Genomic DNA, 115,343 nt, shown 5'->3' with positions numbered 1-115,343 from the left:
TTTCCCTACAAAAATGTTCTCTTATTGTGCCTCCGCTGAAAAGGGATCCCAGCTATCCTCCCCCTGCAAGATCCCCTGTACCGTAAAAGCCTGGGCTTCTTCCTCCGTCAGCTGTCTGGACCAAGCCACCCTGGATTCCGGCTTCGCCCCCGGTCCTGTACAACCGGCTTCCGCGTACCGGACGGTCCCTTCGCTCTCCGGCTTGTTCCAGTTGTCCCAGCCCTCCGGCCGGATGTGGGGCCCCATCCAGCAGCGGAGGAAAACCGTTTGGGCATGGTTTCTCCACGGCCTCCCCAGGTAAACGGATGGAGCCGGGGCACTGCCTGTGAGGCGGCAGTCCAGGAACACATACCCGAATTCCACCCCTTCCGGTGTGGAAGCCGCGGTGATCCAGCCGCTGCCCGTCGAATGGATTTCGCACCTCAGGAACAGCGCCGTCGCCGACCCGAAGATAAAATCGACGTCGCCTTCGATATAGCATTCCTCGTACAAGTGGCGGACATGACACCTCGGCAGAGTATCCCCGGGCCCGCCAAAACGGGAGCGGTCCATGGGCTGCTCGGGAAGCGGACCCGTGAACAGGGTGTCTTGGCGGCCGGTGAACCGGCAGCGGCGGGAAACGGCCCGATCTCCGTCCACATAAGCGGCAACCGCCTGCCCCACTTCCTTTCCGCTCCCCGCCGTGTTGGCGAAGGTCAGGTTCTCTGCGGTAAAATCGTCTCCGCCCAGGAAGACCGAGTACGAATTAAAAGTATGATAAGGGGTTCCGTCCGGATAGTTCTTAAGCGCATAATCGCTATACTCGATAACCGTTCCTCCGGCGCTTTCCCCTATCAGGGTGACATAAGGCTTGTCGATGTACAGCTTCTCCCGGTATAGGCCATTGCGGATATACAATAGGCGCGGCCGGGAGGCGTGCTCCGGCAGCCGGTCGACGGCCTCCTGAATGCTTGTATAATCGCCTGTTCCATCCTGTGCAACCGTGATCATAAGGAACCGCCTTTCTCCCCCGCTTTGGCTAGGGGGCTATCGATTCTGAAATTTCAACCGGTATTGATGGGGGCTGATGCTCATCTCGTTCTTGAACACCTTGCAGAAGTGGGATGAGTTGGGCAGGCCGACCCGGGCCCCGATCTCCGGAATGGAAAGCGCCGTCTGCATCAGCAGCATACACGCATGCTTGATCCGGGTGGCCTGCAGATAGGCCATGACCGTCGTGCCCGTCGCCCTCTTGAAGAAATGGGAAAGGTGGTAGGGCGACATGTGCAGCGCCTTGGCCATCCGCTCCAGCCGGACCGGCTCCTGGTGGTGAGCCTCCACCCATTTCATCGCTTCCTCCGCACGGTCATGGTGGTCCGAATGGATCCGGATCTCGGGGCTCGGAATCCCCGGCATTCGGGTCACTTCCTTCAGGAAATTCAACAGAAAGAGAATGTGGCTTTCGTTCATTTCACCGGAGGAAGGCTCCCCGGATTGCGAAAAACGGGAGAGGAGCTCCGGGAGAGGATTCCCCGGCTTTAATCGGTAAACGGGGTCGCTCCGGTAACCCGTCTCGGTTATTTTCTGAAACGCGGTCTTCAGCAGGGGAAAGACGGCAAGGTAAGGCTTCAGCAGGCCGGGAGCAAAAATGACCGGAGTCCGGATAAATGGCCGGCCCGGCCCCACGTCCACCTGAATCCGGTGCAGCTGAAAGGGCCGGAAGACGAGCAGCGTATCCGCCTGGATCTCGTACGTTTTTCCTTCCAGAATAAGCTGGCCCGTGCCTTCGTGCACATAGGTAAACTCCGCCTCCCGATGGGAGTGAAACACCTCCTTGAACTCATGACGCGAGGTGCGGCGGTATTCGAATTCCAACGGACCGCTCCCTATGGTTTTCATGTTAGCCTCCCCTCGTCCCTTTTTGTTCATTATAGCAAGATTCGAACATTTTTTCGCAAGATTTCTTCATAAATCGAACCGGCCTTCGTTTAGGATGAAGAAAGCAAACGAAAGGATGACCTTCCCATGATTAGAGTAGCTATTATTGGCGCGGGGGCTATTACAGCCGCCCATATCAACGCTTATCTGGCCTTTCCGGAGAGATGTACCATTGTCGGGGTTGCCGACATCATGCCGGGCAAGGCCCAGGAGCTGGTCGAACGATACGGACTGAAGGCCAAAGCCGTGACCGATTACCGGGAGCTGGCGAATGAGGGAATCGACCTGGCTTCGATCTGCACGCCTCCTTTTACCCATGCTCCCTTGGCCAAAGATTTCATGCGCTTCGGCGCCCATGTTCTGATCGAGAAGCCGATGGCCGCCTCTCTTCAGGAGTGCGATGAGCTTCTCGAGGTGGCGGCGCAGGAGAACAAGCTGTGCTCGGTCGTAGCCCAGAACCGGTATACGAACCCCCTTATGAAGCTGAAGCAGATGGTAGACTCGGGATTGGCCGGACGAATCCTGCACGCGCAGGTGGACTCCTTCTGGTGGCGGGGGTATTCCTATTACGATCTGTGGTGGCGCGGGACCTGGGAGAAGGAAAGCGGAGGCTGCACGATTAATCATGCGGTGCATCATATCGACGCTCTCCAATGGATGCTCGGCCTGCCGGTCGAGGTGCAGGCCATTATGGGCAATACCGCGCATGACAATGCGGAGGTGGAGGACCTCTCCATCGCCATGCTGCGATACGGAGACGGCTCCCTCGGCCAGATTACCAGTTCGGTCGTCCATCACGGCGAGGAGCAGCAGATTGTATTTCAAGGAACGGCTGCGCGCATATCCGCTCCGTGGCGGGTAAAGGCTTCCCTGTCCAACCCGAACGGCTTTCCCTCTCCTCATCCCGAGCTCGAAAGGAAGCTTCAGGAAGCTTATGACGCCCTTCCTCCCTTGACCCACGAAGGCCATGTGGGGCAGATCGACAACCTGCTGCGTGCCATCGAGACGAAGGCGGACGTCTTCATTGACGGGGAAAGCGGCCGTCGGACGCTCGAGCTGATTACGGCCATCTACAAGTCGGCCAGCACGGGCGAGAAGGTTACCCTGCCTCTGCGGAAGGAGGATCCGTTCTATACGAGGGAAGGGATCATGGCCCATGCCACACGGTTCTATGAGAAAAAGAACTCGGTGTATGGGTTCGAGAAGAACAACATCACGGTTTCGGGGACGTAAATGGAATAAGGCATCGGGAGCGTACAAAAAAAGACTGTCGGACTCCGACAGTCTTTTTTTGTATCGTTATGACAATTCCTTGAGCATCACTTGAATGGCTGGCCCTTCCTGTGAATCCCGTCTTCGTTCCCATACGGGTTTCGTTCAACCTTGGTCAGATATCGGCAGTCGGGATTCTGTAGGATTACGAAGGTTAGGCCTTCCTTACTTGGCTTCCTGCCACTGGCGCTTCAAGGTTCCGATGCTGGCAGTCAGCCTGTCCTTGGCTGGAGCAGTAATTTTATCGGCATGAGGCTCGTTGTTCATGTGCTCCAGGAATACATCCAGGCTATGAAGAGCCTGGTCTATTCTTCCCTGCTCCTGATGATGGGCCGCTTGCTGAAGCTGATTGGTCAGCTGGCTGGCCAACGGCTGCCGGACGGCACCGGAAGCGATGTAGCCCTCCAGGCGGGCCTGCACCAAGGCGGCGTTCGTCGGAGTCGTTCCGGATCCGGATAGCGGCTCGCTCACGTTACCGGCGAAGTCGACCGCCCGAATGGAGAAGTCGTAAGAGGCGCTGTCCTCCAGCCCCGTCACCGTGTACGTGTAAGTCTCGCTTCCCCTCTCCCGAATGACTTCCGGAAGCTCGGTTCCATTGATGGAGATCCGGTAGGCTTCCACCCCAAGGTTGTCGGAGGCCGCGGGCCATTGCAGGTCCATGGTGGAGTACGTCGCATTCCCCACGGTCAGCTTGCTTCCTTCCGGCCATACGGGAGTCTGCGAATCCAACTTGACGATCATGCGGGCGACCTCTTCCCGCCACTGCCGGTAGAGCACGGGATTATCGGTAAATGTTCTCTCGTCTGCCGCTACGGCATCCGCCTTCAACAGCGTGCGGGCTTCCGCCAGGAGGCTTTCCTCCTTGCCGGCCGCCGATTCGATGGAACGGCGCAGCATGTTCAGCAGGTTGTAATCCTCCATGCCATCCCGGAAATTCTGAATCCGCTGCGAAGCCAGCGGACCTTCTTGGCCCGGATAGAACAAGGAGCCGTCCCCGTTCGCGTCGCTGATCGTACGCGGATCCCAGGTGCTTAGGATACTGTCGTTCATCGGGCCGCGATTGAGCCACCGGGTGATGTTGTAATACAGGAAGCCATCCACCTTCATCTTATGGGACAGCGGTCCCATGAGGACACGCGTATCGCTCGGCGCATATCCGTTGAACCAGTTGGGGAGCGGATGCTTGACCCCGATGGCGGAGTACCAGTACACCAGATCCCCCCGGGCTTGCGCCTGATCCCGGGCGGCCGGGTCAAAGGCCTGCACGCCGGGAACCCAAATGTCCACAAGACCGGCCAACCCGGACGTTACGCCAAGGGATTTATCCAGGTAAGTCGTCATGATGGGAAGATTCGGAAACTTCTGCTTGATCTGGGTAAACATTTCCTTGGCCAAGGGGAGCTGATCGGCACTGGCCTCGTCAAACCCGTACAGATAAGCCTGGTCGGCCAGTCCGGCTTTTTCGTACTGCTCCATAGCCGCCCCAAGCTCTTGAAGAACCCGGTCAATTTCAGGCTGCCATGTTTCCCGCTTCTTCAGATCCAGGTTCAGCCAGCCGACGTACAGGTAATAGGCCGCAAACTGGCGAAGTCCCCATTTGTCCTTAATTTTCAGCAGCTCTTCCACGGTCGGAGGAGCCTTGCGGTAGATAAGGTCCGGTTCAATTTTGAAGGTTTCCAGGAAATCGATGTACTTCTGATGCATTTGGTCGAATTCCTCTTTCCCGGCAAGGGAGTAGACCATATTCAAAATTTCCGCATTCATGGTAATGGAAGTGGGCAGCTCCGGGCGGTCCGGAAGGGCGAACGGCCAAACCTCCGCACGAACCTCCATTTGCTCGGTAATCCCGCCTTCGGCGGATACGACGACCTTCACCCGGTAGCTTCCCGGCGTTGCCTTTCCATCCGCGTAAAGCTCCAGCCAGAAGGGCTGCATATCGCCTGCCGGAACGTCGACGCTGCTGAGATCGGAACGGATCGGATCGGGAATCCATCCCTCATAGGCGACCGGCCGGTCTTCCGTAGCAGGCAGTGTGTAATGACGAGACTTTCTGATGTTCACCGATCCGAGAGGAGCAATCGACGCCTTCATCAAAGAGCCCAAAGCTTCCTTTCCGTCCGGCCCTACGATGCTGGTCACCCGAGCGTTTACACCTTTTAAGGCCGCTCCGTAAGCCATCACGACCGGCTGCAGGTTTTCATACTCGCCCTTCGCCATGGAAATCCCCGGCTCGGCGGCCGAACACTGGCAGGGCAATTCCCTTGGATAAACCAGGGACATGGAGTCAGCGGTTAACAGGCCAAGCTTGGCGGCCGGACGGGCCGCGCGGGCATCGGCGAAGTTCACCAGACGTTTAAGGGGATAAGTCTGCTTATCGGCTTCACTAAGCAAGGCGGAAACCGCCGTTTGAGTGAGGTCCGGCTGCAGGCTTTTGGCTTCGAGATCGCTCAAACGGAGGCCCAGCTCCTGGGCTTGAGCCCGCAGTGTCTGATCTTCCGGCGCCGAGCCGCCCGGAATTTGGCTGTTTGCCGCTTGAAGCAGGTTCTTGAGATCGGCTATCTTCGATTCAAGTGCGCGGCGTGTCTTCTCCGCATCCAGCCTGCCCAAGATCAGGATAAGGTGCTCCGGGCGGACTTCATAGCCTTTCGAATCCGCGCTCTTCCCGGTCACCTCCAGCCTGAGCTTGTGAAGACCGGCTTCGAGCGGACGGGAAACGGTAAGAGCGGCTAACGCCTTGTCCCCTGCCCCATAATAATCCATGGTACCGACCGATTGCCCGTCCAGCTGCACATTCACCTGCCCTCCGCTTGATGAGGGGATGCCTTCCAGGCGGATGCTATACAGACGGGGGGAGCTTACCGGAAGCTCGAACTCGATGAACGGGCCTGGCTCCGTGCTTTGAATAAGCACCCCTTCCCCTTGGACAGCCGTCTCCAGCCCTGCCGAACGTCCTGTTTCTTTCAGATCTTTGAAGTTGAAGGAATGGTGACTGACGAGGTATAAATCGGTTACGCCCATTTTGTAGTTCGTGGAGCCGGGAGATTTCCCGCTGTATTCGAACTTGATGATATGGGTCCCTTTTTCCAGCTTCATGGCGGTGAGGTATTCCATTTCCTTGGAAGTTCCGTAGAAATCCACCTCTTTCGCCAGCTGGCCGTCGATGCTTACCTTATATTTCGCATAGGAGGTCGCTCTCCAAGGGAGAATGTGAAGATCGTAGACGCCCTCATGGTCGACCGGGAATTCAAAAGCGATAAAATGTCCGGGTTCATTGGCTTCCAATTGCACCGTGTTGTTAGAAGGAAAAAATTTGTAAGCGGTTGAATTTTCGGCTACCTTAAGATCGTTGAACAGCATCGTTTGAAAAAAATTGTTCGTTTCTGTCGGACCCGTTGTGTCTTCGGCTGAAGCGGCCGGCATGCCGCTCACCGCCAAGCTCCCTAATAACATAACGATTAGTGCCACTGCTACGGTTTGGACAAATCCCCTGCTCCTTCTTGACGTCTTCAACCCATCTCCTCCTCAAAATAGATAGCGGTACCATTCCTGTACCTAATTATAGCTTGGCCAGCCACGACTATCTATCCCTTTTTGGAAGAAAAGAAAATAATTTCTAGCCTCATCCTACACAGGTGAGGAGGAATCAACGTCAGCTTCCCCATCAAGGAGGGCTGGAAGGAATCCATGTCACAGCTTACTCATCAAAAAGAGGCTGCCGGGCGGCAGCCTCTTCGGATAACCATCAGGTAGAGAAGGATCCTTGGCAGGCTTGAACCTGCACCTTCTCTCCCCGTTTCATCTTAACGACATAAAAGGACCCGCCCAGCGGGGAGGGCTCTATTCCTTCCCCGCTCCACGTGAAGGGAGGAAACCCGCCGGGAAGCTTGACGGTCGTTTCCGTGTCCCGCTCGGCGGTCAGCTCGGCCAGGAAAATACCGGCTGCGGTGTCCCATTCCAGGCTGAGCCGGCCGGTATAGAAGCGCCAATCGGCCAGCTTCCCCTTGGCCAATCTATCGGGAAGGGCGGGAAGCAGCTTGATCATGCCCGGCTGAACCTGCAGCAGCATCTCCTGAACGGCGTTTACCCAGCCCAGGCTCGCGTCCAGCTGAACCGGAGCAGTGGGCATGGGGAGCGAAGCCCCCATCCCCCTCCAGTCGTTGTGCAGGGTAAACAGGTTCGGCAGCAGGCACGTCCGGGCGAGCACGTCCAAGCATTCCAAGGAGCGGTCTCCGTCGCCCAGCCGGGCATAAATGGCGGCCATATGGGCAAGCGACCAGCCGGTCTGCGCCCCGAGCTCCCGCTTGTCCACCGCCTTGGCAAAAGACTGGAACGCTTCGGGATCACTTTCCCGGGAGATTTCATCTCCCGGAAAGACCGGGTACAGGTGGGACAGATGGCGATGGGCGTACCGGTCTTCAAAATCCGGATGGATCCACTCGGCGGCGGCCCCTTCGTCATTGATCCGGTAAGCCGGCAGACGCTCCAGCATCGCCCTCCACTCGGCCAGCTCCTCCTCCCTGCAGCCCGAGGCCCTCCCCGCCCGGATGAGATTGCGGAGAAGCTCCTTCACGATCGCCACATCCATCGTGGCATTGATGGTCGTCGGCATAGGATGGGCTAATGGCTTTCCGTCTGCGGGCATATGATTCAGCGGCGTATTTTCCGGGGAGACGGAAGGATACAGCTTGTACTGCCCGTTCTCCTCCTGCACCAGGAAATCCTTATAGAAGGCGAGCACCTCCCGCATGAACGGAAAAGCCCTCTCCTCCCGAAAGCCTTCTTCCTCCGTAAAGCGGGCGTATTCCTCGAAATGCCGGGCCAGCCAGCCCGCGGCCCCCGTCCAGTTGAGAATAACGGGGACAATCTGGTTCGGCACCCCGACGCCCGCCGTCGTTCCGGCAGGAATATAGATTCCCCCGCAGCCGTACAGCTTCCGGGCATTTCCGCGGAAATCGTCCATTAGTGATTCATAGTAGCGGAAGAGAGGAAGAACCAGCTCACTCAGGCCGCCTTGGTGGGCGTGCCAGTACATCATCTGGATGTTCTCGTTCGCCATATGATGGCTCCAGACCAGCCGGTAATCCCCGCCCCACAAGCCGTAAAGCCCGAAGGGTCCGGCCTCCTCCGCCGTAGAGGTTCCGCTCAGGAACAAATACCGGCCGTAAGCCCACAGCTTGCGGATGAAAGCGGGAGGGGCTTCCCCCTCGTAAGCGTCGGCCAGCCACTGCTCACTGGTCCGCTCCTCCTCTTCCCCTCCGAGCTCGAGCGAAGCCGACCGGTACAGCGGCCGATGCTGCGCTGTGTGACGCTCCAGCAGGTGCTCATAGAGGGAAGAGAAGTGTCCGCCAGCGCTTTCCTCTTGAAAGGCTTCTCCTCCCTCGGCGGACCCCGTCGGCCGGATCAGGCCGGCGAGTTCTTCCTTCAGCCTTTTCCAATCCGCCTCCCGGCTCCCGGCGGCAAAAACTTTCACGAGCACGAGCACCCGGTCCGCCCTTTCGAAGCGGAGCCGTCCGGCGGCGGGCGTGCAGGAGCCGCCTTCCGGGAGAAGGAGCATAACCGCTCCGAAATCGGTGCCGTCGTCGTTGGCCGCCGCATACCAGGCGTAGGGGCCTTCCGCCCCGGTCTCGACCGTGCTCTCCAGCTCCCGGAATTCCGGAGTATCCGCCCAGCGGTCACTCGGATGAAGCTCCAGGCCGATTTCGCCGGAGACTCCCTTCCCTCCGGCTTCGCCGATGCGGTAGACGAGGCAGTCGTCGGCCCGGGAAACGAAGAGCACGCGCGAATACCGGTGCTCTCCGTCCTTCCAGGCCACGGTAATCTGCCCGCTGTCCATATCGAGCTCCCGCCGGTAGCTTCGGAAGGCCTGCTCGCCCGGCATGGTCAGCCGGATGGCGGCAAGCGGAAAACGGGAGGCGAGCTTCGTCCCGTAGCCTCTCTCCTTCAGTGCATCGGCAAGCTGCCAGCTGGCTTCGAGGTACCGCTTCTCGTCCATCAGCCGGCGGGTCTCCTTCAGCGTAAAGCTGACGTCCGGCAGCTCGTCCCGCTGTCCCCAATGCCACAGGCCGGCATGGTTCAGCAGCACCGTTTCGTCCTGCACCCCGCCGAAAACGGAGGCTCCGAGGACGCCGTTGCCGGCGGGCAGGGCCTCCCGCCACAGGTTCCGCCACCAGGAGGCGGGATACCTCAAGGTCACCTTGTCCTCCCAACGTCCTTCTCTGTGCGGTTTCATAGCGGTGGTCTCCTTCAAGTGCTCTTAATTTTCTCCCCTGCTTCTGCAAGCCTCTCCATCTCGATGCTGGCCAGGAGGAGAGGAGCCACTCCCATCAGCACGTCGCTGACCACCGCTTCGCTCAAGTAATACTCATAGGAGCCGTCCCGGTATTTGCGTCCTCCGAGGCCCGCCCCGTGGCAGATTCCATGCAGGTGAACGCCCTGCTCATCCTCCGTCACGAAATGCTTAAGGATGCCTTCGTAAGCCCGGCGGACGACACTTTCTCCGATTTCCGCCAAATAGCGTAGACGGATCCCCTTGGCAAGCGCATAGGTCATCATGCAGGAGCCGGAGGCTTCCAGGTAATTCCCTTCCCGTCCGTTCTGGTCCATCACCTGATACCAGACGCCGCTCTCCTGATCCTGAACGCGGACCATCGCATTAGCCATACGCTCGAAAATGCCCATGAGCTGCCCCCGCTTCGGGTGATCGGAGGGAAAATGCTCCAGCGCATCCACAAGCGCCATCGCATACCAGCCCATCGCCCGTCCCCACACATGCCTCGAACGACCGGTCTCCCCCTCGCACCAGCGCTGCTCCCGGCTTTCGTCCCACGCATGATGAAGCAGGCCCGTCTGAGGGTTGCGGGTCCGGCGTTCCACCAGCAGAAGCTGATGAGCCGCCTCATCGAACCACTTGTCCTCCTGGAACGTGAGGGCGTATTCCGCCATAAAAGGCGAAGACATGTACAACCCGTCGAGCCACATCTGGAACGGGTATATCTTCTTGTGCCAGTAACCGCCCTCCTCGGTACGGGGCTGTCCCGTCAGCTGGGTGATCAAGTGCCGGGCCGCCTTCCCGTATTTCTCCTCGCCGGTTTCGCGCCAGAGGCGGAACAGGTTTTTGCCTTTGTTGATATGGTCGAGGTTATAATCCTCCAGCGTATAGCCTGAGATCGAGCCGTCCTCTTGAATGAACACATCCATATGCCGCTTGAGGAATTCCGTGTACCTGGTTTCTCCCGTCCAATCCCCCAGCCGGCCCAACGCCGTTAGGGCCATGCCCGCCACGTATCCCCACTGGTTCGCTATCTTCGGATGGTAGCTGTCCCGGCTTCCGGCCAGGATGGCTTCTCCTACTTTGACGGACAGGGGGGCTTGAGCGGTCAGCTGCCTTGCCGTTTCCATGGTCTGATGCTCCTTTCGATTGATGGATTAAGGGGTGAAGAGAGGCAGCGAAGTGAAATCCTCCGGAACCTTCACGAGATACAAGTTGCCGTACCCGTTCTTATCGCTTGTAAAAAGCACCCGCCCGCCGGACGCATCAAAGCGCGGATGGGCGTGCACCTTCTGCGAATGAAAGCTGCAGCGGAGCTCGCACAGCATGCGCGGCCCTTCGTAGACGCCGTCGTCGTTCTTGCGCCACAGGCTGAGCGTCTTCACGGCGCCTTTGCCGTCCACGATGGCCTGGCCCAGTCCGTCCGCATACCCGTGCCACGTGTCGAAGCCGAATTCCTTTTCTTCCATCCCCGTATTGTCGTGCCGGATGCTTCCGAAGAAGTTGGTCCCATCGGCGCGGAAGCCGTGGTAACCGATGGTCTCCCCGTCCGGGAAGAAGAACTCATGGCCCACCTTCTCTCCGGGCTCCAGCCGCTCGCGGATCCTCCAGGCCTCTCCGGTTCGCGCATCGAGTCCCCATATCCGGTGATCCACCAAATGCCAAGGGCCTTCATGGCAGAACGTAAGCAGCCAGGGCAGCTTTGGGGAAGAGTTGATATGGGTAATGAACTTGTTCGCTTCATAAACCTTAGCGGCACCGCCGGAAGCGGCATCGACGCGCACGATCATGCTGTGAGGCGCCGCCTCCATAAGCTCCCGGTGCCCGACATATCCGTTCCCGAGATCGAGACGGATGCGGTGGGACAAGTCCTCCTGAACGCAGGTCCAGACGGTCTCCCCGTCCGCTCCCCCGCTGATGTTGCCGAGGTGGTACCCCTCGGGGGCTTCGTAAAGGAACGTCTCCGCCAAGCTCCCCAGGTCGAGACGGAGAAGCCTCCGCCCGAGCTTGACTATGGCGGCGCTGCCGTCCGGGAGCAGGCAGGCGTCCAGCTGGTCGTTGTTCTCAAACTCGGTGAGCTGCGTGATTTCCCCGCTTTCCACTTCCAGGCTGTACAGGTTCGTGCTGTTTCCCCGGTCCGATACGAACAGCAGCCGGCGCTCCCCGTCGTACCAGCCGCTTTCGGTAAAATACAAATGATGGCTGTGCGCTTTATAATCCGTCAGCTGGACTACCTCCAGGCCGGTAAACCGGTCAATTGCCGATTTCCGCTCCGAGGGCCAGCGGGTTCCTTTGGCCATGCGTAACGCTCCTTCCGTGATAAGCCGGGCTATCGGCTGTGCGGCGATCAGCTCCCGGCTGCATCTACAGCCAAGGCTTCAGCCCCTCCGACTTCACCGACCAGCTTCCGTCATGCGGAAAGCCGGGATTCTCTGTTTGCGGACCGCCTTCCCATCCGGCCGCCATCATGGCGATGGCCGTCAGCAGTCCGCCGTTGCCGGGCAAATAAGCCGATAACCCCGGGCGTTGGTAATTGTGACCATTGGTCAAATAAGTATTTTTGGCGGCGTCCATCAAGAGGAAATCCACGGCCAGATCTGGCTCGCCCAGGCGGGCCGCCGTCATGGCGCACATCGGAAAATCCCAGCCCCAGGCGGAGCCCCACTTCCAGACGTCTTTTACTTTTAGAAGCGTATTCCGCATGATCTCCCGGTCAATGAGTGTCCCAGGCAAAATTCCCAGCGCTCCGACCATGGAGGGATGGTCATGGTTTTTGGCGGTAAACGTATCCGGGCACCACTCGTGAGCAAGGTAGACTCCATCGGCATGAGGAGGCTCCGCCATAGCGCCGGCCACTTCCCCCCAGGAGGAAGGAGGCTCTTCTTGAAGCCGCTCCGCCCAGCGGATGGCGGTCTCCAGCCCGTATTTCCAATATTCGAGCTCATAGGGAGGGTTTTTGCTGCCGGCGAGCGGGTGGCATTCCTGGGCGGGAATGAGCGGCGGCCCCAGATCATACACCTTCTTTTCTTCATCCCAATGGGCATAAGAGACCATAAAGTCCGCCGAGGCATACACGATCTCGCGAAAGCGTTCCAGTAACTCCCGGGTCGGATTCGCTTTGTAGCACAGCTCGGCGAGGGCGATCGGATGCGGCTGCTGCCAGATCAAGCCCGGGGCGACGGGAGACGGGCAGTGCTTGCCTTCGAAATCGACCATTTTGGGCCAGCGGGCGCCCTCATAGCCCTGCTCCGCCGCAAGCTCCCGGGCCACGGGCAGGATGCGGGTATACCAGTCCATGCTCTTCAGCAGAAGCTCCTTCCTTCCCCAGAGCGGGAAGTGAGCGGCGTGCCACCAGTGCATTTCCAGGTGGCTTTTGCCGAACCAGCTGTTGTACATCAGGCCGGTTTCCTGTGGCGGAAGGGAGCCTCCGCTGTGCATCGCGCATAGAAATTGGGAGAGCACGACCCGGCGTTCGAGCTCATAGGCTCTCGGATCCGGGCTGCCTGAGAAATCGACGGCCGCCCCGTTCTGCCAGAACGCTTCCCAATGGGCGGCGCTGGCGGCTATCACCTCATCCACCGGTGCGGTCCGCGGGGATTGGGGGGCGAACCCGACGCAAAATTCCAACGTTTCCCCCTGCTCTGACATGTGGAAAAGGGTAAACTCGTGGGGACCCGTGCGCTCGAGCCTGCCGGAGCTCCAGCTCCAGCGCACCTCATAGCGGTCCTCGTCCATGGTCCGCTCCAGAAGCGCTTCCTGACCGCCGTCTTCCAGAAGATTAGTTTCGTGGCGGTCGTCGTTCCCCCAATCGGGAAACACCGATTTGGCCCAACCCGTGTTCGTCATATCCGGAGCGGGAAACCGGATAAACACCTGCAGCCTTCCCGTGCCGATCAGCTTCGATTTCACCCGGACGCCTATCGCATCAAGAGAGGGATGGCACGCCGTTATCACCTGGACGGGAACTCCTTCGACCGTGTATTCACTGGTCAGGACACCCGACCATAGATCCAGCTGCTGGCGGATGGAGGCTACATCGGCTGCCTCGGCTGCCTCTCCCGATTCCCTTAGAAAGCGAAACGAAAGCCGCCCGAGCTGAAGCCGGTGGGGATTCATCCGCAGCCAGTGATAGGCTTCCGCCTTCTCCCCCGGCTTCATGGGATACCCCACGAGCCGGCCATGTGTTTCAAACGGCTGGAACTCGGCGTCGTGGTACTCATACCGGTCCCTTCCGCCCGTGTAATGCCAGCCCCAATTGGACTGGGTGCCGAGCGGGACGTCGTACTGCTCCGGAAACGACTGCAGGCCGGTAATGTCGGCACTGAAGGCAAATTCCCCGTTACCTGTCGAGAAGGGAGACAAAGGGTCCCATTTGGTAAGCTCGGGGTTATGCCGCGTTACAATTCGTCGTCTGTCCATGGTTCCTCCTAGTCGTTCCGCCGGGTTTCTTCCGGCTCTTATTCGAGCATCGCATCCATGCGGGTCCTCATCATGTCCCGGTATTTCCCCGGGGTAATGTCCTTGAATTTGCGGAAGCTTCGGATAAAGCTGTTTTCATGCTGGTACCCGACCATCAGGGCGATGTCCGATATTTTGGACTCGGTCTTAAGCAGAAGCTCCGCCGCTTTCTCCATGCGCAGACGGGTCAGGTAGTTATAGATCGTTTCCCCCGTCTCCTGCTTGAACAGCTGGCTGGCAAGCGATCCGCTGATGCCCGCCTCGTCGGCAATTTCCGGAATGCCGATCGGTTCGCCGAGATGCTGCTTCATGTATTCGATCATGCGCTGGCAGGTCAGAAAATCCTTGCTCTGGACGAGGCGGTGATAGCGCTGGACAAGAGGCTTGACCCGGTGAACAAGCTCCTCCCGGATGTCGTCCAAATCGAGCGTGTCCAGCCTCTCGCTCGGGTAGTCCGCAGCGGAATCCTCCTCTGCCTGCCGGAGCTGCTCCACGCTCTCAAGAGCGGTGCGCAGATAAGACAGGGCCGCCGTCGGGTACCCGTACTGGCTGCGCACCTCTTCTATGATCCGGCCCGCCGTTTCCAGCGCCCCGGCTTCGTCCCCCGACTCAATCCTTCGCGTCAGCTCCTCCACCAGGCCTCCGTCCCCTACCGGCTCCCGGACCTCATGGCCCGACACCTGTCCGAAGGGAAGCAGCTTGCCGTAGCCTTCATACAGCCGGTACGTGAGCGCATTCTTCGCTTCGAGCAGCGCTTGGGGAAGCCGGGCGATTTCCGCCTGGGGCGTGCTGATGCCGATGGAAACCTTGAACTTGAGGAGACGGAAAATCACCTGAATCGCTTCCTCGAGCTTGCGCCCGGGCTCCATTCCCGCTTCACGCGGCTGGAGCAGGACGGCCAGCTTGTCCTTGCCGATATCGGCGCAGAGGACCCGCCCATTCTGCTCGAACAGTTCGCCCACAATGTTGGCGGCGGCGAACTTAAGCAGGGATTGATCCGCGCCGGAATAAGTCCGCGCCCACTCCCCGTACCGGTCGATCGACAGAATGGCGGCCGTCACGGGCTCGGGGGTCCAGTCCGCGAAATACCGGCTCCACTTCTCCTCCATCTCCCGCTTGCCCGTGATATTGCCCGTATACATGTCATAAAGCAGCTTGGAGGACGCTTCCGAAAGCGTTTCCCGGACCAGCTGCGACAAATGGGCATGATTGCTCAGAAGCTCGCCGGCGAGCTTCTCCAGGTCGATTCCTTCCGGCTCCGCGGATTTGCGGCTGTAGTCGCTGAACAGCTGCTTGAGCCGGCGGACCGGCCGGAAGGAAGCGGCATTGATGTAATAGATCGTCATGCCTCCGAGCGCAAGCGCAGCCAACGACACGATCAGAACGGCGTTGCGTACCGTTTTGGACTTGGCGAGCAGGCTGTCCTGTACCACGATCGACACGTATTTCCAGCCCGTCACCGGGGAAACGAGCTGGTTGACGAGCAGCTTCCGGTTCTGGTGCGTAATGTCCCCGCTTCCGTCCTCCCGGAGTTCCTTCAGCGCCTGGCGGATGGCCGATTCATCGAAATCATAGTTGGAAACGGAATACAGCACCTGGTCCTCTTCATCGATGATATACCGCATGCGGTTCAGGTTGTTTAACACGGGGGGACTGAGCTTGGCAAACAGCTTGTCGTCGTTGAGATTAACGGCAACGATTCCCTTGAACTGGCCCTGAATCATGATTTTGCGGAACAGGGTGACCCCCGAGCCTTTGCCGCCCGCCCCTTCCGGGACCTCGCGCTTCTTGATGACGGTCATTTTGTCCCCGAATTCGTCCGCCACTCCGACCCATTCCGAATCCACGAAAGTAAGCCTGCTGGAGCTGTAGCCTTGCGGAATGGAAACGAAGCTCCCTCTCGTCCTGTCGTACACATAGATGCTTTTGATGGAGGTGGAATTGCTGATCAGGGTGGAGAGGAACTGGTACAGCTGCGAGATGTTCGCGTATGACGTTTGGGCCTCGCTCGTCAGAAAGGTGTAAATATTCTGGTTCAAGGCCACTTGAATGGCGACCTGGTCGCTTTCCTTGATCGATTCGTCGATTACGTTCATGTTAAGTTGAAGCATTTGGCGCTGCGGCTCGCTTAATTCTTCCTGGAGCACGGATTTCGAAGTATAGTAGGAGGTCAGGCTGACCGCCAGAATAATAAGAAACACCGAAACGGTCAGAACAAGAACAAGCCGGGTCTGGGTATTCGCTAAGTTGTACCTCAGCCATTTACGGATGGATGGCGTCACGTTGAGAGTCCCACCTTATTAGGAGATTCTAGTATTATAACGCGATTGGGCCAACGTGACACGTCTTCTCCACCTCTTCCCTGTTCCCTTCCTCGTCCTAAGCTTCTTCTCCGAGGCTGTTAAGCATGGCCTGAGCCTCGATTCCGGCCAGCATGACAATGCCGATCCCGTGCGTATCATTGAGATTCCAGCCGAGCTCATGCTTGTAATAAGCATGGGAGTGCGACCAGCTCGATCCTTTGCATACGCCGTATAAATTGCCGTGCTTGTCGATGGCCCGGGTGCACAGCCCCTGCCAGCCGTCCAGCACCGCCCGGGCATAGAGTGTCGGCTCGTCCAGCCATCCTCTGCGCACGCCCAGGGCAAAGCCGTAGATGAACATCGAGGTGCAGGACGCCTCCTCATAGGATTCGGGGTCCGTCAGCACCTGATGCCACAAGCCGCAGGAGCCCTGAAGCCGGGCGTAGCCCCCGGCCAGCTCCCGGTAGAAGCCGAGGATCGGACCGTACTGCTCATGGTCCTCCGGCAGCACGGACAGCAGAACCGCAAGCGAGAAGAACACCCAGCCGTTCCCCCGGCCCCAAGCCGTCCGTGAGGGCTTTCCGGCCGCCACATCATACACGTGGGACATGATCTGCCGGTCCTCCATGAACAAATACTTCTTATAGAGCAGAAGCTGACGGGCCGCTTCGTCCACGTACCGCGAGTCGCCCGACAGCTCGGCGTACCGGCAGAGGAAGGGCACGCTCATGTACATATCGTCGCACCACATCGTATTGTGCATGCTGGGGGAAACGCCGATCCGGCGGTAAAGCGCCCCGTCCTCCATCCGGTCCTGGACGTCCATGATGTAGCGGGAGATATCGTCCGCGCAGGCCCGCATCCCTTTAAGCGGCCGCACCCGGTCCGCGAGAATGGCCAGAGCCCCGAAGGAGCCGCAGTCGTCCAGACTGTCGATATGCGACAGCTGGTTGTTCAGCCCCGCCGCCCCGAAGCGTTCCCGGTCCCACAGGGAATAGGCATAGGCGGAGGTGGCGAACTCCACGTGGCGCGTCACGTAATCGGCCAGATCCGGCCGCTTCAGCAGGCGGCTGGTTTCCAGCAGCCCGAACAGGGTAACGCCGAGCGGATAATTCCAGCGCCCGAAAAGCTCGTTCTCCAGAAAAGGCCGGAGGAAAGCACCGGGCTCGTCCGTCGTCCAATAAGCCTTCCCGGCTGCTCCGTCAGCCAAGGTGCTCATATCCCGGTAGGCTTCCCCGGAAAGGTCCTCCCCTTCCGCAAACGGACCGAGATGAAGCCACGACCCCTTATAGCCGTGAACCTTGACCGGCGCTTTCCATGGTCCACTGTCCTCCCGTGCCAAGCCAAAACCCCAGCCTTTCGAGCCGCAGGTGCTGTAAGCCACGAGGTGGCCGCCCTTCGCTCCGGGCTCCAGCTCGAAGCGAAAGGGGCCTTCCTCGGCGGTGAAAACTTCCCGACCGTTCCAATCGAAGGTGACGGGACCGTAGGCGGTTCCCGCTACCGTAACGGCCTCGCTCCATTGGGAGCCGACCGGAACGGACGTCCAGGAAACCGCGCGGAGACCGGGCTGCCGGCCATACAGCCGGTCCAGCCGAAGCTCCCCTTCTTGCGAAGGGGAACGCTCCGGGTACCAGGCCGTCCCGGCCGTTTCCTCTGGCTGAGTCGTTGACGGAAGGAACGGAAGCGGCCGGTCCAGGGGCGCCGTATAGATCCATCCTTCCTCCCCTTCTCTTTCCACGGAGGGAGACAGGAACGCATACGGCTTGTTTTTGCGGTTGCCGGTCCCGAATTCAGCTCCGGCCCTTCCATCGTCGCCCATAGCAAGCTCAAGAACAAAGTGGTTCCACCCCCGCACGAGCTTGATCTTAAGCTTGAGCGGAGCGGCCGTCTCCCCTTCTTCCTCCCGGGAAGAGCCGAAGCGCTGCTCTCCGTTGTGGTACAGGCGGGCAGGCCCGTAGCATCTCATCAGAAAGATGAAGTCCTGGGGCTCTTCGATCCACAGCTTCGCCCAGGCATAAATCCGCTGGCCGGCACGCATCTCCGGGAATAAGGTGTTCACAGGGAAAGAGTAGGTATGGTTCTCCAGCTTGCGGATGCCGCTTGCCCGGGACACCCGGTAAACCGGAGCATGGGGCGGGTTCTCGCCTATGTAGCGTTGGGCCATGACCGTCAGGACGTGCGGGATGTCGGTCCCATGCGTCTGGCCGGCCATGCTTTGTTCCGGGTCGAAATAGCGGGTCAACGCTGCCGTCATCGTCCCTGGCCCCCTTCGCCGCTTATGCTCAGCGCGGGAGCAGGGCGGTTTCCGCCCAGCACCTCGTCGATGGTTATGGCGCGGTGTTCCTTCACCGACCGCCAGACGGCTTCGCCAGTGGAAACCGAATAAGCGCCGTCAACGGCTCCCGATAAAAGGCGGTAGGGTCGGCGGGCGTCCTCTCCCATAAACAAGTCCTCGAGCAGCAGAGGGTCCCCTCCCCCATGTCCGCCTTCCCGGTGAACCACGTGAATGGTTTCCTTGGAGCCGAATAAGGGGAAGTAATCGATCGTCTGAACCGGTGTCGGAAAAGGCGTGCGGGAGGGCATATGATACTCCAGCGTCTCCAAACGGCCTTTGGTCCCGTTGATGGCCAAACGGTACCCCTCGTACGGCAGGGAAAAGTTGACGGAATAGCTGAGCAGAGCCCCTTCGTTGTAGCGGACCGTAGCCGCATACGTATCTTCAATGTCAATCTGCGAGTCAAATATGCATTGATCCGGCCGGTAATCGGAATAGGGAAACCGGCTCTTTCCTTCGCTCAGGGAACCCAGATGGTCGTCCTGTACGCGCATCGTATGGCTGCGGGTATTCCAGCGCGAATAATAGCTGCACGCTTCCGTATCCTCGCAGGTGCTGCAGTGACGGCCGTCCACCTTCCGCGGGTTGGCCTCCCCTTCCGCCCCATAGTAGTTCAAGGCCCCGTAGGCGAAGACTTCCACCGGCTTCTGGCCGATCCACCAATTCACGAGATCAAAATGATGTGTGCACTTGTGGATCGACAACCCGCCGGAAAGCTCCCGGACGCGGTTCCACCGCTTGAAGTAGCTGGAGCCGTGATAGGTATCAAGGTACCAGTTCAGGTCAACCGATGTAATCCGGCCGAGCCTGCCCTCGAGCACCATTTCCTTGATCTTCGTATGAATGGGGGCGTACCGGTAATTGAAGGTGACCGTCACTTTCCCCTTGCTGTTCTTCTCGGCTTCTAGCACCCGTCTTGCATCCTCGCCGGTGGTGACCATCGGCTTCTCGGTGATGACATCCAGGTCGCGCCGGAGCGCGGCCATGATGTAGCGGGCATGGGTATCGTCACGGCCCGCGACGATAATCACATCCGGGCGGGTCTCGTCTACCATCCGGTCGAATTCGTTCTCGGAATAGGTCCCGATTCCCGCTTGTTCCGGATACCGCGTCCGGAACAGCTCGAACCGGGCGGGATCCCGGTCCAGCAGGCCAACCAGCTCGGAGCTTGCGGAGAAGGTCGTCAGAATCGGCTTGGCAAACATCCCGAGCCCCCGGCCGCTTACCCCGCAAATGGCATATCGTTTCTTCATGGATTTCCTTCCTTTCTATCCGATGGCAGCGTTTCGGTCTGCTGCAGGCTCTTCACCTGCTTATTTCTTTACTTTGGCGTACCATTCCTCGACGCGCTTCGTCACCGTGTCGCCTCCGGCTTTCTTCCAGCGGTCCACGAACTCATCGAATTTATCGAGCGGCCATTCCCCGATGGCGATCTTCGTCAAATACTCCTGGAAGAGCTTATGGGATTGAATGTCGGGGAAGCCTTCATAGACCTGGCTCGGGAGACCGTCACCGGCAATCCGCCGGGCATCCGCCGTGCTTACCACGAAAATGTCCTGAACCATCTTCTGCATATTCTCGGGAATCGTCTCCTTGATCCGGAGATCCATGTCTTCCTTGGTGGTCAGGTTGCGCATGCCGAGCGCCAGCGGACGGCTGTCCTCGGGCGGCAGCAGCACTTTTTTGCCGTCTACGACTTTATGCTGAAGGCCTTCGATGCCGAACCGGACGAATTCCTCGTTGTTCGAATCGTAGAAGAAATCCAGAAGCTTCAAAGCGGCAGGGGCTTTATCCTTCGCCGAAGTCGGAATGACCCATTCCGGCTCGCCCATGCTCTTCATGGTGACGAAGCCTTCGAAGCCGTTCACCTTCGGAACCGGCATCCCGACTACGTAAGCCTCCGGGGCCCCCTTCTGCATGGCGGTCAGCCGGTCGCGGAGGTTAGCCGGAAGGTGATACCAGCTTCCGACCAGGTTGTTGTTGATCTTGGCCGTCCATACATCGCCCTTGTTCAGGAACGTCTCATTGTCGAGCAGCTTCTCGGCATACAGCTCGCGGATGAACCCGATCGCCCCCTTCATGTTCTTCGTGACCCCGGCGTACTGGATTTTGCCATCATAAAGATCCCACTCCGGACTGCCCTCCCACATGGCAACCCCGTACATGCCGAACAAATGGTCCATCCACTTGCCGAATTCCCGCCCGGACGTCGGCAGCTCGTCCTTCTTGCCGTTTCCGTTAGGATCCTTGTCCCGGAAAGCCTTCAGCACTTCCTTGTATTCCTCCGCCGTCTTCGGCATGGTCATCCCGACCTTCTCCAGCCAGTCCTTGCGGATCATCGGCGCCCGCTCGGGAACCAGGAACACCTTCGGCACATAGTAGATGTGGCCGTCGGAGGAAGCCGACCGGACGATGTCCCAAGCTTCTTTCGGGATGTTCTTCCAGACGTTCGGCGCATACTTCGGCAGCAGATCGTCGAGCGGGAGAGCCCCGCCTTGCTTGATCAGCGTCTGCTCGACCCCGCCGATCGGGCGAAGAATGTCCGGCAGCTCATTCGAGGCAATCATCAGGTTAAGGGCTTCTGTCGGCTCCGAGCCCGGAGGGGTCGTGACCAGCTGGTATTCCACCCCCGTTTTCTCCGCGACATATTTCACATGGGCATTGTTCGAATCGGGAATACTGCCGACTCCCATATGGCTTTTGAACACCTTCACCTTTACCGGCTTGCCGTCTTCTCCCCCTCCATCCGCAGAGGAGTTCTCTCCTTTTTGCGAACAGCCCGCGAGAGCGGTGACTGCCAGCAGGGATGCGGCGGCCGTAACGGCGGCCGACTTGCCAAACAAACGTTTTCTCATGATATATACCTCCCTTTATTTATCAAAGCTTTACTCCTTGAGGGAGCCAAGCATCGAGCCTTTTACAAAATATTTTTGCAGATACGGGTAAACCAGAATGATCGGAATGGTAGCGAACAGAATGGTAGCCGCCTTAAGCGTCGTGGTGTTGAAATCATAATCGCCCAGAACCAGGTTCACCGCCGCCAGCTCCTCCGGAGATTGCAAATAGATGCGGAGCTTCATCTGCAGGGGCCATTTGTTGGGATCGCGGATGAAGAGCACCGCCCGCTGGAAGGTGTTCCAATACCCGACCGCATAGAACAGACTGACGGTCGCGAGCACCGGCTTGGACAGGGGCAGGTAAATCCGGAACAGAATGCCCGCATCGGTACAGCCGTCCATTCGGGCCGAGTCATCCAGCTCCGCCGGCATCCCCATAAAGAACGTTCGGATGATAATCATGTTAAACGTCCCGATCAGCCCGGGCAAGATAAGCGCCCAGAGCGAATTCATCATCCCAAGCTCCCTGACCGTCAGGAAGAACGGAATCATCGGCGCATTGAAAATCATCGTAATGATGATCCCCAGCATGAACGGCTTCCGGAACAGAAACTCCTTGCGGGCCAGAGGGAAGGCGGTCAGCACCGAGAAGAGCATGCTGAGGAACGTTCCCGCTACGGCGATGTAGACCGTGATGCCGAAGGAGGTCCAGAGGCCCCCGTTCTGCAAAATGTGTACCCAAGATGCCCATGTGAATTCGACCGGAAGCAGGAACACCTTCTTCGAATCGGCTGCGACCGGCGAGCTGAGCGAGACGGCCAGCAGATGGATAAGCGGCAGCAGCATCGTGGCGGCAGCAGCCGCCAGAAACAAGTAGTTTATCCCTTGGAACGTTTTTTCTCCCTTGGTCTGCTTCATCACCACAACCCCTGTTCTGTTTTTCGCGCCATCCGGTTAAAGATCCACAGCAGCATAAACCCGATCACCGATTGGAACAGCCCAATCGCGGTCGTTACGCTGTACTGCCCTTGAAGAACCCCTGCCCGGTAGACATACGTTTCGATAATATCCCCGACCGAATACGTCATCGGCGTAAGCAGGTTATAGATCTGGTCGAACCCAAGCTCGAGGAAGTTGCCGATGTTGAGCAGGAACAGCACGAGAATGGTTGGAAACATCGTAGGCAGGGTGATGTGGATGGTCTGCTTCCACCGGCTCGCCCCGTCCATGACCGCCGCTTCATACAGATTCGGGTTGATTCCGGCGATGGCGGCCAAATAGATGATCGTGCCCCAGCCCACGTCCTTCCAAATGGCGGACAGCACCACGATGGTCCGGAAATACTGCTGCTGCTGCATGAAGAGGACCGGCTCCAAGCCGAACCACCCGCGCACCATATTCGCGATTCCTTGATTGGACAACAGCTCGAAAACGATTCCCCCGACGACCACCCAGGACAAGAAGTGGGGAAGATAGAACAGGCTCTGCACCACCCGTTTAAAAAACATCCGCCGCACTTCGTTAAACAAAAGCGCCAGGATGATGGGGGCGGGGAACCCGAAGACGAGGTGGTAAAGGGCGATGGTCGCCGTGTTCCTCAGCACCAGGTAGAAATCCTGATACGTCATGAGGTAGCGGAAATTATCCAAGCCCACCCAGGAGCTTCCGGTGATCCCCTTAAAGATCTGGTAGTTCTGAAAGGCAATGACGCTGCCCGCAAGCGGAACATATTTAAAAATCAGAAAATACAACAGTCCGGGAACGATCATGACATACAGCATCCAGTGCTTCCGCATATTGGCGAGATACCGGTTCTGTACCGACTTGGCGGTTCCCGCCGCGCTGCCTGTCATTCCGCGCTTTGAATCCGTATACAACTCTGCCACTGGCGCAGGCCTCCTTCTTTTCGGTTAGGCCTATCGTACCTGCCCGGGCGTCCTCCTTCAATCGTTCAATCCTCCAGGGGATGAACCGATCCGGGATTGGACTATTTTGGTGCGTTTGGACAGCCCGCCATCCTTGGTTATCCCTTTCCTTGCTTGGCTTATTCTCATAACTCGTTAAGGCGGGCCGTCCCCTATGCTTCTTCAAGCCGATTGGCGGATTGGTTGATGTCCTGTTGCATCGGTTAATGAGGACAGAGACCGTGGATGCCGGAAAAAAGGCTGCCCGGTATCGGACAGCCTCGAGAATAAGGAATCATGTTCGTTCCCGAAACGGAAACGTGCGGGCAAGCTTATAGTTCCGCTTGTTCTACTAGATAGAGAAGGTCCTCCCTTATCTTCCGGACGAAGGAGGCATCCGCCTGGCTGCCGGCCAGGGCCGACAGTTCCTGTTCCAGGGCACGCAGGACGTTAGAAGAATTCTCCTTACCCTGTTGGGCCTGGTTCACCTTGGCGAGGAGGCTGTTCAAGACTCCTTTATCGAAGATAAGCCCATCCGCATACGCAGCCTCCAGAGCTTCATCCAAATGGTCGAGGTTCCTTACCAGAGGCGTTGTCACTTTAAGGGAAGCGGACGGAGGTGATTCGCCGGTTGCGTTTTTGGCTTTAACCCAATAGGTATACTCCACCCCAGGCTCTACGGTCCGGTCGTAGAAGGTCTCAACCTTCGCGTACCCTACGGACTCGGCGGGCCGCCCGGCGGACTCCCGGTAAATGTTGTACTGCGGAGAAGGATCATCCACGGTCCAGATAAGGCCGACGAACGTTTCCCCTTTCAAGCCGCTGCGCAGATCGGTCGGGGCGGCGGGCAGCGGCATGGAAAGCTCCAAAGTAGGGGAAGGAGGAGATTCCCCCTTCTCGTTAACCGCCGTCACCCGGTAGCTGTAGCCGCTGTTTCCGGCGCTGACGCTATCGTCGATAAACCGGGGTTCCGGGGTGCTGGCAAGGAAGGAAAAGTCATTGTCGCCCTGTGCCTTCCGGTAAATCGAATAGGTTTCCGCATATTCGGCCGGCTTCCATTCCATCGCAAAGGAGGTGGTGGTCACCTCTCCTGCCGTTAGTCCCTCCGGAGCTTGCGGAACAGGGACGGCCGGCAGGGTAACTGCCTTAACAGAATCGGACCTTGCCGATTCCCCTCCCGCCGACCTGGCGGCGACCCGATAATAATAGGTTGTCGCGGGGTCGACGGATTTATCGGTATAATGGGCGGCCGTGGTGGTGCCGATCGGCTCATAAGCCCCGTCGGGGGCGCCCGATCGGAATATTCCATAGCTGACGGCACCCTCTACGGGTGTCCAGGCCATTTTGACGGAAAGGCTCTTCGCCTCCGTAATCTTCAATCCGGCCGGTGAGACCGGAGCAGGCTGGGACGCATCGTAGACCGGTACTTCCACACCGCCAGACAGAGGGGACTCCCCTCCAGCGTTAAGCGCGGACACCCGGTACCGGTAGACTCCGCCGAAAGCCGCGCCGTCGTCCGTAAATTCAGGCTTTGCCGAGCTTCCCACCGCCTTGAAGTAAGGATCCGTCGGGGTGGAGCGGTAAATCAAGTAAGCGCCGGCTCCGCTTGCCGGCTGCCATCCGAGGGAAACGGCCGGCCCCTCCGTCCTTTTCCCCTCTAACCCGGCGGGGGGAGCCGCAGGGGGAGCCGTTCCGGGATCGGTCGGCTTCAGAATAACGAAGTAGTTCATGGAGGACGAGCCGTTATTGGCCCCCATGACGACGTGAGCTCCAGCCGGATAATGCTTCTTGAACAGGTTGAAGGTGATCGGCTGATCGTCCGCAATGGTAAGCCCCGTGTCTTCGTAGGCCGAGCTCAGCCATTCGGGCTTGGACGATATGCGTGCATCGTGAGCGACATAGACGTCCGTATCCGCGGCCAGGTAGAACGAGACCACATCGGGATTGGTGGCGCTCCTGGAGGCGACGGGCGACCGGAGCCATTCCATCCCCTTCAAGGAATCCGGGATGGAAGCGAACCGGTATACCTTGCTTCCGGTCATCCGGTCCCCGGCTACCAAGTCTCCGGCTTGCAGATTTTGCTGAATCGACCAGTTGGCGGCGTTGGCGGCGCCATTGCTGCTGTTGTCCGTTATGACCACATTTCGCACCGTTTTCCCATCCAGGGTTGGCACCGGCACCGGTTCCGGCTCTTCCACAGGGATGGCGGGCGGCTCGAACGGCGTGCCTGTCCAAGCCGGCGGGGAGGTGGGGTAGTTCCCGGGGAACCCGGGTGCCGCGAGCTCATTCAGATATTCTTCCAGGTTGGTATAGCCGTCACCATCGCGGTCTCCGTTCCGGTCCTCCGGATCGGCTGGATTAAGCCTATGGGCCCTTTCCCATACGTCAGGCATCCCGTCACGATCCGTATCGGCAGGGGCAGTTCCCTTCCTTAGAACCGGAAACCCGCCGGCATCCTGTTCGTTTCCGATAATGGCTCCGGTTTGCTTCATGACGCTGTCGATGACACGCTTATCGACCGCATCGCGGTTTAGGGAAGCGCCGGAATGCTTCAGTACAAGCTCGTAGGCTTCCTCGGGTTTCTGCGTATGGACCGGAGGATATTCGAAGCGCTCCGTCACCACGATACTCGGCCTTTCCGGCTCGATCATGCCGGTCCCGGTGTCCGTTCCGTCCAGAACGCCGTTCCGGTTGCTGTCGATCCGGTTATCGGCCAGATACACCTGATAATTCTCGTTGCCGCGTACCACGGCGTAATCGGGATTCGCGGAGTTGATGCCGGCGATGAAGGTATTGCCGACAACGTTACCGAAGCTCTTCGTTCCCGATTCTCCGCCGGCTACATAAGGGAAGCTTCCCCAGTTGTAGATGATGTTGTTGACGAAATCGATTTGGCCCTTGGTTTTGGGGTTGCGGTCGTTGTTGTGGGCATACAGGTTATGGTGCATGGTGATCGTGTTCATCTCGATCAATCCGCCCATGGAGTGGGTGAGCAGTCCTTCGGAGATGATGGACCACTGTACGGAAATGTTTTTGGATTTCGGATGATCATAATCCTTGCTCTTGATGGACAACACTTCATCGCTTCCCCACGAGAAGGAGGAGTGGTCGATCATCACGTTCTGGCAGTCTTCAAAATACATGGTGTCGTCCTGAAAGCTCTGGTGGCCCATGCGGAAACGCAAATAGCGGACGACGATGTCGCTGCAGTTAATAAACCGGATGTTGTTTCCGCGGATGGTCACCCCATCCCCTGCGGCCGTTTGGCCGGCGATGGTAATGTTGGCCTTGTTCTTCACCACGATCTGGGGAATGGTGATCTCCCCGGAAATGTCGAATACAATGGTTCTCGGTGTGGCCCCCGCTGTCAGAAGCGCATCATGAAAGGTACCCGGACCTGTCAGCTCATAGCTCGTCACATGATAGACCTCTCCTCCCCGACCGCCTGCCGCCGCATACCCGAAGCCTTCCGCTCCCGGGAACGCCGGCAGCCTGTCATATCCCGCATGGGCGGCGGGAGTCGGAAGCTGCCAAAGGGACCAAACCATTACGAGGCTCATCAGGAGCCCCAGCCATCTTTTCATCGTTTACCTCCTGCTCAATAGAATGACTTCGTAACCGCTTACAATCAGCGTCCGGTTATTCCGTTTTTCCGTTCCATGGTTCGCCTCCCTTCCCGTTATACCGCCATCTTACTTTTCGCAGCGGGCGGGTTCAATGGCCCGTTTCTCCATCCCATGCACAAAAACGATTCCCCGCCCCCAGCCGGAAAAAACGCGAAACGGCAAGGGTTTCTGCGGTTTCGGCTCACTCGCTGGCGGATCGGTTAACCGCCTCCTTGAAGCCAGTCTGCCGGCCCGGCAGCCCAATTTGCAACAAAAAAGATGGAGCGGAAGATTCCCTCCCGCTCCATCTTTATCAATAGGCAGTTCGTTGTTTACCTAAGCCGTTACGCACGCCGAAGCGTGTAGGTTCTTCCCGCAGTCGTTTCAAAGAACCGTCTCCCGTTCGCCTCCGTTTGCCATTCGATTGGGACTCCGTCTTCTTCGGCCTGCAGGTCAGGCTCCCCTTCTACGAAGCATCTTTCCCCGTTCAGGGAACGGAGGTCCGCCCGAGTGAGAGAGCCTTCCTTCCACTGCAAACCGACCTCAAAGCCTCCCCGCGCCCGCAGCCCTTTCACTTCTCCCTCCCGCCATTGCGGCGGGAGGGCCGGCAGCAGCTGGATAGCCCCCGTGTGGGACTGCATCAGCATTTCGGCCACTCCGGCGGTAAAGCCGAAATTCCCGTCGATCTGAAAAGGAGGATGGGCGTCGAACAGGTTAGGGTATACTCCTCCACGGTGATGACCCTCCCTGCCTTCCTCAACCAGCTGCAGGAGGTTCGAGATTAGTCCCCACGCGCGGGTTCCTTCCCCGAAACGGGCCCATAAGCAGATCTTCCAGGCAAGGCTCCACCCGGTGCCCTCATCCCCGCGCCGTTCGAGGGAGCGTCTCGCCGCCTCGTACCATCCGGGCATTCCATCCTTGGTCAGCTGCCGGCCCGGGTAAACGCCGAACAGATGGGAGACGTGGCGGTGATGAATATCCTCGTCCTCCCAATCGGAGGACCATTCCTGCAGCTGCCCGTGCCTCCCGGCCTTCAAGGGAAACAGCCGGCTCCGGGCATCCAGGAGCGTCCTCCGGAAGTCCTCATCCGTATCCAGCACCTCCGACGCTTCGATCCCGTTCGTAAACAGATCCCAGATCAGCGCCATATCCATCGTGGCCGACGAGGAAACGGCAGCCTTCTGCCCGTCCTCCGTCACGAATTTATGCTCCGGAGACGTGGAGGGGGAGGTGGTCAACCGCCCTTGCTCATCCGCGACAAGCCAATCCAGGCAGAAGAGCGCCGCTTCCTTCATGACCGGATAGGCCGTCTCGCGCAGGTACTCCTCCCCTCCTCCGAACGCATAATGCTCCCACAAGTGCTGGCTCAGCCAGGCGCCCGCCATGGGCCACAGCGCCCAGACCGGATCGCCGTGTCCGTAGTCCCCGACCGGAGCCGTCAGTCCCCAGATATCGGAGTTGTGATGCGCCGTCCATCCCCGGCAGCCGTAATTCACCTCGGCTGTTTTCCTGCCGTTATGCGACAGGTTCTCTATGTAGTCGAGGAACGGCTGATGGCACTCGGCCAAGTTGCACGTTTCGGCCGGCCAATAGTTCATTTGCGCGTTGATATTAAGCGTCCAGTTGCTGCTCCACGGCGGCCGGATCTCCCGGTTCCAGATTCCCTGCAGGTTGGCGGGCTGCGTACCCGGCCGTGAGCTGGCAATCATCAGATACCGCCCGTACTGAAACAGAAGCTCCACGAGCCCGGGATCCCTCGCCCCCTCTTCCGACACGCGGGCATCCGTCGGCAGATCGGCCGCTTCCTTCCCGCCCCCGAGCCGCAGCTCCACCCGGTCGAACAGCGACCGGTAATCCTCCGAATGGCCCCGCAGCAGAGCCTCATAGGGCTTACTCATCGCGGCCATCAAACGATCCGCATTTACCCGGCTCAAGTCCTCCTGGTTTCTTCCCGGGGGCTTGTCATACCCGTTGAAGCTGGTAGCCGCCGTAAAATAGAGCGTAGCCGTCGTCGCTCCCTTAACGCGGAGACCCGTCTCCTCTGCCCGGAAGCTTCCCTCCTCAAGGCGGACGCTCACTCTTCCTTCGAACAGCATGGCCCGGCTTGTCCCCCGATCTCCATAGACAACAGGCTGCTCCCTGTCGTAATAATTAGGATCGACATGCTCGGGGGCCGTCCCCCTTATGACGAGCTCCCCATCCTCCGCCGCCGTTTCATAAGGAAGCAGGCTGTCCAGTTTTACTATAAAATGAAGAGAACCGGGCTTAGTCGCCTCCAGACGCACCACGATCACTTGATCGGGGTACGAGGCGAAGTAACGACGCCTGTAGGTCACGTCTCCTATCCGGTATTCGGCATTCGCCGTCCCCGATACCAAATCCAGTTCCCTTCGGTAGCCTGCCGCTTCGCCCTCCGCTTCCTGGTGGATCCACAGATCGCCCAGCGGCATATAGGACTGGGTGTAGGGCCCCATCATCTCCCGGCTCCTCCGGTCAGCCTCTTCGTACCGGCCCTCCGCTATCAATCGGCGAACCTCCGGAAGCACCTTCCGCGCGTTGGGGTTGTTTCCGTCCTTTGGGCTTCCCGACCACAGCGTATCCTCGTTCAGCTGAAGGCGCTCCTTCTCGATCCCTCCGAACACCATGGCTCCAAGCCGCCCGTTTCCGATTGGAAGGGCTTCGGTCCATACCCGGGCGGGATTTTCATACATAAGCTTCATCCTGGCACCTCCTTAACAAGTCCTTCCCTGTCAATAAACCATAACCCCAGCCCTTTGTACAGGTAATAGCAGGTATTCCGGTTTCGGGGCTGGGGAGCGGCTCAACCCGGTATCGCCTTGTCGATCGCAACCGGCGCGCCGGACCAGGCTTTGCGGGCGGTCCAGTCCGCTTCTCCCTGCCAGAAGGGGGCATCGGGAGATAATCCGAGCGCGAGGAAGACCGTGGTGCACAGGTAGAGGCTTCCCGTTGATATGTAGGCTTCGCCCGTCTCCGGCTGCCGGCCGGCAAAGCCGATCGTAAGCCAGCCGTTCTCATCGAAGGTCCCGGGCATCTCGATCTGCCGGCGGATCACCGCCGTTAACGCGCAGCGGACCTGGGCCGGCTCGACCTCCACGGGAAGCTGCTCCCGCAGGGCCATGAGAGACAGGTGCTGGAACGCTCCGAACCGGTACGCCAGCGATCGGCCGATGGGCGGATAAGTCCCTTCCGGCGAGATCAGCCGTTCTTGAACGGCCGCATACCGGACCGCCCGGGTGATGACCTTGTCGCGCAGCCCCTTCCACTCTCCGTATTCCTCTCCGACCGCATCCAGAATGTCCACCAGCATGGGCTGAATGACAAAGCTGTTGTAATAATCCCAGTGAAAAGCCGGCCCATCACCGTAAGCCCCATCCCCTGCGTACCACTGTTCATGCTGGCGGAGGGCATAATCCACCCGCATCCGGTCCCAGGCATGGCCCATCCGGTACAGCGCGGTTTCGATCATGGCGCTGAACAGCAGCCAATTGTTGAAGCCCGGCCGGATCACCCTTGTCGATAGCAGGGCTGCACCCAGATTCTCGCGGACATGCGGGGCCAGCTTCGCATAAAGCTCCTGGGGAGCCCTCAGCAAAGCGTGAGCAAGGAAAGCCGCATCCACGAGCGGCTGGCTTCCCTTGTCAAAGTTCATAAAGTCCGGGGAAGCCGGATCCGTGGCGGCATCGATCGCTTCTCGGGCGAGCCCGGCGAGCCGCTCCCTCAGCTTCCCTTCTTCCCCCGTCCGGCTGCCGGTCTCGAGCCAGGGGGAGATGCCGGCCAGAGTACGGCCCAGCGCTTCCAGGTGGGTACAGGACGACCGGTCCCCGGTTTTGCCTTCGACCGGCATGACGGCACGCAGCCTTCGTTCGGCCAGCGACTGAAGAACGGGTTCTGTGATGCGCTGCAGCGTTTTAATCCAGTAGGATCGATCTTGGCCCATATTTGCCCTTCTCTCTTCATATGAATTCGCTTACAAAACTAACTATAGAAAAATCCCGCTTTGAAAGCAACAACAAGGAATACGGGACAGAGGAGTCGAATAAGCAAGACAGATTATCTCTAGGAGGAGGGAACCCGCATGGAATGTTTGGGATGCCGGATCGCGAACGGAAGGGAGCCCGGCGTAAATACGGTGTATGAGAATGAGCTCCTGGCCTGCGTCCTGGATATCGCCCCTTTTAATGAAGGACATGCTTTGATTCTCCCCAAGCAGCATTACTTGGATGTGGAAGAAATGGAATCCGAAACGGCCCACGCTATTATGGAAGCTTCGCAAAAGCTTTCCCTTGTGCTTAAGAGCTTGTTCAGCCCGGATGGCATAACCATCTGCCAGAATGGAGGCAAGTTTAACGACCTCACCCATTACCATATGCACGTGATCCCCCGTTACGAGGGCGATGGATTTACGTGGAGCGAGCCTATTCATCCGCATGGAGCGGAAAAGCGGTTAAGCCAGACCCGGGACAAGATGGCAAGGGCGTTAAGCCGTTAAGCCGTTAAGCCTAAGCCCGGGCGGCGACCATCATTTTGCGGTACTGCGACGGGGAAAGCCCGGTGTTGTCTTTGAACCAGATGCCAAAATAATGAGGATCCTCAAACCCTACCCGATCCGCTATCTCCTTTATTTTATGGTTCGTCTCGATCAGATTCCGTTTGGCTTCTTCGAGGCGGACTCCTCCCACATACTCTACAAACCCCACGCCCATCTCTTTCTTAAACAGGTTGCTGAAATAGTTGGCGGTCAGCCCAAGCTGCCGGGCCACGTAGTCGACGCTCAGCCGGGATAGGCCATACTCGCTGTGGATCATCTCAAGCGACTTCATGATGTTCGGGCTGCGCATTTGGCTCTTCTGAGGGGCGGCCCCCAGATGCTCGTGCAGCAGCAGCAGAAAATCCCGGAAGCTTTTCTCAAGGGGCTCCGCCGAAAGCCGGCTGTCCAAATTGTGAAACACTTCGCGGACGGCCCTCTCGTTCACATTGCCGTATTTCAAAGCCTGCTTGTAGAGATAGTGATACATGGCTACCAGGAAAGTCGTCATAATCGAGGGGGCCAGATGGTTGGTTTTGGCGTAATCCCTCAGCTCGCTCATAACCGCTTCACACTGCTCATAATCCCTTTCATCGATATAGAAAATGAGCCGGTTCTCGAAGGATTCGGGGTATTGGGTCTGCAGGGAGTCCTCGGTCCGGTAAAGAATGGCCTCCTCGCTCATACGCTCCCGCACCGCGTACTTCATCAGCGTCCGGGCCTCCTCGTACGACGTTTTGATAAAATCGATATGGTCATACGCATTGCCGACGAAGGCATAGGCATTCAGGGACAGGGCTCCCCTCAATTCGAGCAGCAGTTCATCGAGCAAGGGGAGGACGGACTCTTCGGGGCTGTTAAAAATCAGGCAGAACTGATTAAGCGAAACCGAGGTCGACAGAACCGGACAACGGGCTTCATAGCGGGACAAAAGGGTTTCGGCCCTTTCGGCATCTTCTTCGGCAGGCGGGCCGTGCAGATAGAGCAGGGCAACCTGAAAAGGTCCTTTCTCCAGGGCGAAGCCAAGCCTCTGTTCAAAATCCTTCCGCTGTTCGTCCGTCAGGCTTCTCTCGAGCAGGGAGCGGAAGAACTTTTCCCTCATGAGGGGGACGCCTTCCCGGATCGTGTCCAGCATATGGTTGTAGGCACGCCCGAGAAGACCGAACTCGTCTTGGTAATGGGCCTGAAACTTGGCACCCAGGTTGCCGCGCTCGACCTCGCGGATCAGCTTCACCATTTTGCGGATGGGCATGGAAATGGTTCGCGAGATGAGGCCGGAAACGATAATCATGAGCAGAAGGGAAAGGGAAAGAAAGAGAATCCATAGGCTGTTGACCCTCGTTAAATCTTTAAGCAGCAGGTCCAGCTTGATGGCATGAATAAACACCCAGTTCGTAAGCGGATATTGGATATAGGCAACAAGGTAAGAGTCGCCTTCATAGGTTTGGATGGTATATCCTTTCGGTCCGGTCAGTTGGCGGAGATCCAGCGACTGGGTGATGCCGTCTTTCGCTCCTCCCGTTGAATACAGGAAGCCGTTTGCATCCGCGACGCTGCTTGCCCCTTCCGACAGATTGGAGGAAGACAGGAACTTGTCGAAGATTTGGGGAGAGATGACGACCACCAGGTAACCGAGCAGGGACAGATCGTTTTTGTTGTAGACGGCTTTGAACAGGACGACGGACGACTCCTCCCCCCTCCACTTGAGGAAGGACCAATAAGGGGCTCCTCCTGATTTTTGCGCGAGCTCATACCATCCCTGGTTGACGAAGTCTTCGCTGGTCAAATAACCCGGTGTCATCGACAGGCTTACATTGGTGTTAAAAACATTCTTATACCGGTCCACCAGATAGATGCCTTCCAGCCCGTAAACGTTGTCCCACATTTCCCGGATCTGACTGTAAACATCATTGTAGGCCCTAATGCGTTCTTCCCCGTCCAGCTCATTCAGGTTGCCCTTAAACCTTTCCTGGATGCGCTGGGAATAGATCAGCACCTGGGAGGACTTCTCAATGCTTTGCAGATAATTGTCCAGGCTTCCCGTGTAAGAGTCAATCTGCTGCTGAATGACCCCGCCCTCCCTTTCCACGATCATGTTGCGGATGAAGGTGGAAGACAGTAAGGCAAAAGTAATGAGGGTGAGCAAGGAGACGAAGGCAAAGGAAAGCCAAAGCTTCCGGGCGAGCTTCAAGTCGTGAAATTTGCGCATGAAAGCATTCATGTTCCGTCCATCCCCCTATAAATCCATATCCTTGGGCGAAGGGCCGGCCTTACAGCCCGCTCATATGGCCAAGCCTTCGAGAAAGCTGGGCGGCACTGCTTTTGACCACCAGCCCCATTTCCCGGATCTTTTCTTCCGACAACCCGTAAGCACTTATGCTGATAGCGGCAATGACATCGTCCCATTTGTCCCGGACCGGGGCAGAGATGCAGAAGGCCCCGATGGAGGACTCCTCACGGTCGAATGCGATGCCCTCCTGCCGGATTTGCTCCAGCTCCCGCTTGTATTGCTCCGGAGTCCCGATCGTATGCTTGGTGATTTGCTCGAAAGAGCACTTATCCAGAATGTCGTCGACCCGGTCCTCGGGCAGCCAGGCCGTCAAGCTCTTGCCCAGGGCCGTATTGTAGACCATCCGCCTCTGCCCGACCGCGCCGAACAAGTACTGCCCCCGGTCCGGCTCCACATTCAGAAGATACAGGACGGTGCCTTGGTCCAGAATACCGAGATGGGCCAAACAGCCCGTTTGGCGGACCAGCTCGATCAGCACCTTCCTCCCTTCCGCGGTCAGGTCGGTGGAATTGGTGAACACCGCCCCCAGCTCAAAGGCCGCCGGCCCTATGCTGTAACGGTCGGAGTCCCTTACCTGCGTTACATAGCCGTGGTCCTTCAAGGTCAGCAAAAACCGGTGAACGGCACTTCGGTTCAGGCTCATCATCCGGGCCAATTCGCTAACCCCGAGCGGCCGCTTCTCCCTGACAAAGCATTGGAGAATCGTCAAGGTCCGGTCGACCGATTGAATGCGGTAATAAGGTGCTTCCTCTTCGGCAAGCTGTTGATCGTTTATCACGATAACGCTCCTCTCCTGGCTGCTTCCCGTTCTTTGGTTCATTATATAACCGATTGTAACACATTCTGTGACAATCGTTATGAAAATTTTGGGGTTTCCCACATAAAAAAAGACCGCCTCAAAAGGCGGTCGGAAAGCGAGCCTCAGCTTGCGTACGGAGAATGCGGTAAGGGCAGGCGGTTATCGCTTTATTTACTAGTATTTTTCCAAAGATTCCACAGGGTCGGGACGATAATTGAATCGGGGACGTGGAGGAACTCCCTTTCGATCTCGGCTCTCGTCTGTTCCGACAGGGGCTTTGCATTCAGCAGACCCACATTGCTCCGTACCTGCTCCGGGGTTTCCGCCCCGACCAGCACGCTGGTGATCCCCGGGGTATCCCTCACATAGGCGAAAGCCAGTTCGGCCATCGACATGCCCTCTCTTTCGGCCAGTCGCCGAAGCTTGGCCAGCCACGGGGAGGCCTGTTTGAGATGATCCGGAAGCCTGTCGTCCTCCAGAAAAATCAACCCCTGCAGGTAGGCACTGCGCGCCAGCACCAGCTTGCCGGATTGCCTCAGTTTCTCGAGCGCTCCCGTCCGAATGAGCCGCTGGTCCAGTACATTGAAGGGGATCTGAACCAATTCATACAGATCGTCCTGAAGAAACGGCCAGATGGCCTCGAACTCCTGGTCGACATGATTGGCAAGGGAAACCCCCACCTTGTCCACCAGGCCGGCCTGGACGCATTCCCGCAGCAGACCGGTCACCTCGGCCCCCCGGCTGGCCAGAATCAGGGGCGTATGCAGCAGCATGGCGGGAACACGGGTTACGCCTAGCTTGGCCGCCGAATTCTCTAATGTGTCGTAGATTTGCTGGCGAAGCTCCGGCTTCCCCGGCTCTTCGGACAAGGTCCATTTGGAGATCAGGGAAGGAATTGGCTTGCCGGCAAAATACCGCCCCAGCACTTCCTCGGAGCTTCCATAGCTGGGTGCGGTATCGAAGGAATGGATTCCCCCTTCCACGGCCGCGTCCAGAAGCCGGGTCGCGGTCTCCTGGTCCGGCTGCCGGGTTTGATTGGCGACCCCGTAGGTAAGGCCTAACTGAACCGTCCCCAAGGTGAGGGGAGATAAAAAGCTTCGGGTTTCTGCAGCGCTCATGCCTCGCCGCCTCCTTGTGGTATTAAATCTTGTCGTCCATCTCCCGAGCGTGAAAGGGGGGATGCCCGAGCTTGCGGGATATCCCGTCTGCGGTCAAGCGGATCTGCCGTGCCATATCCCTCAGCTTGTCGAGAGGAAACCGGTGCATGGCCCCGGACATGCTGACCGCTCCCTGTATGCTTCCGTACATGTTGAAGATGGGAGCGGCCAGGCAGCGTGCCCCCTCCACCATTTCCTGGTCGTCCATGGAGTATCCTTGAATCCGGACCTGCTCGAGTTCTTGCATCAGCCGGTCCTTCGTAACAATCGTGTGTTCCGTCAGCGCGGGCAATCCGCGCTCGTGAATCAGCTTCTCGACCGTTTCTTGGGGGAGGTAGGCCGTGATGGCCTTGCCGATGGCCGTTGCATTGAAAGGGGCCCTGGAGCCGACCGTATCGGTCATTCGGAGCGGTTGGGTGCTCTCGATAATCTCAACATACAGCACTTCTCCCTCCATCAGGACACCAAGATTGATCGTGTCCCCATAAAGGTCGGAAAGCTTCTTCATCTCGTTCCAGGCGGCGCTTCTCAAATTGTTCCGTTCGAGAAGATTTCTCGTCAGCATCAGCTGCTTGTAGCCGAGGCAGTATTTCCCGTCCTCGTCGCTCCGGCTGATATAGCCCCGGTTTTCCAAGGTCAGAACGATCCGGTAGGTCGAGGATTTGGGCTGGTCCAGCAGCTCCGCCAGCTCCAGCAGGTTGAGCGACCCCCTGTCGGCCAGCAGCTCGATTAAATCCAGGGCTTTGTCTATCGATTGAATGGTGTAGCGTTCTTGTTTATCGGTTGCTTCTTTGTTCATGGCCGGGCCTCCGTTTGAAACTGTCGTGCGTTATCAGGACAGCTTAATCAGCTGCCCGCCATCGACTACCAGGCAGTGGCCCGTCATATAACGCGAATCGCTCGAAGCCATGAACAGGGCGGCATCGGCGATTTCTTCCGGCTGGCCGGCTCTTCCCATCGGAATCGTTCGCCGGTATTCCCCAAAGGCATCCGGGTTATCGATCAGCGGCTTGGTCAGCCGCGTTTCGATGAACCCGGGGCAGAGGGCATTGACGCGGATGCCGTACGGGGCCAGCTCCAGCGCCATGGACATGGTGAGGAGATTGATCCCCCCCTTGGTCGCGTTATAATGCGCCTGATCCCCTTCCGCCGCCAGGCCGTTTACGCTGGACATGTTAATGATGGAGCCGCCTTTTCCCTGCTTCACCAACAGCTTGGCGGCCGCCTGCCCGGCAAGGAAGGTCCCTTTGAGATTAATCGCCATGTGGCGGTCCCATTCGGATTCTTCCAGCTCCAGGAAGGGAGCGGGCTTGCAGATCCCGGCATTGTTGACCAGCACGTCGACCGTGCCCCAGCGGTCCAGCACGGCGTCGAGCATCCGGCTGACATCAGCCGCATGCTGAACGTCGCCGTCCACCCAGAGAACTTCGCCCCCGTACGTCCCGATTTCTTCCGCCGCCGCCTGAAGAGCGGCCTTGTCGCGGCCCGTGATGGCCACCTTGGCTCCTTCTTGGGCGAACAGTACGGCCGTTGCCTTGCCGATGCCGGTTGACCCGCCGGTAATCCATGCTATGGAGTCCTTCAGTCTCATACCTTCCTCCTTATAAAGCAGCCAGTGCTTTATCCACCGCAGCCAGCGTATCCGAAACTTCCTGTTTCCCGTGAACGGCGGAAACGTACCACAGCCCGTTGGAGCGGACGAGGACCCCCGCCTCGAGCATTTTTCCGGCAAACTCGGAATACTTCGCCGAATCCCGCTTGTTGAAGGACGCGAAATCCTCCACCTTCTTTTCATTGGTGAACATCATGTGGAAGACGGGACCGGCCTGGTTAACGATTCCCGGAATCCCGTGCTTGGCGAGCAGGGCCCGTATTCCTTCGACGATCTCGTTCGCCGTCTGCTCCATCCGGGTATACACCGCGCCCCCGTCCTTGGATAACTCGTCAATCGTAGCCAGAGCGGCCGAAGTCGCGACTCCGTTGCCGTTCAGGGTGCCCAGATGGCTGACCGTTCCCTCCTCGATCAAGTTCAGGATCTCCCGGCGTCCGGCAACTGCACTGATCGCGATGCCGCCTCCCAGGGCTTTGCCGATCGTCACGAGATCCGGCTTCAGGCCAAACTTGCCGTGGGCTCCTCCCAGGCTGAGCCGGAAGCCGGTGATCACCTCATCCAGAATCATGACGATGCCGAGTTCCTCGGTCAGCTCACTCATCCGCTCCAGGTAACCCGGCTTGGGGAGCATGCAGCCGGAGTTGCACATGACCGGCTCGGAGATGACGGCTGCGATCTCGTCCTGATGCTCCCGCAGGGCGGCTTCGAGCCCTTCAGGGTCGTTCCAGGGGAGCAGGATGATATCCTCCAGCGCATTCGGGCTTTGCCCGCCGGTCCCCGGCAGGATTTGCTCCGGCTGGCTGGAAGAGGACGCCCCGGTTTGGCGCATGTCCGAACTCGGAAAAGAAGTGAAGATGGAGTCCGACCAGCCGTGATAGTGGCCGTGAAACCGCACGACCTTCTTCCTGCCCGTGTAAGCCCGCGCGAGCCGCAGGGCCAGCATGACCGCCTCGGTGCCGGATCCGCTCAAGGCTACTTTGTCGGCGCAGGGCAGCACCTCCGTCAGCCGCCGGGCCAGCTCGATTTCGCCTTCGTGTTGCAGCCCGAAGGTAACGCCCCTGGTCATCGCTTGATGGACGTGCTCCGTAAAGCCAGGATGAGCGTGGCCCAGGATCAGCGGCCCGTAAGCAAGCAAATAATCGACGTATTCGTTACCGTCCGCATCATGAATGCGGGGTCCGGCTCCGGATACGGCATAGAGAGGGGCCGGCTTCATGGCGCTTCTTAACGAGCTGGCCACCCCGCCCGCCAGATAGGCTTTGGCGTCGGCTAGAAGCTGCCTGGATGTCTCAAATGATTTCATCGGTCGTCTCCTTTTAGGGACCCATTCGCGGCATGGGCTCTGCATCCAGCGGATACACGGGCCGAACCACGCGGTCATAGTGGAAATGCTTCAGGTTGGCGCTGCAGCAGCCGGGCGAATCGACATTAACGACATGCTTGGCGACCGGGCCGAACGCCGCCTGCCAAGCAATCGCCGATTTGGCTACGATGATCTTGAAATCGGCCGGCTGCAGACCGACGGAAAGAACGTGTCCGGCATCCCATGGAGCCGTCCTCTTCTCCGTCAGGATTAACGTGAGGCTGCCGCATTCGACGACGGCCGTCCTGCCCATGTCGGCCCTTTGCCCGGTCATGTAAGGCCCGACATGCCGGTAGGCTCCGTCAAACATCAGCCGAATCCGCCCCTTAACGGCCACCGGCTCGCCGTGCAGGGAATCGCTTTTGCCGCCGATCCGGCCCTCGAACGTTTCTCCTATGCCCAGACGGAAGGCTTCCTGAACCGCTTCCCGGTCGCAAATGACAGCAAGGGCTTTCTGCCGGACCCCGACAAGCTCGGCCAGCACGTGGGTCGCATCGGCGGGGGCTCCTCCCCCTACATTATCCGAGCCCTCCGCCAGAATGACGGGGCCTTCGGGCTGGGAGAGCGCCTCGGCGACCGCTTCTTTCGGACCGGCGTACGAAACATTGAAGGTTTCCTTCCGCTCGTGTGCCATCCGAATCAACTCTTCGGCGCAAGCGGCCGCGAGCTCCGGCTCGCCGTTGGTCGTGACGACAAACGACATCCCGGCATCCGGCACATCACTGTAAGGAAAGCCTCCCGCCACGGTTACATTCAATACCCGCGGATCGGCTTCCATTTCGAAAGCCCGGTCCATTACTTCTTTCATGCTGCCTTCTTCCGTCATCATCCCCTGCGGGACAACCAGCATCCCCGTGTGGCCGAAGGCCCGGACCGGGTCGATCTCCTTGCGGATGGTCCGGACCAGAAGATCGAACGCCTCTACGGCTCTCTCGTACATATCGATATGCGGGTAGGTGTCATAGCCGACGATCACATCGGCATGCCGGACCATATCGGGGCTTATGTTGCCGTGCAGGTCAAGCGTCATGGCGATGGGAAACCCGTCGCCCAGCCTCGCGCGCAGCCGTTTCAGGCATTCCCCCTCGTAATCGGGATGACGCTCCGAAACCATGGCGCCGTGCATGATGAGCACGAGACCGTCCGCTGCCGGATCGATCGAAGACACGACGGCTTCAAGCAGAGCCTCGCCGGCGGCGGCGTTGACCATCCCGCTCGGCGTGGCGGCCGCATATAGGCCTGGGACGAGCTCGGCACCATGGCCGGCGGCGGCATCAAGGACGCCTCCCATCGAGGTGCGCGTTCCGGCATAGCGGGTGCGGAAGGCGTCCCAGCCCTCCGACCATTCCCCTTGGAACTGCTCCAGCCGGGTCAGGCCGGGAGCGAAGGTGTTCGTTTCGTGCAGAATCCCCGCTACCGAAATCCGAAGCGGACGGTTCATCAGGCTTGCTCCCCCCGGCGGGTCGGCGCGTAGGCAATGGCGTCGATCTCCACCAGGTAGCTTCCGATCGAGCAGCCGATCGACGTCCGGGTAGGGAAAGGACGCTTCATGATGCTTTCATACGCTTTGTTGTAGCCGGGAAAATCTTCCATGTTCGTCACGTAGGCATTGACCTTGATCACATGGTCCAAATCCAGTCCGGCTTCCTTCAGAATCGTCTCGATGTTACGCAGGCACTGGACCGTCTGTTCCTCAATGGTATCCCCGACCACTTCGCGGGTAACCGGATCGACCCCGACCTGCCCGGAGACATAGACGAAATCTCCGGCCCGTAGGGCATGAGAGAAAGGAAGCGGAAATTCAGGGGCCTTGCTGGAATGAATGGGCTGAGACATGGATATCAAGCTCCTTTATGGATCATATAGTAGGGATCGTTACTGAACCTTCCCGCGGGCATCCACCGGGATCATACGCTCCAGGCGTCCGTCGCGGACACCCAGGAGCCGGTCGTGCAGATTGGCGACGGCGCAGCAGTGATTCGGGATGATGCCAACGACATCCCCGATCTTAAGGGTAACGCCTTCCGGTACGGAGAGCACGCCATGCTCCTCGCTCAGCCTCTCCACATACACGTCCGGGAGCTCCGGAAGGAACCCGTAGCCCCGGCGGTGCGGGCTGGTATCGTTCGACAGTGTCTTCGAGCCGGCGTCGACAATGGCGATCCCCGGTCTCGGCGTACTTACGACGGTGGCGAAAATCTTCATCGCGCATTCCTCTTCCCCGATCAGGCCGGGAAAAAGCTGGGAGCCGTCTCCGAAAACATAAGCCCCCGGCCGCATCTCGGTCACGCCGGAGCCTGCGAGCTCCTTGATGAATTTCGAGGTCGGCGTGGAGCCGACGCTGATGTCCGGCACCTCCACCCCTCTTCGGCGGAGAGCCTTCTGGGAGTCGAGCAGGGCTTCGGCCTCGGCCAAGGCGATCTCCAGGCAATCTTCCCGGCGGGACTGGCCGTAGGCATGACCGGCATGGGTCATGAGGGCCGCAAGCCGGATGCCCGGGAGCTTCGCTATCTGGACACCCAGATCGGCCGTTTCTTCGCCGGGTTCTTTGCCGCAGCGGTTCAAGCCGCTGTTAACGTCCAAATAAAGCGGGATCCGCTCGTGCAGGTGCTCCCCGAGCTCCGAGAGCCCATTGGCCGCTTCCAAGCTGTCCACGCTGACGGAAACGCGGATCCGCTTCATCAGCCTGGCGAGACGCTCCAGCTTCAGCCGCCCCACGAGCGGATACGCGATAAGGATATCGCGGACCCCGCCGTCGGCCATCACCTCGGCTTCGCCCAGCTTGGCTACCGTGATGCCGGAGGCCCCGTACCGCAGCTGCTCCCCTGCGACCCACTGGCTCTTGTGCGTCTTCGTGTGCGGCCTCAGCCGGACGCCCGCTTGGGCAGCGAGGTCGGCTGTGGCCCGCAGATTGGCATCCAGCCGGTCCAGATCGATGGCGACGGCCGGGGTTTCTGCCGTGTCCGGCAGAGAATGAAAAGCCATGAGTCCTTCCCCTCCTGTTCGTTTACAGCTTCAGCTTGACAACCAGCTTGCGCAGCGGGGCGCTTGCCCGGGTATATCCCCAAGTCCGGTGAACCTCTCCGGGGACCAGAACGAGAAAATCCCCTTTATACAGATCGATTGACGTCTCCCCGGGTACCTTCTCGAAGAGAAGAGCATCGTTATCCCGTAAATCCTGAAAGACTTCCAATCCTTCGCTGTCGGGGGCATAACCGATCCGTTCCTCGCCCTCGAGGATGAAATGAATATCCGTATAGGCCATATGCACCTCGGCCTTCCCTTCGGAGAGCGGCTTGGTTTCCCCCTCCTGCAGCATGATATACAGCTCATCCCCCCGGATCTCGTTGCGTCCCTGCTTCAGAGCGGATGGATCGCAGGCTTGGAGATAGTCCAAAGCTTCCCTCAGCTTCGGGCTTACGGCTTTTAGATGCGTGTCCAGGTCTTTTAGGTTTCCGAATATCATCGTATCCGTCTCTTCCTCTCTTCTGTGCTTATCGACTAACGGGCTTAACCGAATCCCCGTGAAGAAAAACCTGCTTGACGGCCATGGCCTCATCCACAATCAGCAGGTTGGCGAGCTTGCCTGCCTCAATGCTTCCCATGCGGTCCTCCTGCCGGATCACCCGGGCCGGGTTAAGGGACGCCATGCGGAAGGCCTCCACCATGCCGACGGAAGCGTGGTTCCTCATGTTGCGGACGGCCTGGTCCATCGTCAGCCGGCTTCCGGCCAGCTGCCCCAGATGATTCCAGTTCACGTCGGAAGGGTCTCCATTCTCCACGCCCGCCTCCGGCATGGCGTCGGTAATGATGATGACGCGGTCCGTTCCCTTCGTCTTATGAATCAGCTTCAGCATCAAGGGCCGGACATGAATCCCCTCCGCGTCCGGAATGACCTCCGCGTAAATATCATCATGAACGAGAACCGCTTCGTCGACGCCGACCTCCCGGGTGCCGGCATACCGGGTCGGCGAGGGGGTCGTTCCCGAGGCGTTCGTGCAGTGGCAGCCTATCCGAAGACCCGACGGGACGAACCGGAAGATTTGCTCCGGCGTCGCCTCCGAATGCCCCACCGAGAACGAAATGTCATACGGAGACGCTTCCTTCACGAACTGTTCCTGGCCGTCCAACTCGGGAGCGAGCGTCCATACCTTGATCCGATCGCCGGCCGTCCGCAGGATTTCCCGGTATTCCTCCGGGTCCACAGGCCGGATCGGTGAGGTGACCGCCCCGTATTTCTTGTTAATGTACGGGCCTTCCATATGAATCCCCGCCAAGGCTGAAGAGAACGGCTTGCCGGAATTCATCGCTTCGAGGATCGTCTGCAGACCCTCCCGGACCTGTTCCCTGCTTTCATTGTAGGTGAAGGTCGGCAGGATCGCGGTCGTTCCGCGGTTCAGATGAGCGAGGGCGAACTCATAAGGTTGCTCCCACGACCAGACGCCGCCGCCTCCATGGCAGTGAATGTCAACGAATCCGGGAGCTATATAGTCGCCCTCCGCGTCCCAGATGTCCGCTTCCTCGGGAAGGGGAACCGCTCCCCGTTCCCCGCAGCCGGTTATGTACCCGTCCTTGATGAGAACCACCCCGTCCGGAATCAACCGGTCACGGCCTACAATGGTTCCGTTAACAATGGCTTTGATGCTGTTCTCCGCCATTCGCCTGCCTCCTGTTTCCCGTCTTAGGCTCCAGCCTATCCGCCGAACGGATAAGCGGGAAGTCCGGTTGTTCGTGTCTTCAGCCGGAACAAGCCGCCCGCCAGGGGCTGCTCCTCCCTTTCCTTGTCACTCAGGTCCGCTTTCGCCGATGTGATGTACAGCTCATCCAGGCGATCCCCGCCGAATGTGCAGGAAGTAACGAGGGAAACCGGCAGGGTGATCCTCTCCAGGAGGGTTCCTTCGCGCGGATTCCAACGGGTGACTTGACCGCCTCCCCAATGGGCGATCCAAATCATGCCTTCCGCATCGACGGTCATCCCGTCGGGCAGGTCGTTCCCTTCCGGCAGGGCAACGACCGTCCGCCGGTTGCTCAAGCTCCCTCTGGCCAAATCGTAATCATAAGCCGTGACTTGACGGGCAGCCGAATCGATAAAATACATCACCTTGTTATCGGGGCTCCAGCCCAAGCCGTTCGCTATGCTGACTTGATCGACGGCCTTCCTGACCCGGAGGTCGGTGTCCAGGCAATATAAGCTGCCGGCCCCCTTCTCCCCGCTCATGCTCAAGGTTCCCGCCCAGAACCGTCCGGCAGCGTCACACTTTCCATCATTGAAGCGGTTGCCGGGGAGGTGCTCTTCGGGATCAAGCAGCTTTACCGCTCCCGCCGTATCCTCATAAGTATAAAACCCGTCCTGCATCGCGAGCACAAAGCCGCCGGAGCGCCTGGGCACCGCCGCCCCGATCATTCCGTTAAGCAGAATCTGCTTATGGATACCGGTGCCCGGGTCGAGGGTATAAAGCTTCCGGGATGGAATATCCACCCAATGCAAAACCCTTTTGGAGGCTTCCCAAGTCGGTCCCTCCCCTAGATCGGCCCGGATATCGCCAATCGTTTCCGGTACGCCAGCCATCTTTCCCCTCTACCTCCTTTGGACTATAGGAGTACCATGTTACAGCCGGTTTTATTGAGTGATACCTTCGTTTCATTTTCAATATACCACAATCCTAATTCTGGTTAAAGATGTTTTCGCGAAAATTTCCCCACAACAAAAAGCCTCTATCCCTTTCGGGACTAGAGGCTCATGTGGATGTTCGGCTAATGAACAATATACCCTCTCATTCCGGTGTCAACAGTTGAAACACCGGCCGGTTCTCCCCAACCGCCACATTGTTGTCGTTGCGGATTACGGCAGGAGCAAGCCGGCGCAGGCGATCAATCGTTTCTTGCCGGTCATACCCGATTTGTTCCAGAATCGAAGCGACAATAAGCGGCCATTCTTCCTCGGAGCCGTCAAGCACCTTCAAGGCAAAGCCCAGCCGCTCCCGGCGCAGTCCGAAGCAATAGACCCCTTTGGCGCCGCCCTTGGCGACAATATTGTCATCCATAAGCAGGGTGGAACAGATCAGGTTCGTTCCGGACACCAAGCTATACTGCCGGTTCATGATGGCGGTCAGCTTCTCTATGGCAGACCGGGTCGCTTGATCCTCCACCAAGGCAGGTACGGCAAGCTTCAAATACACCGTGGCCAGCCGGAACAACGGGATAGCGAAGACCGGGCATCCGCAGCCGTCCGTGCCGAGCACGACCTCATCCGCGGGCATCTCGGCAAGCATGGCGAGCGTATCTACGATTTCCCGCTGAAGCGGCCCGTCCGGATCGGCATAGGATTCCATGGCATGTCCGCGGTGCTTGCAGTAGGAAATCATGCCGAGATGCTTGCCGGAGCAATTGTGGTAGATGCGCCTCGGCGGTTCCCCCTTTGCGATAAGAGCGTCGCGCGCCGAAACGGCAAGCGGATAGGTCGGTAAACAGATAAGCTGCTCCTCGGCTATGCCGGTTTTGGCCATCAAGGAGGTAAGGGCCTGGACGTGCATCGGCTCGGCCCGGTGGGAACCGGCCATAACGGCGACTTCATTCTCCGCTAACCCGAACGCTTCCTCCACTCCCGCCTTGATCGCCGGAAGCGCCTGAACCGGCTTGCCGGATGAGCGCAAGTAGGTTAAATAGTCCGTGTCTCCAACCGCGTATTGGATTTTCCCGTTTGCGCCGACACCGCAAATATGGCCCATGTGGACATTTTCCACCGTATGGCCCCGGTATTCCTCGACCAATACGGCGGGTCCTGAGGTAATCTTCTTCTCCGTCATGTAGCAAGTCCTCCCCTTAACTCCATATCTGCAAAAATCTGTTTAATCGCCGCGATCCTCATCGGATCTATGTTCCCGTCCAGCGCACCGCCCTGCCTCACGCCCGTTCCGAAATGGACCTGGCGCACCCCGCTTGAACGAATAAAGGCTTCCAGCGATTCCATCTTCAGGCCGGAACCCGCAAGGATAGCGATATTCCGCTCACGGCCGAGCGCTTCAAGCTTCCGCAGCTTCGGGATGGCATCGAGTGCACTCGGGAGGCCGCCGGACGTGAGAACCGTTGTGACGGATGAGAACCCCTTTAAGGTTTCGAGGGCTTCCTCCTGATGAAGCACCTCATCGAAGGCCCGGTGAAACGTAACCGGTTTGCCGCCGGCCGCATCCAATAATCTTCGGAGCGCCTTCGTGTCAATGCGGTGATCCGCGGTTAAGGCCCCCAGGACAAAAGCATGAATGCCGGTCTCGGCAAGAACACGAATATCCCGTTCCATGACCCGGAGGTCCTGCTCGTCATAGACAAAAGTTCGGCTGTGGGGTCGGATCATCACATTCACGGGAATGCCGTCCGCCGCCTCCAGCGTTTCCAGCACGCAGCCCAGACTTGGGGTCAATCCGCCTTCGGACAAGGCACTGACCAGCTCGATCCGGTCGGCACCGGCCCGCCTAGCGGTCCGGGCTTCATCCGGTGTCATCGCAATCACTTCTAACAGCATGCCAGTTCCCTCCTTGTTGTCAAACTACAACTCTCTCTTGGAAGCTCGGCACCGCATTCCGGGTTCCGACCTCTACCATTTTTTCATCGTAAACAATAGGAGATCTCTTTTCAATGACGCGAAGGTCCCATTCCGTTCGATTCGCCCTCTACTCTTTTGATTCCTCCTTTGCCCGAATGGTATAGTTTATCTAGAGATAAGGGGGATCAGCCAGCCAGGTTTACCAATTCGGGAAGAAGGAGTGAGAGTATGCAGAAACGGAAGCTGGGCAAGCAAGGCTTGGAAGTGTCCTCCTTGGGATTAGGTTGCATGGGAATGTCCGAGTTCTACAGCGGAAGGGACGATAAGGAGTCCCAAGCCACGATTCGCCATGCTTTGGATCAGGGGATTACGTTCTTGGATACGGCGGATATGTATGGGGTCGGCCGGAATGAGCAGCTGGTGGGGCAGGCCATCCAGGACCGCCGCGACGAGGTGATCCTGGCGACGAAGTTCGGCAACGAGCGGGCCGAGGACGGCACGTTTCTCGGAATCAACGGCCGTCCGGAATACGTGAGAAAGGCTTGCGAAGGCAGCCTCCGCCGCTTGGGCGTCGACTATATCGATTTGTACTATCAGCACCGGGTGGATCCCCAGGTTCCGATTGAAGAGACGATCGGCGCCATGGCGGAGCTGGTCCAGGAAGGGAAGGTCCGCTATCTGGGGATGTCCGAGGCCGCTCCCGAGACGCTACGCCGCGCTTTTGCCGTGCACCCGATTACCGCCCTGCAAACGGAGTATTCCCTTTGGAGCCGGGATGTCGAGGACGAGGTTCTCCCTGTATGCCGGGAGCTGGGCATTGGTTTCGTGCCCTACAGCCCGCTTGGCAGAGGGTTCCTGACCGGCCAAATCCAAACGTACGAGGACCTGGCGGAAGACGACTACCGCCGTCATTCCCCCCGCTTCCAAGGGGAGAATTTCCAGAAGAACCTGGAGCTGGTTCAGCGGATTAAAGAAATCGCCCGCGAGAAAGCATGTACCCCTTCCCAATTGGCGCTTGCCTGGCTGCTGGCCCAAGGGGACGACATCGTTCCTATTCCGGGTACGAAACGGATTTCCTACCTGGAGGAGAACATAGGGGCTTTAGCCGTTACCTTGAGCGAAGCGGATCTGGCCCGCATCGAGGAAGCAGCTCCTCAGGGCGCAGCCTCCGGAGACCGCTATCCGGCGGCCGCCATGAAGAGCCTGAACCGGTAGTCCTGCGTACCGAACCTCCGAAAACAGCCCTCCGAAGCTTAGCTTCAGAGGGCTGTTTTCCTGTTATCCATCAAGGGGAGCCGACAGCGGACAGAAGGGAGATGGCGATCTTCAACATCCCTTTGACTTTATCCAATTTTCCCCTTTCGTGTTAAGGTTTCTAGAACTTTTGCCGACGCCTGTTGCCTATTGGCCCGTTAAGCGAAATAATAAGGGAATCTGCTTTCTTTTTGTAAGTGGAACGAATCAGCCGGCAGGCTTTCTGCTTTCTAGATAGAAAGGTGAATGGAACATCATGGAATTAACACATCCTAAGCTTCAAGGAGACGCTGCCCGGGCAGCCTTTCCCCTCTCTTTGCTTTCCCTTACCGTTGGAGCGTTCGCGATCGGGATGACGGAATTCGTCATCATGGGGCTTCTGCCTAACGTGGCCGAGGATCTGAACGTCAGCATTTCTGCAGCGGGGCAGCTCATTACGATGTACGCGCTGGCAGTAGCCGTAGGGGCTCCTCTCCTGACGGTGCTTACCCACAAAATCCCCCAGAAGAAATTGCTTTGTCTCCTGATGGTTTTGTTTATTGGGGGCAACGTTCTCTCCGTCTTTGCCCCAAGCTATGCCGTCCTGATGGCCGCCCGGATGATCACGGCCTTAACCCACGGGACGTTCTTCGGGGTCGGCGCGGTGATTGCCTCCCGCCTCGTCCATCCGGACAAACGGGCCGGAGCCGTCTCCCTGATGATGGCGGGGCTTACCATTGCCAATATCATCGGCGTTCCGATGGGTACTTATATCGGCCAACATATGGGATGGCGGGCCTCGTTCGGTTCGATTGCCCTCATGGGGGCCGTGACCTTGGTCGGCATCCTTCTCTTCATCCCGTCCCTCCAGAAGGAGCAGCCGGTCAGCGTCCTCCGCCAGATTAAGGATATGGTCAACCGTAAGCTCCTGCTGTTTCTGGTGATCGCCGTTCTGGGGAATGCCGGCCTGTTTGCCGTCTTTACCTACATCACCCCGCTGCTCGTGCAGGTGACGGGCTTTGCCGAGTCCAGTGTAACCTGGATCCTCATCCTCTTCGGCTGCGGGGTAACGGCCGGCAATCTCCTCGGCGGGAAGCTGGCGGATTGGAAGCTGATGCCTTCCCTGCTTGGTCTTTATTTGACGATCTGCGTGATCCTGACCGCTTTTACCATTACCGTTCATCATCCCGCTGCCGCCGTCGTGACCATTTTTCTATGGGGAGCCGCTTCCTTCGCCGTCTTCCCGGGGATGCAGGTCCGCATCATGAGCCTGGCCCGGTCGGCACCGGCTTTGGCCTCGACCACTAGTCATTCCGCCGGTAACCTGGGCAATGCTACGGGCGCCTTCATCGGCGGGGCGGTGATCACCCATCTGTCCTTGACTGCTCTGCCGTGGGTCGGTGCCGTTCTTGTGGGACTCGCCTTGGCTCTTGGGATCGGCTGCTATCTCGCAGAACGGAAAAATCCGGTGGAATAAGGTAAGGGATAGAATCAACAAGAAAGAAGCTGCTGCGTTGGCTTGCGAAGGTCGGTATGGGAATATCCCCGTAATAATGTGCCCAAGCTCGTTATTCAACGGAAGCAGCATCGCTCAAAAAGAAAACGGATGGGAGACGCCATGGACTCCAATCCGTTTTCTTTTTGTAGACAGTCTTCTCGTGAACACGAAGGTTCACTTCGTCTTACCAACCAATTGTTGACTTCCTTCAAACGCTTCGTCCCGCGTGTTGGTTATCCCTTATTGATAATCGGAATTCCAGACACGGGCCTTATAGAAGGCGCCGCCGGTTACAGTCCTTAGATCGTTCGGCTGAAAGAAGTCAACCTGATCGGTGGTCCAGGTGTATTTCGTTCCCGCCTTCTGGTTCGTCATCACCACCTGGCCGGACGGCTGGTTGCTGATGCTTTTTACCCAGTGGTGATTGATATCGCTAGCGCCTTCATAGTTTTCCAGCCAGACGTCCTCTGATTTGCTGTACTGGTATACCTTGGTATTGGACGTGACCCACAGCTTGTCGGTATCTCCGTACACGGCAAACAGATCATGTCCCCAGTTGGTCGGCAGGCGCTTCCGGTGAATTTCTTCCAGAATCGGGGCCTCCGGGGTTCCCTTGACTTTCAGCTCCACCAAATAATAGTCTCCGACCGCCCAGAGCACTTCCCTCTCCGGATCCCATAACACGCCATGAGCGCCTGGGAGCGTAAACTGGGTGTAAGTAGAAGAATCAGGTCCTTGTGATGCGGTATATAGTCGTACCCAGCCGCCCGCGCTCGCCGCTACGGCGACATTTCCATCAGGCAGCAGCTCGGCGGCATGCGGGTTTCCGCCAACGATCACGCCCCATGTCCGGCTGTTGCCTGACGGGTAGGGGACGACGGCCGCAAGACCGCGGGAATCCGTCACCAGCATGTATTTCCCGCCTGTCCGGCCTTCCCTCAGCTTGACGTCGGACGGCAGCCCCCATCCCTTCGTGAGTCCCTCAAATCCGTTAGACTCCGACGGGGCCCACGACCATTTAAGGGCGTTTTTGTCATCCCAACTGCTTTTCTCCGGGTCATAGACGCGAATTTCTTCCGAGCCCTGATCGGTAACCGCCACCCAGTAATCCTTATGCAGCCCCGGACTGGCATAGGAAGAAGGGTTGAAAACAAGCAGAAGCAAGACAGCGGCAACCGAAACCAGCAAACGGGCTTTCCACTTACTCTTGAACAGATTCAAATTCAGTACCTCCTAAAAAGGATTTTGGTCATTCCTTACTTGGACATAGGGTACGGACCATCCCATTGGGGAGCAAAATCCCTCCATCATTTTGGAATCGTAGGCATCATTTTCCAAGTATCGCCTAAACCAAGTGTAGGATGGTTACAAAACTTCTGTCAATCCTAAAGCCTTAATAATTCTGAATTTTGGCCCTACTCCTCCCTGCAAATCGTTCCGGCAATGTACCGGTAGCCTGATTCGCCGTAATAGTAATAGGTGACCAGAATGCTATCGTCCGGAAGCTGCACCGCACTGGTATACCCGATGTCGGTGCCGAGCCCGTCTTCCCGCAGTATGGTCTCCTCCACGTCTTCGAAACCGCATTCGGCATCCAGCAGGAAAGCTCGGACCCCGTAGGGCTCCAGCCGGTAGCCATAGGAAACGAGCACCCGGCCGCTTCGCAGACGAAGGGCGTGAAAGGGGCTCGGGGAATAAAAGGGACGTTCCGTCAGCCCGCTCCAGCTCTTTCCACCATCCACGGATTCCGCCGTCAGGAGCGGACAGGCCGTCTCGGCGGACCCTCCCTTCCGCTTGGGGGCCGTCCGGATGAAGGCTACCAATTTACCCGACGGTGCCAAATAAAGGTTAGGTTCCTGAAGCTTGTAGTCCTCGTGCTCCAGAACGGCCGACAGCGTCCAGGTGAGCCCCCGTTCCGTTGTTCGGACGATGGTCATCTTATCCCCGAACTCGTTTCCTCCATAGGTGGCCAAGACAAGGGAGCCGTCCCCAAGCTCCGCGGCATTGCCCCTGACGGCGGCGGCGCCGGCCGTGATCCGGACCGGGGCGTCCCAGCTTGCTCCGTTGTCGGCGGAACGAATGGAGTACAAGCCTTCCAGCCGGCCGACCCATTGGTCTTCCATGACATGATCCGCCGGTCCTATACTCCCCCCATCCTCCTTGGCCATCACCTTCCAGGTAAAGAACGTAGCAAACAGCGTGCCTTCCTTCAGCACATTCAGACACGGATCCTGAATGCCGTACAGGAAATCGTCATGCAGCAGGGCAGCGGTTGTTTCCCAAGAGGTCCCGCCGTCCGAGGATCTGACATGAACCGCTTTGGAGGCCGGATCGATATGCATGGTCTTGCCGATTAAACGCTGCAGGTCCCGGCCTTGGCGAAAGCCCACCATCAGCGTTCCATCCGAAAGCGAGACCGCGTTAGGAAAAGTATTGTACTGCCCGTCTTGGTAAATCACCAAGTCTTTGATTTTCCGAAGCTTCATCCTCGTTTCCTCCTCAGAGCCCGACACCGGTGTCCTCTCCGGTTCAGGTAATGGTGATTTTTCTCGCCAGTATGGTTTTGCAGGGTACGCCGTCCGCACGCGGGTACTGGAAGTCCGAATACACCAACAGCGCCTGGTTATCGTTCAAGGCAATCAGGCCCGCATAAGCGCAGGTGTCCTGATTGATCCCCTCCTGCGGTCCGGAGAGCATGACGGTTTCCCGGCCGCTCCAGACCCGGCATTCCGGATCCTGCGAATAACGCAGGAACAAGCCGGGCCGGCCGTACACCGCCAAGGTGATGCCGCTTTCCGGCAGGTGGAGAAGATTCGGCCACACCCCAAGGGAATCGAATACGGCCGGCCGGCTCCACGTCTTCCCGTTATCCAGCGACCGGCTTTCGTACAGCGGGCCAATGCCGTGGCCGTCCGTCGTGCGAAATAACGCATATAGCGAACCGTCCGGCAGAAAACAGACATCCGGCTCCGTAAATCCGTCCCTAAGCAGGCTCTTCTCATCCGCTTGCGGGTCCGGCTCATAGGCAATGGTGCTTCGGTACTCCCAGGTCCGCCCTTCGTCGGTCGAACGAAAGAATAGACAATGGAAGTGAACCGGTGCCTGATCCGCGGTCCTGGCATGCTGGTAGTGGATCCCCCAAATCGAGCCGTCCGGCGCCTCTCTCATCCGCCAGAAGGCGGAATGGGGAAGGTGGCCGGACTGCCTCATTTTCAAGGCGTCCGGAATCTCGATGAAAGCCTGCTCCTCCTTCCACTCCGTTTCTCCCCGTTTTTGCCTCTTAAAATAGAACACCTGATGGGCCTTCGGCAAATCCTTCACCCTGTAGTAGGCTTGGAGGGGACCGTAGGAGGACCGGTTCTCCGACACCGGTTCTCCTTGAATGGCACTGGACGGTATCTCCTCACTCTTCTTAAGATAAGGGGCCAGCCGATCCCCGCCGGCAAGCTGGAGACCTATGTCCATAGGAGGGGTTTCCTGCCAGGTTACCCCTCCATCCCCAGAGACGGCATACCCTTTGGGCAGCCCGTAGGCGAGAATGGAATCCGCCTCCTTATGGAATTCGACGCACAGCCGGCCGTCCGGCAGTCTGTGCAGAACAGGGAACTGCCAAGGTCCCCAAGCCCGAACGGTTTCCGGAGCCTGCGAAACGACTACGGGTTCGCCAAGTTCCACTCTTCCTTTCATCCTATGGTTCACCGTCATTCCCCCTTAGGTCGGATGCTGGTTCTTCTCCCGGGGTTAGCCCTTGAGCGAACCTACCATGACACCTTTGACGAAATATTTCTGAAGAAACGGGTAAACGAGAATAATGGGCAAGGTAGCGGCTATGATCGTCGCCGCTTTGATAGTTTGGCTGGTCACCTGGGATGTAATCTGGATGTACGTTCCGGTATTCGTCGGATCGATCCGGTCCTGCTGCAGAATTTTCTGAACGAGCAGCTGGAGTACATAGTCATGCTTATCCCGCAAATAAATCATGGCATCGAACCAGGCATTCCAATGGCTGACGGCCGACCATAAGGCAATCACGGCAACAATAGGCATCGATAGCGGCAGCAGAATGCGGTACGCCACCTGCAGCGGGTTAGCCCCGTCCACGATGGCGGATTCCTCCAGCTCCTTCGGAAACGTCATCAGAAAATTGCGGGCCAGGATAATGTACCAGGCATTGGCGAGAGACGGCAGAATCAGCGACCACTTGGAACCGATCAAGCCAAGCGACTTCATGTTCAGGTAAGAGGGGATCAAGCCACCCTGGAAAAACATCGTCAGCAGGATGTACAGGGTTATCGTATTACGCAGGGGCAGCTTCCTCTGGGAGAGGGCGAACGCCGCGCCAAGCGTGACCAGCACCGTCAAGCCGGCCCCCACCACGGTCCGAAAAACGGTGTTGGCATAAGCGTAGGAGATGATGTCGGACCGGAATACCTGCCGGTAGGAATCCAGGTTGAAGCCGTGCGCCCAGAAACGCAGGCCGAGCCGGTCCACATAAGCCGGTGCGGTCAACGACAGCATCAGCAGATCCCAGAAGGGGTAGAGGAACAAGAGGGAAAGCCCGATCATAAAGGTATAATTGCCTATATCAAAAAGCTTGTCTGCGAGCCGTCTATGGTTCTGAGCATTCAATCCGTTCACCTCACCATAATCCGTATTCGTTAAACCGTTTGATGATCCAATTGGCGGACAGCACCAGCACCAGGCCCACCACATTCTTGACAAGCCCGACGGCTGTAGAGAACCCGTACTTCGTCTCCAGCAAGCCTACGCGGTACACATACGTGTCAATGACATCGGCCACATGATAAACGGCCGGGTTGTACAGGTTGAAGATTTGATCGAAGCCGGCATTCAGAATCCCGCCGACGCTCAAGATAAAGAGAATCGTCATGATCGGAACGAGCGAGGGAATCGTGATGTAGCGCATTTGCTGAATACGGGTGGCGCCGTCGATTCGGGCCGATTCATACTGGTCCGGGTTGATACCGGCCATGCCGGCCAAATAGACGACGCTTCCCCATCCGACGCTTTGCCATACGTGGCTCGCGATCAGCACCCCGACAAAGTAATGGGAGTCCGCGAGGAAATAAACCGGCTTCCCTCCCAACAGGGTAATGAGGTAGTTAACGGCCCCGCGGGATGGGGAGAGCACCTCGATCAGGACACCCGAGAGGATGACCCAGGACATGAAATGGGGCAAGTAGGAAATGGTTTGCATGGCTATTTTGAACCGTTTGTGAACGAGCTCGTTGAACAGCAGCGCGAGAACAATCGGCGCCGGGAATCCGAACAGAATATGAAGGGAGCTGATCACTACCGTATTCCTCAGAATGCGCCAGAAGAACGGATCCGTGAAGAAGCGCTCAAAATGCTCGAAGCCGACCCAGGGGCTTCCCATAATCCCCAAAGCGAATTTGTAATCCTTGAAGGCGAGAATGACGCCGTACATGGGGACATAATGAAAGAGGAAGAACCCGATTAAAGCGGGCGCCGCCATTAAATAATAGTAGCCGTATTTCCCATTCGGACGAGCCAGACGCTTTCTTCTGGCAGCTGCAGTTGAAGCACCGACAGCGGTACCGCTCACCAGCTATCCCTCCTGTCCTTTATGATGGCCAGCTCTTATTTTTTGTTGACGGCGTCATACTGCTTCTGGTATTCGTCGATAATCGCCTGTCCTCCGACCTCGAGGAATTTCTTCTTGAACGCGTCCCATTCCTTGTCGATATCGAGCTTTCCGGTCATCGCGTTCGTTTCGAACTCCCGGACGAGCGTATTGACCGCCGCTCCGCTTTTGGCCGCCGCTTTGTTGGTGGAGGTCGTGACGAAATTGACCGTGTTGTAGACGACCGGGCTGTTCATGGCGATGTCGTAGGCCGGCATATCGACTTTATAGATGATATTCTTCTTCTGGTATTCCCACGTGTCAGGGCGAAGGGCAAAATACTGGTTCGACCCCTCCGCTACCGTTTTATCCACGTTCTGGTATTCCGGCGTTACCTGGATAATCCCCTCGGGCGTCCGGGTATACCCTTTTCCCTCTTCTCCATAAAACACGCGGGTCCAGAATTCATCATCCGCGGCAAAATAATCCTTGATGGCCATGATCCGCTGGATTTTCTCGTCGCTTGTGTCTTTTCCGAAGCCGAAGCCGAACTGCATTCCGGGAAAAGGGATGTTTCCGGTCGCCTTCTGCCCGTCCGGTCCCGCAAACGGCTTGAAAAACTCCACCTTGGCATTCGGGTTATTGTCCGTCAGCATTTTCGTTAAATTGCCCACCGTATTCGAGGCATACCACCACGGATGGTCGGCCAGCACGCCAATTTTGCCGGTGCTCCATTTGACCCGCTGCTGCGGACGCTGGTCGGTGATCGATTCCGGATCGATCAGCCCTTCCTTATACCAGCTTTGAAGAACCTTTAAGTAGGCCTTGTAGTTATCGGTGGTAGCGGTTGCAGAAACTTTGCCGCTCTTGTCTGCATAGTAGTTCACATCCGGTGCGCCGATGCCGAAAGCACCCTTCAGGTACAGCTGCAAGCCGTGGCCGCCGTACGTGTCGTTCTTGCCGTTCTTGTCGGGATCGTTATAAGTAAAACGTTTCAGCACTTCATGATACTCTTCCATCGTCTCCGGCATCTTGGAAATTCCCACGTTATCCAGCCAGTCCTTGCGGATGGCCATGACCCAAGGCTGCAGCTGGGCATAGTTGAAGAAAGGCACACTGTACAGCTTGCCGTCATAGTACATGGAGCTTTTTACAATTTTGGGGTCGACCATGCCCTCCAGAGCTTTCATCCAATTCGGCATGTATTTACGGAGCGTTTCCTCGGGGATTTCCTTGAAGACGCCCTGGTCCATGATCGCACTCATTCCCGCCAAGGTTCCGTTCAGACGGATAAAATCCGCGGTTTTCCCGTCGGCAAAATAGAGATTTACCTGTTCCTGATTAAAAATATCGATGGGAACCGGCTTGATGGTGACGTTGAATTTCTCCTCAATAAGCTTCTGCATGGGGGTTTCCCCATAGATTTTGCCGATGGCGTTGTGTCCCATCCAGGTGATCTCGAGATGCTTCTTATAGGGGTTCGAAGGATCGACTTGTGGATCCGAACCGGCGTCTTGGCTCTCCGGGTCCTTGCTTTTGACGCAAGCGGACAACAGCAGACTTACCGCCATAACCGAAGTCGTCAGGACGGTTAGGCTTTTACCCTTAGGCTTCCATTTCGTATCCAACATACGCATTCCCCCATTGTAGTATCTTGCAACGGCAAAAGCGTATGGGAAGATTGCTCTTCCCCTGCCCGCTTACGTCGCTGTCTTAATGGTAGCCCCGCCTCCGGGGCTCGCCAATGAGGAAATGCCTACGTAAGGGAGCGATTTGATGACATAGGTAAAAAAAAGTCCATCCCCGTAAAGATAAGAGTATCGCGGCTATCCCCGATTCTTGCGGTACTCGCTTGGAGTGAAGCCCGTCATCGCCTTAAACAGCTTGATAAACGAATTGACCTGCGAATACCCGAGTCTGCTGCTGATCTCCTGAACCAGCAGGTCCGTCTCCAGCAGAAGCTTCTGGCTATGGCGGATCCGTTCCTTATTCAAGTAATCGGTAAAGGTTATTCCACTGTGCTCTTTGAAGATTCGGCTCAAATAGGCCGGGTTAAGATTGAGGCGTTCCGCCACCATGGTCAGGGAGGCTTCCCCGCATTCCGTTTCCAAGATTTGTTTAGCCCTCCCCACGTGCTTGTTGTTCTTCTGTTCGAAGGCGTCCTCAATCCGGGACGTCATCGCCCGGATCAGCCCCTCGAACCATTCGAGCATGGACTTCCATTCGGTCTTCTTTAGGAAGACGGCGATGACGGGCTCGCGGTCAGGCAGCAGCTCCTTCCCGTCTATGCTCAGCTCCCGGGCCGTCTCCATTAACCGGACAAGCAGAATCAGGAAGATTTGCTGCACCTCCGTGAAGGAGGCATGGGCTGGGTCGGCGCATACCTCTTGGGCGAAATCACGGAAAATACGGGTGGCTTGATTCTCGTCGCCATTCTTAATGCTGAGGATAAGCGAGATTTCCTTTTCTTTCGGATAAGGGGCGGGTGTTGCGGATTCCATCCGGATATCCCCGATATAAACCACGCTTCCCCCGGCAAACTTGCGGTAATTCAAGGCTTCCTTGGCTTCTCGGAAGGCACGCGGCAGATCCCGGACGCTTTCACAATAGCCTCCGATTCCGACTGTTCCCTCCAGGCCATGGGCACTCAAGAGCCCCTCCCGAATCCGTTCCGCCGCAGCGAAGACTACCGCCCTTTCGCTTTCCTCCGCGTTCATCAGCACCACGATCCCCCCATCCGCCAGCTCCACCAGCAGGGGATTCCGGGAAGATCCGGTGGCAGCGGCCATCGTTTCCATAACGGACAGATGCTCCAGTTCCCTGCTCTCGATATCCGGGGCCGCCTTTAATTCCCTCCAGTCCAGGGAGACCAGAAGAAGATAGAGGCTCTCCGGCTCCAGGGAAAGGCCGAAGAATGCCATTTTTTCGTGGGCTTCCTCTATTCCGCAGCCAGGGCTCCTAAGCAGCGAGCGGACAAATTTCTCCTGGTAAGCCGGGAAGCTCTCCTTCAGCTTCAGCTGCAGCTTGTTCCTCGCCTCGAAGGCGTCGGCCAGGCTTTGGCCGATCAGCTGAAACTCTCCCTTCGACCGGCTTGCCAAATCTCCGGTATTAATTAGCTGAAGCAAGCGGAGAATGGGCTTGTACATGCTCCTGCTGCTAAGGAAGGTAAGAACGGCGGAACCAAGAAGGAGCAGAAGGGTAACGGTCAAGAAGAGCCTTTGGACACGGACCGAGCTTTGGTACATTTTGTTTAGATCGGCAATGCCCGCGATATTCCAGCCCAAGCCTTCAGAGGATTTCCAGGTGATGAGCCATCCCTCCCGATCGAGTTTGTGAAGGGTTCGGGACTCGGTTGTCGGATCGGAGGTCACGGCTTGTTCGGTGATGGCCTGGGAGACATTGTCTATAGCTTCGGCCGATTGGGCGTCGTAAAGGAGGGGAGACCCGTTCTGGGAGAAGGCGGCGATGGAGAGATTGCTCTCCCCGAGCCGGCCTACGATATTCCGGTAGATGGCTTCCGTATTCAAATTAATAATGACGCAGTAGCTTTTGGAGAAGGGGCGAAAAATAACGGGGACCACCCGCAGGGTACTCCCATCCGGCTGAACGGATTCTCTCACCTCTTCAATCATCGGATAGCTAAGGGTATTCTCTTCCAAGCCCTTGTCCCAGCCCTGATCGTAGAAGCCGGCAAGGGGATACTGCCGGTAGCCGGATGTGAAGACCAGTCCCTTGTCGTAATTGACGTAATAGACCGATTGGATGTATTTGTTCGAGGTTCGCAGCTTATCGAGGTTTTCCAGCAAGGCGGCCTTGCTGTTGATATAGTTAAGGAGAGCCGGCATATCGTCCGATTTGTACTTGTCGTCAAATTCGTTGTAATAATTGTTCAAGGAATAGAGCTCGAATTCGGCGAAGATCCGGTTCGTCATAAAGAGTGCAAAGCCGTCATTGATCTGCTTGACCACCATCTCGAGGGATTGGACGATTTGGTTCACATACCGGTCGTTGGCCTTTTCGATCTCCTGGCGCATGGAGCTTTGAACATTGTGGTAGAAGAAGAGGCTCATCACGATGATAGGCACCAGACAGATCAACATCGTAAAGGTGACCATTTTGAAATAGTAATGCTTATGGCGGACGATGGACCAGAGCCGATTGACCAAGGAACCCACTCCTTTCCAAGAATGCCAAAAAAGATCCTTCTTCCTTCTTCTTTCGCTCTGGCCGCCGCTAAACCCTCCTTCACCGGCAAGAAGATGCGTGCCTCGGGGCATGCTCCATACAAAAAGACCTGCCAACCGGCAGGTCTTGCTTTCTGAATGGTGAATGGTCCAACCTATGATGTTGTTTCTAACGGATCAGGCCGATCGTCTGCAGGCACGCTCGGACCTTATCCTCCTGCTCCGGCGAAAGGGATGGGGTATAGTCCGCGTGAAACCGGCCTTCGAAGCCAAGCCGATTCATCGCCGCCGTAAAGCCCGGGAACACCCCCACCTCCACGAACATATCCCGAAGCTTCAGAATGCGGTCCAGATCGTCGGAGGCCTGCCGGGTGTCTCCCTGCTCCAGGCTTCTGTACATGCTTCCCGCCAAAGCCGTCGTGCAGCTGAACATGCCGTCCAGGTTTTTGCGGATGCCGTAAGCATAAGCGGTATCGAACACATCCAAGCCGCTGAACAGGATGTGAAAATCCGGTTTGATCTCTTCCTTCGCCCGGCTCAGCACGCGGGCGGTCGGCAGGTCTCCCGTCTTGATGCCCCCTATGTTGGGATGCTTCATCAAATCTATCGCCGTGGCCGCCGCGATCTTCGTCTTCGTCACCCCCGGAAGGTCGTACAAATAGACCGGATAAGGCGAAAGGTCGGCGATGTGCGTAAAAAACGCAAGGACTTCCGATTGGGTAAGCGGGAAGTAATAAGGGGTGGTCGCGACCACGCCGTCGATCGGAAGCCCCTCCAGGCTGCGGATTCGATCCGCAACCCGGACCACTGAATTGTCCATTACTCCCACTTGAACGGGGCAAGCCCCCTTCACGGCTTCCACCGCCGTCCGTGCCACCTTCGCATATTCGGAGTCTTTAATATTGGGTTGAATCCCCATGGAACCCATCACTAGCAGCCCGGAAGGGTTCGCGGTCAGCTGATCCTCCACGTGCTTGATCAAGCTGCTGGCCAGAAGCCGGCCCGAGTCGTCAACCGGTGTGCCAAGCGCCGTATAAAATCCGTCTTTCATCGTAATCTTCACTCCTTATCTTCAGCCAAATGATCATGCCTAACCATGAGCGATTGTTACGGCTTCAATGAAGCTAGCAAATATAACGGTTGTCCCCGCTCCACCTTCGGGGTTCCCACCATCATCACAAGGTACCCGTCGGCATAAGCGCGAACCTCCTGCCTCTCGGCGCCCGTTAAGCTGACAATGGCCCCGATCATATCCCCGCAGGTAACCTCAGACCCAAGCGGCACCGCAGGAATAAAAAATCCATCCGTCTCCGAAACAACGGAAGCATCAAAATTGCCGTCCCCATAAATGGTTTTAATGGGAACCGGCTCCTTATCCAGCTTCCAGCGCTCCGGGCCGGTAAGCATGCCCAGGTGGCGCATGAGCCGAAGCGTCCCCGTAAAGAATGCTTCCGAATCCTCCGGGCGGATTCGCTGTCCTCCGTAAGCCTCGGTGTACAGCCAGGGAATGCCTAGAGACTGGGCGGAGGAAATGCTCCGGCCCCCGGCAATGTCGGTGTGCCCCCACAGCAGACCGGTTCCGAAGGCTTCGGCTGCGGCACGGGACCGGCGGCCAAGCTCGGAATCCGCATGATAGTATCCGGCCAAGGTCGCCACGGCATAATGGGTCCCCCCGCTGTGCAGATCCAGCAGGAAATCTGCTCGGGTCAGGAACCGGTGGTGCAGCTCGAACGCCAGCCTTTCCGTCAAGGAACCGTTGGGGTCGCCCGGAAAAGCACGAGCCAAGTTCATCCCGTCCTCCGGGGTGATTCGGGTTCCGCCGCGATAGGCATACGGATTAGCGGCTGGTACCATGATCAGCCTTCCCCGGATATCGTCCGGCGACAATTGGGCGTAGAGACGCAGAATCGTTTCCATTCCTTCGTACTCGTCTCCATGTATGCCTGCGAACACCAGGAGACAAGGGCCTTCGGCCGGTCCCGCCAGCTGAAGAACCGGAAGGGAAAGGGACTCTCCCGAATCGCCCGGGAGCTTCAAAGAAGAAGAAATTTTCTGGCCGGGAAGACAATCCCCCCATACCTCTTCCTCTTGCTTCTGTATGATGGGATCGGTCATGTGCCTGCCTCCCTTTAGTTCATTCGTGTTTCAAGGTTTCCGCCTCACACAATACTAATCGGCGGTTCTCCCCGTTCAAATCGCCGCTGTGCCAGCTGAACCGATTCTTGAGCCTCTTGCAGAACAGCGGGTCCGTGCCCAGGGAACAATTGTCCGACTGAAAGCTTAGCCATATCGGCTATCGTCCTCCGGTATTCCTCAAGCGAGAAGTCATAGGTAGTCAGGACGGCAAGCTTACCTCCCTCGAAAACGGCATCCCCGCCAAAAAGAGCTTGAAGCTCCGGGCAGTAGAAGGCCATCATATCGGCGCTGTGGCCGGGTGCCGCCATGATCTGAAGAGAGAGGCTCCCTACAGGGATAAGGTCGCCCTCTTTCAGAACTCTGTCTATTGTACAAGCCTCAAACCGATACTCCGGAGGATAAACCCCCGCCTTTCTCGCGTCAGGGAGGGAGATCCTCTCCTCGTCCCCGCTTGCCAGGATGTCGGAGGTTAGCGCTCCGGCCAAGATGGCGGCCCCGCAGCGCTCCTTCCAATAGGCGGCTCCTCCGGCATGATCGGCATGGGCATGGGTTAGGATCAGAGCCCGGATCTTCTCGGGCGGAATTCCGTCGGCTATGAGGTTAGCCTCAATGGTTCCGGGATTTATCCCCGACCCCGCATCGATCATGACATACTCGCCGCCCCCGTCGAGAAGGAACACATTGCAGTCGAACGGACTGCTGATCCGGTAGCCCAAGTCCCCTCCGCCCACGACATACACTTGTTCGGTAAGCTTCATGGTCCCGGGACCGGGCCTTCCAGCGGCTCGAGGCGGACCGATTTCCCCAGCTTGGCGGACTCTTGAATGGCCCAGGCTACCTGAACGGCATGCAAGGCATCGAGGGGGCGCAGCAGGTTGGATGGGGTCCCGGTCTTTACACACTCGATGAAGTGTTCCAGCTCGGCCGCCAGCGGACCGCGGGTCTGTCCGTGAAGATCGAACCCGTTATGCAGCGAGAGCCCCTCTGTCTTGGCATTGTCCGTCCTCAGGACGCCATAATCCGGCTCTTGGATGACAAGGGAGCCGTGGGAGGCGGCAATCTCCATCCGGATATCCGCAAATGACGGGGCTCCGTCCGGCAGCAGCCAGTGGTTCTCCAGAATACCGATCCCTCCATGGCGGAAGGTCAGCATCGCCCAGCTGAGGTCGGTGGGAGCGCCGGTATCCTCCGTCCCGTTGGTGCCGATCGCCATCACTTCCCGCACCCGGTCCTCCATATACCAATGCATCAGGTCGATGTCATGAATGCCCAGAATGAAGACCGGATGAATCCGGTTGTAGATCGGAAAAAACCTCTTTCCATTGTTGCGCTTGGCATAGATGGACCGGATCGGACCATAGCGGCCTTCCTCCAGCTCGGATTTCACCGCCGCGTAGCGGGCATCGAATCGCAGCACATGCCCGACCATCAGGTGACGGTCATAAGAAGCCGCTGCGTGAACAAGCCTCATCGCTTCTTCGGGAGTGTGAGCCAACGGCTTCTCAACAAAGACGTGAGCTCCTGCCTGCAGGGAAGCGAGGACCGGCTCGGCATGCAGATGCTCCGGGGTCAGCACATCCACCGCATCGAGCTTCTCCCGGCTCAGCATCTCCTGCCAATCCGTGTAGCTGTTGGCTTCCGGGAACCACTCCTTGAAAGCCTCGAAGCGCTGCGGATCTCTATCGCAAATGGCGGCAACCCGAACATGGGGCAGCTGGCGCCAGATGCGGCCATGCAGGGCGGCAAAGCGGCCCAGCCCGATGAGGCCTATGGAAATCGTGGTCATCCTTTTGTCACTTCCCTCGGTTAAATGTCCAGTCCGTCGGCCGGAAGCAGGGGAACCGGTTTATCGGCGGTCATGGCCGACAGTCTGGCACTGTCTTTAAAGCCGGCCCCGCTGATGACACAGACGACCCGCTGCGAACGGTTCCCCTCCTTCCCCTGCAGAGCTTTCATCATTCCGGCGACGGAAACCGCGCCTGCCGGCTCGCAGAAGATTCCTTCCTCTTCCGCCAGCTGCCGCTGCACTTCCCATATCGCTTCATCTTCCACCGCAAGAGAGGAACCGTCGCCCTTCTTCATAAGCGATAGGGCAACCTTGCCGTCAGGAGGATTCGGCACCTGCAGCCCGGAAATTTGGGAGGTGGAGGCCCCGGGCGCCGGCTGCTCCGCGCCCGCTTCGTAAGCCCTTACAAGGTTCGAGCAGCCGGCCGACTGGACGGCGACCATATGGGGCTTGGCGGAGAGAAGGCCATGCCGGAACAACTCCTCAAAGCCTTTCCATACGCCCACAAAAAGTCCCGCTCCCCCCGCAGCGGTATAGACCTGGGTAGGCACGTTCTGCAGCTGCTCGGCCAGCTCGAAGGAGATGGTTTTGACCCCTTCCATGGCGTAAGGGTTATAGCGGAAAGCGGTAATCATGACCTCCCAATCCTTCAAGCCGGCCGCTTCAAAGATTCTGCTGAATACCGTGTCTCCCACTTCCGGACTTGTTCCGAATCCGGCGACTCTTCGGACCTGGGCGTTGTGGACAAGCACTTGGGCGAGCTTCGTCTGCGCCATATGCTCCAGCACGAACAGATGGTAAGGAAGGCCTGCCCTCGCGGCATAGGCGGCCACGGCGGCTCCGGCATTGCCCGAGGTAGTGCCGATGCAGGCCTTACGGCCATGGGCCAGCGCCCAGGAAATGCCCATGGCGGCGATTCGGTCCTTATAAGAACCTGTAGGGTTGCTTCCTTCATATTTAAAATACAGCTCCCCGAGCCCCAGCCGTTTCTCCAGCGAAACGCTTCGGATAAGAGGAGTTGCCCCTTCCCCCAAATAGACCCGGCGGTTAAGCGGCACAGGGGGCAGAAGCTCCTGGTACTTCCAAATGCCTGATTGCCCTTCGTCCTGCCAGCCTGCGGAGGGGGCATCATAATGCATCAGCAGGACCCCTTCTCCACATACCGGGCAGCTGTACAAAGCCGGATTATCGGTACGGTGCTGACATGTGCTGCATACGGCAAACATTCGATCCCCCCTATTGGTCTATATAACGCCTCAGCGGTCTCAAATGGCGGTCCATTTCCCGCTTGGCCCCCGCCATATCTTTCTCCCGGATCCGCTTGACGATAGTCCGGTGCTCCAGAAGGGACAGCTTCATTCCTTCCATGCTGCCGAAATGCAGCTGCCGGATGTTGATAAAAAAGTCGGTCAGCACTTCCGAGAACTCAAAGTAGGTATGGTTGCCCGTTGCTTTAAACAGGGTCCGGTGGAACTGAAGATCCTCTTCGGAGGGAACCTGCTGCAGAGCGATTTTCCGGTTAAAGGCTTCATTCCATTCTTCCATCTGACTAATCAGGTCCAGGTCGTAATGCTTGATCGCCATCTCTACCGCCCCCAGCTCCAGAATGCGCCGTGTGGCCCACAATTCTTTCATGCGGGTTTCGCTTTGCTTCCAGCGGAAGGACATTTGATCCAGGATCGGCTTCAAGGACAACCCGTCCACGTAGATCCCGTCACCTGTTTTGATTTTGACGATACCGAGCAGCTCCAGGGATTTAAGGGCTTCTCTTACCACGGTGCGGCTTACCTCAAGGGATTCGACCAGCTGTTTCTCCGAAGGGAGCTTATCTCCTTCTTTCAGTTCCCGGTCCAGAATAAAGCTTTTGATTCGTTCGGTTACCAGGTGGGAAAGGTTTACTTTTTCCGGTTTATCCACTGTCTTTCCCTCTCTCTATTCGTCCTTGGAATGGAAACGACTTTCCGCCGCCCTCCTGGAAAACATCAGCCCTTTACGCCTCCCACGGTAATTCCCCTCACAAAGTATTTTTGGAACATCAGGAACATGGCCAGAACAGGGATAAACCCGAGGGTCGCCCCCGCCATCTGCATCCCGTAATTGGCATTGAACTCGCTGATCAAGGTCGAGATGCCGACATTGATCGTCATCTTGTGGGTGTCGCTCAGCATAACCAGCTGCCAGAGATAATCGTTCCAGGAGAAGGAGAAAATGAAGATCGCCAGCGCCCCGATGCCCGGCTGCACGTAGGGAAGGAAAATTCTTGTAAACAATCCGATTTCGGAACAGCCGTCCATCCGCCCGGCTTCCAGAAGCTCGTTCGGGACGGTAAGGCTGAACTGCCTCATCAGAAACACCCCGAAGGGAAGCGCGAGTGTTGGCAGAATGACGCTTGCCAAATGATTAACGAGATGCAGGTCTCTCATCAGAATGAACATGGGCACCAGCCCGAGCTGCCGGGGAACCATCATGGTTGCGATAATCGCCCCAAAGATAAGGCCTCTTCCGGCAAACCGCTTCTTGGTCAAGGCGTAGCCGGCCATCGTGGCGATCAGGCAGGTAAAGACTGTCGCGAGACCGGCCACCAGCACGCTGTTGATCAGCCAATCGAAGACGGCGCTGCTCTTCATCAGAGACTTGTAGTTCGTTAAGACCGGCTGATACGGGATTAACTCCGGCGGCATTTTGATGGTAATCGACTGGCTCTTGAACGAGCCGGTTATCATCCAATACAGCGGAAATAAGAAAAAGATAGCCAATGCGTAAAGAAGGAGGTCGGAACCCCATTTCGCCAGTCTCATCTGATCTGTTCCTCCCCCTTCCTCAGTATTCAACGTCCGTTTTCAGAACCCGGAACTGAATGATGGAAATGATGAAAATCATAGAAGCCAGAATGACTCCCATGGCACATGCCAATCCCAGTTTCCCAAACTGGAACGCCGTCTGGTAGAGAAGGTACATGACCGTTGTCGTTCCGTAGCTTGGCCCCCCGCCCGTCAGCAGCTGAACGGCTACAAACGTCTGAAATGCCCCTATCGTGCTTGTAATAACGACATAGAGAACGGTCGGCTTCAGCAGCGGAAGGGTAATCCGCCAAAATTGGGTCCACACCGAAGCCCCGTCAATGGACGCCGCCTCATAATAAGAGGGAGGAATGTTCCCTAGTGCCGCGAGGAACAGAATGATCGGCTGCCCGACACTCCATGTCACCACCACGATCATGACGGAGACCAAGGCGGTTGCCGCCGACCCGGACAGCCAAGTCACCGGTCCCAGATTCAGCAGGGACAGCAGGTAGTTCGCAATCCCGTTCACGGGGTTGTAGATCCACAGCCATGTGGTCGACAGAATAACCTGGGAGGCGATAATCGGCAGGTAGAAGCTTGCCCGGAAGAAGGAGGCGGCGGCCGCCGATTTATGGATAATCAGACTGGCGGCAAGGATCGAGAACATCAACGTAACGGGAACCACCCCTGCCACATACAGGAAGGTGTTGAGCAGCGCCCGGCGGAATACCTCGTCCTTGAAAAGGGATACATAATTAGCCATCCCCACCCATTCTTTGTTCCCGAGACCGTAATCGAAAAGACTCAAATAAAGGGCATCCACAAACGGATAGATTTCGAATAAGAGAAACACAAGCAGAAACGGGGCGATGAAAAAATATCCCCAATAATCCTTCGCCAGCCGGCTCGTCATGGACGGCTGCCCCCTCTCTCCCCAACATTCTAGGAAGAAGGCTGCCTTGGTTAACCGGCAGCCCCTTCCGTCAAGCCTTATTTCGATGCGTTCTTGACTATTTCATTCGCCTTGGTTACCCACGCATCCAGCGCCTGCTGAGGGGTTTTCTTGCGCGTGAACGCCGCCTGAAGCTCCGGCGTGAAAGCAGCCCGAGTTTCGGAATAACCGGGAATTGCCACCCCGATGTTCCCCGCGTATTGGAACAGCTTCAAGGTCTTGCCTTGAGCGGAGTTGGCATCGTAGCTTCCCGCCAGGGATTTGAGCGGAACGATAATCGAAGGAAGCTTAGTCAGCTTGGACATGTTCTCCTTCGTGTTGACGAATTTGACGAATTCCTTGGACCATTTGATTTTGGCTTCGTTCTTCGTGTTCCACACCCAATAGCTGGAGCCGAAAAGCACCGTGTTCGAGGATTTTCCGTCTTTGCTTGGATAAGGAACCAGATCGACATCGAATTTTTTGGCGCTGCCTTCGTTCCATGCCTTGTTAAAGGCCGAGAAATTCCCGATGCTGCCGAACGTCATGGCGACCTTGCCCTGAAGGAACATCTCGTTGATGACCTGACCGGCCTTCAGTCCCGCCGTTCCGGGAGGGGTTAAGCCTTCTTCCACCATCTTGATCAGATACTCCAGCCCTTCCGCTCCTTGCGGAGAGTTCAGCACAGCCGTCATGTTGTCGTCGGCCCACGTTTTGGCCCCGAACCCCCACAGAAACATGTGATGGCCCTGGTCGCCTCCGATATCTCCGGCATAGGTACCGAAGCCATAAATTTGCTTGGAGGGCTCGTTGACCGCCTTGGCGGCTTCTTTAAACTGGTCGTAGGTCCAGGTTCCCATGTCTTTCGGGAGCAAATTTTCGGCGTTTTTGGCCTTGAACAAATCCCGGTTGACCATCATGGCCGAGGCGGTGAAGTTGAAGGGATACATATAGCTCTTCTTATCCACGGCGAGCGAGTTAAGGACGCCCGGATCAAAGTCATTCTTCTGAATGATCTCGTCCAGCGGGACGAGCAGGCCTTTTTTGGCGTAAGTCAATGGCCAGCCAATGCTGCCCTCTTGAATGTCGGGGAGAGCGTTCGTGTTGACCGCGATGCTGATCCGCTCCTGGATTTTGTCATCCGGCTGGGCCACGATGTTGATTTTGACATTAGGATTGGCTTTCTCGAAGTCCGCTTTGTACTGTTTGTAGATGTCCTGCATATCCGCGTTGCTGTCCGTCCACCAGGTGAGTTCCACATTTTCGGCCTTAGGCGATGACGCAGCCGAACTGCCCGGAGCGCTTGAGCTGCCTGCGCCCGAACCGTTCGACTGACTGGAACAAGCCGTTACCATCCCCGCAATCAATACCATGGACATCCCGAGAAACATTTTCCGCTTCATACCCATGAGCCTCCCCTTTATATAACCATTTTGCCGAACTCCTGATGACTGGATCTTATGTATCAGATGAGTTGCCCGGACTTCCTATGAAGAAAGAAACGACCGGTCTGTTCATCATTAGGCACATCCTCCATTACTCCAACCAGAGAAAAATTATAAGTTTACCCTCTTAAATATATAATGGTTAGACCAGATTACCGATTTATTCTCATCCTATCGGCTCCTCCACCAATTGTCAACGAAAACCTCGATATCCGCTTCAAGAACCCGAGGTTCGCCTGCTCCCTTTACCAGTTGCTCCATCCGCCATCCAGCACGAGATTATGGCCGGTCACATACTTGGAAGCGTCGGAAGCAAGGTACACGACGGCGCCCTTAATATCGTCGTTCTCCGCCATCCGGCCAAGCGGCGTGCGTTCTATGTACTGCTTGAGAAAAGGCTCGGAACGGATTTCCTTCTCCGTGCCGACCGGATTGTAACCGCCGGGACTGATGCAGTTGACACGGATGTTGTCCTTCCCGTAGAAGTTGGCGAGCCATTTGGTCATCCCCACCAGTCCCCATTTGGCGTAGGTGTATTCTATTCCGCTGGTCATGTCGGTTCCGGCATAAACAGGAAAATGAGGACCCAAAATTCCCTGAATGGAAGAAATGTTAATGATATTCCCCTTGTTCCTCCGACGCATCATCGGGATGATGGCTTTGTTAAGAAGCATAACGCCAAGTCCGTTCACTTGCTGGGCCTGCTGCCAGCCTTCGGGTGTCGTCTTCTCCAAATCATTCAGTCCCGTCCGCGAAACGGAATTGTTGACAAGAATGTCCACCCCGCCGTATTCCTTCTCCATAATGGCGGCAAATGCGGCAATGCTTCCTTCGTCCGACAGGTCCAGCTCCATTCCTTTTGCTTCAAAGCCTCTCTCCTGAAACAAACGGGCTTGGCGCTCACAATTCTCCCGGCTGCGGGAAGCCAAAATAACCGTTGCCGCAGCCTCGCATAAAGCCTCCGCAATATGGGCCCCATACAAGCCGGAGCCGCCCGTCACAACGGCTACTTGCCCGTCCAGCTTAAACATATCCATCACGTTCATATCTCGGTCGGCCCCCTCTCGATATTATGGTCATACCATTATATACATTTATAACGCAGCCTGGGCTTCTTGTAAATGATTTTCCTTAAGGAAGATCTTTCAGCACGGAGTCCAGCCTGACGATTTGCTGCCGGTCTCTGGCTTGAAGAGCAGCCGAAGCCGCCGCTACGGAACGAAGGGCCGCTGTTCCGTCGAACAGAAGCTTTTTATCCTCCTGCATAGGCTTCCCTTGAATGGCGCGGCAAAAGGCTTGCATCTCCCTCCGCATGGGTGTGCGCAGAAATGCCGGGGGACGCTTCTGCGGATCCCCATAAATCACGCCGCCATCCAGCATCCGATACAAGCGGACCCGCTCCGCATCCTCGTCCGGATCCCCGTGCAGCCCGATAACCGCTTGGGTCACGCCACCCGCCCGCCATTCGACGACCGAATTCCGGAAGTCTATCTTGATCGCTCCTTCGGAGCCGTTGATCTTGATATAATGCTCCCCCCATTGAAAGCCCGAGCCGTACTGCAGCGTGCCGAAGCCCCCTCCGGCAAAGGACAGGCTGACAAGCAGCACATCGTCTTCATCGCCAAATCCCTCGCCGGTATGCGCCAAATTCCCCGCCATCATTCCCACGGAGGAAACGGTCCCCATCAGCGCCACCACGAGATCCAGCTCATGAATATGATGAAACAGGTGCCCTCCCGCTTCGTCCTGCCTCTTCTTCCAGCTCACCCCTTCCTGCTTCTGCTCCCAGCCCGTCCGCTCCGCATGACAGACGAGGGGCCGGCCTATGGCACCCGAGCGGATCCAGCTCTTGACTTGTTCGATTCCACGGAAAAAATGAAGAATATGGCCGACCATCAGCTGGACCTTGGCCTCCCGGCAAGCCAGCACCATCTCACGGGCATCCTCCAGGCTCAAGGCGGCCGGCTTCTCGCAGAAGACATGCTTGCCGTGATGCGCGGCCGCCAGAACGGCTTCCTTGTGCCGATGATTCGGACTGGCCACCACGACAGCGTGAACGTCGCTCCGGCTGACCAGCTTCTCCAGCCCCTCCTCCAGCTCGCAGCCAACCTGTTCCGCCACTTCCCTGGCGCTTGGTCCGCTCCCTCCCAGAACGGCTGTTACCTTAGCCTCCTCCATTTCCTGAAGAATTCTCGCGAACTCCCCGCCAAAAAAGCCGCAGCCGACCACTCCGAAGCCGATTTTCTCCATAATCCTTTCTTCCTTTCGGGGTAAGATTCTTCTTTCCTTGTGCCAGCTGCGGCAAGAACCGAAGGCTCCGCCTCCGGTTCTGCCGCTTTCTTACGCAGGGTTGTCAGGCCCCGTGCCATTCTGCTGGTTGGTCAAGGCCAAAGCCATTACTGCTAACGCCTCCGCCTGCTCGTCGGAAAGCTTCTTGCCCTTCTGGGCGGAAACCTCATGCAGGAAGGCATCCGTCTGGCCATGTTCCAGCTTTCCGATCAGCGAATTGGCCACTCCGCCGTTCAAGCCTTCTCCCGCCCACTGCTTAAGCAAGCGGATCATACTTGGCACACTCACCTGAATCTCATATTCGGCAGCCTCTACTACACGATGCCCCGCCTCATCCACGGCCGACGCCTCTACCTGATGGATACCGATTCCTAAGCGGTAAGCCGGGGAATCGACCAGCGGAGAAGAGCAAGAGCTGTACACTACCCCCGAGACGGTGTCCCCGGCTTTGCAAGCGATTCGCACCTGCTGGTCGACGGTATAGATGGTTGCACCGGTTATTTGAATGTCCGGCGGCGTCTTATCCAACGGAATGTCCGCCGTTTGGACGGCCTCCGCATTTCCCGCTCCATCCTTAGAGCGGTACAGAAGGGTATGCCGGCCCTCCTCCGTTATCCGAATAGGAGCAGAATAGATGGACCACGACCGGCCTTCGTCCAGACTGTACTCGGTATGATCCACACCGGAGAACTCATCGGCTGCCGACAGGGTGACCGTTACGTCATCCGTATACCAGGAAGTCTGCTTCGGGCCTTGCACTCCCGCCTGCGTCACCGGAGGAGTGGAATCGGGCTTAAAGCCATAGCTGAAGAGCTCCGCATTCTCCAAGTAGAATTTTACTTTTACCGGTTTGCCGGCTAACGAAGCCAATGCGCCCTCCTGTCCGGCAAAGCGGACCGTGCCCGAGAAGGTGTCTCCGGTTACCGCCTCGGAAAGGGGAACGAGCACCCGGTTCTCCTCATCCAGAATCTCGGCTTTAACGCTGCCGCCTGCCCCAGTCCTGGCATTGACAACCAAGGTGTTGCCCTCAAACAGGACCGGCTTGGTTGTCACGGTACCGCTTGCCGGCGTATGGACCGAAACAAACCGGTCCTTCTGCCATTTGGCCAAGCCGATCTCCCATGTATAAACGCCAGCCGGATTCGTATCCGGGTCATATCTCCAAGCGCTGTTGTAGATGGCATCGGCCGCATGGGTGGTGTTGCTTCCGTTGTAGTACATCCACACTTCATTCCCGACATCCAAGGCATGCATGGCCGTATACATCCAGCCGCTGTCCCAGTCGGAAACGGCTGCATTGTCCCGGGGAAGCGGGTTGGGCAGGTCCGGATGGATCCGGGCGGTTCCGGTTGGGAGGACCGGTTCGCGGAAATCCCGCTGCCACGTGTGCTGGTCTCTTGAGAAAGCCAGCTGAACCTCGCTTACTCCGTCATCATCCCCTTTCTGCGGATTCTTGTTATTAATGTAATGAACGAGCGGGAATCCGATCATGCCGCTTTCATGAGGATAGAAAGCCGTGGCATAGATGTCGGCGCGCTGGAATCCCCGGTCAAGGGGCGTCTCAAACAGCGGCTTGGCACGGTCATACCGCTCCGCAATCGAAGCAAAGTTGTTGTCTATTGCGTCCGCTTCCAGGCTCTTGATAGTCGGAGTCCACTGTTCGAAATCCGGGGACGTGGAGGTATGGAAAATGCGGCGCAGCCGATTGCTGAAGCCCGGATCGGATTCATTGCTCTTGGTCATCATCACATATTCCTGACGAAACCGGTCCCAAACCGTAATGGCAAAATCGTAGCCAAGCACGGCCTTCTGGTTCTTGTACGTCCACTCGATCCCGTTAGGAGAGACCAGCGTGCTTGTGTAGTACTGGCCTACCGAGCTGGCAAAGTTAAACATGGCCATCTTGTACCGCTCGGCAGCCGGGGCGTCCGGATCCTTACGAACGCTGGCGGAATAGGCCGAGAATGGAGTTCCGTTAACCGTTAGCTTATAATCCGGACTGCGTTCCCAATGCAGGCCGTCGGGGCTTTTGGCATAATAGCTGGAGATCGAGTTATTATTGGTATTCTGAACCATATACCACATCTCAAATTTCGTGTCGGTTTCGCCTGCGTTGTAGATTACATCCCCACCCATAATATACCGCCATTCATCTCCGGGCCCGACTTCGATGATCGGATCGGGGGATTTTTGACCCGCTATCACTTGCAAGGACACCTGGTTCGTGGACTCCACCAGATCACGGCTCACGAACAGCTGCGTAGCGGAGCCGATGGGATAGGGAGTCTCCAGGCGGGTGGGATCGGCAGGCCCGGGCTGGTTCGCCGCAGGCGGGGCGTAAACCCGAATCTGCGACCGGGCGGCACCGGACAGGACAAAGGAGGAGTCGCTGTCACGGTAATTTGTATGGATTTTCAAATACCTGGCGGTTAAGGGCTGTTCGAATCCGATGGTATAGACGAGACGGTTATCGATCAACGTTTGGCTCCATTGTATCTGTTCGCTTGGTATTAAGGTATAGCGGCTGTCGTCCGAACTGGTGTAGACCGAATAGCTTGTCTTGTCGCCCCGGGCGGCAGAGTTCGAGTCCGTCAAAGTAACGGCACCGATGGTCTTGATGCTCCCCATGTCCATTCCGAGGCTGCGTCCGTTGTAATCGAGGGCGAGGTCGGCCGAATGGCCCCAATTCCGCATGGGGCTGCTTTCCGGGCTGGCGTCCTCATCCAAGTAACCGATCCGGGTAAAGCCCAGCTGGCCTCCCAGCTCGGAGCCTGGCCCGTACGCCTTAACGTCGCGCTGGAGATTCGTTAGCTGCCACTTCCAGGACGAATCGGAATAGAGGGAATTTACTTTGAAGAATTGAGCTTTCACGGGAGGAAAGGTAAACCGGTGAAGAGTGCGCCCCTGCTCCATCCGGCTGTCGAAACGGACGCCGCTCATCTCCACCGGGGTCCATGCGGCATTATCGTCACTGTAATAGAGCTTATAATCGGCCAGAGTCCCGCGGGAATCGGTATTGCTGTCGGCGAGCTCCAGCTGCGAGACACGGGTCGGAGAGCCTAGATTAATCCCGACGCTCCTGTTCTGGTAATCCATCGCCGCCGTACCCTTATACGCCCAGCTGCCTACCGCCTTGGTCCCATCGGGATCGTTGTTGACGTATCCCATGGTTGCGGCCTGAATCCTCGTGGCTGGCCCTGCGGGATGGCCCGGGGTAAAGTGCACGCTCATCACAGCCTGCAGGCTGCTCTGGGTCAGGGGATCCCGGGAGCCCGGAGCAAACCGGCCATGTACCTTCACATACCGGCCGGTTTCGTGGAAGCCGTCGAGAAGAATAAGGCTGCCTTCCTTGTGAAACGTCCAGCCGGTGACAAGGCGGTAGCTGTTCTCCGTTCCATTGTTGGTATCGCTCACATAAACGGTTAGCTCCGCTTCGGTTAAGGCATTCCATTCCTTGCTGTCCGTGAGACGGATTTCGTTAAAGGGACGGGTCGTGCCGAGATCCACCCCGATGCTCATGGTCATGGCGCCAAAGGAAGCGGCACCGGTATTTCCAAATTGGGCCAGGGCCCCCTGGGTGGGATTCGCGTCCGGTTCCAGATAACCAACATTTCCGGGAATAGAAGATGCGCGGGTAATCGTCAACCCTCCGAAGGGCTGCAGCATAATCATGAGAACCCCTATGATCAGAACGGCCTTGTACTTATTCAAATTTCCACTCCCCTTCCTCATCCTCATAGCCCCTCGCTACCCTTAAAAAACAACGGAATACAAATGACAATCCTGCAGGGTCAGATGGAGCTTGACGTTACGTCCAGCCCGCTCCGCCCCCGGCAGGGAGCTCCAAGAAAGCTCCAATCGCGTTCCGTCATGGCCGGAAAGGTGGCAGGCTTCCCCTCCTTCTAACGGATTGCCCGCTTCGTCGGTCAATGAGGCCGACAGCGTTCCCGCCCGGCAGTCTGCATTAACAAAAAGCTTCTCCCCTAGAGGAAACGGCTTGGTAATCACCAAGCCGGGCTTCCCCTTCCGGCCGGTTAGGGAGACGAACCCGTCCTCCCGCAGAGTGGCCAGACCCATTCCCCGGATAAACAGGGCCTGCTCCGTTTGCTGGCGTTTCTCCACCCTTGCCGCCAGCTCCTCGTATAAGGCTTGAATCACCTCCTTCTCGTACACCTTCCGTTGGCCTAGCTTGGCCTCCCACTGCCGCTGGGCGGATAACCGCCCAAGGAAGTCCCTTTCGTTCTCGAACCAGGCGATCCAGTTATGCGGACGGTTCATCGCCTGATAGTAGAAATAGATCCGGTCGCCGACCGGAACGGGCTCTTGCACGGAAAACAGGAAGCCGCTGTCCCAATCGCCCTCATCCCCCAAAGGGAGAAAGCTCTCCGGCTTATAGCCGGCGTAGCGCTTATCCCAATGGACGCCATTCTTACTGAACAGAAAGACCGTATCCCCCACCTGGGACTCGGTATAATACGCATTGAGCAGCCCCACATAGTAATCCTCATAGGCACTTACCGAAAAAAAATAATGCTGCAAATCGACCGGGTCGGCCCCGTCCACCGTAATAATTTGTCCGTGCTCCGTCCAGTCCCGGAAATTCCCGCTCGTTCGAAGCCCCACTACTCTCCGGATGGCGGGAGCGTTGTCATGGGCCGTATACGGGGAAGCTCCCTTCGTCAGCAGCTGAATGTGATAGACGTTGTACCGTCCGTTCTTCTTATCCACCATCACATTAAAGGCGTCATGGCCGCGGAAAACGAAATCTCCTCCATTCATCCGCGTCCAATGAATTCCGTCCGGGGAAGCCGCCGCTCCCACGCCGTGGAAGCCGGTTTCCGGCGACCGGTCGAAGTAGAGCATTTGGTATCGCTTGTCCGGATCGGGCTCCTGTTCGTCCCGTACGATCCGCTGGATGTTGAAATTCACATGCGGAACCCCGGGGCAGCCGGATTTCATGACGACATTGGGAAAAGTCGTGTCATCATAAACTCCCCATTCCGGCGCTTCCCACGTTATTCCGTCCTTCGAGGTGTAACAGAGCAGAACCGGTTCCTTGGCAGCGTTCGTGCTGGCATACCACATCTGAAACAGCCGGTTCTGAGCGTTGTACATGACCGTCTGGGGCCCTCCATGGAAGGCGTTTCCGGCCATCAGCGGATTGGCCCGGCATTTCTCCGGACGGTGCGGGACGAACATCACCTCCGACCGGTGCTCGATAGAAGTGTCGTCCCAAAAAAGCAGCTTTCCCATGCAAGCTCCCTCTCCTTTGTTCAGGTGCTACCCTTTGATCGAACCGACGGTAATGCCTTTGACAAAATACTTTTGCAGGAAAGGATACACCAGCATAATGGGCAGCGTGGTCAGGATGATGGCAGCCGAGCGGACGCTGTCCTTCGACAGGACCATCAGCAGGTCCTGGGAGCCGCCTCCTTGACTTGGATCAAAGGAGGTCAACAGCGTCTTCACCAGCATTTGCAAAGGCCATTTGTCCGGGTCATTCAAATAAATGGATGCCGGCACCCAGCTGTTCCAGAAGCCGACCGCATAAAACAAACCGATCGTAGCGAGGGCGGGAAGCGACATCGGGATCGCGATCCTTCCGAGAATCGTTACATCGTTCGCCCCATCCAGATAAGCGGATTCCTCCACTTCGCGGGGGAGCTCCATAAAAAAATTTCGAAGCAGGAACATGTTCCATACGCTCAGAAAGGAAGGTACCATTAAAGCCCACAGGGAATTTTTCAGCCCCAGCCCTACCACGAGCAGGTAGGACGGAATGAGACCCCCGCTGAAAAACATGGTGGCCATGACGAATAGAGTGATGGCATGGCGGTACGGCAAGTATTTTTTGGATAGAGCGTATGCCATCCCTCCGGTTACCAGCAGACAAAGCCCCGTCCCTACCGTGGTGACGAACACCGAGTTGGCAAAGGCCCGATAAAGAAAGGTATTGTCCACCAGCAAATATTTATAGGCATAGAAGGTTATATGCTTGGGGATCAAGGTAACCCCGTGTTTCAGCACATCCTCATTGGACATGAGCGATTGGCTGACGACGAACAGGAAGGGCACGATGATGCTGCAGCAGAACAGAAGCATCAGAGCGCTATTGGCGTAATCAAAGGCATTCTTCCTTACCATATGCCCTCCTTCCCCAACCTCTTCACGATGTAGTTGGTGACAAGCAGGAACACCAGACCGACGACGTTCTTAAACAATCCGACGGCCTGTGCGTACGAATACTTGTTGTTAATCAGGCCTTCCCGGTAAACATACGTATCGATAATATCGCCGACGCTGTAAACGTTCGGAGAATAAAGCAGCAGCACCTGCTCGAAGCCCGCATTCAGAATGCCGGCGACCGCAAAGATAAAGATAATGGATAGGATGTTGGCCATCCCCGGAAGGCTGATATAAAGCATTTGCTGGAACCGGCCGGCCCCGTCCATCTTAGCGCTTTCGTATTGGGCCGGATCGATCCCCGCAAGAGCGGCCAAATAGATGATGCTCCCCCAGCCGACTCCGGCCCATACTTCGCTTCCAACCAGGAGGGGACGGAAAAAATCCGGACTCGCGAGCAGGTTGGTTTGCGGACCGCCCAGGTTCATGATAATTTTGCTGACCATCCCGGTTGTCGGGGACAGCAGGGTCAGGATCAAGCCGGAAAGGATAACCCATGACAGGAAATGCGGCAAATAAGTAATGGTCTGAACCACTTTTTTGAAGCGGGCATGCCGGATTTCATTCAGGAGCAGAGCCAGGATAACGGGGGCGGGAAACCCGAACAGAATTTTGTAGCTGCTGATCAGGAGCGTATTGCCGATAATTCTTCCGAAATAATACGACTGGAAGAAGGCGCGAAAATGGTCCAGACCCACCCATTGGGGATCCTGGAAGATGGAGCTCACCCCGGCGTAAGGGCTGAAATTCTGAAAGGCGATGACGATTCCATACATCGGAATATAGTGAAAGATCACGACATGCAGCAGCCCTGGCAGCAGCAGGAGGTAAAGGAATTTATACCTCCAGAGAGGGAACATCCCCCCTTTTCGTTTGACGGCCGCCCCGTGAGGAGCCGAATGGAAAACACTCTTATCGGCAGGCGCGGCTGGAGACCCCTTCAAGGCGCTTCCTCCTTCCTACAAGGAGCGTCCTGCCCTCCGTAAAGGGAAAGCAGAACGCGGACCCTTTATTTGCTTTGCTCCGCATAGTCGGCATTCCGGTCCTCAATCATTTGCTGGCCCCCCATTTCGAGCCATTTCTTCATGATCTTCTCCCAGTCGTTGACGGGAACTTCCCCTGTAAAGACCTTTACTTTTTGTTCGTCCAAATAGGTCTTCATATCGTTCAGCCGGGAAGAGGACTTCCATTTCGTTTGATCGTAGAACACGGTCTTGTCGATGGAGTCAAACCGCGGAAGGCTTTCGACCTGCTGCTTCTTCAGGTTGTACTGCTCGCCGACCCAGGTCTTGATCGGCCAAGCCGGCTTCCCTTCCCAAACGATGCCGACCCACGAATATTTCGCATAATACTTGGCCTTGTTGATATCCGTTTTATCGTCGGAAATGAATTCGATCATGCCGTCGGGAAGCATATTGTAGTTCTCCCCGGCCACCCCGTAAGTGCCCAGCAGCCATCCGTCATAGGTTCCTTCGAAATTGAACAGCTTCATCACTTCTTCCGGATGCTTGCTCTTCTTGAAAATCACCATAACGGTTCCGGCATAAGAGGTTGTCTCCAGCTTGTTGATCCCCTTGCCCTCCAGCATGATCGGCTGGTATTCCGCGTCGGGAACCGTTTTGCGCAGGACGTCATGGGCATTCACAATGGTGGAGGAGAACCAGCCGGCGACAGTCCCCGCTTTGTTCTGGGCGATGACCTCCTGCTGCTTGGCCATGTTGGAGAGCAGCATGTCGGGCCAAATGTACCCTTTCTTGTTCCATTCCACGAATTTGGCCATCATCGCCGAATAACCGGGATGGAGCTCGGCCGGCTTAAGCTTGCCGTCGCTGTCCTTCCACCAGGCCATAGCTTGAGGCAAGAAATTCGGGCTGAAGATCGTCTCCAGCTTGCCGAAGTTGCCCCATCCGGTCGTGAGCGGATAGGTATCGTTCTTGCCGTTACGGTCGGGGTCCCCATTCTTGAAGGCATCCATGACCTTCTCGAAGTCTTCTATGCTTTTGGGAACGGAAAGCCCGAGGTTCTTCAGCCAGTCCGTGCGGATTTGCAGCGCGTCCGGCGTAATAACGGGAGCTTCCCGGGGAATCCCGAGAATTTTGCCTTGGAAGGTAACCTGCTTGAAGGCTTGCGGCTTCACATTCTTCTTGAGATTCGGCCCGTAAGTATTCAGCAGGTCGTCTACGGCGATGATGGCATTGTTCTTATATAAGTTGATGGCGTCGGCAACGGAAACTTCGGCAAAATCCAGCTGCTCGTCAGACGAAAGCATCAGGTTCCGTTTGCTCGCGAACTGATCGCTCGGGGTAAAGATTACCTCCACGTCCGCTCCCGTTTTTTCTTGGATGAGATCATGCACATGCTTCTCCTCGGGTGATCCTTTGCGGTCATACGATGGATTGTAGGACAACGCTACAATTTTGGCCGCCTTCTTCGGGGCGGCCGTGCCGGCCGCCGCCACCTCCTTGTCCTGGGGTGCTCCAGAGCTGCATGCTGTAAGCATGACAGCAAGTGACACGGCTGAAAGAAACCACGCCTTCGACCGCCCCTTTCCGCTGCTTCGACCCATCCTTCCCATTCCTCCTTTGGGTTATTTCCTGGACTCGTTCGGCTTTAGCTTGGTGTTACGGTCATCATGGTCGATCAACCGGCTGGTTTCAATCCCAAAATATTCAGATGGCTTGAAATTAAAAGGAAGAGGCCTATGGTTACAACGATCCGAATATCGTTACAATCCCCCCAGACCGCGATAAAAGCCCATGAGCCAAGGGTTCATCGCTTACGGCTGCCGGTTGTGGATGAGCTGGCGGTACTCCGATGGGGTAATACCGGTGTATTGCTTGAAAACCTTCGCAAAATAACTGTTGCTGTTGAAACCGGCCAGGGTACCAACGTCGGATATTCTAGCGGCCGAATCGGCCAGATGCTGCTTGGCTTTCTCTATACGGTATTCGTTTATATATTCGACGGGCGTCCGATTGTAAAACTGCTTGAACAGGGCAATGAGGTGCTGCTTGGTTACGCCGGCTGCTTCCGCCAACTCATCCAAGGAAAAGTTGACCCGATACTTCGAAGCAATAAAGGCTTCAATTTTGTGGAAATAGTTTTTGGTATCCCCGTCGTATTCCTTCTGGAAGGTTTGAAATTTGGAGAGGAAAAATTGCTTCACTCCCGTGATGTTCATGATTCCCCGCTCCGTGATCAACCGGTTCAGCTCCTGAAGGAAGGATAAGCTTTCTTGTCCGTACAGGCGAAGGAGCAGGGAAACGGTCAAATAAAAATTATGATTGTATTCCACGACCGTAAGCTTATCCGAGAACAGAACATCCAACGCTTCGGAATAAGCTTTCTCGTTATGCTGCCGTATCGCCAGCTCCATCTCTTCTACAGCGGGAATGGCCAGATTCCGGGTTTCATAGTCCATTGGCAGCTTGCTGAAGCAGTAGACATCCGTATCCGAATAGATCCGCCCGATGTTACAGGCATACATCGCTTCCGTGTACGAATTATGAATATCGAGCAGGGAATGAACGCCTCCTACGCAGATCATCAGCTGCTCCATCCAGTCGCCGTCCAGTTCAAGCATCAGCTCCGTCAGAAACCGGTTAATATCCGGATCGGAAAGCTGAACAAGCGAGATCATTTCCCGCTCCTCCCGAAAGAAGTCTGCGCGGAACATTTTCGGCAGGCGATCCTCCACCATCTCCAAGATGGAGGAATGGTCCGGAACCGCCTCCTCCTCGTGCTTAATCATGAATACCACTACAACCAAATAAGAGGAATAAGCCGGAAGAAATCGTTCGAGATCGGCACTCCGGGGCTGCGGGTCTTTGATTAACCGGTACAGCATGGTTTTCTTCCATTTCGCCTCGTTCTCCTCGGCACGCTGGGCGATATAGCGAAACGGTTTATAAAGATACCTTAGGCCCATTACAATAAGAAGGAGGAGTAAAACCGAGGCGGCAAAAGCGATCGTAACCATTCTTCCGCGGAGGACGGTTACATCGCGGTAGAGAAGACGGCTGTTCACTTCACTCACAAGCTTCCAGTTCATCGAGTCCAGCTGGTAAGTGTTGATCTTTCGGTCGGGCTTGCTTGATTCGAGCCCCGAGAAGGTTTGGCCGACGAGCGCCAGATTGGGATGATAAAGAACGGTCCCTTCCGCATTCGTCAAATAATAATCGTAAAGCTCCGGGTCCACGTTCAGCTGTTTCAGAAAGTCATAATAGATTTTTTCGATGTCGAGGTGAAGGATCAGGCTGTTGCGATCCTCCGTCACGACCGGGAGCTTGCCGATTATATCCACGGTATAGTGCCCGTCATCTGTCTTGGTATCCGTCGTCTTTACTTCATAAAAGGACATACGGGAGACAACCGCTTCCATTTCGGGATCAGGACGATACCTCATATTCCGGTCAATGCCGTAACTGGGAATGAGCATGTACTTCTGATTTTCGTTGTATAGGGTTACTTCTTTGATGTAAGGGTTAGCAAACTGCTTTTCCGTCAGCAGCTGAAGCGCTTTCCATTTGCCGCTCTCGGTTTGAGTGCTGGCAAAGGCTTTCTCCGTCATGATCGAATTGGCCAGCTCCCTTACCTGGCGGAGACTGTTATTCATCAGCACTCCGGTACGGGTAAGCTCGTTTTGATTTTTGGAATTAACCATCTCCATCGCTTTCGTAATGACAAGGTTGATGTTGTACGAACTGAACAGCAGCAACGGCAGACTGGAGACCATCACCATAACCAGCAACGCTTTTACAAGGAAAGTATACTTATCTTGTGACGTCATCCGTTTCGCCTCCTCTTTCAACAGCTGCCGACTGACCGTCCCTATTATTCGCAGCGGAGAGACAGGACAGCTATCCATATCACTATCTATACTATGGTCTAACCATAACATGAATCTTCTTATCAGCATAGATGGGCTTGGAGAAGGGGTCGGACTAGATGGGTAACAACGAAAATAGACGCCCGCTTTAAGCGGGCGCCTGCCAGTTGGTTGAGGTTGCTGCCTAATAAAAGAATAACCGGACAGCGGTTACGATCGATGCATGAGCTTATGGAGCTCATCCGGCGCGGTAGGAAGCTGCAGGCTAAGAACGGCGCCCTCCCCGAAACGCACCTTGGTTTCTACGCTGCTGCCCGCCTCCTTCGTCTCCGCCTGGAGGACGCGGTCCGCCTCCGTCACATCGAAAGCCAGAAGGAAGCAGGCCTTCGAGAGGGAATGGAAATCCATCGTCCGGGCTTCTCCCGAATGGATCACCAGATCGACGCTTACCTGCGCCTCTTCTTTATGAATCTCCCAGGCGAAGTCTGTTTTCCCGCCAAAGACTCCATAAAGCTTGCCCAGCTTAACGTGAAGGCCGTCCACCCGGACATTCACAAGGTCGTCCTGCCCGTCAACGGCTACCTGATCCAGGGAGCCGCCGATTTCGAAGCGCAGCCTTAGATCCGAAGCGGTGATGCGTCCATGCACGGGGTTCAGGTTAGGGTGCGTGCCGCCGCCGTTCGTTGCGAAGGTCACACCGAGCAGAACGCTGCCTTCCTCTTGAATCCCGTTGTAGACCGCCGAGCAGTAGTCGTAGCCGTCGTGGAGAACACGGAAGTGGATATACGTGCAGGCCGGCCCGTTCGTGAGATAAGCCAGAAGATTGCGGCATTGGTTCCACATGATATTGGAGCTGAAGCTGCCGACGGAAACCCGCGGGTTCATATAGAGATAAGCTTCTCTCGAGCTTGAGCCGTCCGCTCTTTTGGCGACCGCTTGTTTTCCATGCCTTTCCTGCACCTCCCGGTAAAGTTGGTGGTACTTGGCCGGACAGGAGATCCGGTTGCCATACCAGGTCAGGTTATAGATCAACTCGCTCTCCGGCAGCAGGTGAAGGTGACCGTCACACGCCATCTGGATAAAAGAGAGCTTCTCCGGCGGAAGCAGCTTGTCGTAAGACCGGCTGTGCGGTCCGGCCCACTGCTTCACCGCAGGATGGAAATGATAAGCGGCCATCTCCCAGGCCCCGTCCAGAAGCTCTTCGATCATGGCACGGGCTTCCCCGTTCTCCGTTTCCGTCGCGATGCTCGAAAGCTCTTCAATGGCAACAATGGTGTAGGTGGGGCTGTTGTACTCCTGGAAGGTGCCCTGCTCCTTCGTATGCCGGTAGAAGCGCTCCAGCCGGTCAAAGCCGTAGCGGCGAAACCTCTCTTCTCTGAAGTGCTCTCCCGCGATCAAGGTGACGAAGGCCCCCATGATGGCGATGTTCGTATATTCAGGTCCGACATTCCGCTTGATGATCGCTTCGCAGCTGTTATAGATGGCTTTCTTCACCGCCGCCCTTAGGGCAGGCGGAAAGGAAGCCCCGTGCCGGACGTCCGCCAGCACCAGCTGTTTTCCGCAGAAGTCCGCCCAATTCCAGTCGGGCGGGGCCATTTGGGAAAGCGGCTCCTCGTAGAACCAGGACCAGATTCCGAACGTAGGGGACGCCGGATCGTCATCCTGCAGAGACACGATTTGCTCCAGGATGGAGAAGGCTCTTTCCCGCCAGGTGTCCTGGCCGCTGTCGAGAAGGGCCACCGCGTACTGAACGGTTTCCCGCGTCGGGTGAACATAGTCCGCCTGCTTGATTGTCGTATGGTACCCGGGGCTGCTAAAGGGCCTTCTCAGCATGCGAATCGACGCGTTGAAATCAGGCTCCCTCTCTTCCAGCGCATTAAGCAAAGCGGCCCTCCCTTTGTCCGTGCTCATCGTCCTTCCTCCTCTGCCTTAGCCGCTTCGAAGGCGTTCAACAGCATCAGCATCAGCCCTTGCCCATACAGGGTCGGGTAACAGGCGATGCGGTTATAGGCTTCGACGGATTCCATGACCGGGGTTCCGCCGGATACCCCGCTCAGGCATCCATCGGCTTCGATCCTTTCCACCAAGGCCGGAAGGGCCCGACCGGCTGCTTCCGCGAGCTCCGAAGAGAGCCATCCGCTGCGGATGCCGCGCAGAATTCCGCATGCGATGCCGGCACTGCCGGACGCCTCACGGTAATAATCGGGATGGTCCATGACCGTGCTCCAAAGCCCGTCCTGCTGCTGGTACCGGATGAGGCCCTTCATCAGACGCTCATACCTTATCCGCAGTTCATCGGGAATGGGGGCAAGCCCTCCGACCTCCGAAACAATCTCCGGTATGCCGGCCGCCACCCAAGCGTTCGCCCGGGTCCAACGGGCGGCGGACATATGATCGGATGTGATGCAGTTCCAGCCGTGAAACAGAACGTCCGTCTCCTTGTCCTGCAGTAGCCGCATATGAATCAGGGACTGCTCCACTGCTTCCTTGGCATATTCGGCATGGCCGGTCAGCCTGGCCGTTCTCGCCAGGAACAGCACCGCCATAAAGACCGTATCGGCCCACACCTGCTCAGGGAATTGAGCCTCTTCCGTTACGGTATGCTCGAAGGCGCCTTCCCTTGTGCGGGGGGCTTCCCGAAGCAGCCACTCGGCTGCCCGGACGGACGATTCGTAGTAATAGGTATCGCCCGTGTGCCGGCATAGAGGAGCGTATATCGCGAATGGCGCGATAGCATTGATGACTTTCAGCTCTGCCGACTTCGCCCGGTTGCGCTGCTCCCATTCATGAAGATCGTCCAGGACCTCGCGGCGTCTGAAGGTTTCCCCGTACTCCATCATAGCGATCACTCCGACGCCCGGGACCCAGTCCCAGGCTTCCCTGTCCATTCCCCATTGCCCGGAGTAATCTTGAACCATGTAACCGTAGACGCGTGCTGCTGTTTCCGCTATGGGAATCATGCGGTTTGACCTCCTGATGGTAAGGTAAAGTTTCCTCGCAAAGGCTGCAGGAACGCCGCGTAGAACGGCTCTTCCTTATCACCCTCTTGTTTCCACATCTGCAGGCTGATACGAGGAGAGGGGCTTCCACTGTCTTCTCCGCTAGCGGCGATGATACGCACCAGGTAAGAGTTCGCCTGCTGATCCTCCGCCTCTGCCTGGATATAGGTTTCGGAGCCCGCTGCCGCCAGCCACTGCAAGGAGCGGCTAGTCAAGTCAAGCCCCTGAGGTTCGGCATGGATACGCAGCATGCCCGATAGTTCCCCTCCCGGCGTTCGCTCGCCCTGCAGAGTAAGGTGAAGCTTGCCCGCCTTCTGGCCGAGAGGACCTCCGCCCCCGGGGAGCGGAAGAAATCCGTTCAGGCTGGCCGTGTCCGGCAGGCGCTCCGCAACAAGTACAGTTGCGATGGCGGATGCCGTCTGATAGTAAGGATTGGGCTGAATCTCATAGCGGATCTCATATAATCCGGCGGCAAGCTGAACCGGTAGATGAGCCGTTCCGGAAGCATCCGTCGAATAAACGGCCTCGGTTACCGCCGTGTCGCCGCGGGTGCCATTTGGAAGCATCCGGGTAATGACGGCCCCCACGGGGATGCCTTCCATCCGGCCAGGCTCCGCATCGTTCTGGACCAAAGCAACGTCAAGCGTCTGCCCGCTTCCGACAGTTACCAGGGACGGACTCACGGCCGACAAGGAGGCTTGCTCCTTGCGGACCGTCAGCTTGGATTCTACTGTGCTTCCTTTGTAGGCCGAGCCGGCCTTGGGCTTGTATAGGGCGCGCGTCGGGTATTCGACGGTTTCCGCCGAGGAACCGGCTCCCTGCTTGATCGTATAGCGGATCGAGGCCGTTCCCTCTTGGTTCGTAACGGCAGAGCCGACCAAGCCCTCCTCCACTTCAAAATCCACGGATTCGCCGGCAATTGGCCGGCCGGCCGGATCGGTTAAGGTGGCCTTAAGCTCGATGGAATCGCTGTACGTTCCTTCGGCCGATTCCAGCTTCAGCTGGGAGCCGGGCTTCATCCATTCGATCGTCCGGAACAGCTTAGGATCCTTGGCTCCCCCGATACCCGAGCCCCATTCGATATAACCGCGGCGCTGTACGCCGTCGTTGTCGTTTAAGAGAAGCGAGAAACTGACGATCTCGTCCGTTTCCGGCCGGATCGGCTTTATTTCGGACCACGGAAGAGCCATCTCATAGGTGGTCGTATGCTGGGCCTCATCCCGAACGATGACAAGCTTCCCATTGTCGACGCGGCCCGTCGGAAGCCCGGCCGGCGAGAGGAACCGGTAGATTTGCGGGCCGGCCGGCGTTTCCGCCATCCCGAATTCGTACCAGGCCTTGCTCTCTCCCGGTACTCCGGCGGCCAGGGCGAACTGAAAGCCGTCGTTCTGCCACTGATCTCCTCCTCCAGCGGGGTAAGCCCACACATTGTCGGTGACCTTCGCGCTTATATAGAGATTATCCCGGTCGGCATTCAGCCAGACCAGCCCGCTGGCATCGTCCGGACCGCCATAGCCGGAAATTTTATTGTTTGCCTTCGATAGATCGATTAAGGGAGCGGCGGCCGGATCGTCCAGAACGCCGTCCACCTGAACGGTTTTGTAGGCAATGGGGTTATATTCCACTTTGCCTGAGAGGGTAATCGGCCCGAAGCCCTCCAGATCGACGGTCACTTGATAGGGGTAACTCTTGTCATAATCTACCGTACCCACATCCCAGGAGAAGGTCTCTTCGGCGAGCGGAGCCACCTCCCTTCCGGAATCCATGGAACCGGTCTGAGTGTTCATGGCCCAATCCACCTTAAGAACACGGAGCGATTGGCCGCTAAAGCGGTTCGTTACGGTCACGTTCATCTTCCCAAGGCGGGACGCTTCATCGGCCACTACGGGACGCACCCGAATCTCATAAGGCTCGCCTATTCGAACCTGATGAGTCAAGTAACCGATTCGTTTCCCTCCGGAGAGAAGGTCTCCCCGGACATGCTTGGTACCGGTATGATCAACGGATCCGAGCTTTAAGGTGCCGCTGACCGTGCCGTGAGCCTCGGCCGCCAGCTCTACCGTCTGGTTCTCGGAAGCCAGCGAAACCGACAGCGGCTCGCCGAGCGGGTTGACCATTCTCACATCGAGCTGCACCTTCTCCGTGGCAACCGCCTTATCTCCCGAGGTCACCGTAAAGGTGGAATCCTGGACCAACCCTTCGATCGTTCCTTGGATATAAACCGGCTCTCCGCTCAAGGTGATATAAACCTTTCCATCGAGCGGGGTGTAGGTTTGGGTATTGCCCATCAGGTCCGTGATGTCCACCGGCCCCGAGGTCTTAATCGCCATGGATTGGGAGCTCAGCGACCAGGCGACGTGAAGGTCCCTCCCATCCTTGCGGAACGCATAGCTGTAAATGCCGTCCGGTGTCGATTCTTTCTGGACGTAGTCCGCTCCGGTCAGCTCCCGGGTCATGGCGGCGTAGGCCGCATAGGCCGGCTTCGGGGTATGCTTTCCTTGGGGGTCGGCGGCATTGCGGATAATCCCGAAGTTGTCCTCGTTGTAATCCGCCTTCGTTCCGTCATTCATGAAATCGTACCAGAAGATTTTCTCAACGCCGCCCGCCAGCGCCAGCACGTGGCCGCGCACCAGATAATCCGCCTGCGTCTTCTCATCGATGCCTCTGCTGTCTTCCTGCGTCGGCCAGCCGAACTCGCTGATCCATAACGGCTTGGATTGCCCGTTGTTGTATTGGCGGATCAGGCTCTGGACTCCGGCCAGCTGACCGATCAAGCCTTCCGGTGCGGCCGGATATTGATAAGGATGAATCGAAACCGCATCCATATATTGTAGTCCGCCAAGCTTGAACACCTCTTCCATCCAGCTGAGCGGCACGCCGGCTGTCGCCATGCCTACAACCGTAACGTCCGGCCTTTCGACTTTTACCGTCTCATACGTTTTCTTCAGAAGGGGGTAATAATAATCCGGCCTCGAATCCGCGGGACCGTTCCCCCGGTCGCCGAAGGCGATGTTAAATTCGTTATACACCTCGAGCCACTTCAATTGGGTTCCATAATGATCCAAATACGATTTAGCATAGTCGGCGAACCCTTGGCGCCCTTCGTCCGTATAAGGGGTGCTGTTGTTGTCATAGAGCGGATTGTTGTAGCCGGCCACGAACAGCATGTCCTCCTGCTGCTCTTTCAGCTTCGCCATATAATTGTCCGGCACCGGAGCGAAGGTGTACTGGCCTTTCTGCTTCTCGATTCCGTTCCATTCGATTCCATCCCTTACGTTCTTGGCTCCGGAAGCCTGGATGAGATCAATCAAATCGGAGCCCCACCCCGTCCCGGTCCGATGCAGATGGGTAGCAAACCCGAACGGGGATTCCGGTACCGCCTTCACATCGAAAGGAGACAGCACGGCAAACGGCGTGCTCAGCATGACCGGCTCCATCCCAGGGGCTTCCAGGCTGAACCGGATGGTAAAATACCCCTTCTGCTCAACCGGTACGGAAAGCAGAAGTTCCCCTCCAGCTACAGGCGAAGAGCCTCGTTTCACTTCCCGTCCCCAAGCATCCTCCACGATCCATTGAGCGCTGCTTCTTCCGGTCCTAACCTTGAACTGAGCCGAATCCGGCTGAACGAATACATTGCCTTGCTTGACCTGCAGGATTTCGTTGCCCGGCATGCGCACGGTCACCAGCGGGCCGTCCGTGCTCCAGCGCCCCGCACTGTCTCCCGCCTGCACTTGAAAGGTATATCGGCTGTCGCTTTGCAGCCCGTTCAAGGCAAGCGTACTGGCTGTTGCCGGGAGCTCCTGAAGGAGAACGCCGTCCTTGTATATGCGGTAGCCAGTAAGCTCGGCCCCGCCGTAAGACGTTGGCTTCGTCCAGCTAAGCTTTAAGGACGATTCCTGCACATCGGCCGCCGTGAGCTCGCTTCCTGCCGGCCAAGACGGGGCGTTCCCATCGGCAGGCAAAGCGGAAATAAGCAAATACGGCTTATGGATGTCCTCTTTGCTTTTGAATACGGTGGCGTATCCCGGAGAAAGATCCTGGAACAGCGAGAAGGTCGCGAGGCCGCCCCCCTGTGCCTGCTTGCGGAGGTAGGAGGTGACGTCCACCTCGTTCCACTTCATCGTCCGGTTAATCGTAAACTTGCCGAGATAATGTTCGGTGTCCGGCTTGTTCATCCAAGTGATGGATTTCTCGCTCCAATCCTGGACTTCGCCGCCGGCAATCGAAGTGCTTAAGGAGGTCGGACCCGCTTCGGTAATCGCCCCGTAGATCATTAGCTTGGCGGATCCGATCTCTTCGGGCTTCATCCCGTTCAGATCAAACCGCAGGTAGGAACGCCGGGTCAGATCGGCGACATTGTTCTTCACCAGCAGATCCGCCGATTGTCCGAAATTTTTGTCTGCCGATGTCCCCGAGTTTACATAAGCGTCATCCGTGGGGATCCTCGTCTGAATGGTGCTGTAGATGGGCCCGTCGGTACTCCAGCGGCCGGCCGAATCCCCGGCCTGTACCTGGAACGTGTATCTTTTCCCGTCCGGCAAGCCGGTTACCGTATACTCTTGTGCGGTGCCCGGCAAGGCTTGAACGAGCTCCCCGTTCCGGTAAACGCGGTAACCCGTTATCTCCCCGCTGCCCGAGGAGGCAGGAGTCCAGCTTAAGGATAGAGCGGATCCCGAAGCTCCCTTCCCAAGCAAGGCGCTGCCGGCCGGCCAGGACGGGGCGTCCGGCTGAACCGCGGTATCGGAAACGATCAATTGAGGCTTATGTAAGGTGTCTTCCTTGCTTTTGAACGTGACCACATAGCCGGGAGAAGTCTCCTGGGTCAGAATCAGTGTGGCGGTTCCATCCTCCCCGGCTTGCTTGCGGATATACGAAGTCACGTCCACCTCGTACCATCCCGCCGTAGGAGTAACGTCTAACCGGCCCAGAAAGAATTCCGGCTCCGGCTTGCTTCCCCAGTTCATAGTGGATTCCGCCCAGCCGTCCTGCCCTCCGCCGTAAACGGAGATCCGTACACTGGACACCCCCGGTTCCGTCACGCTTCCGTATATCCTCAGCTTGGCGGAGCCTACGGCTTCCGGCTGGAAGCCCTTCACATCGAAACGAAGATAAGCCTGCCGGGTCACATTCGGATCCGCGGCCTGATACTTAACCAACAGATCGGGAGAACTTCCGAACGTTTGCTCCGACTTGGTACCCGCATTGGCATACGTGTCATCCGTCGGGGTCAAGGGCGCTTCCGCCGCCCATACCGCCGAAGCTTCGTAAAGCCCTGCTGTCCACAGAAGCAGCGCGGTAAGCAGTGCCGCCATCCCCCTCCGGAAGGTCCATGCATGCCGGTTTCTTAATCCTTTCATGCTTCCTTTCCTCCTCGCTCATCTTTATAATAAGTTCCGTCTTATTGCCTTCTTAAGTAAAAGCCAAACGGCAACGTGTATCCATAGACAATAATCTTTCCATAAGCAAAACTCCGGAAAAACCGAAAAGGTATACGAATGAAAAAGGTAGATGGGCCTTTTTGGCGCAAAACCAAAAAAACGGCTGCCTGAACGGCGCCGCTTTCTGTCGATATCCAATTGAAGCTTGGCGTTTTACTCCTGTCCTCTTGCCAGAGTATTCTGCTTGCGGTAATCTCCCGGGGTGACGTTCATCACTTTCTTGAACATACGGATAAACGAAAGAGAATGAGTATACCCCACCTTCATGGCAATATCTTGGACCGGGGCCTTCGTTTCCTTCAGAAGATCCTTGGCATGGCGGATTCGCAGATGAGCCAAATAATCCACGAATTTCTCCCCCATTTCGTCCTTGAACAACTGGCTGACGTACTTGGTATTCAATTGAAAATGATCACTGATCATCTGCAGGGATAAGTTGGGGTCGTCATAATGATTTTCGATATAGGTCTTGATGTCTTTGATCAGCGTATGGCCCGAGCGTTTCTCGCGCATCCGGCTCAGGTGCCGGAAGGCTTGGCTCAGGAGCTCCGCATACCGTTCTTCCAGTTCATCGAGCGTTTCAAAATTCTCCACGGCCGCCATCATCTGGGGGTGGATCTCACTCTCCCAGAGGCCTCTGTATTCCTGGGCCATTTCCTTAAGCGATTGGTTCAGATGGTAGCATAAGTAATTCGCCGCAATGACGATTTCTTCCTTCGAGCTCAAGTTGTTCCGCAAATTCATGAACACTTCCCGGAAGATCGCCTCCCACTCCTCATTGTTCTGCTTGAAGCAGGAGGAAAGCTTGCGGATGACCTCCAGGTTGTCGTAGATCGTATGAACCGACTGGGTCTTCATCTCGGCATACAGAAACGTACCCGATCCTCCGAGCACCGTCTTGTATTTCAAGGCGTTGATCGCATCCTCATAGGAAAGAGGAATTTCGCCCACCTCTTCGACACCTGAGCCAAAGCCCGAGGTCACGGAAAAATGAAGATTAGCCTCCACCCAGCCGATCAGCTCTTCCCCGAGCTTCTTCAGAACCTGCAGGCTTGTCTCTTCTTCAACCGATGTTCCAAACAGCACGCCGAGCCTTTCATTGCCAATCCATTCCGCCCATACGGCAAGGTCATGCTTCTCCGCCATTTCGCTGACCACGCTTTTGACAACGAACTTAAGCAGGCTCTGGTCCCGCTGGTTATACTGATTCTGGAATTCCTGGTACTTGTCGATCTCAATCACCGCGACGAAGAGCCTCCGCTTGTCCCCGGCCGGTGTCAGCCCGTTCAGCTCGCCGTTCCAATCCTCGGCGGTGATCACCCGGCTGCCCGTAATCGCTTCTTGAAAAAAATATTGACGCCGGTACAGCAGGTCCTCACGGAACTGCTGGTCGTACTCGTTGGACTGCTCGATGAGCCGGCTCAAGGCGGTTTCAATAAAGCGGAACTCGTCCTGGCCGCTCGAAGCCGCAAGCAGCTGGGTTCTCTGCACGGCGAACTGGCGAATCTGGTCGACGATCATTTCCACCGGACGGTAATTCCGCCGGGTCACGACAATGAGCCAAACCGCTCCCAGTATAACCAATCCCGCCGCCACCCCAAGCCAGATCCAGTGAATATGGGAAAACACATAGAACAAGCCCCCGTCGTGAAGCCCGCTGTGAATGACCCACCCGGTATAACTGGAAACGGCGGAATTGATCTCCGACCGCATGCGCGTATCCGACGTATTCAGAAGGAAGGCTCCGTTCTGATCCTCAAGCTGGATGTAGCTGAACTTCGAGCTGGACATTTCCATCACGTACTTCGCGATCTTGTCCACCCCGACATTGACCACGAGAAACCCTTTTTCCCCTCCCAGCAGCGGTACATTACGGACAAGCGTCACCACGTTGACCGGGGACTGGTCGGCAAACTCCCGGTAGGCGCGGACGGGCAGCCATTTAGGCGGCGCCCCGTTCTTCAAGACCGTCCTCGCGAACGCCTGGTCGCCGAACTGGCTGAGCGGCATAAGCGAATTGGTGCTCAGCACCATTTCATCGGCCGTCCGGTATAAATAAATGGAGTCGATGAGAGGAAGGCCCCCGACGAACTCCCGCAATTTTTCCGAAGGCACCACAAGACTTCCGAACGTATCAAGCGACGGTTTGAAGTAATAGTCCTTCAATCCGTTATTGGAGTTCGATTCCTTCATGATCTGCTGGCTGATCAGCTCCAGTGTCCGGTCCAGCTGGACGAGCACCTGTTCCATGAACACTTGATTGGCCTGCTTCGCCTCTTCGCGCGACACTTTGTTGACGATGACAAAAAAGAGAATCGACAAACTGAAGATGACGAGGACGAAGATCGGCAAATAGGAAAGAAGCAGCCGTTTGAACCACTTACCCGGCATTCCCGTCCCCCCAAACTTGATGGATACTTCCATTTATTACTGAAGTTCTTATTCTGAGCAATATACATCTTTCTGTCAATAGACATTCCCGCCTCGACCGGAAGCGAGAAAGCGGTTTAAGCCGGTCATTGCATGAAAAAGGCGCCTTTGGGAAGAAGGCGCCTTATCTACAGTGCTTTATTTCTTTTCGTAAATATCCGTAACGGTTACGATTTTATCTTTGTTCTTGCTGTAAAAGGTGTTGTACCATTCATCTATTTTTCCGCCGCCGGCCTTCGTCCACATATCCTTGGCCGTTTGGGTCGCTTTCTCCGGCGTATAGTCCTTGGTCACGATCGCCTTCGTATATTCATCTCCCAGCTTGGATACGCTCTGCTCGATCATATCCAGCTCGTTCGGCTTGGCCGGAGCGTTCAGGAAGAAGCCGGGCATAGGAGTCGCCGGATTCAGGTAGATTTTACGGGCTGTCTCCAGAATGGCTTTGTATTCCTGCCCTACCGGGGAGCTCGTATCGATCTCCATGATGCGGGGATCGCACTTGCGGGTCGCATCGGTCGAGCTGCTTACCATCGAATAGTCGGCGTTCCAGTCTTTTTCCTTCTTGTTCTTCTCGAGGTTAACCGGGGCCGGGCAGCCATTGGCATCGAGTTTATAATGCTCGCCCTCGAGTCCCCACTTCAGGGCCTTGACCGTGTCCTCTTTGTTCAGGAAGTCGATATATTTGATGACGGCAACCGGATCCTTGGCTGCGGCGTTAACCACTCCAGGCGTTTGAGCCGGCGGATTCAGGGCGGGAACGAATTGACCGAAGGAGCTCTTAGGCAGCGCGATCGGCACAAGCTGGGCGTCCGGTACGTTCTTCTTCAGGGCTTCGAAGGTCGCCTTCACGTCCGCCCACTGCATCGTGTAGAAGCCGATCTTGCCATTGACAAAATCCCGCTTGGCCTTCTCCCCATTGGCATCCGCCGCGAAATCTTTATCGATCAGACCGTCCTGGTACAACCGCTTCTTGAAGTCGGCAATCGCCTCCATCTGCTTCCACGGATAGACCATTTTGCCGTCCTCCAGAGCATAGCCGGCGCCAGGCAGACCAAAGATCCAGTTGAAGATATTTTGGTTAAATCCTCCTCCAAGGGAGATCCCGAACGTATCCTTCTTGCCGTTGCCATCCGGATCGTTCTCTGTGAAGGCCTTGGCGACATTATACAATTCCTCGGTCGTCTTCGGCACTTCCAGGTTCAGCTTCTTCAGCCAGTCGTTCCTCACCAGGAAAACCCAGTTGATATCCGTTTGGGTGAACGCTCCGACCTCATAGAGCTTGCCATCGTCTTGGGTACCCAGCTTGCGCAGGATCGGATACTTGTTCAGGAGAGCCTTGTATTCCACGCTGTGCTTCTCGATCAGGTCATCGAGCGGCATCAGCTGCTTCGACGCATACCAGGCATTCTTGTTCAATGGATTGTAATCCTGAATGAAATCAGGCGCGGAGCCCGAAGCAAGAAGGACGTTCAGCTTGTCTTCCGGTTTGTTGCGCGGAATGGGAACGAACGTCACTTCGGCCGGAGCATTCTTGTTAATCCACTCCGTCCAGCGGTTCTTGTCATAGGTCCCTTCCTCAGCCGGCACCCGGCCTCTGTCGTAAACCATCACCGAGATTTTGCCCTTCTTGCCGTCCGCGCCCTCCGAAGCTTTCCCGGCGCCTTCGCCTTTATCCCCTTCTTTGCCGCAGGCTGCGAGTAAGGAACCCGCCGCCAGAACGGTCGTCATCGCCAGCAGGGCGCTTTTCTTTTTGTTGATCATCCCGTTTGTCCTCCCTTTTTCGAATAAGCCAAGCTTAGATATTCATGAATTGGAGCATCCTTCCTGCCGGCCTCACCTCCACCTGTAATCAACCGAGTCTTCTCTATCCTTTGATCGAGCCGATCATAACCCCTTTGACAAAATACTTCTGCAGGAAAGGATACACGATCAGCATCGGAAGCAGCATGGCGATGACACCGGCCGATTGAATCGACTGGGGGGTGACCGACTGGGTCAGGTCGTCGCTGAATTGGCCTTCCGTCACCTGCTGGGCCAGCTGGCTGTTCATGATCATCTGCTGGACGAGCACGGTCAGGTTATGCTTGTCGGAGGAATTGATATAGATCATAACATTAAAGAACGAATTCCAGTGGCCTACCGCATAGAACAGCACCAGGGTGGCGATCACCGGCATGGACAGTGGAAGCATGATCTGCATGATGAGTCTCGTTTCGCTGCAGCCGTCGATCCGCGCCGCGTCCTCCAGCTCCCCCGGGATGTTCTCGAAAAAGGTTTTTAGAACCAGAAGGTTGTAGACACTCACAAGAGCCGGCAGCCACAAGGCCCCATAGCTATTGACAAGTCCCAGGCTTTTGATCAGCAAATAGCTCGGGATAAGGCCGGCCGTAAAGAGCATGGTAAAGACGATCAATAGACTGAGCGGCTTTCTCCAGTAGAAATACGTCCGGGACAGCGGATAAGCGGCAAGAATGGTGAAGAGGATATTCAAGGCCGTCCCCACGACGGTGATCACCACGCTGTTCTTAAAGGCGTTCACGATGTTGGTCCCCTCGATCAGCAGCTTATAGGAATCCGTCGTAAACCCGACCGGCCAGAGTCCGACGAAGCCGGACATCACCGCGTGCTCCGAGCTTAAGGACAGGGATACGATGTGTAGAATCGGCAGGATGCAGCTGATGCCGAGGAGCCCAAGCAGGAAGGCATTGACTCCGTAAAAAATTTTTTCTCCTAAAGATGTTCTCATCCCGTCACTCCTTTACCATAGCCCTTGGCCAAATTTCCGGGCGATTTTGTTCGCAGTGAGCACGAGGACCAGGCCGACCAAGGACTGAAAGAAGCCGAGCGCCGTCGTTATACTGAACTGGCCGCGGCCAAGCCCTACCTCGTAGCTCCAGACGCTGATGACGTTCGCAATATCGCCGACCATCGGATTCTTGAGCACATAAATTTGATCGAAGCCGACATCCATGACATGCTCCATCGAGAGAATCAGCATCAGAATAATGACCGGCGCAATGCCGGGAATCGTAATGTGCCACATCTGCCTCAGCTTGTTGGCCCCGTCGATGCTCGAGGATTCATACAGGCTAGGGTCGATATTGCCGAGTGCCGCCAGGTAGATGATGGCCCCGAACCCCGCTTCCTTCCAGATGCCGGAGCCCAGAAAAACCCCGAGCCAGGTGGACTTGTTATAAAGAAACTGGATTTTCTCCCCTCCGAGCGCCGAGATGATTTTGTTGATGACGCCTTGTTCCTGGGCGAAAATGAGAACCACAAACGAACCGATAATAACCCAGTTCAAAAAATGCGGCAAATACACCAGCGTCTGGATCGTCCGTTTGTATACCATTCCCCGCACCTCATTAAGGAGGATGGCGAGAAGAATCGGGAAGGGAAAGGACACCAGGACCGACAGGATGGAGATCACGAAGGTGTTCTTGATGATCGTGACCATCATGGGACTATTGAACAGAAGCCGGAAGTTATCCAGTCCCGTCCAAGGGCTGCCCAGAATGCCGTCAGCCAGGTTGTACTGCTTAAAGGCGATGATAAGCCCGCCCATCGGGACGTATTTAAACAGAATGAAATAAACGAGGATCGGCGAGAACATAACCAAGAGCGGGATGTTCATCCGGAAACGCCTTCTCCTTTGCAAGCGCAGAGCGGTCTCCCGGGAAGCGCTCAGCTGAACAGTAGGATTACTCATCTCTCTTTCTCCTTATCCGCAATTTTTGTGGCAGCCTGATGTTTACGGTACGTCTCTTATTCAAACGCAAAAGAGGGAGTAACACCATAGACATGTTTCGAAGAGGTATACGATAATCCAGTTCCGGCGCGGGTTTGCGGAAATTGTATATCGCCGATAATTGCATATGGGGAGGCCGGGATCCGGGGATTTCCTTGGGAATACAGCCAAAAAGCCCGCCGGTGCCGGCGGGCTTTAAGGGGAAAACGTTATAGTTCTTCGGGCGGGATCAGGAAGGCAATTCCGGATTATACTCCGGCAGCCCGCTTACCCAGGTTTGGTTGCGGATCGGCTCCAGGATGCGGAGCACTTCCTTCAACAGGGACTCGTCCATCGGCTCCTCGGTCCATTGGACGTTGCGGCGGATATGTTCCGGATTGGCCGTACTGACCAAGGTCGTGGGGATGCGCTCATTCGCCGTCGCGAATTGAACGGCGAGCTTGGCGAGGTCCGCCCCCTGACGTTCGCAATAGGCGGCCGCTTCCCGGCACACCCGTTTGATCTCCCCGCTTGCGGGATGCCATTCGGCCACCGGACGATGACCCAGGAGGCCCATCGAGAGCGGCGAAGCGTTCACGAGGCCGACTCCCCATTCCTCCAGCAGAGGAAGAAGGCTCAACAGGCTGGTGTCGTTCAAGGAATAGTGGCAGTAGGACAGCACCGCGTCGAGCGAAGTATGGGCAAGGGCCTTCTCGAAAACGGTCAGGGGAAGTCCGGACACCCCACCGAACCGGATTTTGCCGGACTGCTTAAGGGTCTCCAGTGCACGGAACGCACCCTCCGCCACCTCATCGAACGGAACGAATTCGATATCATGGAGGAACAGGATGTCCACATAATCGGTCTGCAGCCGGGCCAAGCTTTCCTCAACACTTTGCAGAATGCGGCGCTCTGAGAAATCGAACTCCCGGTCCCCGTAACGCCCGGCCTTTGTCGACAGCAGGAACCGGTCCCGCGGGATCGAAGCGATCGCTTTGCCAAGCACCGTCTCCGCCTTCGTCAAGCCGTAATAAGGGGACACGTCGATCAGGTTGATGCCGCTGTCCACCGCTTCCTCCACGGTTCGGATGCTTTCCGACTCGTCGGTTTCCCGAAAAACGGATCCGAGTGACGAGGCGCCGAAGCTAAGCGCCGATACCTGCAGCCCCGTCCCTCCCAATGTGCGGTACTTCACCTTCATCGCCCTCTCTTTCTTGGTCTCTCTTCCGATAGGGTACCATGGCAGAAGAGAGCAAAGAATAGCGGGAAATTGCAAAAACATACTCGATTTTGATATCGGTTTCCACAGAAAGGGCACCAGAATCCCCTTATTTTTTATTTTTCAAATAAGCCTCTTTGTATTCCTGCATCAATTTATCCCCGCCGGCCTTCTTCCATTTATCCATTTCCGCTTTCCAGCCGGCTTCGTCGATCTTGCCCATAATGAATTTGGTTTCCGCATCCGTAATCATCTGCTCCAGCTCTTTTCCCCGTTCGGTGTACGTATCCGAGAGAAGGGTCAGCGCGGGATTGTTCACGGCATACTTTTCGTTTCCGCTGACCAGCTTCTTGTTCTTCAGGAACAGATCGGTTTCCTTCATGGGCTTATCCATGTTGTAGGCCTCGCCACGCTGGATTAAGGTGTCGCGGTAAGGCTTCACTTCCTTGGCGTCCGCATCCTTATCCAGAGGAATGGTAAAGTCGCCCTCCACCTTGTAATGCTTGCCTTCCACGCCCTTGTTGATAAGGTATACCATCTCTTTATCGAGCAGCTTGTCCAGGAAGGACAGCACTTTCTTCATTTCCGCTTCGGTTTTGACCGAGGACTTCGGAATGGCCCAGATCCCTGCGTTGCCGCTTTCCCCCGGCACCCGGATCCCCGACGGTCCTTCCAAAGGAGCCGCATCGACGACGGCCGTCGGCACCACCTTCACCAGGTTCGTCTGCATGGATTGGGCATTGCCGCCGCTGATCCGGAGCGCCACCCGGCCTGCCTCGTACGATTTATCGTTCGTAGCCGCATCCACAACCGAGAAATCCTGGTTGATCAGCTTCTCGTCGTACAGCCGCTTGAACAGCTTCATGGTGGCAAAGAATTCCTCCGTCATGAACTCGGGGGTGAACGTTCCCTGGTCATCCACCTTCCACTTGTTCGGCCCCCCTTGAGCTACGCTTAGCCGGGTCAAGGTGGAAGCCGTTCCTTGGTTGTAGGCTTTATCGAGCAGGAAACCATAGGTATCCTTCTTCCCGTTCTTGTCGGGATCACTTTCCGCCACCGCCTTAAGAACGTTGTACCAATCGTCCAGCGATTTGGGGACCTTCAAGCCCGCCGCGTCAAACCAGTCCTTCCGGTAATGGACGACCGCACGGCCGATGTCCCGGAAAATGGGAATCCCGTAAAGCTTCCCTTCCACTTTGATGTTGTCAAAGTAAGAGGAGGGCTGGGCGGACAGGTTCTTGTAATCCTTAAGATACGGACCGATTTCCCAGAATTGATCGGACTTCATGGCATTGATGATGGTGGGCACGTAGTTGACCTTGATCAGCTTGGGCAGTTCGCCTGAAGCCATCATAACGTTGACTTTATCATCGTAAGCCGAGGCCGGAATCCATTGGAATTCCGGAGTGGTATTGGTGTATTTCGCCAGAGCCTGCTCCAAGGGATTGCCCTTCGGCGGAATCTCTCCCACCTGATTAGCGACAATGGACAAGGCGAACGGCTTCGTATCCTCTCCCGGCTTGGAGCTTCCGCCCGCGCCGGCTTGCCCCTCGCTTCCCGAGCTGCAGGCCGACAGAACGGCCGTCGCCAGCATAACTCCTCCCATAACAGATGCTGCTTGCTTCTTCATTTCATTTCCCCCTCCGTATAGTTGGTTATGATATCAACTCCTGCGGCCGCCGCTTAGGGAACAACCGCAAGGGAGTTCATCCGTAAACGTGTGATTCTCCTATCCCTTGACCGATCCCAGCATAACTCCTTTGGCAAAATGCTTCTGAAGAAACGGATAGACCAGCAGAATCGGAACGGTGGCGAAGACGATGACCGCCATCCGGATCGTAAGCGGCTGAATTTCCGTGTTGTCAATGGAGTTGTCCCCTATGCTGCTGGAGGCCAAAATGACGATTTCCCGCAGCAGGACTTGAATCGGCCACTTGGTATTGTCGTTGATATAAAGAATGGCATTGAAAAACTGGTTCCAATGGCCGACGGCATAGAATAACCCGAAGGTAGCCATGGCCGGCAGCGAAAGCGGAAGCACGATCCGGAAAAGCACGCCCACGTCGTTGCAGCCGTCAATCCGGGCGGAATCCTCGAGGCCGTCGGGGATTTGCTGAAAGAAATTTTTCAGGACTATCAGGTTGAAAGCACTGATGGCGCCCGGGATCATCAAGGACCACAGGGTATTGGTCAGATGCAGGGCCTTGACGACAAAGTAAGTGGGAATCATGCCCCCGCCGAACAGCATCGTGAACAAGACCGCGAGGAGGATCGCCTGGCGTCCTCTCAGATGGGGCTTGGCCAGCGGGTAGGCCATCAGCGACGTGAACAGCAGATTGATGAAGGTGCCCACGACGGTAATATAGATGGAGACCAGCAGGCTTCGGAACAGCGTGTCCGTCGAGAAGATGTAGCGGTAGGAAGCAAGCGACCATTCCTTCGGCCATAGAATCAAGCCGCCCTTGGCCACCTCGGCGGGACTTGCGAACGATACGGCCAACACGTAGACAAAGGGCAGGACGCAGAGGAGGGCCATCAAAAGCAGCACGGCATAATTGAACATATCGAACAAGCGGTTGCCTATCGTTTTATCCTGAAGCATGTTGTAGCCTCCTTCATACTTAGGGACAGGCGTCAATAGATGCCCTCTTCCCCGAACTTCTTGGCGAGCCAGTTGGAGCCGAGCACCAGCACCAGGCCGATCGCCGACTTGAACAAGCCGACCGCCGCACTGTAGCTGTATTGCGCCTGGGTCATCCCTTTCGTATAGACATAGGTGTCGAACACTTCGCCTACTTCGCGGTTCGTCGGGGTCAGCATAAGGAAAATATGCTCGAAGCCTGAATCCATAAAGTTCCCCAGCCGCAGAATAAACAAAATGACGATGGTGCTGCGAATCGCCGGAAGGGTGATATGCCAAAGCTGGCGCCAGCGGCCGGCCCCGTCGATCCGGGCGGCTTCGTACTGCTGGAGGTCAACCCCGGCCAAGGCGGCCAAGAAGATGACGGTGCCCCAGCCGACTTCTTTCCAGATGGATTGCACGATAACCATCGTCCGGAACCATTCCGGCTCCAGCAGAAAGGCAATTTTCTTTCCCGTAACCGCATACAGAAATTCATTAAGAACCCCGTTCTCCGTTGTGAAAAGGATATAGAAGATCCCGACGACCACCACCCAGGAGACAAAGTGGGGGATGTAGACGAGGGTTTGAACGAAGCTTTTGAACTTGGCCCGTCTGACTTCATTCAGCATCAGGGAAAGAACAATGGGCAGCGGAAAGAAGAAGACCAGGTTGTACACCGCCAGAATAACCGTATTGCGGAACAGCATGCCGAATTGGGGCTCGGTAAAAAATCGCTGAAAATGCTTAAAGCCTACCCAAGGACTGTCCAGAAAGCCGAGATGCGGCCGGTAATCCTGAAAGGCCATCGTTACCCCGTACATCGGCACGTATTTAAAGATAAAGAAATACAGGATGCCGGGCAGAAGCATCAAGTACAGCCATTTGTCCCGGACGAGGTCCCTCAGAAGGGAAACCGGCTTTCCCTTGGGGATGGCGGGGTTTCCGGCCGGAGCATAGTTGTCTTGCCTCATGGTTCACTAACCTCCCATAACATTCTCCATGGTTCACTCCAGCCATTATCGAGCCCATAGGGGGTGACAGGCTATACCGCTCACGCAACCAAGTGTCGATTGGGGGCTTTTCCCCTCCTAATAACCTCTGTATAGCCTGTAAATGTGCTTGAGATAACCTGATTCCGACAAAAAACAGGCGGGAAGGATGAGGAGGATCATCCGCCGCGCCTGTCCGGAGGCCAGCTTCTATAAGCGTCCTTGGGTTCACCGGCTGCATGCCGCTTCATTCGGTGCTCCCTTTCAGGATTTTTTCCCGGTATTGACCTGGTGTAAGTTGATAGATCTTCTTAAAGCTCCGAATAAAGGAGCTGATATTCTTGTACTGAAGCTTCTCGCCGATCTCCGATATTTTCATATCCGTCGATTCCACCATGACCTTGGCCATCTTCATCCGGTAATCCGACAAGTAGTCACTGAAGGGAATCCCGATCTCCCGCTTAAAAATTCGGCTGATATACACCGGATGGTAATTTAACAGCTTGGAGCAGGATTCCAGGGTAATTTCCTGGTCATACCGGTCCTGAATCAGCTTGATCATTTTATCCGCGATGTTGACATACTGGGTTTCGGTCTTCTCGGACAGCGCCTGAATCAAGGGATTGAACCACTTGGACTCAAACCAGTGAATGATTTCCTCTCTAGTTTGAAGCCGGAGAAGCCTTTCCACGGTCCTCTCATCCTCCATCACCTTCTGAAGCGATATCCCCTCGTCCTGCATGATTTGCAGAAGCCGGGAAAGCAGCTGCAGGAGCAGCAGGTGATGCTCGTGGAGGGAACCGTCCTTATACAGAAGAGCATCCAAGTATTGACGGATCGTCTCGGAAGCGCTGCCCGGCTGCATTTCCATTATGGCGTAGACGAGCCTCTCTTCCAATACCTTCAAGTGGGAATATTCATACCCGTCCGCGCCCGGAAGGGTCTCCGTGTCCCGGTATTGTACGATGATCTCCGGGCCGAGGCTGATCCGCGCTTTCAAGGCGGACAAGCTCTCCCCGTAAGCTTTGACCGTCCCCATCAAGTCGGAGAACGGATGGCTGATCCCGATGCTCACCTTAAGCTGAAGGACCTCTTCGGCGTTCTTCTTCAGGATCTCCGCCGATTCATAAAGAATTCTTTGGACCTGCTCGGTGTCCTCTTCCTCGGCCGCCACCAGGGTGACTTGGGAATGATGAATGGTAATCGGGGTAAGGCGCCGCGAGGACGGCAGCACCTCCCCGGCAATGTTGCTGATGGCGTAAAGCAGCAGCTCCCGGTCTTCCTCGTCATAATGGGTCTCCTGCAGATTGTCGATTTGAAGGGAAAGAACCCCGAGCCGCTTCCAGTCGGCAGGGAAGCTATACAAGGCGGACCGGTACAAGAAGTCGTTTTCCGTCAGCTGGCCCGTAAACAGCTTCAAGACGAAAAATTCCTTCAAGTGGCTCGCCTGACCCCGCATCTGCTGTTCGACGCGGTCTCTTGACACGGCCAAAGACTGCATGCTGTGCCTGATGAAGTCCAGCTCGTCATTTTTCGGGAGGACGGAAGGCTCTTGCACGGACGAACCAAGCCCTCTCGCCACCTCCAGCAAACTGCCGATGGGGCGGTACATTCTTCGGCTGCCATACCAGGCGGCGGCCAGCACAATCAGCAGAATGACGGTACAGACCGCCAAGGTGACTTCCGCTATTTTCCGGGTCTCCTTCTTCAGCTCCCCGATCGAGACGGCGGAAACATAGGTCCAGCCATTATAGCTGGAAGAACGGTAGAGCACCGCATCCTCTTCCCCGTTCGTCTTCAGGTTAAACAGCCCCAGCTTCTTCTCCGGCTCCGACTCCAAATGCCCGGCAACGGCCCGGTTAATCGGGGCGTTCTCCTCCTTGGAACCGGGGCCCAGAATTTCCGCTCCGGTCCGATCCAAAATATAAGTCCGGTTCGAGGAGTCCGAGGAAGCAAGCGCATGGTTAATTTCCGCCGCCGCCATCTGGACGACCAGAAGTCCCTTCGGCTTGTTCGTCTGGGGGAGGAGCGGGATTTTGTGGACCAAGGTGATGGTCTCCACGGGTTCGGTGAATTCGCCGCCGCCTGCCTCAATCCCCGTGTACCAGCGGATGCTTCGAGGCGCTTCGGCATACTCCGTGAACACCCGGCGGTTCTGCCATTGATCGAGAGGCTTCAGGACATTAAGGTTCAAGGCCCAATTCCGTTCGAGGTTCACCAAATAGGCCTGCGTGATGACCGCTTCGCCGGATTGAAGATTGTACAGCTCCTTGGAAAGCTCACGGACGGCTTCAAAATCCGAGGGGGTATAGGACGTATTCATCGCGGTCTTGACCAGGGAGGAGTTGGCCAGCTGCGTGGCCGATTTCTCAACCGATTTCAGCATCTGCTCCACCCTCGTCTGGGTTTGGGCAAGCCACTGCATATTACCTTCCTTCACCTTCTCTTCCATATCTCTTGAAGCGATGATATAGGAGACGAAGCCAATGAGGATGGCGGGAAGCAATCCCAATAATAAGCTGTAGGACAGCAGCCGTACTGAATATCTGTTCATTCTTATTCCTCCTGCAACGTGCTGACCGGGTACACGCTTAGTCCCCTGCGGCGGGCAGGTCCGACTAAAAAAGACCCGCTCCCAACGGGCTGACGGGTCAATGTCTCTTACCTGAAGAAACCGATCCTTCTCTTTATTCCTTACCTTCCAAGCCGGTTACGCGGAACCAATCGACATCCACGTACCCGCCTCCTGAGCCGGAGGCAAATATCCCGGTCTTCGCTCCGACCCAATGGCCCTCGATGGCGGCGAACGGTTCAGCCGGGACCGGCGTATACTCGGATCCGGCCATTTTATAATAGAAGGAACAGCGGGCGTCCTTCTCTACTTTCACTCGCAGCTCAAGAGGGTCGGCGCTTTCGATAGGAAGGGACCAGACGCCTTCTTCCCCGTTTTCGTCTCCCATGGCCAGGACAAGAGCGAGCCCTTCTCCTTCTCCTTCTTCTTCTCCTTCATCTTGAAGCTTTCGCACAGCCAAATAGGCATACCGGTAGCCGAAAACAAGCATCCCGCCCGTATCCCCCTCCGCCAATCCGGAAGGATCGATGAGGCAGGAGGCTTGGAATTCGGGTGCCGGGAATTTCTGAAGAAGCAGATGGGAAGCATGATAAATCCCCTCCTGCTCTGAAGGACCGGGTATGGAGTGCAGCCGAATATGGCTCGGCCTGGCGTCCAGCCGGTACCAAGAGCTATGCGGGTTCGCCTGCCACTGCCACTGAAGGCCGAGAGCAGGGGCGTCAAATTCATCCGACGTAGCGGGAACGGTGACCGGGTAGTCCCGGCCGACATCCGGTTTCCGGTAACGGAGCACCGGCTCGCCGATGGCCTCGCCTTCCCGGCGCTCCCCCATCATGGGCCAATCGTTCTCCCAGTGAACAGGCTGGAGATGGACCACCCGGCCGTATGGCCCTTTGTCCTGGAAATGCAGGAACCAGGATTCGCCCGATTCCAGTTCTACCCAGCCTCCCTGATGCGGGCCGTTGACCGGAGTCTGCCCTTGATGCAGAACCACCTTGTCCTCATAGGGACCCCAGATGGACTCCGACCGGAACACCGTCTGCCACCCGGTGGAGACGCCCCCGGCGGGAGCAAAGATATAGTAATAACCTTCTCGTTTATACAGCTTCGGCCCTTCGAGGGTGGGATGATCCTCGGTTCCGTCATAAACGATCCGTCCCTCGTCCAGCACCTGCCTGCCGTCAGCCGACATCCGGCACAGCCGGAGCTTATGCTTGATCCCACTGCGGCTCTTGGCATAGGCGTGAATCAAATAAGCCTGTCCGTCGTTATCCCAGAAGGGACAAACGTCGATCAGCCCTTTACCTTCCAGGACCAGATGCAGGGGGGCCCATTCGCCCGCCGGATCGTCGGCCGTCGTCATCAGAATGCCCACATCCGGATCCCCGTAGAAGATCCAGTACTTTCCGTCATGATAGCGCAGGCTTGGCGCCCATACCCCGTTCCCATGCTGAGGCCGCTCGTACCCCGCCAGCTTCATTTCCGGGATGGCGTGTCCGATCAGCTTCCAATTGACGAGGTCTTGGGAATGCAGAATCGGCAGTCCGGGAAGGTGTCCGAAGCTGGAGGCGGTCATGTAGAAATCGCTGCCGACGCGAATGACGTCGGGGTCCGAATAGTCCGCATGCAATACCGGATTGAGGTAAGTCCCGTCTCCCTGGTCCGCTGCCCAAGCCTCTTGATGAGTAAGTATAGTTTCCGTCATGAGCCCATCCTCCTCTATAAGGTATCGAAGATTTCCTTTCGTTTCGTTCCGTATGGAATCACCCGATTATAAGCCGATATATTCAAAATAATCAAAATCGGCGAAATTGCCGCTCGGCGTCCCGTTGCCGCTTGCAAACAGCCCGATATAGGCGCCGACGAAGCCTCCCGCACGATCGGTGCTGAGCACGGTGCCGTCCGCGTCCGCTGCGACCGTCTCCCACTGCTCGGGCTCCACCGCCACGTCAAAACGAAGCGACTGCCCGGACGCCTCCAGCCTCAAATAGCATTTTCCGGCCGCCAGCTCCTTGGAGCCCAGCACCGTCTCCCGGCCGGCTTCCCGGCAGATGACCCTCACTTCCGTCCGGCCCTGTTCGTTCCGGCCGCATTCGAACCGGTACTGGAAATCGTGATTCTGCAGAGCCGCAAGCCCGGCCGTCTCCGCCAGCCCCTGCGGGGCGAACTCCAGAGCCGTTCGGACCGCAAAGGACATGTGCTGCTGCCTCCGGCCGGCAAAGCTCGGATTCGCTCCCTCCTCCGTCATCCGCTCCGGCTTGAGCTTCAGGCGCAGATGGCCAGGCCGTTCCGTCAAGCTCCAGAACTCCCCTCTCGGTGTCCGGATGAAGTTCCACCGGTCCTCCAGCACGCGGCTGTCGAAATGGTCGCAGACCGGCAGGGAGGGCCATGGCGCTGCAGGCAGATTCGGCCTAGGCATCTCCCATTCAATCATGCCTTTGCCGGGATTCACGACGGGCCATCCGTCTTCCCAATGGAACGGAACGAGGAACGTTTCCCGCCCCATGTTCCGGTAGTAGCCCCCGTAAGGACGGGAGGCAAGACAAACCATCCACCACTCCCCGTTCTGGGTCTCCACGATATCGGCGTGGCCGACGTTGACAATGCCGTGCCCTTCGCCCAAATGGCGGTGGGTCAGAATCGGGTTACGTTTACAGTTCTCATAAGGCCCGGTAATGCTCTCGCTTCGGGCGATGGTAACGGAATGAGTGAAGCCGGTGCCGCCTTCGGCAATCATCAAGTAGTAATAGCCGTTAATACGGTACAGGTGAGGGCTTTCCTGGGCATGGATCTGCTTCAAGGCGCCGTCCCACAGGCTGACTTTTGGCCCCTTGAGCCGCTTCGTCTCCAAATCCAGCTCCTGCAGCCAAATTTCCATATGCTTCGGATACTGTTGTCCTTCCGGCGGCACCCGGTTGCCGGTATAGTAGGCTCTGCCGTCTTCGTCAAAGAATAACGACGGATCGATTCCCGGAGCGTCCTCGAGCCAATAAGGGTCCGACCAAGGGCCGGCCGGGTCCGCCGCGGTAACGAAGAAGTTCCTCCTCGCTCCCGTAGCGCTGACCACGAACGTTGTAATCATATAGAACACGCCTTGGTGGTAGCGGATCGTGGGGGCATAGATCCCGCGGGAGGCCGGGGTGCCGTCCAAGTCCAATTGCGAAGCCCGGTCCAGCACATGCCCGAGCTGCTTCCAGTGGACCAGATCCTTGCTGTGAAAAATCGGTACGCCCGGAAAATACTCGAACGTAGACGTTACCATATAATAGTCTTCACCGACCCGGCAGATGGAGGGATCAGGATAGAAGCCCGGCAGAATCGGGTTACGAAATGTCTTCATCCCCTCCGCTCCTTTGCCGCGTGAAGGCGTCCGTTTTCCAGACCGGCCAGAATAAAGGGAGAGACGGCCTTCGGGTCATCCTCCACGACGCGCTCGCCGATATAGTAAGCAAAGGTGCCGTCCCGGTAAGGGGAGCCCCCGAGTCCCGCTACGCTGTTGCACTGCGTCAGGTGAACCTGGCCGCCCTCTTCTTCCCTGACAAGATAGCGGAGAAGGCCCTCATACCCGCGGCGTGCGGCTTCCCCCGCCGACCCGGTCAAATACCCCAGCCGGGCGCCTTTGGCCAGCGCGTAAGCGAACATGGAGGTGCCCGAAGCCTCCAAGTAATTGCCTTCCCGGCCGGATTGGTCGAGCACCTGGGGCCACAGCCCGGTTTCGGCGTCCTGGACGCGGACAAGCGCTCCGGCCATGCGCTCCATCAGCCCAATGAGCAGCCCCCTTTTCGGGTGGTCCTCCGGCAGATGATCGAGCGTGTCTACCAGGGCCATTGCATACCAGCCCATCGCGCGGCTCCAGACATGCGGGGAGCGCCCGGTCACGCTGTCCGCCCAAGGCTGCTCCCCGGAAGCGTCCCATGCGTGATGAAGCAAGCCGTTCTCCGGATTACGCGTCTTCTTCTCGACCAGGACCAGCTGCTCCGCCGCCGTGTCAAACCAACTCTCTTCACCGGTGAGTTTCCCGTATTGAGCGAGGAACGGAGCGGCCATGTACAAGCCGTCCAGCCACATCTGGAAAGGATAGATCTTTTTGTGCCAGAAACCGCCCTCCTCCGTGCGGGGGTGTCCTTTCATCTGCTTGATCAAGTTCTCGATTGCCTTCCGGTACTTGGCTTCCCCCGTCTGCTCCAGCAGAAGAAACAGAAGCTTGCCTGAATGGATCTGGTCGAGATTGTAATGCTCCCGCACATAGGTACGGATGCTGCCGTCCTCTTGAACGTACTGGTCCGTCCGGTTACGGATATAGGCGAAATACCGGTCATCCCCGCTTTGCCGGCCGCACTCCTCCAGCGCCCGCAGGAAGCAGCCGATTTCGTAATTCCAGCTCCTGGTAAACTTTTCGCTGCCGTCTTCCCGGTACCGTTCCATGAATTGGTCCGCCCACAACAGCGGATCCTGCCAATGCTCATTGCTCATGCGTGATCTGCCTCCCCTATGCTTATTCCTTGAATCTGCCGGCGGGAATCTAGGGTATAACGCTGAGTTCCGCCGGTCGGCCCCCCGCCCGCCTATGGTAAAATACTAAGACAGACCTTACGAATAACCGGGTTCTTAACCATATGTAACGAAGAGGAGCGGGGGCCAATGCAAATGAATGACTTAATTGAAAAAAAGTACAAGGTAGAAGGCGAATCGTTTGCCATTCAACGGATGCGCCGCTTCGGGTATTCCGCCATGCCGCGTCCCCATTCTCATTCCTTCTATGAGCTGTACGGCCTGCTCGAGGGGGAACGGGTCTACTTCATAAACGGCAAAGTCCATACCGCACAAAAGGGCGACATGGTCCTTGTCGTCCCTCATGACTTTCACTCCACCGCCAGCTCCCAGGTGGAGCAGTTCGAGCGGGTGCTGATTCAGTTCACTCCCGAATTCCTCCGGGACACCGGCCGCCTGCTTCACCTGCCGCTCTTCCAGCAATCGACCCTGCTGCGGGTTCCTCCGAAGGATCAGCCCGAGCTCGAACGCCTTCTGCTCCAGCTGGTCGGGGAATGCAAGGACGAACAGCCGTTATATGAGACCTATGTCCGGCATCTGCTGTCCGAGCTCTTAATCCGGCTGCACCGGGTCCAGGCGGCCGGTCCCGTCTCGCCCGAGCCGGGCCATCCGATGCATCAGAAGGTATCGGAAATCACCGCGTATATCCAGACCCATTACCGGAATCCCTTAACGCTGGAGCAGCTGGCCAAGCACTTCTATATCAGTCCCGCCTATTTGAGCCGGATCTTTCTGAAGCTGACCGGCTTCCATATCAGCGAATACATTCGGGTCGTCCGCATACGGGAAGCCCAGAAGCTTCTCCGGACAACAAGCGAGAAGGTGCAGGCGATAGCCGGACAGGTCGGCTTCGAGCATATTTCCCATTTCAACAAAACGTTCAAGAAGGTGGCCGGGGTTTCCCCCTTGCACTACAGGCAGGACCATCGTTACTGATCCGTGGCAACGACCGTCCGGCTATCCACCTCGGGAGCCGATGTGACGCTCCGGTGCGTGGGTGCCGTCCGGGAATCGCGGCAGGTGATATGGGCGGAAGCGGCGCCGGTGACCGCCAGCATTCGCGAGTCCGACTCTCCTCCCGCTCCCCCCAGCCGGAGGATCTCCACATTCCGGCTCTGGTGAAGCTTCACAAGCGGACCCTCCGTTGGGAAGACCGTAACATCCTCCAATACCAGCTGGTTAACCTGGTGACAGACCACCCCTTCCCGGGCCGTGGCCGTATAGTTCCGCACGCTCACGCCTTCCAGCGGCATTTCCGCCAAGCCGTTCACGAGAAAGGCTTTATCCGCCCCGGCACAGTCCACATCCCGGATCTGGATGTTACGGAAAATCGGGGTCTCCTCCGTTACCGGGTGGCTCTCATCTCTTGCCGTACCCGAGCCTTCCACCCCTTCGTAGAACAAGTGGAAGGAAATGGCCTCGCCCGCTATATCCGTCATGCGGATTCGTTCGATGTGGATGTCTTCCACGACTCCCCCTCGTCCCCGGGCACTCTTGAAACGAAGCCCAATATCGGTCCCCATAAACAAACAATCGCTAATCTGCACCCGGCGGACACCGCCCGACATTTCACTGCCGATGACGAATCCCCCATGCCCGTGATAGACGGTGCAATCCCGAATGGTTACGTATTCCGTCGGCAGGCCGAGCGCCCGCCCGGCTTCATCTTTACCGGACTTTAAGCAGATGGCGTCATCGCCCACGTCGAACGTGCATCCTTCCACGAGAGCGAATCGGCAGGAATCCAGATCCAGGCCATCGCCGTTCTGCGCATACCACGGATTGCGGACCGTTACCCGGCGGATGGTCACGTGCTCCGAGGCCCACGGGTGCAAATTCCAGGCAGCCGAATTTTGGAAGGTCGGCCCGTCCAGAAGAATGCGTTTGCATTTGCGGAAGCTAAGGAGGTTAGGCCGCAGATAATCCCGGTAAGGCAGGAAGTCCTCCGGTTCCTTCTTCCCTTTCCGAAGCAGCTGTTCCACTCCCGCAGCCCCATTCCTGGCCGCTTCGCTTGGCCACCATACCTCTCCCGACTCCTCCACAACACCCCCGGAGCTTGCAAGGCGGTTCCATTGGGGCTCCGTCATTTTCCAACGCTTCACAGGCCTCCATGCCTCTCCCCCGCCGTCGAAGACCCCTTTTCCTGTAATGGCCACATCCTCGGCACTCTCGGCATTCAGCGGCGACTGACAGCGGATAGACGGCCCGCCTTCAAACGTAGACGAAATGAGGGGATAATCCGTATAGCGTCGGCTAAACCGTACGACCGCCCCTTCCTCGGCGTGCAGCTCCAGCCGGCTCGCCAGGGTGATAGGCCCGGTCAGCCATAGGCCCGGCGGGATGACGACCCGGCCTCCCCCGGCTTTAACGCAATCTTCTATCGCCCGGCGGAAAGCTTCGGTGTTATCGGTCCGTCCGTCTCCCACCGCTCCGTAATCGGTTAACCGCACGGTATTACCCGGTATGGACGGAAGGTGAACCTCCGGCATGGTCCATGTCAATTCCTTTGTTTTCGGTTGGTTCATGGCGATTCCTTTCCTGCTTCCCGTTGTAAGCCCTTCTCCATCATTATAGAACATGAATATGCTTATAAAGTGATAACAATCTTGTCCATATCCTAAATAATTGAATATTTTTGTCCTATCAACACGTCATTCCGAGGAATAAAAAAGAGGCCGATCCGGCCTCTTTATGGAGTCGGGTATTCCCTTCTACCATAGATACAAATCATTTCCTTTCAGCTTAAAGACCGCTTCCATGAAATAATAATCCCCATAAAAGTAGCAGCTAGCCCAAAACTAAAAAAGCCCCCGGCTGCAGGCCGGCACCGGTCCTTAACCGGTGCCCCTTGCAACTCGGGGGCTTGCTCTTATCAACCAATTAGCGGGAAACGCCGGGTTGGGTAAGCAGGCAATAAAACTAAGAAAGCTTCGTCTTCTTCCAATCGTCCGCAAACTTGGCCATCCCTTGATCGGTCAGGGGATGCTTGGCCATTTGTTCGATGACGGAGAACGGCATCGTGGCGATATGAGCGCCCGCCATCGCTACCCGGGTCACATGGTCCGGATGCCGGACCGAGGCGGCGATAATTTGGGAATCGAAGTTGTGAATGCGGAACAGCTCCGCGATTTTCGTAACCAGCAGAACCCCGTCCTCGGAGATGTCATCCAAGCGGCCGAGGAAAGGAGATACGTAAGTGGCTCCCGCCCGCGCGGCCAAGAGTGCTTGATTGACGGTAAAGACCAGCGTCACATTGGTTTTTACGCCTTTGCGGGTCAGGTAACGGCACGCCTCCAGCCCTTCGAGCGTCATCGGAAGCTTGATGGTGATGTTCTTGTCTCCGTTGTTAATCTTGATCAGTTCATTGGCCTGCGCGATCATGTCCTCTGCCGTAAGAGCATCCGGCGTGACTTCGGCCGAAACGGATTCCACCTCGGGCACCGCCTGCAGAATTTCGGCAATGCGGTCCTCGAATTTTACTCCCTCTTTGGCAACCAGTGACGGGTTGGTCGTAACCCCGGACAAAAGACCGACTTTATAGGCTTTCTTGATGTCCTCTACATTGGCCGTGTCAATAAACAGTTTCATCGTTGACAACCTCCTTGGAAAGTAAATTACTTCAGGATTTCTTTAGCCAAACGAACGGCGTTGCTTACTGAGAAACCGAACGATTCCATGACCGCTCCTCCTGGTCCGGAAGCGCCGAAGCTCTCGATCGACAGCACTTTACCTTCCGTACCCGCATAACGGTCCCAGCCGAGGGAAATCCCTGCTTCCATGACCAGGCGTTTGGTCACTGAAGCCGGCAGAACCTGCTCTTTGTAAGCGTCCGGTTGGCGGTCGAATTGCTCCCGGCAAGGCATGGCCACCACACGAACCGAAAGCTGCTGCTGCTCGAGCTCCGCCTTGGTGTTCAACGCAAGCGTTACTTCCGAACCGGTGGCGATCAGGATGAGGTCCGGCTCTCCGTTGGTTTCTTCGAGGATGTAGCCGCCTCGCGCCACCCCTTCGAGGTTCCCTTGGGTCGCTTCCAGGACAGGCAGGTTCTGCCGGCTCAGCACGAGGGCGACCGGACCCTCCGTTTGCTGCAGCGCATACGCCCAAGCGCTTGCCGTCTCGTTGGCATCGGACGGCCGGATAACCGTCAGTCCGGGGATGGTGCGCAGCGCGGCGAGGTGCTCCACCGGCTCATGCGTAGGCCCGTCTTCGCCAACGGCAATCGAATCGTGAGTAAACACGTAGACCACCGGCAGCTTTTGCAGGGCCGCGAGCCTAATGGAGGGGCGCAGGTAATCGCTGAACACGAAGAACGTGCTGACGAACGGCTTCACGCCTCCGTGCAGGGCCAAGCCGTTGCCGGCCGCTCCCATCGCATGCTCCCGGACGCCGAAGTAAACGTTGCGCCCTGAATATGATTCTACAGCAAACTTCTGTTCTCCGCGAATATCCGTCATCGTCGAATGGGACAGATCGGCGCTGCCGCCGAAGAGCGAAGGAACGATGCCTACCAGATGATTGATGGTCTCGCCGCTCGCGACCCGGGTGGATAGCGCCTTCGACGAATCGAAGGTAAGGATGTCGCCCGCCTCCAGAGAGACCTTGCCGTCCATCGCCCGCTCGAGCTCCTGGCCGAGCTCGGGATGCTTCGCCCGGTAGGAGCGGACCAGCTCGTTCCACTCTTCTTCCTTGGCCTGCCCCTTCTGCCGGAGCTCGGCATAGTGAGCCTTCACTTCCTCCGGAACGGAAAACTCTTCCTCATACATCCAGCCGTACGCTTCCTTCGTCGCCTTGGCTTCTTCCTTCCCGAGCGGGTTGCCGTGGACTTTGTTCGTCCCCGCCGCCTTGCTGCCGTACCCGATGATGGTGCGGATTTCGATCAGGGTCGGCTGCTCCGTATTTTGCTTGGCGGCCTGGATCGCCTCGGTGATGCTAGACAGGTCGTTGCCGTCCTCCACCCGCAAATATTCCCATTCGGCGGACTCCACTCTCTTCTTCATCTGTTCTCCGAACGAGAGGGAAAGCGGCCCGTCAAGCGAAATGTCGTTCGAATCATACAGCACGATCAGCTTGCCCAGCTTCATGTGCCCGGCCATGGACATCGCCTCATAGGAGATGCCTTCCATCAAGCAGCCGTCGCCCACCAGCGCATACGTATAATGGTCGACGACCGGGAAAGCGTCGCGATTGAATTTGGAGGCGAGATGCGCCTCCGCCATCGCCATTCCGACGGCATTGGCCAATCCCTGCCCGAGTGGTCCCGTCGTAGCCTCCACTCCATCCGTATGGCCGAATTCGGGATGCCCCGGCGTCCGGCTGTTCAGCTGGCGGAATTGTTTCAGGTCCTCGATCGTCACCTGATAGCCGAATAGATGCAGAAGGCTGTACAACAGCGCCGAGCCGTGTCCGGCGGACAGCACAAAGCGGTCGCGGTTAAACCATTTAGAATGATTCGGGTTGTGGTTCATGACATTAGCCCACAGCGCATAAGCCATCGGGGCCGCTCCCATCGGCAGCCCGGGATGTCCCGAATTGGCGCTGTTGACCGCATCGATCGACAAGGTCCGGATCGTATCGACGGCTAACTGCTCCACTGTTTTGGTTATAAGCATAGTTCTAGTCCTCCCCAAGCTCTGGTATCCTGTATCTGATTCCACTATAATACGGATATACTCCATACGAGTAATGAATAGATTCCATAGGAGCCATAGACACCATCTATGACCATTAACTACGAACTGTACAAAGTGTTTTACTGGGCAGCCAAAACCAACAGCCTGACCCAGGCGGCCAAAATGCTTCACCTGACCCAGCCGAGCGTCAGCCACTCCATCAAACAGCTGGAAGACCGGTTCGGCCTCACGTTGTTTTACCGCAGCTCCAAAGGCGTTACGCTTACGTCCGAGGGAGCCGTCCTGTTCTCGTATATCGAGCAGTCCCAAACCTTGCTCACGCTGGCGGAGGAAAAGATGGCCGCCCTCAAAAATCTGGACAGCGGAGAGCTGAGAATCGGCGGCAGCGATTCGTTGTTCAAGCATTACCTGCAGCCGTATCTCGAAGAGTTTCACCGTCATCATCCCGGAATCCGCCTCCACCTGAAGCACGGAACGACACCGGAGATCATTGCCTTCCTGAAGGAAGGCTCCATCGACATGGGCGTCGTTCGTTTGCCCATTGTGGATCCCCAGCTTAAGGTAAGGGAGAACATCCAGCTGCAGGACGGCTTCGTAGCCGGCACCCGTTATGCCGAGCTGAAGGGAAAAAGGCTGTCCCTGGACCAGCTCCTGCAGTACCCGATCATCCTGTTCTCCCGCAACAGCCGGGCCCGGACAGGCATAACGGAATTGTTCCAAAGCTACGGCTATGCCATCAAGCCCGAGATTGAAGTCGGGAGCGTGGAGCTGCTAATTGAGTTCGCCCGCAACGGACTCGGCATTTCCTACATCACCCGCGAATTCGTAGCCAAGGAGCTGGAGGAAGGGTCGCTGTTCGAAATTGAGCTCGACGTGGACATCCCTCCTTCTCAGGTCGGGATCCTGACCATGCGCCATGTGCCCCTCTCTACTTGCGCCAGTCAATTTATTGAAACGATGGAATAACCGGCCGGGTCTATTCCCTGTAATGAAATAAAGCGTCAGACCCATCATGCAAAAAGGCGATCGTTCCGGTTCTTCTCCGGTTAGCGATCGCCTGCTTATTCGTTATTCTCTTCCTGCCGTACTAGGTGAGCTCCACGACCCGCCGTTCCAAGCCCGACCGGTTCGCCGCTAATGTGAATTCGAGTGTTTTCAGCCCGTCTTCATAGTCGCAGAGAATGAGTTCCCGGGACCCGGAGGATACGGCCTGAAGGAAGGCCCGCGCCTGTTCCAGGAAGGCGTTCTTCTCGGAGGTCCAGGTCTGCTCCCCACCCGCATCCTTGATCAGCAAGGTTCTTCCGTTTCCGCTTAATTCCAGGAAGAAGTCGCTTCCGTACACCCGCACCTCGTTGCCTGGATGGATAGTCGACATGCAGGATTCGGTGAGGCTGCCTACCGCTCCCGACTGCATAGTAAAGGACAGCGAGCCCGAATCGTAGATGGTTGCGTCCGGGTCCAACTGATGGATGGCCGTTTGGCCGAAGGACGCAAAAACCTCCTTGAACTCTCCGCCCACATATCGCAGCAGGTCCACCTGATGCGTGGCCGCATCCACCAGATTCCCGCCCGACAGGTCCAGCTGCTTCCACCATTTGGATGGATGACTTCCTCCGAGACGACTCGCTTGTACCAGGTGATACGGCTTGTTCTGCAGATAGTCCTTGGCCATCTGTACCGTATCGTAATAGCGCAGGACATAGCCGACCGCATGGAGGACGCCGCTCTCCCGGATTACCTCTGCTTTGCGGCGGACCAGCTCCAAATCAACGCCAAGCGGCTTTTCCACGAAGAAGGGGATTCCCCGCCGGGCTGCCGTCACCTCCAGCTCCTCCCGCGCAAAAGGCGGCACGCACACATAGACGGCGTCCACCCGGCTTTTGTCCAATACTTCATCGGGACTTCCGGCTGCTCTTGCCCCAAGCCCGGCAGCCGTTTGCTCCGCGGCTTCCCGGTTCACGTCGTATACCAGCACAATCTGAGCTTCGGGAATTTCTTTCAGCTGCAGCATATGATGCTGGGCAATTCCGCCCACTCCAATAAAACCTATTCGCAAAG

The 115,343-nt window shown here is 56.9% G+C and carries 79 protein-coding genes (1 of these 79 cut by a window edge); 6 read left to right on the top strand and 73 right to left on the bottom strand.

The annotated features are described in order from the left end of the window. Positions 1 to 21: 21 nt before the first annotated feature. A complete protein-coding gene (locus MJA45_RS09840; protein WP_315607086.1) occupies positions 22 to 990 on the bottom strand; it encodes a pectinesterase family protein in 969 nt (322 codons plus the stop codon). A 36-nt stretch (positions 991 to 1,026) separates the two neighbouring features. Further along, positions 1,027 to 1,878, bottom strand: coding sequence for a helix-turn-helix domain-containing protein (locus tag MJA45_RS09835; protein ID WP_315607085.1), 852 nt, complete (start codon positions 1,876 to 1,878; stop codon positions 1,027 to 1,029). A 126-nt stretch (positions 1,879 to 2,004) separates the two neighbouring features. Here MJA45_RS09835 and MJA45_RS09830 point away from each other — a divergent pair, with 126 nt between their 5' ends. After that, positions 2,005 to 3,150 carry a Gfo/Idh/MocA family protein gene (locus tag MJA45_RS09830; protein WP_315607084.1) on the top strand — a complete coding sequence of 382 codons (1,146 nt, stop codon included), beginning with the start codon at positions 2,005 to 2,007 and terminating at the stop codon, positions 3,148 to 3,150. A gap of 204 nt (positions 3,151 to 3,354) precedes the next feature. On the opposite strand, the gene MJA45_RS09825 is transcribed toward MJA45_RS09830, so the two are convergent. From MJA45_RS09825 to MJA45_RS09760, 14 genes are all read right to left on the bottom strand, one after another. Next, entirely contained in the window at positions 3,355 to 6,654 is a 3,300-nt protein-coding gene (locus tag MJA45_RS09825) for an FIMAH domain-containing protein (RefSeq protein WP_315607083.1), read from the bottom strand. A 277-nt stretch (positions 6,655 to 6,931) separates the two neighbouring features. Then, a complete protein-coding gene (locus tag MJA45_RS09820) occupies positions 6,932 to 9,418 on the bottom strand; it encodes a glycosyl hydrolase family 95 catalytic domain-containing protein (RefSeq protein ID WP_315607082.1) in 2,487 nt (828 codons plus the stop codon). 14 nt (positions 9,419 to 9,432) lie between these two features. Continuing rightward, positions 9,433 to 10,587: a glycoside hydrolase family 88/105 protein gene (locus tag MJA45_RS09815; protein ID WP_315607081.1), complete on the bottom strand. Its 1,155-nt coding sequence runs from the start codon at positions 10,585 to 10,587 to the stop codon at positions 9,433 to 9,435. A gap of 27 nt (positions 10,588 to 10,614) precedes the next feature. Then, positions 10,615 to 11,757, bottom strand: coding sequence for an oligogalacturonate lyase family protein (locus MJA45_RS09810; RefSeq protein WP_315607080.1), 1,143 nt, complete (start codon positions 11,755 to 11,757; stop codon positions 10,615 to 10,617). Between the two features lie 64 nt (positions 11,758 to 11,821). Continuing rightward, entirely contained in the window at positions 11,822 to 13,876 is a 2,055-nt protein-coding gene (locus tag MJA45_RS09805; protein ID WP_315607079.1) for a glycoside hydrolase family 65, read from the bottom strand. 38 nt (positions 13,877 to 13,914) lie between these two features. Further along, on the bottom strand, positions 13,915 to 16,197 hold the full coding sequence (locus MJA45_RS09800; protein ID WP_315607078.1) for a helix-turn-helix domain-containing protein: 2,283 nt from the start codon (positions 16,195 to 16,197) through the stop codon (positions 13,915 to 13,917). Positions 16,198 to 16,294: 97 nt separating this feature from the next. After that, on the bottom strand, positions 16,295 to 18,472 hold the full coding sequence (locus MJA45_RS09795; protein ID WP_315607077.1) for a glycoside hydrolase family 88/105 protein: 2,178 nt from the start codon (positions 18,470 to 18,472) through the stop codon (positions 16,295 to 16,297). Then, positions 18,469 to 19,806, bottom strand: coding sequence for a Gfo/Idh/MocA family protein (locus tag MJA45_RS09790; protein WP_315607076.1), 1,338 nt, complete (start codon positions 19,804 to 19,806; stop codon positions 18,469 to 18,471). Before MJA45_RS09790 ends, MJA45_RS09795 begins: the two co-directional genes overlap by 4 nt. Before the next feature lie 60 nt (positions 19,807 to 19,866). Further along, on the bottom strand, positions 19,867 to 21,408 hold the full coding sequence (locus MJA45_RS09785) for an extracellular solute-binding protein (RefSeq protein WP_315607075.1): 1,542 nt from the start codon (positions 21,406 to 21,408) through the stop codon (positions 19,867 to 19,869). A 30-nt stretch (positions 21,409 to 21,438) separates the two neighbouring features. Further along, positions 21,439 to 22,308 carry a carbohydrate ABC transporter permease gene (locus MJA45_RS09780; protein WP_315607074.1) on the bottom strand — a complete coding sequence of 290 codons (870 nt, stop codon included), beginning with the start codon at positions 22,306 to 22,308 and terminating at the stop codon, positions 21,439 to 21,441. Then, positions 22,308 to 23,243, bottom strand: coding sequence for an ABC transporter permease (locus MJA45_RS09775; protein ID WP_315607976.1), 936 nt, complete (start codon positions 23,241 to 23,243; stop codon positions 22,308 to 22,310). The genes MJA45_RS09780 and MJA45_RS09775 overlap by 1 nt, the downstream gene beginning before the upstream one ends. A gap of 383 nt (positions 23,244 to 23,626) precedes the next feature. Further along, the gene (locus tag MJA45_RS09770) at positions 23,627 to 26,878 is read right to left on the bottom strand and encodes a pectinesterase (RefSeq protein ID WP_315607073.1); all 3,252 of its coding nucleotides are present in this window, start codon (positions 26,876 to 26,878) and stop codon (positions 23,627 to 23,629) included. 365 nt (positions 26,879 to 27,243) lie between these two features. Next, positions 27,244 to 29,619 (bottom strand): glycoside hydrolase family 95 protein, encoded by a 2,376-nt coding sequence (locus tag MJA45_RS09765; protein WP_315607072.1) that lies wholly within the window; start codon positions 29,617 to 29,619, stop codon positions 27,244 to 27,246. A gap of 101 nt (positions 29,620 to 29,720) precedes the next feature. Continuing rightward, entirely contained in the window at positions 29,721 to 30,857 is a 1,137-nt protein-coding gene (locus MJA45_RS09760; RefSeq protein WP_315607071.1) for a DUF2264 domain-containing protein, read from the bottom strand. A 138-nt stretch (positions 30,858 to 30,995) separates the two neighbouring features. On the opposite strand from MJA45_RS09760, the gene MJA45_RS09755 reads away from it, so the two are divergent. Further along, a complete protein-coding gene (locus tag MJA45_RS09755) occupies positions 30,996 to 31,409 on the top strand; it encodes an HIT family protein (RefSeq protein ID WP_315607070.1) in 414 nt (137 codons plus the stop codon). Between the two features lie 10 nt (positions 31,410 to 31,419). Here MJA45_RS09755 and MJA45_RS09750 read toward each other — a convergent pair whose 3' ends face one another. The 14 genes from MJA45_RS09750 to MJA45_RS09685 form a co-directional block, all read right to left on the bottom strand. Beyond that, positions 31,420 to 33,666 (bottom strand): helix-turn-helix domain-containing protein, encoded by a 2,247-nt coding sequence (locus MJA45_RS09750; protein WP_315607069.1) that lies wholly within the window; start codon positions 33,664 to 33,666, stop codon positions 31,420 to 31,422. 49 nt (positions 33,667 to 33,715) lie between these two features. Then, positions 33,716 to 34,513 (bottom strand): IclR family transcriptional regulator, encoded by a 798-nt coding sequence (locus tag MJA45_RS09745; protein ID WP_315607068.1) that lies wholly within the window; start codon positions 34,511 to 34,513, stop codon positions 33,716 to 33,718. A 188-nt stretch (positions 34,514 to 34,701) separates the two neighbouring features. Next, complete coding sequence (locus tag MJA45_RS09740) at positions 34,702 to 35,652, bottom strand: aldo/keto reductase (protein WP_315607067.1); 951 nt, start codon at positions 35,650 to 35,652, stop codon at positions 34,702 to 34,704. Between the two features lie 22 nt (positions 35,653 to 35,674). Beyond that, on the bottom strand, positions 35,675 to 36,490 hold the full coding sequence (locus tag MJA45_RS09735; RefSeq protein ID WP_315607066.1) for an IclR family transcriptional regulator: 816 nt from the start codon (positions 36,488 to 36,490) through the stop codon (positions 35,675 to 35,677). A gap of 33 nt (positions 36,491 to 36,523) precedes the next feature. Further along, positions 36,524 to 37,282 (bottom strand): SDR family NAD(P)-dependent oxidoreductase, encoded by a 759-nt coding sequence (locus tag MJA45_RS09730; protein ID WP_315607065.1) that lies wholly within the window; start codon positions 37,280 to 37,282, stop codon positions 36,524 to 36,526. Positions 37,283 to 37,292: 10 nt separating this feature from the next. Next, positions 37,293 to 38,606, bottom strand: a complete 1,314-nt coding sequence (locus tag MJA45_RS09725; protein ID WP_315607064.1) for an aspartate aminotransferase family protein — start codon at positions 38,604 to 38,606, stop codon at positions 37,293 to 37,295. A gap of 13 nt (positions 38,607 to 38,619) precedes the next feature. Further along, positions 38,620 to 40,107: a M81 family metallopeptidase gene (locus tag MJA45_RS09720; RefSeq protein WP_315607063.1), complete on the bottom strand. Its 1,488-nt coding sequence runs from the start codon at positions 40,105 to 40,107 to the stop codon at positions 38,620 to 38,622. Beyond that, positions 40,107 to 40,502: a RidA family protein gene (locus tag MJA45_RS09715; RefSeq protein WP_315607062.1), complete on the bottom strand. Its 396-nt coding sequence runs from the start codon at positions 40,500 to 40,502 to the stop codon at positions 40,107 to 40,109. Before MJA45_RS09715 ends, MJA45_RS09720 begins: the two co-directional genes overlap by 1 nt. A 39-nt stretch (positions 40,503 to 40,541) precedes the next feature. Beyond that, positions 40,542 to 41,651 (bottom strand): alanine racemase, encoded by a 1,110-nt coding sequence (locus tag MJA45_RS09710; RefSeq protein WP_315607061.1) that lies wholly within the window; start codon positions 41,649 to 41,651, stop codon positions 40,542 to 40,544. A gap of 22 nt (positions 41,652 to 41,673) precedes the next feature. Next, positions 41,674 to 42,132, bottom strand: coding sequence for a NanQ anomerase/TabA/YiaL family protein (locus MJA45_RS09705; RefSeq protein ID WP_315607060.1), 459 nt, complete (start codon positions 42,130 to 42,132; stop codon positions 41,674 to 41,676). A gap of 28 nt (positions 42,133 to 42,160) precedes the next feature. After that, a complete protein-coding gene (locus MJA45_RS09700; protein WP_315607059.1) occupies positions 42,161 to 43,324 on the bottom strand; it encodes an N-acetylglucosamine-6-phosphate deacetylase in 1,164 nt (387 codons plus the stop codon). 35 nt (positions 43,325 to 43,359) lie between these two features. Next, positions 43,360 to 44,235, bottom strand: coding sequence for an SMP-30/gluconolactonase/LRE family protein (locus MJA45_RS09695; protein ID WP_315607058.1), 876 nt, complete (start codon positions 44,233 to 44,235; stop codon positions 43,360 to 43,362). A 205-nt stretch (positions 44,236 to 44,440) separates the two neighbouring features. Continuing rightward, complete coding sequence (locus tag MJA45_RS09690) at positions 44,441 to 45,472, bottom strand: asparaginase (RefSeq protein WP_315607057.1); 1,032 nt, start codon at positions 45,470 to 45,472, stop codon at positions 44,441 to 44,443. Beyond that, the gene (locus MJA45_RS09685; RefSeq protein WP_315607056.1) at positions 45,469 to 46,185 is read right to left on the bottom strand and encodes a copper homeostasis protein CutC; all 717 of its coding nucleotides are present in this window, start codon (positions 46,183 to 46,185) and stop codon (positions 45,469 to 45,471) included. The genes MJA45_RS09690 and MJA45_RS09685 overlap by 4 nt, the downstream gene beginning before the upstream one ends. A 249-nt stretch (positions 46,186 to 46,434) precedes the next feature. Between MJA45_RS09685 and MJA45_RS09680 the strand changes: the two genes are divergently transcribed. Further along, the gene (locus MJA45_RS09680; protein WP_315607055.1) at positions 46,435 to 47,421 is read left to right on the top strand and encodes an aldo/keto reductase; all 987 of its coding nucleotides are present in this window, start codon (positions 46,435 to 46,437) and stop codon (positions 47,419 to 47,421) included. 295 nt (positions 47,422 to 47,716) lie between these two features. Then, complete coding sequence (locus MJA45_RS09675; RefSeq protein ID WP_315607054.1) at positions 47,717 to 48,916, top strand: MFS transporter; 1,200 nt, start codon at positions 47,717 to 47,719, stop codon at positions 48,914 to 48,916. 261 nt (positions 48,917 to 49,177) lie between these two features. Here the strand turns inward: MJA45_RS09675 and MJA45_RS09670 are convergent, their stop codons facing one another. The 39 genes from MJA45_RS09670 to MJA45_RS09480 form a co-directional block, all read right to left on the bottom strand. Continuing rightward, positions 49,178 to 50,158, bottom strand: a complete 981-nt coding sequence (locus MJA45_RS09670; protein WP_315607053.1) for a DUF6528 family protein — start codon at positions 50,156 to 50,158, stop codon at positions 49,178 to 49,180. A gap of 194 nt (positions 50,159 to 50,352) precedes the next feature. Further along, positions 50,353 to 51,423, bottom strand: coding sequence for a sialidase family protein (locus MJA45_RS09665; protein WP_315607052.1), 1,071 nt, complete (start codon positions 51,421 to 51,423; stop codon positions 50,353 to 50,355). Positions 51,424 to 51,466: 43 nt separating this feature from the next. Next, complete coding sequence (locus MJA45_RS09660) at positions 51,467 to 52,636, bottom strand: sialidase family protein (protein ID WP_315607051.1); 1,170 nt, start codon at positions 52,634 to 52,636, stop codon at positions 51,467 to 51,469. A gap of 42 nt (positions 52,637 to 52,678) precedes the next feature. Beyond that, a complete protein-coding gene (locus MJA45_RS09655) occupies positions 52,679 to 53,566 on the bottom strand; it encodes a carbohydrate ABC transporter permease (protein WP_315607050.1) in 888 nt (295 codons plus the stop codon). A gap of 10 nt (positions 53,567 to 53,576) precedes the next feature. Then, positions 53,577 to 54,524: an ABC transporter permease gene (locus MJA45_RS09650; protein WP_315607049.1), complete on the bottom strand. Its 948-nt coding sequence runs from the start codon at positions 54,522 to 54,524 to the stop codon at positions 53,577 to 53,579. Positions 54,525 to 54,559: 35 nt separating this feature from the next. Continuing rightward, positions 54,560 to 56,173, bottom strand: coding sequence for a DUF3502 domain-containing protein (locus MJA45_RS09645; RefSeq protein WP_315607048.1), 1,614 nt, complete (start codon positions 56,171 to 56,173; stop codon positions 54,560 to 54,562). A 195-nt stretch (positions 56,174 to 56,368) separates the two neighbouring features. Next, positions 56,369 to 58,708 (bottom strand): helix-turn-helix domain-containing protein, encoded by a 2,340-nt coding sequence (locus tag MJA45_RS09640; RefSeq protein WP_315607047.1) that lies wholly within the window; start codon positions 58,706 to 58,708, stop codon positions 56,369 to 56,371. A gap of 187 nt (positions 58,709 to 58,895) precedes the next feature. Beyond that, positions 58,896 to 59,777 (bottom strand): dihydrodipicolinate synthase family protein, encoded by an 882-nt coding sequence (locus tag MJA45_RS09635; RefSeq protein WP_315607046.1) that lies wholly within the window; start codon positions 59,775 to 59,777, stop codon positions 58,896 to 58,898. 56 nt (positions 59,778 to 59,833) lie between these two features. Beyond that, a complete protein-coding gene (locus MJA45_RS09630) occupies positions 59,834 to 60,841 on the bottom strand; it encodes a succinylglutamate desuccinylase/aspartoacylase family protein (RefSeq protein ID WP_315607045.1) in 1,008 nt (335 codons plus the stop codon). A 44-nt stretch (positions 60,842 to 60,885) separates the two neighbouring features. Beyond that, positions 60,886 to 61,620 (bottom strand): MBL fold metallo-hydrolase, encoded by a 735-nt coding sequence (locus MJA45_RS09625; RefSeq protein ID WP_315607044.1) that lies wholly within the window; start codon positions 61,618 to 61,620, stop codon positions 60,886 to 60,888. Beyond that, on the bottom strand, positions 61,617 to 62,648 hold the full coding sequence (locus MJA45_RS09620) for a Gfo/Idh/MocA family protein (protein ID WP_315607043.1): 1,032 nt from the start codon (positions 62,646 to 62,648) through the stop codon (positions 61,617 to 61,619). The genes MJA45_RS09625 and MJA45_RS09620 overlap by 4 nt, the downstream gene beginning before the upstream one ends. Positions 62,649 to 62,668: 20 nt before the next feature. Continuing rightward, complete coding sequence (locus tag MJA45_RS09615; RefSeq protein WP_315607042.1) at positions 62,669 to 63,787, bottom strand: pyridoxal-phosphate dependent enzyme; 1,119 nt, start codon at positions 63,785 to 63,787, stop codon at positions 62,669 to 62,671. Positions 63,788 to 63,884: 97 nt separating this feature from the next. After that, positions 63,885 to 64,565, bottom strand: coding sequence for a FadR/GntR family transcriptional regulator (locus MJA45_RS09610; RefSeq protein ID WP_315607041.1), 681 nt, complete (start codon positions 64,563 to 64,565; stop codon positions 63,885 to 63,887). A gap of 65 nt (positions 64,566 to 64,630) precedes the next feature. Continuing rightward, complete coding sequence (locus tag MJA45_RS09605; protein ID WP_315607040.1) at positions 64,631 to 65,446, bottom strand: carbohydrate ABC transporter permease; 816 nt, start codon at positions 65,444 to 65,446, stop codon at positions 64,631 to 64,633. A 22-nt stretch (positions 65,447 to 65,468) separates the two neighbouring features. After that, entirely contained in the window at positions 65,469 to 66,344 is an 876-nt protein-coding gene (locus tag MJA45_RS09600; RefSeq protein ID WP_315607039.1) for a carbohydrate ABC transporter permease, read from the bottom strand. 77 nt (positions 66,345 to 66,421) lie between these two features. Continuing rightward, positions 66,422 to 67,765, bottom strand: a complete 1,344-nt coding sequence (locus MJA45_RS09595; protein ID WP_315607038.1) for an ABC transporter substrate-binding protein — start codon at positions 67,763 to 67,765, stop codon at positions 66,422 to 66,424. A gap of 287 nt (positions 67,766 to 68,052) precedes the next feature. Beyond that, positions 68,053 to 68,853 carry an SDR family NAD(P)-dependent oxidoreductase gene (locus tag MJA45_RS09590; protein ID WP_315607037.1) on the bottom strand — a complete coding sequence of 267 codons (801 nt, stop codon included), beginning with the start codon at positions 68,851 to 68,853 and terminating at the stop codon, positions 68,053 to 68,055. A gap of 85 nt (positions 68,854 to 68,938) precedes the next feature. Beyond that, complete coding sequence (locus MJA45_RS09585; RefSeq protein WP_315607036.1) at positions 68,939 to 70,057, bottom strand: Gfo/Idh/MocA family protein; 1,119 nt, start codon at positions 70,055 to 70,057, stop codon at positions 68,939 to 68,941. Positions 70,058 to 70,147: 90 nt separating this feature from the next. Beyond that, complete coding sequence (locus MJA45_RS09580) at positions 70,148 to 73,807, bottom strand: discoidin domain-containing protein (RefSeq protein WP_315607035.1); 3,660 nt, start codon at positions 73,805 to 73,807, stop codon at positions 70,148 to 70,150. A 42-nt stretch (positions 73,808 to 73,849) separates the two neighbouring features. Further along, on the bottom strand, positions 73,850 to 75,349 hold the full coding sequence (locus MJA45_RS09575) for a glycoside hydrolase family protein (RefSeq protein ID WP_315607034.1): 1,500 nt from the start codon (positions 75,347 to 75,349) through the stop codon (positions 73,850 to 73,852). A gap of 27 nt (positions 75,350 to 75,376) precedes the next feature. Beyond that, positions 75,377 to 76,240, bottom strand: a complete 864-nt coding sequence (locus tag MJA45_RS09570) for a carbohydrate ABC transporter permease (RefSeq protein ID WP_315607033.1) — start codon at positions 76,238 to 76,240, stop codon at positions 75,377 to 75,379. Continuing rightward, positions 76,234 to 77,223 (bottom strand): ABC transporter permease, encoded by a 990-nt coding sequence (locus MJA45_RS09565; RefSeq protein ID WP_315607032.1) that lies wholly within the window; start codon positions 77,221 to 77,223, stop codon positions 76,234 to 76,236. Before MJA45_RS09565 ends, MJA45_RS09570 begins: the two co-directional genes overlap by 7 nt. A gap of 65 nt (positions 77,224 to 77,288) precedes the next feature. Further along, a complete protein-coding gene (locus MJA45_RS09560) occupies positions 77,289 to 78,845 on the bottom strand; it encodes a type 2 periplasmic-binding domain-containing protein (RefSeq protein ID WP_315607031.1) in 1,557 nt (518 codons plus the stop codon). 210 nt (positions 78,846 to 79,055) lie between these two features. Next, a complete protein-coding gene (locus tag MJA45_RS09555; RefSeq protein WP_315607030.1) occupies positions 79,056 to 81,068 on the bottom strand; it encodes a helix-turn-helix domain-containing protein in 2,013 nt (670 codons plus the stop codon). 249 nt (positions 81,069 to 81,317) lie between these two features. Continuing rightward, a complete protein-coding gene (locus MJA45_RS09550) occupies positions 81,318 to 83,018 on the bottom strand; it encodes a hypothetical protein (RefSeq protein WP_315607029.1) in 1,701 nt (566 codons plus the stop codon). Next, a complete protein-coding gene (locus tag MJA45_RS09545) occupies positions 83,015 to 84,067 on the bottom strand; it encodes a glycoside hydrolase family 88/105 protein (protein ID WP_315607028.1) in 1,053 nt (350 codons plus the stop codon). The genes MJA45_RS09550 and MJA45_RS09545 overlap by 4 nt, the downstream gene beginning before the upstream one ends. Beyond that, complete coding sequence (locus MJA45_RS09540) at positions 84,064 to 89,463, bottom strand: CBM96 family carbohydrate-binding protein (RefSeq protein ID WP_315607027.1); 5,400 nt, start codon at positions 89,461 to 89,463, stop codon at positions 84,064 to 84,066. The genes MJA45_RS09545 and MJA45_RS09540 overlap by 4 nt, the downstream gene beginning before the upstream one ends. Positions 89,464 to 89,697: 234 nt before the next feature. Beyond that, positions 89,698 to 91,935, bottom strand: coding sequence for an AraC family transcriptional regulator (locus MJA45_RS09535; protein WP_315607026.1), 2,238 nt, complete (start codon positions 91,933 to 91,935; stop codon positions 89,698 to 89,700). Between the two features lie 177 nt (positions 91,936 to 92,112). After that, positions 92,113 to 93,735, bottom strand: coding sequence for a type 2 periplasmic-binding domain-containing protein (locus MJA45_RS09530; RefSeq protein ID WP_315607025.1), 1,623 nt, complete (start codon positions 93,733 to 93,735; stop codon positions 92,113 to 92,115). A 103-nt stretch (positions 93,736 to 93,838) separates the two neighbouring features. Then, positions 93,839 to 94,720, bottom strand: coding sequence for a carbohydrate ABC transporter permease (locus tag MJA45_RS09525; protein ID WP_315607024.1), 882 nt, complete (start codon positions 94,718 to 94,720; stop codon positions 93,839 to 93,841). 12 nt (positions 94,721 to 94,732) lie between these two features. Then, entirely contained in the window at positions 94,733 to 95,683 is a 951-nt protein-coding gene (locus tag MJA45_RS09520) for an ABC transporter permease (RefSeq protein WP_315607023.1), read from the bottom strand. A gap of 268 nt (positions 95,684 to 95,951) precedes the next feature. Then, on the bottom strand, positions 95,952 to 96,896 hold the full coding sequence (locus tag MJA45_RS09515) for an aldo/keto reductase (RefSeq protein ID WP_315607022.1): 945 nt from the start codon (positions 96,894 to 96,896) through the stop codon (positions 95,952 to 95,954). A 133-nt stretch (positions 96,897 to 97,029) separates the two neighbouring features. Next, a complete protein-coding gene (locus MJA45_RS09510; protein WP_315607021.1) occupies positions 97,030 to 98,550 on the bottom strand; it encodes an extracellular solute-binding protein in 1,521 nt (506 codons plus the stop codon). Positions 98,551 to 98,649: 99 nt separating this feature from the next. Then, positions 98,650 to 99,522, bottom strand: a complete 873-nt coding sequence (locus MJA45_RS09505) for a carbohydrate ABC transporter permease (RefSeq protein WP_315607020.1) — start codon at positions 99,520 to 99,522, stop codon at positions 98,650 to 98,652. Between the two features lie 32 nt (positions 99,523 to 99,554). After that, positions 99,555 to 100,514, bottom strand: coding sequence for an ABC transporter permease (locus tag MJA45_RS09500; protein WP_315607019.1), 960 nt, complete (start codon positions 100,512 to 100,514; stop codon positions 99,555 to 99,557). A gap of 265 nt (positions 100,515 to 100,779) precedes the next feature. Further along, positions 100,780 to 103,086 carry a helix-turn-helix domain-containing protein gene (locus tag MJA45_RS09495; RefSeq protein WP_315607018.1) on the bottom strand — a complete coding sequence of 769 codons (2,307 nt, stop codon included), beginning with the start codon at positions 103,084 to 103,086 and terminating at the stop codon, positions 100,780 to 100,782. Positions 103,087 to 103,219: 133 nt separating this feature from the next. Continuing rightward, the gene (locus MJA45_RS09490) at positions 103,220 to 104,809 is read right to left on the bottom strand and encodes a glycoside hydrolase family 43 protein (protein ID WP_315607017.1); all 1,590 of its coding nucleotides are present in this window, start codon (positions 104,807 to 104,809) and stop codon (positions 103,220 to 103,222) included. A gap of 66 nt (positions 104,810 to 104,875) precedes the next feature. Next, entirely contained in the window at positions 104,876 to 106,444 is a 1,569-nt protein-coding gene (locus tag MJA45_RS09485; RefSeq protein WP_315607016.1) for a glycoside hydrolase family 43 protein, read from the bottom strand. Then, positions 106,441 to 107,577, bottom strand: a complete 1,137-nt coding sequence (locus MJA45_RS09480; protein WP_315607015.1) for a glycoside hydrolase family 88/105 protein — start codon at positions 107,575 to 107,577, stop codon at positions 106,441 to 106,443. Before MJA45_RS09480 ends, MJA45_RS09485 begins: the two co-directional genes overlap by 4 nt. A 174-nt stretch (positions 107,578 to 107,751) precedes the next feature. On the opposite strand from MJA45_RS09480, the gene MJA45_RS09475 reads away from it, so the two are divergent. Beyond that, positions 107,752 to 108,591: a helix-turn-helix transcriptional regulator gene (locus MJA45_RS09475; RefSeq protein ID WP_315607014.1), complete on the top strand. Its 840-nt coding sequence runs from the start codon at positions 107,752 to 107,754 to the stop codon at positions 108,589 to 108,591. On the opposite strand, the gene MJA45_RS09470 is transcribed toward MJA45_RS09475, so the two are convergent. The 3 genes from MJA45_RS09470 to tkt form a co-directional block, all read right to left on the bottom strand. Further along, positions 108,585 to 110,180 (bottom strand): glycoside hydrolase family 28 protein, encoded by a 1,596-nt coding sequence (locus MJA45_RS09470; protein ID WP_315607013.1) that lies wholly within the window; start codon positions 110,178 to 110,180, stop codon positions 108,585 to 108,587. The two genes, MJA45_RS09475 and MJA45_RS09470, sit on opposite strands and share 7 nt — an antisense overlap. Before the next feature lie 394 nt (positions 110,181 to 110,574). Further along, complete coding sequence (gene fsa / locus MJA45_RS09465) at positions 110,575 to 111,243, bottom strand: fructose-6-phosphate aldolase (RefSeq protein WP_315607012.1); 669 nt, start codon at positions 111,241 to 111,243, stop codon at positions 110,575 to 110,577. Between the two features lie 26 nt (positions 111,244 to 111,269). Beyond that, entirely contained in the window at positions 111,270 to 113,264 is a 1,995-nt protein-coding gene (tkt, locus tag MJA45_RS09460) for a transketolase (protein WP_407083117.1), read from the bottom strand. A 108-nt stretch (positions 113,265 to 113,372) separates the two neighbouring features. Here tkt and MJA45_RS09455 point away from each other — a divergent pair, with 108 nt between their 5' ends. Further along, positions 113,373 to 114,251, top strand: a complete 879-nt coding sequence (locus MJA45_RS09455; RefSeq protein ID WP_315607011.1) for a LysR family transcriptional regulator — start codon at positions 113,373 to 113,375, stop codon at positions 114,249 to 114,251. A gap of 121 nt (positions 114,252 to 114,372) precedes the next feature. Here MJA45_RS09455 and MJA45_RS09450 read toward each other — a convergent pair whose 3' ends face one another. After that, positions 114,373 to 115,343, bottom strand: the 3' portion of a protein-coding gene (locus MJA45_RS09450) for a Gfo/Idh/MocA family protein (protein WP_315607010.1). Its footprint extends 4 nt past the window's final position; 971 of the gene's 975 nt are visible here — the last part of the coding sequence; its start codon lies off the right edge, out of view; it ends in the stop codon at positions 114,373 to 114,375.

This window comes from Paenibacillus aurantius, from assembly GCF_032268605.1.
Lineage (GTDB): Bacteria > Bacillota > Bacilli > Paenibacillales > NBRC-103111 > Paenibacillus_AO > Paenibacillus_AO aurantius.
Note: the sequence above shows the minus strand (reverse complement) of the source record. Positions and strands in the feature narration are given on the sequence as shown.

Excerpts from the sequence above, each read along its gene's own strand:
- MJA45_RS09685 (WP_315607056.1), bottom strand. The coding sequence starts at position 46,185 with ATGCTGTTAGAAGTGATTGCGATGACACCGGATGAAGCCCGGACCGCT.
- tkt (WP_407083117.1), bottom strand. The coding sequence starts at position 113,264 with ATGCTTATAACCAAAACAGTGGAGCAGTTAGCCGTCGATACGATCCGG.
- MJA45_RS09840 (WP_315607086.1), bottom strand. The coding sequence starts at position 990 with ATGATCACGGTTGCACAGGATGGAACAGGCGATTATACAAGCATTCAG.
- MJA45_RS09760 (WP_315607071.1), bottom strand. The coding sequence starts at position 30,857 with ATGGGCCAAGATCGATCCTACTGGATTAAAACGCTGCAGCGCATCACA.
- MJA45_RS09630 (WP_315607045.1), bottom strand. The coding sequence starts at position 60,841 with ATGACCGATCCCATCATACAGAAGCAAGAGGAAGAGGTATGGGGGGAT.
- MJA45_RS09495 (WP_315607018.1), bottom strand. The coding sequence starts at position 103,086 with ATGAACAGATATTCAGTACGGCTGCTGTCCTACAGCTTATTATTGGGA.
- MJA45_RS09530 (WP_315607025.1), bottom strand. The coding sequence starts at position 93,735 with ATGATCAACAAAAAGAAAAGCGCCCTGCTGGCGATGACGACCGTTCTG.
- MJA45_RS09615 (WP_315607042.1), bottom strand. The coding sequence starts at position 63,787 with ATGCATTATGATGCCCCCTCCGCAGGCTGGCAGGACGAAGGGCAATCA.
- MJA45_RS09545 (WP_315607028.1), bottom strand. The coding sequence starts at position 84,067 with ATGATTCCCATAGCGGAAACAGCAGCACGCGTCTACGGTTACATGGTT.
- MJA45_RS09455 (WP_315607011.1), top strand. The coding sequence starts at position 113,373 with ATGACCATTAACTACGAACTGTACAAAGTGTTTTACTGGGCAGCCAAA.
- MJA45_RS09555 (WP_315607030.1), bottom strand. The coding sequence starts at position 81,068 with ATGACGTCACAAGATAAGTATACTTTCCTTGTAAAAGCGTTGCTGGTT.
- MJA45_RS09765 (WP_315607072.1), bottom strand. The coding sequence starts at position 29,619 with ATGAAGCTTATGTATGAAAATCCCGCCCGGGTATGGACCGAAGCCCTT.
- fsa (WP_315607012.1), bottom strand. The coding sequence starts at position 111,243 with ATGAAACTGTTTATTGACACGGCCAATGTAGAGGACATCAAGAAAGCC.
- MJA45_RS09720 (WP_315607063.1), bottom strand. The coding sequence starts at position 40,107 with ATGAACCGTCCGCTTCGGATTTCGGTAGCGGGGATTCTGCACGAAACG.
- MJA45_RS09705 (WP_315607060.1), bottom strand. The coding sequence starts at position 42,132 with ATGATATTCGGAAACCTAAAAGACCTGGACACGCATCTAAAAGCCGTA.
- MJA45_RS09595 (WP_315607038.1), bottom strand. The coding sequence starts at position 67,765 with ATGAAGCGGAAAATGTTTCTCGGGATGTCCATGGTATTGATTGCGGGG.
- MJA45_RS09815 (WP_315607081.1), bottom strand. The coding sequence starts at position 10,587 with ATGGAAACGGCAAGGCAGCTGACCGCTCAAGCCCCCCTGTCCGTCAAA.
- MJA45_RS09540 (WP_315607027.1), bottom strand. The coding sequence starts at position 89,463 with ATGAAAGGATTAAGAAACCGGCATGCATGGACCTTCCGGAGGGGGATG.
- MJA45_RS09635 (WP_315607046.1), bottom strand. The coding sequence starts at position 59,777 with ATGAAAGACGGATTTTATACGGCGCTTGGCACACCGGTTGACGACTCG.
- MJA45_RS09820 (WP_315607082.1), bottom strand. The coding sequence starts at position 9,418 with ATGAAACCGCACAGAGAAGGACGTTGGGAGGACAAGGTGACCTTGAGG.
- MJA45_RS09485 (WP_315607016.1), bottom strand. The coding sequence starts at position 106,444 with ATGAAGACATTTCGTAACCCGATTCTGCCGGGCTTCTATCCTGATCCC.
- MJA45_RS09780 (WP_315607074.1), bottom strand. The coding sequence starts at position 22,308 with ATGAAGCAGACCAAGGGAGAAAAAACGTTCCAAGGGATAAACTACTTG.
- MJA45_RS09775 (WP_315607976.1), bottom strand. The coding sequence starts at position 23,243 with ATGACAGGCAGCGCGGCGGGAACCGCCAAGTCGGTACAGAACCGGTAT.
- MJA45_RS09740 (WP_315607067.1), bottom strand. The coding sequence starts at position 35,652 with ATGAGCGCTGCAGAAACCCGAAGCTTTTTATCTCCCCTCACCTTGGGG.
- MJA45_RS09585 (WP_315607036.1), bottom strand. The coding sequence starts at position 70,057 with ATGGAGAAAATCGGCTTCGGAGTGGTCGGCTGCGGCTTTTTTGGCGGG.
- MJA45_RS09475 (WP_315607014.1), top strand. The coding sequence starts at position 107,752 with ATGAATGACTTAATTGAAAAAAAGTACAAGGTAGAAGGCGAATCGTTT.
- MJA45_RS09490 (WP_315607017.1), bottom strand. The coding sequence starts at position 104,809 with ATGACGGAAACTATACTTACTCATCAAGAGGCTTGGGCAGCGGACCAG.
- MJA45_RS09560 (WP_315607031.1), bottom strand. The coding sequence starts at position 78,845 with ATGGGTCGAAGCAGCGGAAAGGGGCGGTCGAAGGCGTGGTTTCTTTCA.
- MJA45_RS09625 (WP_315607044.1), bottom strand. The coding sequence starts at position 61,620 with ATGAAGCTTACCGAACAAGTGTATGTCGTGGGCGGAGGGGACTTGGGC.
- MJA45_RS09590 (WP_315607037.1), bottom strand. The coding sequence starts at position 68,853 with ATGAACGTGATGGATATGTTTAAGCTGGACGGGCAAGTAGCCGTTGTG.
- MJA45_RS09525 (WP_315607024.1), bottom strand. The coding sequence starts at position 94,720 with ATGAGAACATCTTTAGGAGAAAAAATTTTTTACGGAGTCAATGCCTTC.
- MJA45_RS09710 (WP_315607061.1), bottom strand. The coding sequence starts at position 41,651 with ATGGCTTTTCATTCTCTGCCGGACACGGCAGAAACCCCGGCCGTCGCC.
- MJA45_RS09770 (WP_315607073.1), bottom strand. The coding sequence starts at position 26,878 with ATGAAAAGATGGCTGGGGCTCCTGATGAGCCTCGTAATGGTTTGGTCC.
- MJA45_RS09690 (WP_315607057.1), bottom strand. The coding sequence starts at position 45,472 with ATGACGGAGAAGAAGATTACCTCAGGACCCGCCGTATTGGTCGAGGAA.
- MJA45_RS09500 (WP_315607019.1), bottom strand. The coding sequence starts at position 100,514 with ATGAGGCAAGACAACTATGCTCCGGCCGGAAACCCCGCCATCCCCAAG.
- MJA45_RS09620 (WP_315607043.1), bottom strand. The coding sequence starts at position 62,648 with ATGACCACGATTTCCATAGGCCTCATCGGGCTGGGCCGCTTTGCCGCC.
- MJA45_RS09700 (WP_315607059.1), bottom strand. The coding sequence starts at position 43,324 with ATGGCGGAGAACAGCATCAAAGCCATTGTTAACGGAACCATTGTAGGC.
- MJA45_RS09835 (WP_315607085.1), bottom strand. The coding sequence starts at position 1,878 with ATGAAAACCATAGGGAGCGGTCCGTTGGAATTCGAATACCGCCGCACC.
- MJA45_RS09575 (WP_315607034.1), bottom strand. The coding sequence starts at position 75,349 with ATGGGAAAGCTGCTTTTTTGGGACGACACTTCTATCGAGCACCGGTCG.
- MJA45_RS09600 (WP_315607039.1), bottom strand. The coding sequence starts at position 66,344 with ATGACGAGCCGGCTGGCGAAGGATTATTGGGGATATTTTTTCATCGCC.
- MJA45_RS09510 (WP_315607021.1), bottom strand. The coding sequence starts at position 98,550 with ATGAAGAAGCAAGCAGCATCTGTTATGGGAGGAGTTATGCTGGCGACG.
- MJA45_RS09605 (WP_315607040.1), bottom strand. The coding sequence starts at position 65,446 with ATGAGACTGGCGAAATGGGGTTCCGACCTCCTTCTTTACGCATTGGCT.
- MJA45_RS09750 (WP_315607069.1), bottom strand. The coding sequence starts at position 33,666 with ATGAATGCTTTCATGCGCAAATTTCACGACTTGAAGCTCGCCCGGAAG.
- MJA45_RS09505 (WP_315607020.1), bottom strand. The coding sequence starts at position 99,522 with ATGCTTCAGGATAAAACGATAGGCAACCGCTTGTTCGATATGTTCAAT.
- MJA45_RS09550 (WP_315607029.1), bottom strand. The coding sequence starts at position 83,018 with ATGAGCACGGACAAAGGGAGGGCCGCTTTGCTTAATGCGCTGGAAGAG.
- MJA45_RS09535 (WP_315607026.1), bottom strand. The coding sequence starts at position 91,935 with ATGCCGGGTAAGTGGTTCAAACGGCTGCTTCTTTCCTATTTGCCGATC.
- MJA45_RS09730 (WP_315607065.1), bottom strand. The coding sequence starts at position 37,282 with ATGAGACTGAAGGACTCCATAGCATGGATTACCGGCGGGTCAACCGGC.
- MJA45_RS09805 (WP_315607079.1), bottom strand. The coding sequence starts at position 13,876 with ATGGACAGACGACGAATTGTAACGCGGCATAACCCCGAGCTTACCAAA.
- MJA45_RS09680 (WP_315607055.1), top strand. The coding sequence starts at position 46,435 with ATGCAGAAACGGAAGCTGGGCAAGCAAGGCTTGGAAGTGTCCTCCTTG.
- MJA45_RS09810 (WP_315607080.1), bottom strand. The coding sequence starts at position 11,757 with ATGGCCAAAGGAACCCGCTGGCCCTCGGAGCGGAAATCGGCAATTGAC.
- MJA45_RS09735 (WP_315607066.1), bottom strand. The coding sequence starts at position 36,490 with ATGAACAAAGAAGCAACCGATAAACAAGAACGCTACACCATTCAATCG.
- MJA45_RS09480 (WP_315607015.1), bottom strand. The coding sequence starts at position 107,577 with ATGAGCAATGAGCATTGGCAGGATCCGCTGTTGTGGGCGGACCAATTC.
- MJA45_RS09830 (WP_315607084.1), top strand. The coding sequence starts at position 2,005 with ATGATTAGAGTAGCTATTATTGGCGCGGGGGCTATTACAGCCGCCCAT.
- MJA45_RS09695 (WP_315607058.1), bottom strand. The coding sequence starts at position 44,235 with ATGGCTGGCGTACCGGAAACGATTGGCGATATCCGGGCCGATCTAGGG.
- MJA45_RS09725 (WP_315607064.1), bottom strand. The coding sequence starts at position 38,606 with ATGAAATCATTTGAGACATCCAGGCAGCTTCTAGCCGACGCCAAAGCC.
- MJA45_RS09785 (WP_315607075.1), bottom strand. The coding sequence starts at position 21,408 with ATGAGAAAACGTTTGTTTGGCAAGTCGGCCGCCGTTACGGCCGCCGCA.
- MJA45_RS09675 (WP_315607054.1), top strand. The coding sequence starts at position 47,717 with ATGGAATTAACACATCCTAAGCTTCAAGGAGACGCTGCCCGGGCAGCC.
- MJA45_RS09755 (WP_315607070.1), top strand. The coding sequence starts at position 30,996 with ATGGAATGTTTGGGATGCCGGATCGCGAACGGAAGGGAGCCCGGCGTA.
- MJA45_RS09645 (WP_315607048.1), bottom strand. The coding sequence starts at position 56,173 with ATGTTGGATACGAAATGGAAGCCTAAGGGTAAAAGCCTAACCGTCCTG.
- MJA45_RS09570 (WP_315607033.1), bottom strand. The coding sequence starts at position 76,240 with ATGGTAAGGAAGAATGCCTTTGATTACGCCAATAGCGCTCTGATGCTT.
- MJA45_RS09795 (WP_315607077.1), bottom strand. The coding sequence starts at position 18,472 with ATGACGGCAGCGTTGACCCGCTATTTCGACCCGGAACAAAGCATGGCC.
- MJA45_RS09665 (WP_315607052.1), bottom strand. The coding sequence starts at position 51,423 with ATGAAGCTTCGGAAAATCAAAGACTTGGTGATTTACCAAGACGGGCAG.
- MJA45_RS09790 (WP_315607076.1), bottom strand. The coding sequence starts at position 19,806 with ATGAAGAAACGATATGCCATTTGCGGGGTAAGCGGCCGGGGGCTCGGG.
- MJA45_RS09520 (WP_315607023.1), bottom strand. The coding sequence starts at position 95,683 with ATGAGTAATCCTACTGTTCAGCTGAGCGCTTCCCGGGAGACCGCTCTG.
- MJA45_RS09715 (WP_315607062.1), bottom strand. The coding sequence starts at position 40,502 with ATGTCTCAGCCCATTCATTCCAGCAAGGCCCCTGAATTTCCGCTTCCT.
- MJA45_RS09470 (WP_315607013.1), bottom strand. The coding sequence starts at position 110,180 with ATGAACCAACCGAAAACAAAGGAATTGACATGGACCATGCCGGAGGTT.